This window comes from Pseudomonas sp. USHLN015, assembly GCF_037153275.1.
Lineage (GTDB): Bacteria > Pseudomonadota > Gammaproteobacteria > Pseudomonadales > Pseudomonadaceae > Metapseudomonas > Metapseudomonas tohonis.
On sequence record NZ_JBBCKP010000004.1, the window covers coordinates 55,479 to 168,008 of the forward strand.

105 protein-coding genes (2 of these 105 running past the window's edge) are annotated in these 112,530 nt (G+C 66.3%); 74 read left to right on the top strand and 31 right to left on the bottom strand.

The annotated features are described in order from the left end of the window. From fadB to WFQ67_RS09205, 6 genes are all read left to right on the top strand, one after another. Positions 1-177, top strand: the end of a protein-coding gene (gene fadB, locus WFQ67_RS09180; protein WP_213628914.1) for a fatty acid oxidation complex subunit alpha FadB. The gene continues 1,971 nt to the left of window position 1, outside the view; the window shows 177 of its 2,148 coding nt (coding positions 1,972-2,148); its start codon lies off the left edge, out of view; it ends in the stop codon at positions 175-177. A 30-nt stretch (positions 178-207) separates the two neighbouring features. Next, positions 208-1,383 (top strand): acetyl-CoA C-acyltransferase FadA, encoded by a 1,176-nt coding sequence (gene fadA / locus WFQ67_RS09185; RefSeq protein WP_173173756.1) that lies wholly within the window; start codon positions 208-210, stop codon positions 1,381-1,383. A gap of 151 nt (positions 1,384-1,534) precedes the next feature. Next, positions 1,535-1,771 (top strand): DUF1653 domain-containing protein, encoded by a 237-nt coding sequence (locus WFQ67_RS09190; protein WP_111262743.1) that lies wholly within the window; start codon positions 1,535-1,537, stop codon positions 1,769-1,771. Positions 1,772-1,884: 113 nt separating this feature from the next. Next, on the top strand, positions 1,885-4,494 hold the full coding sequence (gene topA / locus WFQ67_RS09195) for a type I DNA topoisomerase (protein ID WP_337056651.1): 2,610 nt from the start codon (positions 1,885-1,887) through the stop codon (positions 4,492-4,494). Positions 4,495-4,561: 67 nt separating this feature from the next. Beyond that, positions 4,562-5,080 carry a DUF6586 family protein gene (locus tag WFQ67_RS09200; RefSeq protein ID WP_213628916.1) on the top strand — a complete coding sequence of 173 codons (519 nt, stop codon included), beginning with the start codon at positions 4,562-4,564 and terminating at the stop codon, positions 5,078-5,080. A 71-nt stretch (positions 5,081-5,151) separates the two neighbouring features. Further along, positions 5,152-5,385, top strand: coding sequence for a hypothetical protein (locus tag WFQ67_RS09205; protein ID WP_111262746.1), 234 nt, complete (start codon positions 5,152-5,154; stop codon positions 5,383-5,385). A gap of 89 nt (positions 5,386-5,474) precedes the next feature. On the opposite strand, the gene sulA is transcribed toward WFQ67_RS09205, so the two are convergent. Together sulA and lexA are read right to left on the bottom strand one after the other, a co-directional pair. Continuing rightward, positions 5,475-5,942 carry an SOS-induced cell division inhibitor SulA gene (sulA, locus tag WFQ67_RS09210; RefSeq protein ID WP_213628917.1) on the bottom strand — a complete coding sequence of 156 codons (468 nt, stop codon included), beginning with the start codon at positions 5,940-5,942 and terminating at the stop codon, positions 5,475-5,477. 11 nt (positions 5,943-5,953) lie between these two features. Next, positions 5,954-6,562 carry a transcriptional repressor LexA gene (gene lexA, locus WFQ67_RS09215; RefSeq protein ID WP_111262748.1) on the bottom strand — a complete coding sequence of 203 codons (609 nt, stop codon included), beginning with the start codon at positions 6,560-6,562 and terminating at the stop codon, positions 5,954-5,956. Positions 6,563-6,802: 240 nt separating this feature from the next. On the opposite strand from lexA, the gene WFQ67_RS09220 reads away from it, so the two are divergent. From WFQ67_RS09220 to WFQ67_RS09235, 4 genes are read left to right on the top strand one after another with little or no spacing between them, the layout of a single operon-like run. Beyond that, complete coding sequence (locus WFQ67_RS09220) at positions 6,803-7,510, top strand: TetR/AcrR family transcriptional regulator (RefSeq protein ID WP_111262749.1); 708 nt, start codon at positions 6,803-6,805, stop codon at positions 7,508-7,510. 43 nt (positions 7,511-7,553) lie between these two features. Then, entirely contained in the window at positions 7,554-8,078 is a 525-nt protein-coding gene (locus tag WFQ67_RS09225; protein WP_337056653.1) for a L,D-transpeptidase, read from the top strand. 8 nt (positions 8,079-8,086) lie between these two features. Next, positions 8,087-9,085, top strand: a complete 999-nt coding sequence (gene nagZ, locus WFQ67_RS09230) for a beta-N-acetylhexosaminidase (RefSeq protein WP_337056654.1) — start codon at positions 8,087-8,089, stop codon at positions 9,083-9,085. A 10-nt stretch (positions 9,086-9,095) separates the two neighbouring features. After that, positions 9,096-9,833, top strand: coding sequence for an S-methyl-5'-thioinosine phosphorylase (locus WFQ67_RS09235; RefSeq protein WP_111262752.1), 738 nt, complete (start codon positions 9,096-9,098; stop codon positions 9,831-9,833). Positions 9,834-9,840: 7 nt separating this feature from the next. On the opposite strand, the gene WFQ67_RS09240 is transcribed toward WFQ67_RS09235, so the two are convergent. From WFQ67_RS09240 to mfd, 3 genes are read right to left on the bottom strand one after another with little or no spacing between them, the layout of a single operon-like run. After that, entirely contained in the window at positions 9,841-12,489 is a 2,649-nt protein-coding gene (locus WFQ67_RS09240) for a DEAD/DEAH box helicase (protein ID WP_442969580.1), read from the bottom strand. Between the two features lie 5 nt (positions 12,490-12,494). Then, entirely contained in the window at positions 12,495-13,019 is a 525-nt protein-coding gene (locus WFQ67_RS09245; RefSeq protein ID WP_111262753.1) for a CsiV family protein, read from the bottom strand. An 11-nt stretch (positions 13,020-13,030) separates the two neighbouring features. Continuing rightward, complete coding sequence (gene mfd, locus WFQ67_RS09250; RefSeq protein ID WP_337056655.1) at positions 13,031-16,483, bottom strand: transcription-repair coupling factor; 3,453 nt, start codon at positions 16,481-16,483, stop codon at positions 13,031-13,033. 134 nt (positions 16,484-16,617) lie between these two features. Between mfd and WFQ67_RS09255 the strand changes: the two genes are divergently transcribed. The 11 genes from WFQ67_RS09255 (at position 16,618) to sthA (ending at position 28,440) form a co-directional block, all read left to right on the top strand. After that, the gene (locus WFQ67_RS09255) at positions 16,618-18,084 is read left to right on the top strand and encodes a glyceraldehyde-3-phosphate dehydrogenase (RefSeq protein WP_173173773.1); all 1,467 of its coding nucleotides are present in this window, start codon (positions 16,618-16,620) and stop codon (positions 18,082-18,084) included. Between the two features lie 93 nt (positions 18,085-18,177). Beyond that, a complete protein-coding gene (locus WFQ67_RS09260) occupies positions 18,178-19,569 on the top strand; it encodes an amino acid permease (RefSeq protein ID WP_213628922.1) in 1,392 nt (463 codons plus the stop codon). Between the two features lie 281 nt (positions 19,570-19,850). Next, positions 19,851-21,188, top strand: a complete 1,338-nt coding sequence (locus tag WFQ67_RS09265) for a Na(+)-translocating NADH-quinone reductase subunit A (protein ID WP_337056656.1) — start codon at positions 19,851-19,853, stop codon at positions 21,186-21,188. Between the two features lies 1 nt (position 21,189). Then, entirely contained in the window at positions 21,190-22,401 is a 1,212-nt protein-coding gene (locus WFQ67_RS09270; protein WP_182850588.1) for an NADH:ubiquinone reductase (Na(+)-transporting) subunit B, read from the top strand. Continuing rightward, entirely contained in the window at positions 22,394-23,182 is a 789-nt protein-coding gene (locus WFQ67_RS09275) for a Na(+)-translocating NADH-quinone reductase subunit C (protein ID WP_337056657.1), read from the top strand. Before WFQ67_RS09270 ends, WFQ67_RS09275 begins: the two co-directional genes overlap by 8 nt. After that, positions 23,179-23,853, top strand: coding sequence for an NADH:ubiquinone reductase (Na(+)-transporting) subunit D (locus tag WFQ67_RS09280; protein WP_263153347.1), 675 nt, complete (start codon positions 23,179-23,181; stop codon positions 23,851-23,853). The genes WFQ67_RS09275 and WFQ67_RS09280 overlap by 4 nt, the downstream gene beginning before the upstream one ends. Then, positions 23,853-24,461: an NADH:ubiquinone reductase (Na(+)-transporting) subunit E gene (gene nqrE / locus WFQ67_RS09285; RefSeq protein ID WP_213628927.1), complete on the top strand. Its 609-nt coding sequence runs from the start codon at positions 23,853-23,855 to the stop codon at positions 24,459-24,461. Before WFQ67_RS09280 ends, nqrE begins: the two co-directional genes overlap by 1 nt. 9 nt (positions 24,462-24,470) lie before the next feature. Continuing rightward, entirely contained in the window at positions 24,471-25,697 is a 1,227-nt protein-coding gene (gene nqrF, locus WFQ67_RS09290) for an NADH:ubiquinone reductase (Na(+)-transporting) subunit F (RefSeq protein WP_337056658.1), read from the top strand. Continuing rightward, on the top strand, positions 25,690-26,697 hold the full coding sequence (locus WFQ67_RS09295) for an FAD:protein FMN transferase (protein ID WP_337056659.1): 1,008 nt from the start codon (positions 25,690-25,692) through the stop codon (positions 26,695-26,697). The genes nqrF and WFQ67_RS09295 overlap by 8 nt, the downstream gene beginning before the upstream one ends. 2 nt (positions 26,698-26,699) lie before the next feature. Continuing rightward, a complete protein-coding gene (gene nqrM / locus WFQ67_RS09300; RefSeq protein WP_021219519.1) occupies positions 26,700-26,927 on the top strand; it encodes a (Na+)-NQR maturation NqrM in 228 nt (75 codons plus the stop codon). Positions 26,928-27,045: 118 nt separating this feature from the next. Further along, positions 27,046-28,440 (top strand): Si-specific NAD(P)(+) transhydrogenase, encoded by a 1,395-nt coding sequence (sthA, locus tag WFQ67_RS09305; RefSeq protein ID WP_111262762.1) that lies wholly within the window; start codon positions 27,046-27,048, stop codon positions 28,438-28,440. 302 nt (positions 28,441-28,742) lie between these two features. Here sthA and WFQ67_RS09310 read toward each other — a convergent pair whose 3' ends face one another. From WFQ67_RS09310 to WFQ67_RS09320, 3 genes are read right to left on the bottom strand one after another with little or no spacing between them, the layout of a single operon-like run. After that, positions 28,743-29,462 carry a glycerophosphodiester phosphodiesterase gene (locus tag WFQ67_RS09310; protein ID WP_173173787.1) on the bottom strand — a complete coding sequence of 240 codons (720 nt, stop codon included), beginning with the start codon at positions 29,460-29,462 and terminating at the stop codon, positions 28,743-28,745. Beyond that, a complete protein-coding gene (locus tag WFQ67_RS09315) occupies positions 29,459-29,752 on the bottom strand; it encodes a phosphodiesterase (protein ID WP_337056660.1) in 294 nt (97 codons plus the stop codon). Before WFQ67_RS09315 ends, WFQ67_RS09310 begins: the two co-directional genes overlap by 4 nt. Positions 29,753-29,756: 4 nt before the next feature. Then, on the bottom strand, positions 29,757-30,344 hold the full coding sequence (locus WFQ67_RS09320) for a PilZ domain-containing protein (protein ID WP_337056661.1): 588 nt from the start codon (positions 30,342-30,344) through the stop codon (positions 29,757-29,759). A gap of 96 nt (positions 30,345-30,440) precedes the next feature. Between WFQ67_RS09320 and WFQ67_RS09325 the strand changes: the two genes are divergently transcribed. From WFQ67_RS09325 to WFQ67_RS09335, 3 genes are read left to right on the top strand one after another with little or no spacing between them, the layout of a single operon-like run. Next, the gene (locus WFQ67_RS09325; protein ID WP_337056662.1) at positions 30,441-31,691 is read left to right on the top strand and encodes a lipoprotein-releasing ABC transporter permease subunit; all 1,251 of its coding nucleotides are present in this window, start codon (positions 30,441-30,443) and stop codon (positions 31,689-31,691) included. A 1-nt stretch (position 31,692) separates the two neighbouring features. Then, a complete protein-coding gene (gene lolD, locus WFQ67_RS09330; protein WP_337056882.1) occupies positions 31,693-32,376 on the top strand; it encodes a lipoprotein-releasing ABC transporter ATP-binding protein LolD in 684 nt (227 codons plus the stop codon). Position 32,377: 1 nt separating this feature from the next. Further along, the gene (locus WFQ67_RS09335; protein ID WP_173173793.1) at positions 32,378-33,622 is read left to right on the top strand and encodes a lipoprotein-releasing ABC transporter permease subunit; all 1,245 of its coding nucleotides are present in this window, start codon (positions 32,378-32,380) and stop codon (positions 33,620-33,622) included. Positions 33,623-33,691: 69 nt separating this feature from the next. On the opposite strand, the gene WFQ67_RS09340 is transcribed toward WFQ67_RS09335, so the two are convergent. Then, a complete protein-coding gene (locus WFQ67_RS09340; protein WP_173173795.1) occupies positions 33,692-34,222 on the bottom strand; it encodes a DUF2062 domain-containing protein in 531 nt (176 codons plus the stop codon). 150 nt (positions 34,223-34,372) lie between these two features. On the opposite strand from WFQ67_RS09340, the gene WFQ67_RS09345 reads away from it, so the two are divergent. The 8 genes from WFQ67_RS09345 (at position 34,373) to murB (ending at position 41,212) form a co-directional block, all read left to right on the top strand. Beyond that, entirely contained in the window at positions 34,373-36,595 is a 2,223-nt protein-coding gene (locus WFQ67_RS09345) for a DNA internalization-related competence protein ComEC/Rec2 (protein WP_337056664.1), read from the top strand. A gap of 72 nt (positions 36,596-36,667) precedes the next feature. Beyond that, positions 36,668-37,303, top strand: a complete 636-nt coding sequence (locus tag WFQ67_RS09350) for a MotA/TolQ/ExbB proton channel family protein (RefSeq protein WP_173173797.1) — start codon at positions 36,668-36,670, stop codon at positions 37,301-37,303. Further along, the gene (locus WFQ67_RS09355) at positions 37,300-37,743 is read left to right on the top strand and encodes an ExbD/TolR family protein (RefSeq protein ID WP_173173799.1); all 444 of its coding nucleotides are present in this window, start codon (positions 37,300-37,302) and stop codon (positions 37,741-37,743) included. Before WFQ67_RS09350 ends, WFQ67_RS09355 begins: the two co-directional genes overlap by 4 nt. Beyond that, the gene (gene lpxK / locus WFQ67_RS09360) at positions 37,743-38,747 is read left to right on the top strand and encodes a tetraacyldisaccharide 4'-kinase (RefSeq protein WP_213628934.1); all 1,005 of its coding nucleotides are present in this window, start codon (positions 37,743-37,745) and stop codon (positions 38,745-38,747) included. The genes WFQ67_RS09355 and lpxK overlap by 1 nt, the downstream gene beginning before the upstream one ends. 41 nt (positions 38,748-38,788) lie before the next feature. Then, positions 38,789-38,974, top strand: coding sequence for a Trm112 family protein (locus WFQ67_RS09365; RefSeq protein WP_111262773.1), 186 nt, complete (start codon positions 38,789-38,791; stop codon positions 38,972-38,974). Next, positions 38,974-39,738: a 3-deoxy-manno-octulosonate cytidylyltransferase gene (gene kdsB / locus WFQ67_RS09370; RefSeq protein WP_213628935.1), complete on the top strand. Its 765-nt coding sequence runs from the start codon at positions 38,974-38,976 to the stop codon at positions 39,736-39,738. The genes WFQ67_RS09365 and kdsB overlap by 1 nt, the downstream gene beginning before the upstream one ends. Beyond that, positions 39,738-40,196: a low molecular weight protein-tyrosine-phosphatase gene (locus tag WFQ67_RS09375; RefSeq protein ID WP_337056667.1), complete on the top strand. Its 459-nt coding sequence runs from the start codon at positions 39,738-39,740 to the stop codon at positions 40,194-40,196. The genes kdsB and WFQ67_RS09375 overlap by 1 nt, the downstream gene beginning before the upstream one ends. Next, entirely contained in the window at positions 40,193-41,212 is a 1,020-nt protein-coding gene (murB, locus tag WFQ67_RS09380; protein ID WP_213628937.1) for a UDP-N-acetylmuramate dehydrogenase, read from the top strand. Before WFQ67_RS09375 ends, murB begins: the two co-directional genes overlap by 4 nt. Positions 41,213-41,406: 194 nt before the next feature. Here the strand turns inward: murB and rne are convergent, their stop codons facing one another. Next, positions 41,407-44,496, bottom strand: a complete 3,090-nt coding sequence (gene rne / locus WFQ67_RS09385; protein WP_337056668.1) for a ribonuclease E — start codon at positions 44,494-44,496, stop codon at positions 41,407-41,409. A 569-nt stretch (positions 44,497-45,065) separates the two neighbouring features. Here rne and rluC point away from each other — a divergent pair. Genes rluC through sppA form a run of 3 tightly spaced genes read left to right on the top strand, consistent with a single transcriptional unit; the run spans position 45,066 to position 47,680 of the window. Further along, positions 45,066-46,019, top strand: coding sequence for a 23S rRNA pseudouridine(955/2504/2580) synthase RluC (gene rluC / locus WFQ67_RS09390; protein WP_173173811.1), 954 nt, complete (start codon positions 45,066-45,068; stop codon positions 46,017-46,019). Continuing rightward, positions 46,012-46,707 carry an HAD-IA family hydrolase gene (locus WFQ67_RS09395; protein ID WP_337056669.1) on the top strand — a complete coding sequence of 232 codons (696 nt, stop codon included), beginning with the start codon at positions 46,012-46,014 and terminating at the stop codon, positions 46,705-46,707. Before rluC ends, WFQ67_RS09395 begins: the two co-directional genes overlap by 8 nt. Further along, positions 46,697-47,680, top strand: coding sequence for a signal peptide peptidase SppA (gene sppA / locus WFQ67_RS09400; protein ID WP_173173815.1), 984 nt, complete (start codon positions 46,697-46,699; stop codon positions 47,678-47,680). Before WFQ67_RS09395 ends, sppA begins: the two co-directional genes overlap by 11 nt. 51 nt (positions 47,681-47,731) lie before the next feature. Here the strand turns inward: sppA and WFQ67_RS09405 are convergent, their stop codons facing one another. Beyond that, a complete protein-coding gene (locus WFQ67_RS09405; RefSeq protein WP_337056670.1) occupies positions 47,732-48,310 on the bottom strand; it encodes a Maf family protein in 579 nt (192 codons plus the stop codon). Positions 48,311-48,417: 107 nt separating this feature from the next. Between WFQ67_RS09405 and WFQ67_RS09410 the strand changes: the two genes are divergently transcribed. The 15 genes from WFQ67_RS09410 (at position 48,418) to WFQ67_RS09480 (ending at position 60,690) form a co-directional block, all read left to right on the top strand. Beyond that, the gene (locus tag WFQ67_RS09410) at positions 48,418-48,945 is read left to right on the top strand and encodes a YceD family protein (RefSeq protein WP_173173819.1); all 528 of its coding nucleotides are present in this window, start codon (positions 48,418-48,420) and stop codon (positions 48,943-48,945) included. A 13-nt stretch (positions 48,946-48,958) separates the two neighbouring features. Further along, entirely contained in the window at positions 48,959-49,141 is a 183-nt protein-coding gene (gene rpmF, locus WFQ67_RS09415) for a 50S ribosomal protein L32 (protein WP_013791824.1), read from the top strand. Between the two features lie 3 nt (positions 49,142-49,144). Then, entirely contained in the window at positions 49,145-50,155 is a 1,011-nt protein-coding gene (plsX, locus tag WFQ67_RS09420) for a phosphate acyltransferase PlsX (RefSeq protein ID WP_442969581.1), read from the top strand. A 105-nt stretch (positions 50,156-50,260) separates the two neighbouring features. Next, entirely contained in the window at positions 50,261-51,199 is a 939-nt protein-coding gene (gene fabD / locus WFQ67_RS09425) for an ACP S-malonyltransferase (RefSeq protein WP_337056671.1), read from the top strand. Positions 51,200-51,213: 14 nt separating this feature from the next. Beyond that, entirely contained in the window at positions 51,214-51,957 is a 744-nt protein-coding gene (gene fabG / locus WFQ67_RS09430) for a 3-oxoacyl-ACP reductase FabG (RefSeq protein WP_337056672.1), read from the top strand. Positions 51,958-52,144: 187 nt separating this feature from the next. Then, a complete protein-coding gene (gene acpP / locus WFQ67_RS09435) occupies positions 52,145-52,381 on the top strand; it encodes an acyl carrier protein (protein ID WP_016493661.1) in 237 nt (78 codons plus the stop codon). Between the two features lie 102 nt (positions 52,382-52,483). Beyond that, complete coding sequence (gene fabF / locus WFQ67_RS09440; RefSeq protein ID WP_173173826.1) at positions 52,484-53,728, top strand: beta-ketoacyl-ACP synthase II; 1,245 nt, start codon at positions 52,484-52,486, stop codon at positions 53,726-53,728. Continuing rightward, positions 53,728-54,540, top strand: a complete 813-nt coding sequence (gene pabC, locus WFQ67_RS09445; RefSeq protein ID WP_337056673.1) for an aminodeoxychorismate lyase — start codon at positions 53,728-53,730, stop codon at positions 54,538-54,540. Before fabF ends, pabC begins: the two co-directional genes overlap by 1 nt. Before the next feature lie 3 nt (positions 54,541-54,543). Continuing rightward, the gene (gene mltG, locus WFQ67_RS09450; protein ID WP_213628944.1) at positions 54,544-55,599 is read left to right on the top strand and encodes an endolytic transglycosylase MltG; all 1,056 of its coding nucleotides are present in this window, start codon (positions 54,544-54,546) and stop codon (positions 55,597-55,599) included. Further along, positions 55,596-56,228, top strand: coding sequence for a dTMP kinase (tmk, locus tag WFQ67_RS09455; protein ID WP_213628945.1), 633 nt, complete (start codon positions 55,596-55,598; stop codon positions 56,226-56,228). The genes mltG and tmk overlap by 4 nt, the downstream gene beginning before the upstream one ends. Then, positions 56,221-57,207, top strand: coding sequence for a DNA polymerase III subunit delta' (locus WFQ67_RS09460; protein ID WP_337056674.1), 987 nt, complete (start codon positions 56,221-56,223; stop codon positions 57,205-57,207). Before tmk ends, WFQ67_RS09460 begins: the two co-directional genes overlap by 8 nt. A gap of 35 nt (positions 57,208-57,242) precedes the next feature. Continuing rightward, a complete protein-coding gene (locus WFQ67_RS09465) occupies positions 57,243-57,599 on the top strand; it encodes a PilZ domain-containing protein (protein ID WP_021217603.1) in 357 nt (118 codons plus the stop codon). Between the two features lie 54 nt (positions 57,600-57,653). Then, entirely contained in the window at positions 57,654-58,439 is a 786-nt protein-coding gene (locus WFQ67_RS09470; protein ID WP_213628947.1) for a TatD family hydrolase, read from the top strand. 557 nt (positions 58,440-58,996) lie between these two features. Then, on the top strand, positions 58,997-59,635 hold the full coding sequence (locus tag WFQ67_RS09475) for a TetR/AcrR family transcriptional regulator (protein ID WP_021217601.1): 639 nt from the start codon (positions 58,997-58,999) through the stop codon (positions 59,633-59,635). Positions 59,636-59,721: 86 nt separating this feature from the next. Further along, positions 59,722-60,690, top strand: coding sequence for a GTP 3',8-cyclase MoaA (locus WFQ67_RS09480; RefSeq protein ID WP_213628948.1), 969 nt, complete (start codon positions 59,722-59,724; stop codon positions 60,688-60,690). A gap of 33 nt (positions 60,691-60,723) precedes the next feature. On the opposite strand, the gene WFQ67_RS09485 is transcribed toward WFQ67_RS09480, so the two are convergent. From WFQ67_RS09485 to WFQ67_RS09505, 5 genes are all read right to left on the bottom strand, one after another. Beyond that, a complete protein-coding gene (locus WFQ67_RS09485) occupies positions 60,724-61,803 on the bottom strand; it encodes an HD-GYP domain-containing protein (RefSeq protein WP_337056675.1) in 1,080 nt (359 codons plus the stop codon). Further along, positions 61,793-64,660 carry a hybrid sensor histidine kinase/response regulator gene (locus tag WFQ67_RS09490; RefSeq protein WP_337056676.1) on the bottom strand — a complete coding sequence of 956 codons (2,868 nt, stop codon included), beginning with the start codon at positions 64,658-64,660 and terminating at the stop codon, positions 61,793-61,795. Before WFQ67_RS09490 ends, WFQ67_RS09485 begins: the two co-directional genes overlap by 11 nt. A 134-nt stretch (positions 64,661-64,794) precedes the next feature. Next, a complete protein-coding gene (locus tag WFQ67_RS09495) occupies positions 64,795-66,408 on the bottom strand; it encodes a methyl-accepting chemotaxis protein (protein ID WP_337056677.1) in 1,614 nt (537 codons plus the stop codon). A gap of 405 nt (positions 66,409-66,813) precedes the next feature. Further along, the gene (locus tag WFQ67_RS09500; protein ID WP_213628950.1) at positions 66,814-67,800 is read right to left on the bottom strand and encodes a GGDEF domain-containing response regulator; all 987 of its coding nucleotides are present in this window, start codon (positions 67,798-67,800) and stop codon (positions 66,814-66,816) included. Positions 67,801-67,805: 5 nt separating this feature from the next. Then, positions 67,806-71,906 (bottom strand): CHASE domain-containing hybrid sensor histidine kinase/response regulator, encoded by a 4,101-nt coding sequence (locus tag WFQ67_RS09505; protein WP_337056678.1) that lies wholly within the window; start codon positions 71,904-71,906, stop codon positions 67,806-67,808. Positions 71,907-72,235: 329 nt separating this feature from the next. Between WFQ67_RS09505 and WFQ67_RS09510 the strand changes: the two genes are divergently transcribed. Genes WFQ67_RS09510 through WFQ67_RS09540 form a run of 7 tightly spaced genes read left to right on the top strand, consistent with a single transcriptional unit; the run spans position 72,236 to position 78,539 of the window. Next, positions 72,236-72,910 carry a thermostable hemolysin gene (locus WFQ67_RS09510; RefSeq protein ID WP_337056679.1) on the top strand — a complete coding sequence of 225 codons (675 nt, stop codon included), beginning with the start codon at positions 72,236-72,238 and terminating at the stop codon, positions 72,908-72,910. Further along, entirely contained in the window at positions 72,900-74,366 is a 1,467-nt protein-coding gene (locus WFQ67_RS09515; RefSeq protein ID WP_213628952.1) for an AMP-binding protein, read from the top strand. Before WFQ67_RS09510 ends, WFQ67_RS09515 begins: the two co-directional genes overlap by 11 nt. An 8-nt stretch (positions 74,367-74,374) precedes the next feature. Next, the gene (locus WFQ67_RS09520) at positions 74,375-75,058 is read left to right on the top strand and encodes a TenA family transcriptional regulator (protein WP_173173855.1); all 684 of its coding nucleotides are present in this window, start codon (positions 74,375-74,377) and stop codon (positions 75,056-75,058) included. Beyond that, a complete protein-coding gene (locus tag WFQ67_RS09525) occupies positions 75,045-75,851 on the top strand; it encodes an SDR family oxidoreductase (RefSeq protein WP_213628954.1) in 807 nt (268 codons plus the stop codon). The genes WFQ67_RS09520 and WFQ67_RS09525 overlap by 14 nt, the downstream gene beginning before the upstream one ends. Beyond that, positions 75,848-76,483: a tetratricopeptide repeat protein gene (locus WFQ67_RS09530; protein WP_213628955.1), complete on the top strand. Its 636-nt coding sequence runs from the start codon at positions 75,848-75,850 to the stop codon at positions 76,481-76,483. The genes WFQ67_RS09525 and WFQ67_RS09530 overlap by 4 nt, the downstream gene beginning before the upstream one ends. An 8-nt stretch (positions 76,484-76,491) precedes the next feature. Continuing rightward, positions 76,492-77,154 (top strand): response regulator, encoded by a 663-nt coding sequence (locus WFQ67_RS09535; RefSeq protein WP_173173859.1) that lies wholly within the window; start codon positions 76,492-76,494, stop codon positions 77,152-77,154. After that, a complete protein-coding gene (locus WFQ67_RS09540) occupies positions 77,151-78,539 on the top strand; it encodes a sensor histidine kinase (protein ID WP_213628956.1) in 1,389 nt (462 codons plus the stop codon). Before WFQ67_RS09535 ends, WFQ67_RS09540 begins: the two co-directional genes overlap by 4 nt. Here WFQ67_RS09540 and WFQ67_RS09545 read toward each other — a convergent pair. Further along, a complete protein-coding gene (locus tag WFQ67_RS09545) occupies positions 78,536-79,084 on the bottom strand; it encodes a cytochrome b/b6 domain-containing protein (RefSeq protein WP_337056680.1) in 549 nt (182 codons plus the stop codon). The genes WFQ67_RS09540 and WFQ67_RS09545 overlap by 4 nt on opposite strands. Further along, positions 79,084-79,350, bottom strand: coding sequence for a PepSY domain-containing protein (locus WFQ67_RS09550; protein ID WP_111262439.1), 267 nt, complete (start codon positions 79,348-79,350; stop codon positions 79,084-79,086). Before WFQ67_RS09550 ends, WFQ67_RS09545 begins: the two co-directional genes overlap by 1 nt. Positions 79,351-79,733: 383 nt before the next feature. Here WFQ67_RS09550 and WFQ67_RS09555 point away from each other — a divergent pair, with 383 nt between their 5' ends. Both WFQ67_RS09555 and WFQ67_RS09560 read left to right on the top strand, forming a co-directional pair. Further along, complete coding sequence (locus WFQ67_RS09555) at positions 79,734-80,336, top strand: DUF4823 domain-containing protein (RefSeq protein ID WP_213628958.1); 603 nt, start codon at positions 79,734-79,736, stop codon at positions 80,334-80,336. A gap of 10 nt (positions 80,337-80,346) precedes the next feature. Further along, complete coding sequence (locus WFQ67_RS09560) at positions 80,347-80,907, top strand: DUF1285 domain-containing protein (RefSeq protein ID WP_213628959.1); 561 nt, start codon at positions 80,347-80,349, stop codon at positions 80,905-80,907. 60 nt (positions 80,908-80,967) lie between these two features. On the opposite strand, the gene WFQ67_RS09565 is transcribed toward WFQ67_RS09560, so the two are convergent. After that, a complete protein-coding gene (locus tag WFQ67_RS09565; RefSeq protein ID WP_173173869.1) occupies positions 80,968-82,632 on the bottom strand; it encodes an electron transfer flavoprotein-ubiquinone oxidoreductase in 1,665 nt (554 codons plus the stop codon). Positions 82,633-82,956: 324 nt separating this feature from the next. Here WFQ67_RS09565 and WFQ67_RS09570 point away from each other — a divergent pair, with 324 nt between their 5' ends. Together WFQ67_RS09570 and WFQ67_RS09575 are read left to right on the top strand one after the other, a co-directional pair. Continuing rightward, entirely contained in the window at positions 82,957-83,706 is a 750-nt protein-coding gene (locus tag WFQ67_RS09570; RefSeq protein WP_111262406.1) for an electron transfer flavoprotein subunit beta/FixA family protein, read from the top strand. After that, positions 83,707-84,636 carry an electron transfer flavoprotein subunit alpha/FixB family protein gene (locus tag WFQ67_RS09575; protein ID WP_111262405.1) on the top strand — a complete coding sequence of 310 codons (930 nt, stop codon included), beginning with the start codon at positions 83,707-83,709 and terminating at the stop codon, positions 84,634-84,636. It abuts the gene before it with no gap. Positions 84,637-84,697: 61 nt separating this feature from the next. Here WFQ67_RS09575 and WFQ67_RS09580 read toward each other — a convergent pair whose 3' ends face one another. Continuing rightward, the gene (locus WFQ67_RS09580; protein WP_213628960.1) at positions 84,698-85,621 is read right to left on the bottom strand and encodes an alpha/beta fold hydrolase; all 924 of its coding nucleotides are present in this window, start codon (positions 85,619-85,621) and stop codon (positions 84,698-84,700) included. A gap of 114 nt (positions 85,622-85,735) precedes the next feature. Between WFQ67_RS09580 and WFQ67_RS09585 the strand changes: the two genes are divergently transcribed. From WFQ67_RS09585 to WFQ67_RS09630, 10 genes are all read left to right on the top strand, one after another. Continuing rightward, a complete protein-coding gene (locus WFQ67_RS09585) occupies positions 85,736-86,557 on the top strand; it encodes a substrate-binding periplasmic protein (protein ID WP_213628961.1) in 822 nt (273 codons plus the stop codon). Positions 86,558-86,596: 39 nt separating this feature from the next. Further along, positions 86,597-86,926: a DUF4398 domain-containing protein gene (locus WFQ67_RS09590; protein WP_173174050.1), complete on the top strand. Its 330-nt coding sequence runs from the start codon at positions 86,597-86,599 to the stop codon at positions 86,924-86,926. Then, a complete protein-coding gene (locus WFQ67_RS09595) occupies positions 86,923-87,732 on the top strand; it encodes an OmpA family protein (RefSeq protein ID WP_213628962.1) in 810 nt (269 codons plus the stop codon). Before WFQ67_RS09590 ends, WFQ67_RS09595 begins: the two co-directional genes overlap by 4 nt. 210 nt (positions 87,733-87,942) lie before the next feature. After that, positions 87,943-89,382 carry an aminotransferase-like domain-containing protein gene (locus WFQ67_RS09600; protein ID WP_111262401.1) on the top strand — a complete coding sequence of 480 codons (1,440 nt, stop codon included), beginning with the start codon at positions 87,943-87,945 and terminating at the stop codon, positions 89,380-89,382. Between the two features lie 203 nt (positions 89,383-89,585). Continuing rightward, positions 89,586-91,349: a vWA domain-containing protein gene (locus WFQ67_RS09605; protein ID WP_337056682.1), complete on the top strand. Its 1,764-nt coding sequence runs from the start codon at positions 89,586-89,588 to the stop codon at positions 91,347-91,349. Position 91,350: 1 nt separating this feature from the next. After that, a complete protein-coding gene (locus WFQ67_RS09610) occupies positions 91,351-91,941 on the top strand; it encodes an RNA polymerase sigma factor (RefSeq protein ID WP_337056683.1) in 591 nt (196 codons plus the stop codon). After that, complete coding sequence (locus WFQ67_RS09615; RefSeq protein WP_337056684.1) at positions 91,938-92,729, top strand: hypothetical protein; 792 nt, start codon at positions 91,938-91,940, stop codon at positions 92,727-92,729. Before WFQ67_RS09610 ends, WFQ67_RS09615 begins: the two co-directional genes overlap by 4 nt. Before the next feature lie 59 nt (positions 92,730-92,788). Continuing rightward, positions 92,789-95,227 (top strand): hypothetical protein, encoded by a 2,439-nt coding sequence (locus WFQ67_RS09620; protein WP_337056685.1) that lies wholly within the window; start codon positions 92,789-92,791, stop codon positions 95,225-95,227. After that, entirely contained in the window at positions 95,224-95,562 is a 339-nt protein-coding gene (locus WFQ67_RS09625; protein ID WP_213628967.1) for a hypothetical protein, read from the top strand. Before WFQ67_RS09620 ends, WFQ67_RS09625 begins: the two co-directional genes overlap by 4 nt. An 87-nt stretch (positions 95,563-95,649) precedes the next feature. Beyond that, on the top strand, positions 95,650-96,222 hold the full coding sequence (locus tag WFQ67_RS09630) for a hypothetical protein (RefSeq protein ID WP_337056686.1): 573 nt from the start codon (positions 95,650-95,652) through the stop codon (positions 96,220-96,222). 546 nt (positions 96,223-96,768) lie between these two features. Here WFQ67_RS09630 and WFQ67_RS09635 read toward each other — a convergent pair. The 8 genes from WFQ67_RS09635 to WFQ67_RS09670 all read right to left on the bottom strand — a co-directional run bounded on the left by WFQ67_RS09635 (position 96,769) and on the right by WFQ67_RS09670 (position 108,111). Further along, positions 96,769-98,595, bottom strand: a complete 1,827-nt coding sequence (locus WFQ67_RS09635) for a long-chain-acyl-CoA synthetase (RefSeq protein ID WP_337056688.1) — start codon at positions 98,593-98,595, stop codon at positions 96,769-96,771. Between the two features lie 167 nt (positions 98,596-98,762). Beyond that, positions 98,763-99,587 carry an SDR family oxidoreductase gene (locus WFQ67_RS09640; protein WP_173173891.1) on the bottom strand — a complete coding sequence of 275 codons (825 nt, stop codon included), beginning with the start codon at positions 99,585-99,587 and terminating at the stop codon, positions 98,763-98,765. 95 nt (positions 99,588-99,682) lie between these two features. Next, positions 99,683-101,674 carry a geranyl-CoA carboxylase subunit apha gene (atuF, locus tag WFQ67_RS09645; protein WP_337056689.1) on the bottom strand — a complete coding sequence of 664 codons (1,992 nt, stop codon included), beginning with the start codon at positions 101,672-101,674 and terminating at the stop codon, positions 99,683-99,685. A gap of 148 nt (positions 101,675-101,822) precedes the next feature. Then, a complete protein-coding gene (gene atuE / locus WFQ67_RS09650) occupies positions 101,823-102,617 on the bottom strand; it encodes an isohexenylglutaconyl-CoA hydratase (RefSeq protein WP_213628970.1) in 795 nt (264 codons plus the stop codon). Further along, positions 102,614-103,771 carry a citronellyl-CoA dehydrogenase gene (gene atuD, locus WFQ67_RS09655; protein WP_173173897.1) on the bottom strand — a complete coding sequence of 386 codons (1,158 nt, stop codon included), beginning with the start codon at positions 103,769-103,771 and terminating at the stop codon, positions 102,614-102,616. Before atuD ends, atuE begins: the two co-directional genes overlap by 4 nt. Before the next feature lie 49 nt (positions 103,772-103,820). Next, positions 103,821-105,437, bottom strand: a complete 1,617-nt coding sequence (gene atuC / locus WFQ67_RS09660) for a geranyl-CoA carboxylase subunit beta (protein WP_213628971.1) — start codon at positions 105,435-105,437, stop codon at positions 103,821-103,823. 3 nt (positions 105,438-105,440) lie between these two features. Beyond that, entirely contained in the window at positions 105,441-106,310 is an 870-nt protein-coding gene (locus WFQ67_RS09665; RefSeq protein ID WP_173173901.1) for an SDR family oxidoreductase, read from the bottom strand. Between the two features lie 7 nt (positions 106,311-106,317). Further along, on the bottom strand, positions 106,318-108,111 hold the full coding sequence (locus WFQ67_RS09670) for an acyclic terpene utilization AtuA family protein (RefSeq protein WP_337056690.1): 1,794 nt from the start codon (positions 108,109-108,111) through the stop codon (positions 106,318-106,320). A 209-nt stretch (positions 108,112-108,320) separates the two neighbouring features. Between WFQ67_RS09670 and WFQ67_RS09675 the strand changes: the two genes are divergently transcribed. From WFQ67_RS09675 to WFQ67_RS09685, 3 genes are all read left to right on the top strand, one after another. Next, a complete protein-coding gene (locus WFQ67_RS09675; protein ID WP_337056884.1) occupies positions 108,321-108,944 on the top strand; it encodes a TetR/AcrR family transcriptional regulator in 624 nt (207 codons plus the stop codon). Between the two features lie 54 nt (positions 108,945-108,998). Further along, complete coding sequence (locus tag WFQ67_RS09680) at positions 108,999-109,793, top strand: substrate-binding periplasmic protein (protein WP_213628974.1); 795 nt, start codon at positions 108,999-109,001, stop codon at positions 109,791-109,793. Positions 109,794-109,880: 87 nt separating this feature from the next. Next, positions 109,881-110,690 carry a substrate-binding periplasmic protein gene (locus WFQ67_RS09685; protein WP_213628975.1) on the top strand — a complete coding sequence of 270 codons (810 nt, stop codon included), beginning with the start codon at positions 109,881-109,883 and terminating at the stop codon, positions 110,688-110,690. Here WFQ67_RS09685 and WFQ67_RS09690 read toward each other — a convergent pair. The 3 genes from WFQ67_RS09690 to eutC form a co-directional block, all read right to left on the bottom strand. Continuing rightward, the gene (locus WFQ67_RS09690; RefSeq protein WP_337056691.1) at positions 110,641-111,399 is read right to left on the bottom strand and encodes a CPBP family intramembrane glutamic endopeptidase; all 759 of its coding nucleotides are present in this window, start codon (positions 111,397-111,399) and stop codon (positions 110,641-110,643) included. The genes WFQ67_RS09685 and WFQ67_RS09690 overlap by 50 nt on opposite strands. A gap of 49 nt (positions 111,400-111,448) precedes the next feature. Next, complete coding sequence (locus tag WFQ67_RS09695; protein WP_111262384.1) at positions 111,449-111,616, bottom strand: DUF2897 family protein; 168 nt, start codon at positions 111,614-111,616, stop codon at positions 111,449-111,451. Positions 111,617-111,907: 291 nt separating this feature from the next. Next, positions 111,908-112,530: the 3' portion of an ethanolamine ammonia-lyase subunit EutC gene (gene eutC, locus WFQ67_RS09700; RefSeq protein ID WP_213628977.1), read on the bottom strand. 133 nt of this gene lie beyond the right edge of the window; the window shows 623 of its 756 coding nt (coding positions 134-756); its start codon lies beyond the right edge, outside the window; the stop codon is at positions 111,908-111,910.

The window sequence follows — 112,530 nt, forward strand, 5'->3', positions numbered from 1 at the left end:
CTGATCTACGGTATCGGCTTCCCGCCCTTCCGTGGTGGTGCACTGCGTTACATCGACTCCATCGGTGTAGCCGAATTCGTTGCCCTGGCCGACAAGTACGCCGAACTGGGCGCGCTGTACCACCCGACCGCCAAGCTTCGTGAAATGGCCGCCAAGGGCCAGAAGTTTTTCGGTTAATCGCGGAACGAACAGAGCGAGAGTAGAAATATGAGCCTGAATCCTAGAGATGCAGTCATTGTCGACTTCGGCCGTACCCCGATGGGTCGTTCCAAAGGCGGCATGCACCGCAATACCCGTGCCGAGACCATGTCGGCACAACTGATCAGCGGCGTCCTGGCCCGCAACACCAAGCTGGACCCGGCTGAAGTCGAAGACGTGATCTGGGGCTGCGTGAACCAGACCCTGGAACAAGGCTGGAACATCGCACGCATGGCGTCGCTGATGACCCAGATCCCGCACACCAGCGCCGGCCAGACCGTCAGCCGCCTGTGCGGCTCCTCCATGAGCGCCCTGCACACCGCCGTGCAGGCCATCCAGACCGGCAACGGCGACGTGTTCGTCGTCGGTGGTGTGGAGCACATGGGCCACGTCGGCATGATGCATGGCGTCGATCCGAACCCGCACCTGTCCCTGTACGCCGCCAAGGCCTCGGGCATGATGGGCCTGACCGCCGAGATGCTGGGCAAGATGCACGGTATCAGCCGCGAGCAGCAGGACGCCTTCGGTGAGCGTTCCCACCGCCTGGCACACAAGGCTACCGTCGAAGGCAAGTTCAAGGATGAAATCATCCCGATGCAAGGCTACGACGAGAATGGCTTCCTGAAGGTGTTCGACTTCGACGAGACCATCCGTCCGGAGACCACCATCGAAAGCCTGGCCGCCCTGAAGCCTGCGTTCAACCCGAAAGGCGGCACCGTGACTGCAGGTACGTCCTCGCAGATCACCGACGGCGCCTCCTGCATGATCGTGATGAGCGCCCAGCGCGCCCAGGATCTCGGCATCCAGCCGATGGCCGTGGTGCGTGCCATGGCGGTCGCGGGTGTCGACCCGGCGATCATGGGCTACGGCCCGGTGCCGTCCACCCAGAAGGCGCTCAAGCGCGCCGGCCTGAGCATGGACGACATCGACTTCGTCGAACTCAACGAAGCCTTCGCCGCTCAGGCCCTGCCCGTGCTGAAGGACCTGAAACTCCTCGACAAGATGGAGCAGAAGGTCAACCTGCACGGCGGCGCCATCGCTCTGGGTCACCCCTTCGGCTGCTCCGGTGCGCGTATCTCCGGCACCCTGCTGAACGTGATGAAGCAGAACGGCGGTACCCTGGGCGTGTCCACCATGTGCGTGGGTCTCGGCCAGGGCATCACCACCGTCTTCGAACGCGTCTAAGCGTCCGCTGATGGAAAAGACCGGGGCCTGGGTGCCCCGGTTTTTTGCTTTCATGGGGCTTATTTCGTCAACGGGGCTGGCCAGCGGGCGCGCGAGTGGGCACCATGCGCACCCTTCGCGAACCGGACCATAGATGGACACGAGGGGGAACATGAGCCTGCAACCTGGACTCTATCGTCACTACAAAGGGCAGCAGTACCGTGTGATCGGTACGGCGCGCCATTCCGAGACCGAAGAAGAGCTGGTGGTCTATCAGGCTCTCTACGGCGAGCACGGCCTCTGGGTCCGCCCGCTGAGCATGTTCACCGAGACGGTCGAGGTGGATGGCGAGCAGATCGCCCGCTTCGCTTTGGTGACTGCCGAGTCAGATCTCTTTCCGCGTCGCTGAGGTATCCCGGGGCGGCGGGCAAGCTTGACCTCGTCTCGTTCGCCACTATATATAGCGGTGCCGCGTCAGGCGGTCCCGCCTTTCATTTATCGAATTCAGGAAATTTCCGATCCATGGGCAAATCGCTGGTCATCGTGGAATCCCCGGCCAAGGCCAAGACCATCAACAAGTACCTGGGCAACCAGTACGTGGTGAAGTCGAGCATCGGCCATATCCGTGACCTGCCTACCAGCGGTTCGGCCAGTGCCAGCAAGGAACCGGTGAAGCGCGGCAAGGCGGCCGCGTCCGAGGCTCCGGCGCTATCGCCCAAGGAAAAGGCCAAGCGCCAATTGTTCACCCGCATGGGCGTCGACCCCGAGCACGGCTGGAAGGCGAAGTACGAGATCCTTCCCGGCAAGGAGAAGGTGATCGAGGAACTGCGCCGACTGGCCAAGGATGCCGACACCATCTATCTCGCAACCGACTTGGACCGCGAAGGGGAGGCCATCGCCTGGCACCTGCGGGAATCCATCGGCGGTGATGACAGCCGCTACAAGCGCGTGGTGTTCAACGAAATCACCAAGAAGGCCATCCAGGAGGCCTTCTCCCAGCCCGGCGAGCTGGATATCAACCGCGTCAACGCCCAGCAGGCGCGCCGCTTCCTCGACCGCGTGGTGGGCTACATGGTCTCGCCGCTGCTGTGGCAGAAGATCGCCCGCGGCCTGTCCGCCGGTCGCGTGCAGTCGGTGGCGGTGAAGCTGGTGGTCGAGCGTGAGCGTGAGATCCGTGCCTTCGTGCCCGAGGAGTACTGGGAAGTCCACGCCGATCTGGGCACTGCCAAGGGTGCCAACGTACGCTTCGAGGTGGCCAAGGAGAACGGTGCGGCCTTCAAGCCGCTGAACGAAGCCCAGGCCATGGCCGCGCTGGAGCAGCTCAAGTCCTCCAGCTACAGCGTGCAGAAGCGTGAAGACAAGCCGACCTCCAGCCGTCCGTCAGCGCCTTTCATCACCTCCACCCTGCAACAGGCGGCGAGCAACCGCCTGGGCTTCGGGGTGAAGAAGACCATGATGATGGCCCAGCGTCTCTACGAGGCGGGCTACATCACCTATATGCGTACCGACTCGACCAACCTCTCTGCCGACGCCATCACCATGGTGCGTGGCTTCATCGAGGGCGAGTTCGGTGAGAAGTATTTGCCCGCCAAGCCGAACTTCTATTCGAGCAAGGAAGGCGCCCAGGAGGCCCACGAGGCCATCCGCCCCTCGGACGTCAATCTCAAGCCGACCCAGCTGTCGGGCATGGAGCGCGACGCCGAGCGCCTGTACGACTTGATCTGGCGCCAGTTCGTGGCCTGCCAGATGCCGCCGGCCGAGTACCTGTCCACCAGCGTCAGCGTGGCGGCGGGCAACTTCGAGCTGCGTGCCAAGGGCCGCATCCTCAAGTTCGACGGCTACACCCGCGTGTTGCCGCAGCAGAGCAAGCCGGGCGAGGACGACGTACTGCCCGACATGAAGGAAGGCGAGGCACTCAAGCTGATCAAGCTCGATCCCAGCCAGCACTTCACCAAGCCGCCGGCGCGCTTCTCCGAGGCCAGCCTGGTCAAGGAGCTGGAAAAGCGTGGCATTGGCCGCCCATCCACCTATGCCGCGATCATTTCCACCATCCAGGAGCGGGGCTATGTGACGGTGCATAACCGTCGCTTCTACTCCGAGAAGATGGGTGACATCGTCACCGAGCGTCTGAACGAGAGCTTCTCGAACCTGATGGACTATGGCTTCACCGCCGGCATGGAAGAGAACCTGGACGACGTGGCTCAGGGGGAGCGCGACTGGAAGAACCTGCTTGACGAGTTCTACGGCGACTTCAAGAAGAAGCTGGAAGTGGCCGAAGTCGCTGACAGCGGCATGCGCGCCAACCAGCCGACCCCGACCGAAATCGCCTGCCGTGAGTGCGGCCGGCCGATGATGATCCGTACCGCTTCCACCGGCGTGTTCCTGGGTTGCTCGGGCTACAGCCTCCCGCCGAAGGAGCGCTGCAAGGCCACCATCAACCTGGTTCCGGGTGACGAGATCGCCGCGGACGATGAAGGTGAGTCCGAGTCCCGGGTGCTGCGTGGCAAGCATCGCTGCCCGATCTGCAGCACCGCTATGGATGCCTACCTGCTGGACGAGACCCGCAAGCTGCATATCTGCGGTAACAACCCGGATTGCGCGGGCTACGAGATCGAGCAGGGCCAGTACCGCATCAAGGGCTATGAAGGCCCGAGCCTCGAATGCGACAAGTGCGGCAGCGAGATGCAGCTGAAGACCGGCCGTTTCGGCAAGTTCTTCGGGTGCACCAACCCCAGCTGCAAGAACACCCGCAAGCTGCTCAAGAATGGCGAGGCTGCGCCGCCGAAGATCGACCCGATCAAGATGCCCGAGCTCAAGTGCGAGAAGGTGGATGACACCTACGTGCTGCGCGATGGTGCTTCGGGTCTGTTCCTGGCCGCCAGCCAGTTCCCGAAGAACCGCGAGACTCGAGCGCCCCTGGTGCTGGAACTGATTCCGCACAAGGACGAGCTCGATCCCAAGTACCACTTCCTGCTCAGTGCGCCGGCCAAGGATCCTGACGGTCGTCCGGCGGTCATTCGTTTCAGTCGCAAGACCAAGGAGCAGTACGTGCAGTCCGAAGTGGACGGCAAGCCGACCGGCTGGCGTGCCTTCTTCGACGGCGGCAAGTGGAAGGTCGAAGACAAGCGTTGATTGGCGGTTGCGCGCCTGCCTGGGTGGGCGCGCATACTACCGATCTGATCCAGCAGGAGTGGCCGTCATGGCGCATGAGCTCTATACCCGCACGAACCAGAAACTCTACTTCGCCGGCCTGGCGCTGGAGTCCTTGCGCAAGGCTGAGGAAGGGCGGGCGATGAATGCCCAGGCGCTGGTTCAGGCAGAGCGCGAAGCGGCCTTGTTCCATCTGCATGGTGCGTTGCTCGGTCTCTGCCACGAGATCGCCGGGTTCTACCGGTTGCCTCAGGCTGCCGCGCCGCGCCCGGAATTGCTGTTGACCGCTGACGTGCTCGCCGCCGCGCCGAGCCCCGAGTTGTCCGAACTGGTCGAACTGGCCCAGCAGCCTGAAACCTGGCTGGCCGAACTGCTGGCTGCGCACGCTGCACTGTTCCTGCCGCCCCAGGCGCCAAAGAAGGCGAAGGTCGACCCGGCGATGCCACTGATCCAGGCTGTAAGTGTGGATGACGAGCCGACGCCTCTGTCCGGAGTGACCCTGGAAGAGTGGCGGCAGAACTTGAAGGCACTGGCGTTGCGCTTCCGTGAGGGGCTGTCGGAGTGCTGAGTAGATCGATGGGCTAGGGCGGCCCGTCAGCCGGCTGGTACAATGCCCGCCTTTAGTGGAGAGATGACCCCATGCCAACGTCCTTTCTGGAAATAGTCGAGCTGCCCGACGGCCGCATCATCCTGCGCCGCGCGGAAGACGAGGAGGCGTTGGTTACGCTGGACTTCTCTTCCGACGCCAAGGCGTTCCTGCAAGGGCATCACCTGGAAGTCGCCAAGGCCATGCTCAACGTGGGCGTACAGATGGCCGGTCGTCTGGCTGAAGGTGAAGTGGACCACGACGAAGGCCCGCGCGTCCTGCATTGATGGACGCTTGGTCGGCTCCTTCGGAACCGATTATTCCCCTCGACTGTTACCAATCCATTGCGGCCTTGTTCCGGTTGTGGGCTCGATTCCTATCCCAGCCGGATGTTTAGGCTTTGTGCACCACCCTGGCGTGCTGCCTGGGCGAGCGCTTGTTTCTCCGTCCGGTTCAAGCGCAGCCAGCTGACTACGGTGTGGCTACGGCCTAGTCGAAGGGCTTCGCATGTCAATTCCAGCGCACTGCGCTCTCCCCGGGGCTCGAGGAGCAGGATGCGCTCGCGATTCAGCCCGGCATCCCGCAACCAGCCCTGGGTAAGGCTGGCGGGCGCGCCGATCAATGTCAGCCAGCGGGCATCCTGCTCCTGGCTGAGTTCGCGAAGGATGGGGGCTAGCAGGTGGCGGCAATGCCCGGCAGCGCCGCTCAGCGACAGCTCGCTGAAGGCTTCGGGTTCCTCTTCCCATTGCTCGTCGAGATCCAGCACAAGTGGCACCGGGCTGGCGACTATGGCGTCATGGAAAAGCGGTAGTTGGGTTCGGCCAAACGATTGCGGGAACTGCATGACGCCTCCTGTTAGCGGCGGATGACGCCGACGCTCAAGCCTTCGATGACCAGATCCCGCTCCTGAAGGTCCACCTCGATCGGTGCGAAATCCGGGTTTTCGGCGATCAGCCAGACCTTGTTGCCCTCGCGTTTGAAACGCTTGACGGTGACCTCGTCATCCAGGCGGGCTACGACGATCTGGCCGTTGCGGGCCTCGCGGGTGGTATGGACGGCGAGCAGGTCTCCATCGTGGATGCCGACATCCTTCATGCTCATGCCGCTCACGCGCAGCAGGTAGTCGGCGCGGGGATGGAAGAACTCTGGGTTGATCCGGCAGGATTCTTCGATGTTCTGCTGGGCGAGTATGGGAGCGCCGGCAGCAACGCGACCGATGATCGGCAGGCCGTCTTCCTCGGTGCTGGGCTCGAAGCCGGGGATGCGGATGCCGCGGGAGGCGCCGGGGGTCATCTCGATCGCCCCCTTTCGGGCCAGCGCCTTGAGGTGCTCTTCGGCAGCATTGGGCGACTTGAAGCCCAGTTCCTGGGCGATTTCCGCACGGGTGGGCGGATAGCCGTTGTCTTCGATGCAGCGCTTGATGAACGCGAGGATCTCGGCTTGGCGGGGCGTGAGTTTCAGCATGTCGGCGCTCTGTCTTTTTATACAGTGACTGGAATTATATACAGTGATCATCGCTTGGCAACAAGTCTTCTCTGCGTCCTTTCGCCGTGTGGCTTGTGGCTCTAGTGACTTGCCTGTCGTCTTGCGTGAATATGGCGCCTGCGAGCCGTGACCGGGGCGTCAGAAGATGGTGTGCGCGACTTGACAAGGCAGCGGCTTGAAACGTATGTTTCAAACAAGTGTTTGTCAGGCGGAGGAGCCATGGCCCAGTCGGAAACCGTCGAACGCATTCTTGATGCTGCGGAACAGCTGTTCGCGGAGAAGGGCTTCGCCGAGACTTCGTTGCGTTTGATCACCAGCAAGGCGGGTGTGAACCTGGCTGCTGTGAATTATCACTTCGGCTCGAAGAAGGCGCTGATCCAGGCGGTGTTCTCGCGCTTCCTCGGGCCTTTTTGCCAGAGTCTGGAGCGTGAGCTCGATCGCCGGCAGGCGAAGAGCGAGGCGCGCGCGACGCTCGAGGAGCTGCTTGAGATGCTGGTGGAGCAGGCGCTGGCGGTGAAGCCACGCAGCGGCAATGACCTGTCCATCTTCATGCGCCTGCTGGGGCTGGCGTTCAGTCAGAGCCAGGGCCACCTGCGCAAGTACCTGGAAGAGGTATACGGCAAGGTCTTCCGTCGTTACATGCTGCTGGTCAACGAGTCGGCGCCCAAGGTGCCGCCACTTGAGCTGTTCTGGCGCGTGCATTTCATGCTCGGTGCCGCCGCGTTCAGCATGTCCGGCATCAAGGCGCTGCGCGCGATGGCCGAGACCGATTTCGGCGTGAACACTTCCATCGAACAGGTGATGCGCCTGATGGTGCCCTTCCTGGCAGCCGGAATGCGTGCCGAGACCGGGCTGTCCGACGAGACCCTTTCAAAAGCGGTCCTGAAACCGCGCAGCAAGTCCCCGAGCACGCCTGCCAAGGCCTGATCCTGGTGGGCGAGGGCAGGGGGATCGGCTAAGCTAGCGCCCCATGCCCGACCTCGATCTCCTCCATATTTCCATCGCCGACCAGCGCCTCTATGGCTTCGCCGGAGAGCGCCTGGTGCTGCGTCTTCCCGTTTCCACCGCGCTCAACGGCGTCGGTGAGCAGAGTGGCTCCAATCGCACGCCTCGCGGCCTTCACCAGGTGCGAGCGAAGATCGGCGAGGGGCTGCCGCAAGGCGCCGTGCTGCGCGGCCGTCGCTGGACCGGCGAGACCTGGACGCCCGAGTTGCACGCGCAGTTCCCCGGTCGCGACTGGATACTCAGTCGCATCCTCTGGCTGAGCGGTTGCGAGCCCGGGCGCAACCGCCTGGGCAAGGTCGACACCATGCGTCGCTACATCTACCTGCACGGCACGCCGGACACCGAGCCCATGGGCGTACCGCTGTCCCATGGCTGCGTGCGCCTGCGCAATGCCGACCTGCTTGAACTCTTCCCCCGCGTTCCCGTCCATTGTGCGGTGCGGATCGATGAAGCGCCCCGGCCTGACTGGGCTGCGGCAGAACTCTCCTAAGGAATCCCATGCAAGGCTCTCTGATGCTGGACATCGGCGGCACCTGGCTGACCGCTGAGGATCGCCAGATCCTGCGGCAACCGGAAGTGGCCGGCCTGATCATCTTCGCGCGCAATATCGAGGACCCGCGCCAGGTGCGCGAACTCTGCGCCTCCATCCGCGCCCTGCGCCCGGACCTCATTCTCGCCGTCGACCAGGAAGGCGGGCGCGTGCAGCGTCTGCGCCAGGGGTTCGTGCGCCTGCCGGCCATGCGCGCGCTGGCCGACAACATCAATGCCGAGGCGCTGGCCCGGCAGTGCGGCTGGCTCATGGCGACCGAAGTCCTGGCCGTCGGGCTGGACATCAGCTTCGCCCCGGTGCTCGACCTTGATCACCAGCGCAGCGCCGTGGTCGGCAGCCGTGCCTTCGAGGGCGATCCGCAGCGCGCCACCGACCTGGCCGGTGCCTTCATCGAGGGCCTGCGTGCCGCCGGCATGGCGGCCACCGGCAAGCACTTCCCCGGCCACGGCTGGGCGGAAGCCGACTCCCACGTCGCCATTCCCACGGATGAGCGCAGCCTGGAGCAGATCCGCGCCGCGGACCTGGTGCCCTTCACCCGCCTGGCGCCCGAGCTGGACGGCATGATGCCGGCCCACGTCATCTATCCACAGGTCGACTCGCAGCCCGCCGGTTTCTCGCGCCGTTGGCTGCAGGACATCCTGCGTGGCGAGCTGAAGTACACCGGGGTGATCTTCAGCGACGACCTGTCCATGGCCGGCGCCCACGTGGTGGGTGACGCCGCCGAGCGCATCGAGGCCGCGCTGAGCGCAGGCTGCGACATGGGCCTGGTGTGCAACGACCGTGCTGCCGCCGAGCTGGCCCTGTCGCGCCTGCAACGTCTCGGGGTGACGCCGCCTGCGCAGCTCGCGCGCATGCGCCGCCGCGCTTTCCCGGGCACCGAATACCGTCAAGACCCGCGTTGGCAAACGGCGATCGCCGCCCTGCGCGAAGCCCAGCTGATCGACTGAAGGAAGCGAAATGACCGTTTACGCGATTATCGGTGGCACCGGCCTCACCCAGCTCGAAGGCCTGACCATGAAGGCGCTGCTCAACCCCGAGACGCCCTACGGCGCGCCCTCGGCGGGCATCGTCCAGGGCGATTACGCCGGGCGCGACCTGCTGTTCCTCGCCCGCCATGGCCACCCGCACCGCATTCCTCCGCACCAGGTCAACTACCGTGCCAATCTCTGGGCGCTCAAGCAGGCTGGCGCCCAGGCGGTGGTCGCGGTCAATGCGGTGGGCGGTATCAACGCCGCCATGGGCACCGGGCACCTCGTTGTGCCGCACCAGCTGATCGACTACACCCACGGGCGTACCGACACCTTCTTCGAAGGCGAGCTGGACCATGTGACCCACATCGATTTCAGTCATCCCTACGACGAGGCGCTGCGGCAGAAGCTGCTCACCGCACTCGCCGCCACCGGGCACGCGCACAGCGACCACGGCGTGTATGGCTGCACCCAGGGCCCGCGCCTGGAGACGGTCGCCGAGATCGCCCGCATGGAGCGCGATGGCTGTGATCTGGTGGGGATGACCGGCATGCCCGAGGCCGTGCTTGCCCGTGAGCTGGACCTGCCCTACGCCTGCATCTCGCTGGTGGTCAATCCGGCTGCCGGCAAGTCCAGCGGCATCATCACCATGGCCGAGATCGAGGCCGCCCTGGCCGACGGTATCGGCAAGGTGCGCGAAGTCCTCGTCCGCCTGTTCAAGGCCTGACCGGCCTTCAGGCCGTCGGCAGGGGCGCGAAGAGGGCGTCGAGGTCCTCTTCGCGCAATTGCCAGTCCGCTCCCTCGCTCTGCCCGAGAATGCCCTCGGCGAGCAGCGCCTTGCGCTGTTGCAGTTGCTGGATCTTCTCTTCCACTGTGCCCCGGGCGATCAGCTTGTAGACGAACACCGGCTTGTCCTGGCCGATGCGGTAGGCACGGTCCGTTGCCTGGCGCTCGGCGGCCGGGTTCCACCAGGGGTCATAGTGGATCACCGTGTCGGCGGCGGTGAGATTCAGGCCCGTGCCACCCGCCTTCAGGCTGATCAGGAACAGCGGCACTTCTCCGGCCTGGAAGCGCTTCACGGGGGTGCGTCGATCGCGGGTGTCGCCCGTGAGGATCAGGTACTCGATGCCGCGCTGCTGCAGTTCGGCCTCGATCAGCTCCAGCATGCTGGTGAACTGCGAGAAGAGCAGCACCTTGCGCCCCTCGGCGAACAGCTCCACCAGCATCTCCATCAGGCTGTCCAGCTTGCCCGAGGTGCTGCCGCGCAGCGGCCGGTTGCGCTCGTGTTCCACCAGGCGCAGGTCGCAGCAGGTCTGGCGCAGCTTCAGCAGCGCCTCGAGGATCACCATCTGGCTGCGCGCCATGCCCTTGTCCTGGATCTCCGCGCGGACCTTGCGGTCCATCGCCAGGCGCACCGTCTCGTAGAGATCACGCTGCCCCTCGCTGAGCTCCACGCGCTGGACGATCTCGGTCTTGGCTGGCAGCTCGGTGGCCACCGATTCCTTGGTCCGGCGCAGCAGGAAGGGACGGATGCGACCGTTGAGATGGGCCAGGCGCTCATTGTCGCCGCGCTTCTCGATCGGGGTGCGGTAGTCGCGGGCGAACTGCTTGGCGTCACCCAGCCAGCCGGGCATGAGGAAATGGAACAGCGACCAGAGCTCGCCCAGGTGATTCTCCAGCGGCGTGCCGGACAGGCACAGGCGCTGCCGCGCCTCCAGCTGGCGCACGGCCTGGGCGGCCTTGCTGGTGGGCGTCTTGATGTTCTGCGCCTCGTCCAGCACCAGCAGGTGCAGGGGCTGCGCCTTCCAGGCCGCGAGGTCGCGTGGCAGCAGGGCGTAGGTGGTGAGCAGCAGGTCGAACTCGCCCAGGCGTGCGAAGTCCTTCTTGCGGTTCGGGCCATGCAGCGCCAGCACCCGCAGGTCGGGAGCGAAGCGCGCGGCCTCGTCCTGCCAGTTGGGGATCAGGCTGGTGGGCATCACCACCAGCGCCGGACGGTCGAGACGGCCGGCGTTCTTCTCGGTGAGCAGGTGGGCCAGGGTCTGCAGGGTCTTGCCCAGGCCCATGTCGTCACCCAGCACGCCGCCCGCGCCCAGTTCGCGCAGGCTCTGCAGCCAGGCGAGGCCTTGTAGCTGATAGGTGCGCAGGTCCGCCTGCAGGCCGGCAGGGGCCTCGTGGCGGGTCTGGCGGCTGTCACGCAGGCGCTCGGCGAAGCTGCGCAGGCGTTCGCCGCCCTGCCACTCCAGTTGCAGTTCGTCCAGTTGTCCCAGGCGTGCGGCATCGGGCAGGGCGAGGCGCAGGCTGCGGCCTTCCGGGCGATCTCGCAGGTAAAGCTCGCCCAGGGTGGCCAGCAGGGGTTTCAGGCGACCGAAGGGCAGGGCGACCTGCAGGGGGCGGCCGGTGTCGGCGCCCAGGGTGTCCAGTTGCAGGCGCAATTGCTCGTCGTCGCGCCGCTTCTCCAGGTTCTTCGGGCTGAGCAGCTTGGGGTTCTGCTGGATCAGGCGAAGGAGGACGGGCAGCAGGCTGATGCGCTGGCCTTCGACCACGATGCCCAGTTCCAGGTCGAACCAATGCTGGCCCGGGACTTCGTCCACCTCGGCGTACCAGCGCTCGACGCTGGACAGGTCGAAGTGGAAGCCGGGGCGGATGTCCACCTCCCAGCCCTCGGCGCGTAGCTCCGGCAGGCCCTTGTTCATGAAGCGCTGCCAGGCGCTGTCCCCGGGCAGCTCGAAGAGTTCATAGAGGTCACCGGGCAGGGCCAGGCTCTGGCGCAGCGATTCCTTGAAACCGAGCTGGCGCAGGCGCTCACGCAGGGCCTCCTCGGTGGCGGGCTGGCGCTGGATTTCCAGCAATTCGCCCTGGCGCTTGCTCACCGCGTTGTGGCGGGCATTCTTGCCGTGGGCGCTGATGCCGGCGTAGTCGAATGCCAGGCCGGCACGGTGTTGCTGGCTGCCGACCATGCGTCCGCTGCGCAGGTCGTAGAGGCTCTGCGCCAGGCTGCCGAGGGCCAGCAGCGGGCGTGGCTGGATGTCCTTGAGCACGCGCCTGGCCGTGGGCGTCTCTGCAGCCGACAGCGGCCGTTCCGGACGCTGGCTGGGGGCGCCTTCCTCCAGCACTTGCAGGATGGCTGCCACGCAGTGCTTGCAGTTGATGCCCACCGGGCAGCTGCAGCGGCCGATGATGCCGAGGCCGTGGGGCGCCAGGCGGATGTTCTGATGGTAGAAGTTGTCACCCGAACCGGCGCAGCTGGATTGCAGCAGGGTCTCGTCCATGGCCCGCAGGCGCGCCAGGCGCTGGCGGGCATAGCCCGTGCCACGCTGCAGCGCGCCGCTGTCGAAGTCCTGCCGCCAGTCGTGCTGGCGCAGGTGTTCGAGCAGGGTGAGCACGTCGGTCAGAGCGGGCTGACGCGGATCAGGACGCCGAGGCTGGAGTGATCGAGGTAGGTCAGCTCGCCGGTCTTGAGGCGGGTGCCCTGCTTGATGCGCTCGCTGCCGCTGAGCAGGCCGCTGCCGTCGAACTGGTTGACCCAGAAGTCGACGGCGACATCGGTGTAGCGCACCTGGGACAGGGTCACGGTGCCTTCCACCGGGAAGTGGCCAAGCTGCTGGTCACCGGCGCTGACGGCCACGCGGCTGGGGTTGGCGCCGACGCTCTGCGTCCAGGCCTTGTGCAGCAGCACCTGGTAGCCATTGCCGGGGTTGAGCTTGGCGGCCTCGCCGTTCAGCGCGGTGGCGCGTTCACCGACGCTGGCCAGGCTCTGCGCGCCGTTGGCCCAATCGTCCGGTGCCGGCTGGCTGGCGGGCGTGGCGTCGCCCGACTGGCGGAAGAGAATCAGCTCGACCTGGTAGAGCCCATCGGCGAAAGCGCTGGGGGCCAGCAGGGCAAGCATCAGGGCGAGGTAACGGAACGCACGCATGGATCGGTCCTTTAAGCGGATTGCGGAGTCAGGCGCTCGAACAGCGCCTCGAGTGTGTTGAAGCGTTCTTCCGGGCGCTCCATCGGCACCTGGAAGCGGAACAGCGTGGCGCCTTCGAACTTGTAGCGCTTGGGCTGGCCCTGGATCAGCTTGATCAGCACCAGCGGGTCGACGCAGGTGTCGGCGGCGAATTCTATCCGACCGCCCTGCGGGCCGGCGTCGACTTTCTTGATGCCGAGCTTCTCCGCCTGCAGTTTGAGCAGGGTCAGGCGTACCAGGTTCTTGGTCGGTTCCGGCAGCAGGCCGAAGCGGTCGATCATCTCCACCTGCAGCTCCTTCAGGCCGTCCTCGTCGGCGGCCGAGGCGATGCGCTTGTAGAGGATCAGGCGCGCGTGCACGTCGGGCAGGTAGTCCTCGGGAATCAGCGCCGGCAGGCGCAGGTTGATTTCCGGCCCGCCCCCCAGCGGTTGCTCCAGGTTGGGCTGTTCGCCCTTCTGGATGGCCTTGACCGCGCGTTCGAGCATTTCCATGTAGAGGGTGAAGCCCACCGCCTGGATCTGCCCGCTCTGCCCGTCGCCGAGCAGCTCGCCGGCGCCCCGTATCTCCAGGTCATGGGTGGCCAGGACGAAGCCGGCCCCCAGGTCCTGGGCGTTGGCGATGGCTTCCAGGCGCTTCTGGGCGTCCTCGGTCATCTGCTTGCGTGGCGGGGTGAGCAGGTAGGCGTAGGCCTGGTGGTGGCTGCGCCCGACGCGGCCGCGCAACTGGTGCAGCTGGGCCAGGCCGAACTTGTCGGCGCGTTCGATGATGATGGTGTTGGCGCTGGGCACGTCGATGCCGGTCTCGATGATGGTCGAGGCGATCAGCACGTTGAAGCGCTTGTGGTAGAAGTCGCTCATCACCTGCTCGAGTTCGCGCTCGTGCATCTGCCCGTGGCCGATGCCGATGCGCGCCTCGGGCACCAGCTCCGCCAGGTCGGCGGCGCACTTCTCGATGCTCTTCACTTCGTTGTGCAGGTAGTACACCTGGCCGCCGCGCAGCAGCTCGCGCAGCAGCGCCTCCTTGATCACGGTGTTCTGCTGTTCCATGACGAAGGTACGCACCGACAGGCGGCGCGCGGGTGGGGTGGCGATGATCGACAGGTCGCGCATGCCGGCGACGGCCATGTTCAGGGTGCGCGGGATCGGCGTGGCGGTGAGGGTGAGGATGTCCACCTCGCTGCGCAGGGCCTTGAGCTGCTCCTTCTGGCGCACGCCGAAGCGGTGTTCCTCGTCGATGATCACCAGGCCCAGGTTCTTGAAGGTGATGTCGTCCTGCAGCAGCTTGTGGGTGCCGATGACGATGTCCACCTTGCCGTCGGCCAGTTGTTGCGCGGCGCCTTCCACTTCCTTGGCGGTCTTGAAGCGGCTCATCACCTCGACCTTCACCGGCCAGTCGGCGAAGCGGTCGCGGAAGCTGTTGTAGTGCTGCTGGGCGAGCAGGGTGGTGGGCACCAGCACCGCCACCTGCTTGCCGCTGTGCACGGCGACGAAGGCGGCGCGCATGGCCACCTCGGTCTTGCCGAAACCCACGTCGCCGCAGACCAGGCGGTCCATCGGCTTGGGCGCCAGCATGTCGGCCAGTACGGCGTCGATGGCGGTCTGCTGGTCCGGGGTCTCCTCGAAGGGGAAGCCGGCGGAGAAGGTGGCGTAGTCGGCCATCGGGTCCTTGAAGGCATAGCCTTCGCGGGCGGCGCGACGGGCATAGATGTCCAGCAGTTCGGCGGCGACGTCACGCACCTGTTCGGCGGCCTTGCGCTTGGCCTTCTGCCAGGCCTCCGAGCCCAGGCGGTGCAGCGGCGCGAGGGCGTCGTCGCTGCCGGTGTAGCGGGCGATCAGGTGCAGGCTGGCCACGGGTACGTAGAGCTTGGCTTCCTCGGCGTATTGCAGGGCGAGGAACTCGGCGGACTGGCCCTCGATCTCCAGGGTGATCAGGCCCAGGTAGCGGCCGACGCCGTGGTCGATGTGCACCACCGGCGCGCCTTCGCGCAGCTCGGCGAGGTTCTTGATGACGTTGTCGCCACCGTCGCCCCGGCGGTCGCGGCGGCGGCGCTGCATCACGCGCTGGCCGAACAGCGGGCTCTCGGCGACCAGCGCCAGGCCCGGGTCATCCAGCAGCAGGCCTTCGTCCAGGGGCGCGATGGTGATGGCCAGGCGCTCCTTGCCGGCGACGAACTCCGTCCAGCCGCTGACTTCCTGCGGGCGCAGCTTGAGGCGGGCGAGCAACTCCAGCAGCACTTCGCGGCGGCCGGCCGATTCGGCGCTGAACAGCACGCGGCCGGGGAACTCTTCCAGGAAGCGGCGCAGGGCGGCCAGGGGTTCGCTGGCCTTGGCCTGGATCGCCAGGTCCGGCAACGGGCGCGCCGGGAAGCGCTCGCGACCGACGCCGGTGGACAGGTCCTCCTGGCTGACCACGACCCGTGGCGAGCCCTTGAGCCGGGCGAAGCAGTCCTCCACCGGCAGGAACAGCTCGGCGGGCGGCACCAGCGGGCGCTCGGGGTCGACGCGGCGCTCTTCATAGCGGTTGCGCACGTCGTTCCAGAACTGCTCGGCGGCCTGCTCGATGCCGGGCAGGGAGAACACCTGTGTGTCCTGGGGCAGGTAGTCGAAGAGGGTGGCGCTGCCCTCGAAGAACAGCGGCAGGTAGTACTCGATGCCGGCCGGGGTGATGCCGCTGGCCAGGTCCTGGTAGATCGGGCAGCGGCGGAAATCCACGTCGAAGCGCTCGCGGAAGCGGCCGCGGAAGTCGGTCACGGCCTTCTTGTCCAGCGGGAACTCGCGGGCCGGCAGCAGGCGGATCGATTCCACCTTGTCCACCGAGCGCTGGGTCTCGGGGTCGAAGGTGCGCAGGGTCTCGATCTCGTCATCGAACAGGTCGATGCGGAAAGGCACGTCGCTGCCCATCGGGAACAGGTCGATCAGCGCGCCGCGCACGGCGAACTCGCCGTGTTCGTAGACGGTGTCCACGCAGCGATAGCCGGCCGCCTCCAGGCGGCTGCGCATCTGCTCGACGTCGAGCTTCTGGCCGACGTCCAGCACCAGGCTGGAGCCCAGCAGGAAGCGCGTCGGCGCCAGGCGGTGCAGGGCTGTGGTGATGGGCACCACCAGCACGCCGTGGGTCAGCTCCGGCAGTCGGTAGAGGCTGGCGATGCGCTGGGAGATGATGTCCTGGTGCGGCGAGAACAGATCGTAGGGCAGCGTTTCCCAGTCCGGGAAGTGCAGCACCGGCAGGTCCGGGGCGAAGAAGCTCAGTTCCTGCTCCAGGCGTTCGGCGCTCTGGCTGTCGGCGGTCAGCAGCAGGGTGAAGCGCCGGGCGGCGCTGGCGGCTTCGGCGATCGCCAGGCTGAGGGCGGCACCGGGGAGGTTGCCCCATTGCTGCTTGCCGGCGGCGGCGGGCAGGGTCGGGAGACGCAGGACGGACTCGGGCAAAGGTGGCTCCGGTCGGAAAATTGGACCCGGGCGATTGTAACTATCCCGACTGACGGATGTCAGTCTTACGTCCGCTGCAGATTGCCGCCGCTTGCGCGCGCCGTCATAATGTAGCCCCTTTTTTCAGCCCCTACATGTGGAAGGTACTGCCCGTGACTCAGAAGCCCGACCAGTGTCTCGGTGAGTGGATTGATCGTGAAGCCCTCGCGGAAGCGATGATTCCGCTGATTGGCCAGCTCTACCGCAACAACAGCGTGGTGACCTCGATCTATGGCCGTGGTCTGATCAACCGTTCGGTGATCGACATTCTCAAGGCCCATCGTTTCGCCCGTCACCGCCTGGCTGACGACAGCGAGCTGTCGGTCCACGATACCTTCCCGATCCTCAAGGCCATGAGCGAGCTGAAGCTGGGCGCGGCTTCCGTGGACCTGGGCAAGATGGCCAGCAAGTTCAAGGCCGAAGGCAACGGCCGTGCCGTCGAGCAGTTCGTCAAGGACGAGCTGGCCGACGTGGTCGGCAAGCAGAACGGCGCTGCCCGCGAAGGCACCGACGTCGTCCTGTACGGCTTCGGCCGCATCGGCCGCCTGCTGGCGCGCATCCTGATCGAGAAGACCGGTGGCGGCGACGGCCTGCGCCTGCGCGCCATCGTCGTGCGCAAGGGCGCCAGCAACGACCTGGTCAAGCGCGCCAGCCTGCTGCGCCGCGACTCCGTGCACGGCAAGTTCGATGGCACCATCACCATCGACGAGGAAAACAACACCCTCACCGCCAACGGCAACCTGATCCAGGTGATCTACGCCAAGTCGCCGACCGAAGTCGACTACACCCAGTACGGCATCAAGAATGCCCTGCTGGTCGACAACACCGGCGTGTGGCGTGATGCCGAGGGCCTGGGCCAGCACCTGAGCTGCCCGGGTGTCGATCGCGTCGTCCTGACCGCTCCTGGCAAGGGCGCGCTGAAGAACATCGTGCACGGCATCAACCACAGCGAGATCACCGCCGAAGACAAGATCATCTCGGCCGCCTCCTGCACCACCAACGCCATCGTGCCGGTGCTCAAGGCCGTCAATGATCAGTACGGCATCGTCAACGGCCACGTCGAGACCGTTCACTCGTACACCAACGACCAGAACCTGATCGACAACTTCCACAAGGGCGATCGCCGTGGCCGCAGCGCGCCGCTGAACATGGTGATCACCGAGACCGGCGCCGCCACCGCTGCCGCCAAGGCCCTGCCGGTGCTGAAGGGCAAGCTGACCGGCAACGCCATTCGCGTGCCGACGCCGAACGTGTCGATGGCCATCCTCAACCTGAACCTGGAAAAGGCCACCACCCGCGAAGAGATCAACGAGTACCTGCGCCAGATGGCCATGCACTCGGACCTGCAGAAGCAGATCGACTTCGTCAGCTCGCAGGAAGTGGTCTCCACCGACTTCGTCGGCTCCCGCCACGCCGGTGTGGTCGATGCCGAAGCCACCATCTGCAACGACAACCGTGTCGTGCTCTACGTGTGGTACGACAACGAGTTCGGCTACAGCTGCCAGGTGGTCCGCGTGATGGAAGAGATGGCCGGGGTCAACCCGCCTGCGTTCCCGCGCTGATACCGCGTTGAACAGAACGGGAGCTTTCGGGCTCCCGTTTTTCATTTTTAGGTCTGTAATCGCTATACCCACCTCCTGCTTGGAAACCCCTTGATGGACGGACAACAGCTGCACGCCGGCTCGCTCAAGCGCGGCCTGGAAAATCGCCATATCCAGCTGATCGCCCTGGGCGGCGCCATCGGCACCGGTCTGTTCCTCGGCTCGGCCGGGGTACTCAAATCCGCCGGCCCCTCGATGATCCTCGGCTACGCCATCGCCGGCTTCATCGCCTTCCTGATCATGCGCCAGCTGGGCGAGATGATCGTCGAGGAGCCCGTGGCCGGCTCCTTCAGCCACTTCGCCCACAAGTACTGGGGTGGCTACGCGGGCTTCCTCTCCGGCTGGAACTACTGGGTGCTCTATGTGCTGGTGGGCATGGCCGAGCTGACCGCGGTGGGCAAGTACGTGCAGTTCTGGTGGCCGGAAGTGCCCACCTGGGCGACGGCTGCGGCCTTCTTCGTGCTGATCAACCTGATCAACCTGGCCAACGTCCGCGCCTTCGGCGAGACCGAGTTCTGGTTCGCCCTGATCAAGGTGGTGGCGATCATCGGCATGATCATCCTCGGCCTCTACCTGCTGGTCTCCGGCACCGGCGGCGAGCAGGCGGCCGTGAGCAACCTGTGGAGCCACGGCGGGTTCTTCCCCAATGGCCTGGAGGGGCTGGTGATGGTCCTGGCGATCATCATGTTCTCCTTCGGTGGCCTGGAGCTGGTGGGTATCACCGCCGCCGAGGCCAGCGAGCCGAAGAAGGTGATCCCCAAGGCGATCAACCAGGTGATCTGGCGCATCCTGATCTTCTATATCGGCGCCCTCACCGTGCTGCTGATGCTCTACCCCTGGGACAAGCTGCTGGAAACCCTGAACGCCGCCGGCGACCCCTACAGCGGCAGCCCCTTCGTGCAGATCTTCTCGCTGATCGGCAGCGACACCGCCGCCCATCTGTTGAACTTCGTGGTGCTGACTGCCGCGCTGTCGGTCTACAACAGCGGCGTGTACTGCAACAGCCGCATGCTCTACGGCCTGGCCGAGCAGGGCGATGCACCCAAGGCGCTGCTCAAGGTCAACCGTCGTGGCGTGCCGGTGCTGGCCATCGGCGTCTCCGCGCTGGTGACCCTGCTGTGCGTGCTGGTGAACTACCTGGCGCCCAAGCAGGCGCTGGAACTGCTGATGGCGCTGGTGGTGGCGGCGCTGGTGATCAACTGGGCGATGATCAGCCTGTCGCACCTGATGTTCCGCAAGTCGCTGCAGCGCCAGGGCATCGAGCCCTTCTTCAAGTCGCTCTGGTACCCCTTCAGCAACTACCTGTGCCTGGCCTTCGTGGCGCTGATCCTCGGCGTGATGCTGCTGATCCCCGGCATCAACGTGTCGGTGTACGCCATTCCCTTCTGGCTCGGCTTCATCGCCATCTGCTACGCCATCCGGCGTTCCGCGGGCCCTCGCTCGTAATGTCTGAAACGGGGGCTGCGGCCCCCGTTCCTTTCCTGCTCGCCCCGCCGTTCGCATCCGTGACCCCGCGTCCGCCATCTGACCTCCCGTCACCGCTCCAGGCCTAACCGACGGAAAGCCAAGGATTTTCGGTGGTCGCACCGAGGGGAGCCTCTTTATAATGCGCGGTTTTCGTCCCGAGGCTCTGCCGCGTGCCGGCATATGTGCCGGTGCCTGCCTGGCGTTTGGCGGCTACTGTTCGACACCGGGACGAAACCCTTCTCAAGGTTCAGGCGAGAGACATGACAAGAATCAGACGGGGGTTGGACCTGCCCATCGCAGGCCAGCCTGAGCAGCGCATCGAGGCTGCACGAGCCGTGCGTAGCGTGGCCGTGATCGGCTTCGACTACCACGGCATGAAGCCCACCATGCAGGTGCAGGTCGGGGACCGGGTGAAGCTGGGCCAGGCCCTGTTCGCCGACAAGAAGAACCCCGGCGTGCTCTTCACCGCCCCGGCGGCGGGCGTGGTCTCGGCCATCCACCGCGGCGAGCAGCGTGTGCTGCAGTCGGTGGTGATCGATGTGGACGGCGATGACGAAGTCGTCTTCGACACCTGCCCGGACAACGCCATGGATGCCCTCGATCCCCAGGCCGTGCGGGACAACCTGCAGCGCTCGGGCCTCTGGACCGCACTGCGCACACGCCCGTTCAGCCGGGTGCCGGTGGTCGATGCCGTACCCAGTTCGATCTTCGTGACCGCCCTCGATACCCACCCGCTGGCCGCCGACCCGCAGCCGATCATCGCTGCCCACGCCGCCGACTTTGAACGCGGCCTCAAGGTGCTGGCGCGTCTGGGCCGGGTGTTCCTGTGCAAGGCCGACGGGGCCAGCCTGCCAGGTGAGCAGTTGACCGGCGTGCGCGCCGAGGCCTTCTCCGGTCCGCATCCGGCGGGTCTTCCGGGCACCCACATCCACTTCCTCGACCCGGTGAGCGCCACCAAGAGCGTCTGGCACATCGGCTACCAGGACGTGATCGCCATCGGCAAGCTGTTCGCCACCGGCCGCCTGTGGGTCGAGCGCGTCGTGGCCCTGGCCGGCCCGGTGGTGGAGAAGCCGCGTCTGCTGGCCACCCGCCTGGGCGCGAGCCTCGACGAGCTGACCGCCGGCGAACTCAAGCCCGGCGTCAACCGCGTGGTGTCCGGCTCTCTGCTGGGCGGGCGCACCTCCCGTGGCGCCTGCGCCTACCTGGGGCGCTACCACCTGCAGGTGTCCTGCCTCGCCGAAGGCAACGACCGCGAGCTGCTGCACTACCTGCGCGCCGGGGTGAACAAGCACTCGGTGCTGAACATCTTCGTCTCCAAGCTGATGGCGGCCCGCCGGTTCGCCTTCAGCACCAGCACCAACGGCAGCCCGCGCGCCATGGTGCCGGTGGGCAACTACGAGGCGGTGATGCCGCTGGACATCCTGCCCACCCAGTTGCTGCGCTACCTCATCGTCGGCGACACCGAGATGGCCCAGAAGCTGGGCTGCCTGGAGCTGGACGAGGAAGACCTGGCGCTGTGCAGCTACGTCTGCGCCGGCAAGTACGAGTACGGCCCCATCCTGCGGGACAACCTCAACCGCATCGAGAAGGAGGGCTGACATGGGCCTGCGCAAGTTCCTCGACCGGATCGAGCACAACTTCGAACAGGGGGGCCGCTTCGAGAAGTGGTACGCCCTGTACGAAGCGATCGACACCTTCTTCTACCGGCCGGCCAACGTCACCCGGACCACGGCCCACGTGCGCGATGGCATCGACCTCAAGCGCATGATGATCACCGTGTGGCTCTGCACCTTCCCGGCGATGTTCTTCGGCATGTGGAACGTCGGCTACCAGGCCAACCTGGTGTTCGCCCAGAGCCCGGACCTGCTGGCCGCCCAGGACGGCTGGCGCTTCGCGCTGATCGGCAGCCTGGCGGGCTTCGACCCCAACAGCCTGTGGGACAACGTCATCCAGGGCGCTGCCTGGTTCCTGCCCATCTACGCCGTGACCTTCATCGTCGGCGGCTTCTGGGAAGTGCTGTTCGCCGCCATCCGCCGCCATGAAGTGAACGAAGGCTTCTTCGTCACCTCCGTGCTCTTCGCCCTCACCCTGCCGCCGAGCATCCCGCTGTGGCAGGTGGCCCTGGGCATCAGCTTCGGCGTGGTGCTGGGCAAGGAAGTGTTCGGCGGCACCGGCAAGAACTTCCTCAACCCCGCCCTGGTGGGCCGTGCCTTCCTGTTCTTCGCCTACCCGGCGCAGATTTCCGGTGACGCCGTGTGGACGGCGGTGGACGGCTTCGCCGGCGCCACTTCCCTGAGCCTGGGCGCTGCCGGTGGCGTGGAGAACATAATCGGTCACGGCATCACCTGGATGGACGCCTTCCTCGGCACCATCCACGGCTCCATCGGCGAGACCAGCACCCTGGCCATCTTCATCGGCGGCGGCGTGCTGCTGCTGACCCGCATCGCCGCCTGGCGCATCGTCGTCGGCGTGCTGCTGGGCATGATCGCCACCAGCACGCTGTTCAACGCCATCGGTTCCGACACCAACCCGATGTTCGCCATGCCCTGGTACTGGCACCTGGTCCTCGGCGGCTTCGCCTTCGGCATGATGTTCATGGCCACCGACCCGGTGTCCGCCTCCATGACCAACACCGGCAAGTGGCTGTTCGGCGCGCTGATCGGCCTGATGGTGGTGCTGATCCGCGTGGTCAACCCCGCCTTCCCGGAAGGCATGATGCTGGCGATCCTCTTCGCCAACCTCTGTGCACCGCTGATCGACCACTTCGTCGTCCAGGCCAACATCAAGCGGAGGCTGGCACGCCATGGCTGACCAGAAGGAATCCACGATCCGCACCCTGTTGGTGGCCCTGGTGGTCTGCCTGGTGTGCTCCATCTTCGTCGCCGGCGGGGCAGTAGCCCTCAAGCCGGTGCAGGTGGAGAACCGCGAGCTGGACAAGCAGCGCAGCATCCTCTCCATCGCCGGCCTCGGCCGGCCGGGCATGTCTGCCAGCGAAGTGAAGGCGCTCTATGCCGAGCGCATCACTGCCAAGGTGGTGGACCTCACCAGCGGCGAATACAGCGACGCCATCCAGGCCGCCGGCTTCGACCCGCTGAAGGCCGCCAAGGACCCGAAGCTCTCCGACGCCCTGCCGGGTGACCAGGACATCGCCTCCATCAAGCGCCGCGAGCGCTTCACCACCGTCTACCTGGTGGAGAAGGACGGCCAGCTGGACACCCTGATCCTGCCGGTGCGCGGCTACGGCCTGTGGTCGACCCTGTACGGCTTCCTCGCCCTCAAGGGTGATCTTAATACCGTGGTCGGCCTGGGCTTCTACCAGCACGGCGAGACGCCCGGCCTCGGCGGCGAGGTGGACAACCCGAAATGGAAGGCGCTGTGGAACGGTAAGAGCCTGTTCGATGAGCAGGGCCAACTGGCCATCCAGATCATCAAGGGCAGTGTCGAGCCCGGCTCGCCCAAGGCCAGCCACCAGGTCGACGGCCTGGCCGGCGCCACGCTGACCAGCAAGGGCGTCAACAACCTGCTGCATTTCTGGCTCGGCAAGAACGGCTTCGGCCCCTTCCTGGCCAAGCTGAACAACGGGGAGGCATGAACATGGCGCAACCCACGATCCGCTCGGTCCTGCTGGACCCGATCCTGCACAACAACCCCATCGGCCTGCAGATCCTCGGCATCTGCTCGGCCCTGGCGGTCACCTCCAACCTGAAGACCGCGCTGGTGATGTCCATCGCCCTGACGCTGGTGACCGGCTTCTCCAACCTGTTCATCTCGATGATCCGCAGCCAGATCCCCAGCTCGATCCGCATGATCGTGCAGATGGTGATCATCGCCTCGCTGGTGATAGTGGTGGACCAGGTGCTCAAGGCCTATGCCTTCAGCCTGTCCAAGCAGCTCTCGGTGTTCGTCGGCCTGATCATCACCAACTGCATCGTGATGGGCCGCGCCGAAGCCTTCGCCATGGCCAACCCGCCCGTGCTGTCGTTCTTCGACGGCATCGGCAACGGCCTGGGCTACAGCGCCATGCTCATCGTCCTCGGCGTGATCCGCGAGCTGTTCGGCTCCGGCAAGCTGCTGGGCTACGAGATCCTCCCGGTGATCAACGACGGCGGCTGGTACCAGCCCAACGGCCTGTTGCTGCTGCCGCCCTCGGCCTTCTTCCTCATCGGCCTGATCATCTGGGCCCTGCGCAGCTGGAAGACCGAACAGAAGGAAGCCCCGGCCTACAAGATCGCGCCCCAGGTATCCAACAAGGAGGCCTACTGATGGAGCACTACCTCAGCCTGTTCGTGAAGGCGGTGTTCGTCGAGAACATGGCCCTGGCCTTCTTCCTCGGCATGTGCACCTTCATCGCCATTTCCAAGAAGGTGGAAACCGCCATCGGCCTCGGCATCGCCGTGATCGTGGTGCAGGCCATCACCGTGCCGGCCAACAACCTGCTCTACACCCTGCTGCTCAAGGACGGTGCGCTGGCCTGGGCCGGCCTGCCGGACGTGGACCTGTCGTTCCTCGGCCTGCTCAGCTACATCGGGGTGATCGCCGCCATCGTGCAGATCCTCGAGATGCTGCTCGACAAGTACGTGCCCTCGCTCTACAACGCCCTCGGCGTATTCCTGCCGCTGATCACGGTGAACTGCGCCATCATGGCCGGCTCGCTGTTCATGGTGGAGCGCGACTACAACCTGGGGGAGAGCGTGGTCTACGGCGTCGGTTCCGGCTTCTCCTGGGCCCTGGCCATCGCGCTGCTCGCCGGCATCCGCGAGAAGCTCAAGTACAGCGATGTACCCGAGGGCCTGCAGGGCCTGGGCATCACCTTCATCACCATCGGCCTGATGTCGCTGGGCTTCATGTCCTTCTCGGGCGTCCAGCTGTAAGGAGGCGACATGCCGAGTTTCGAAATCTTCCTCGCTATTGGCATGTTCACCGCCATCGTCCTCGCGCTGGTGGTGATCATCCTCGCCGCCCGCGCCAAGCTGGTGTCCAGCGGCGACGTGAACATCGTGATCAACCGCGAGCGCACCATCACCGTCCCGGCCGGCGGCAAGCTGCTGCAGACCCTGGCGGCGCAGAACGTCTTCCTCTCCTCGGCCTGCGGCGGCGGTGGTACCTGCGCCCAGTGCAAGTGCGTGGTGGAGAGCGGCGGCGGCGAGATGCTGCCCACCGAGGAGTCCCACTTCACCCGCCGCCAGGCGAAGGAAGGCTGGCGCCTGTCCTGCCAGACCCCGGTGAAGCAGGACATGCACATCGAGGTGCCCGAAGAGGTCTTCGGGGTGAAGAAGTGGGAATGCACGGTGGAGTCCAACCCAAACGTCGCCACCTTCATCAAGGAGCTCACCCTGCGCCTGCCGGAAGGGGAGAGCGTCGACTTCCGCGCCGGTGGCTACGTCCAGCTGGAGTGCCCGCCCCACGAGGTGCACTACAAGGACTTCGACATCCAGCCCGAATACCGGGCCGACTGGGACAGGTTCAACTTCTGGAAGTACGTCTCCAGGGTCGACGAGACCGTCATTCGCGCCTACTCCATGGCCAACTACCCGGACGAGAAGGGCATCGTGAAGTTCAACATCCGCGTGGCCTCGCCGCCGCCGGGCAAGGACGAGATCCCGCCGGGCAAGATGTCCTCCTGGGTGTTCAACCTCAAGCCGGGCGACAAGGTCACCGTATACGGCCCCTTCGGCGAGTTCTTCGCCAAGGATACCGACGCCGAGATGGTCTTCATCGGTGGTGGCGCGGGCATGGCGCCCATGCGCTCGCACATCTTCGACCAGCTCAAGCGCCTGGGCTCCCAGCGCAAGATCAGCTTCTGGTACGGCGCGCGCTCCCTGCGCGAAGCCTTCTACACCGAGGAGTACGACCAGCTGGCCGCCGAGAACCCCAACTTCCAGTGGCACCTGGCGCTGTCCGACCCGCAGCCCGAGGACAACTGGACCGGCTACACCGGCTTCATCCACAACGTGCTGTTCGAGAACTACCTCAAGGACCACCCGGCCCCCGAGGACTGCGAGTTCTACATGTGCGGCCCGCCGATGATGAACGCGGCCGTGATCAAGATGCTGCTGGACCTGGGCGTCGAGCGCGAGAACATCCTGCTGGACGACTTCGGTGGTTAGACCCGTTGCCCTGCTGCTTTCGGCCAGCTTCCTGCTGGCCGGATGCGGCGATTCCCTGGAGCAGTTCGGCGGCCCGACCATGGGCAGCAGCTACTCGGTGAAGTACGTGCGCAAAGCGTCCGGGCCCTCCGTGGAGCAGGCGCGGGGTGAAGTGGAGGGCATCCTCGCCGAGATCGACCGGCAGATGTCCACCTACCGTGCCGACTCCGACGTGGAGCGTTTCAACGCCCTGCCGGCGGGCAGCTGCATGGCCCTGCCGGCGCCCATGCTGGAGCTGGTGGCCTTTGGCGACAGCCTGTCCGCACAGAGCGACGGCGCCTTCGACATGACCCTGGAGCCGCTGCTCAACCTCTGGGGCTTCGGCCCGCAGTCGCGCGGGGACCAGGTGCCCAGCGCCGAGGCCATCGCCGCGGCCCGGGCCGATGTCGGCCACCAGCACCTCAAGCGCCAGGGCGACCAACTGTGCAAGGACGCCGCCGTTCAACTGGACTTCAATGCCATCGCCGCCGGCTATGCCGTGGATCGCGTCAGCGCGCGGCTGGGCGAGCTGGGCGTGACCAGCTCGCTGGTGGACATCACCGGGGAGATGAAAGCCACCGGCCACAAGCCCGACGGCAGCCCCTGGCGCGTGGCCATCGAAGCGCCGCGCGACGACCGCCAGGTGGCGCAGAAGATTGTTGCATTGCAGGACATGGGCATTTCCACCTCAGGCGACTATCGCAACTACTTCGAACGGGGTGGACAGCGGTATTCTCACACCCTCGATCCCACCAGCGGCGCACCCATCACCCATCACCTGGCAGCGGTCACGGTCATCGACCCGTCGGCGCTGCGTGCCGATGGACTGTCTACGCTGTTGATGGTGCTCGGTCCCGAGGCCGGCCTGGCGTTTGCCGACCGCCACGACATCGCGGCGTTCTTCGTCACCCGCGAAGGCACGGGCTTCGCCACCCGCGGCAGTCGCCGCTTCGAGCAACTGTTCCCCACGGAGGCGCACTGAACATGACCTGGCTACTGGTCTTCCTGATCATGCTGCTGGTGGTGCTGGGCATGGCCATCGGCGTGATCATGGGGCGCAAGCCCATCGCCGGTTCCTGCGGTGGTATCGCCAACCTGGGGATCGAGAAGGAATGCTCGATCTGTGGTGGCAATCGCGAAAAGTGCGAGGAAGCCAATCGCGACGGCGATGTAGTGGATGCAAAACTCGCCTACGACGCGACCAAGCGCTAATGTGCAGCGCCATGCAGCGTGACTAAGCTGCGCGCCGAGTTCGAAACGCTGCGGTGACCCGTTCCGCGGCCCTGCCGGAGGCCACAGAGAGCCCTCCGGCCCGTTATGAGGAGTAAGCATGGCTGTCTACAACTACGACGTAGTGGTGCTGGGTTCCGGCCCGGCGGGGGAAGGGGCGGCGATGAACGCCGCCAAGGCCGGGCGCAAGGTGGCGGTGGTCGACAACCGCCCGCTGGTCGGCGGCAACTGCACCCACCTGGGCACCATCCCGTCCAAGGCCCTGCGCCACTCGGTGCGGCAGATCATGCAGTACAACACCAACCCGCTGTTCCGCCAGATCGGCGAGCCGCGCTGGTTCTCCTTCCCCGACGTGCTCAAGAGTGCCGAGCGGGTGATCTCCAAGCAGGTCGCCTCGCGCACCGGCTACTACGCCCGTAACCGCGTCGACGTGTTCTTCGGCACCGCCAGCTTCTCCGACGAGCAGACCGTCGAAGTGGTATGCGCCAGCGGCGTGGTGGAAAAGCTGGTGGCCAAGCAGGTCATCATCGCCACCGGCTCGCGTCCCTACCGCCCGGCGGACGTGGACTTCCACCACCCGCGCATCTACGACAGCGACACCATCCTCAGCCTTACCCACACCCCGCGCCGCATCATCATCTACGGTGCCGGCGTGATCGGCTCGGAATACGCCTCCATCTTCAGCGGCCTGGGCGTGCTGGTGGACCTGATCGACAACCGCGACCAGCTGCTCAGCTTCCTCGACGACGAGATCTCCGACGCCCTCAGCTACCACCTGCGCAACAACAACGTGCTCATCCGCCACAACGAGGAGTACGAGCGCATCGAGGGGCTGGAGAACGGCGTGATCCTGCACCTGAAGTCCGGCAAGAAGATCAAGGCCGACTGCCTGCTGTGGTGCAACGGCCGTACCGGCAACACCGACCGCCTGGGGCTGGAGAACATCGGCATCAAGGTCAACAGCCGTGGCCAGATCGCCGTGGACCAGTACTACCGCACCGAAGTGGGCAACATCTTCGCAGCGGGTGACGTGATCGGCTGGCCGAGCCTGGCCAGCGCCGCCGCCGACCAGGGCCGCTCGGCCGCCGGCAGCGCGGTGGAGAACGACAGCTGGCGCTTCGTCGACGACGTGCCCACCGGCATCTACACCATTCCGGAGATCAGCTCCATCGGCAAGAACGAGCGCGAGCTGACCCAGGCCAAGATCCCCTATGAAGTGGGCAAGGCGTTCTTCAAGGGCATGGCCCGTGCGCAGATCTCCCACGAACCGGTGGGCATGCTGAAGATCCTCTTCCATCGCGAGACCCTGGAAGTGCTCGGCGTGCACTGCTTCGGCTACCAGGCCTCGGAGATCGTCCACATCGGCCAGGCGATCATGAACCAGAAGGGCGAAGCCAACAGCATCAAGTACTTCATCAACACCACCTTCAACTACCCGACCATGGCGGAAGCCTATCGGGTGGCGGCGTTCGACGGCCTCAACCGGCTTTTTTGAGCGGCACCGGCCGGGCGCCTGAGCCGGCCGGGGAGGACCCTCTCGGCGAACCGCGCACCTGGCGCTGGCCGAATCGGGAGAGCTTCTGATCAGGCGACGCCCATGAAAAAACCGGCCCTTGCGGCCGGTTTTTTCGTTCTGGGGGGAGTGACGCTCGGATGGGCGTAGGGTGGGCTTCAGCCCACCGCTTGGTCAGGAAACAATGCTGAACCTCGCACCGTTGGGCCTCGTTGCGCTCGGCGCCAACCTGTGGCGCAGAGAGGCCGTGCGTAGCCCGGGCTTCAGCCCGGGACCGCAGCGCTTCAGCGCGCCAGCGTGCTTACCGCCAGGCCGGGGAAGTCGGTGATGATGCTGTCCACGCCGAAGTCGGCGAGACGACGCATCAGGGCCGGCTCGTTCACCGTCCACACCGACACGTGCAGGCCCTGCTTCTGCGCCTTCTGCAGGCGCTCGGGGGTGCACAGGGTCCAGTTCAGCGCCAGCAGGTTGCAGCCGTGGTTGGCGGCGACCTTCAGCGGGTCGAGCCAGGCGTACTCGGCTACCAGGCCGCGGGCGAGGTCGGGCGTCAGGCGGTTCAGCGCGCGCAGCACCTCGCGGGAGCTGGAGGTGACGGTGACCTTGTCCAGCAGCCCATGGCGATCGGCCAGCTCGCGGATGGCCAGCACGGTGCGCGCGGCGCGCACGCGGGAGGCGCTCTTCACTTCCAGCTGCCAGTGATCGAAGTCGCACTGTTCGAACAGCTCGGCGAGACGCGGGATGGGGCAGGGCTTCACCCAGCCCGGGCCGCCCTGGCGGGCGTCGTAGGTCACCAGCTCATCGGCGTCGTGTTCCACCACCTTGCCGCGGCGACCGGTGGTGCGCTTGAGCGTCGGGTCGTGGATCACCATCAGTTCGCCGTCACGGGACAGGTGCAGGTCGAGTTCGCAGCGTTTCACGCCGTGGGAGAGGCACTGCTGGAAGCTGGCCAGGGTGTTTTCCGGGCATTCGCCCTTGGCGCCGCGATGGCCGTAGATCAGGGTCACTGTGAAACCTCGGGATGTCGGGGTTGGTGGTGGCGGACGCTGTCGACGACATGCCCGCTCTCGAAATAGACGGAGAACTCCCGGTAGTCCCAGCGCGTGATCGGCGGTTTGCCGACGGCGGGATGCTCCTCGTCCGGCAGGCCGAATCGCTCGAGTACGGCGCGCTGCGATTCGCCGCGCACGGGCAGCGAAAGGCCGCTGTCGCCTTGCTGGCCGACAGGGATCTCGATGGTTTCGGCCAGGGCCGGGAGTGGGAGGGACAGGCAGAGCAGGAGCAGAAGGCGCGACATGGGGTCATCCTGGAGGCGGAACCGGGCGAGCGCGGGCCTGGCGGCGAGCCTGGGCCTGCTTCTGCAGGATATGTCGGGCGAGCAATTGGCGCTGTGCGTCAGTCAGCGCTTCGAATTCGGTGCCGATCTCGAACTGGCCGTCATCGCGTGGCTGGCTGTGGATCACCACCGCACGCAGCAGCAGGCCGAGCGCCTGGGGCATCAACACCATCTTGATGGCCAGGTGGCTGCCGAGCTCGAAGTGCTGCGGACAGACGAAGCCGACACCGCCCTCGGAGAGCGTCACCCGGCGCGGCGGGCCGATGTCGCGCATCAGGCTCTGGGCCACGGCCTGGCCGAGCAGGTCGATGCGCTTGTTCATGACCTTCAGGTAGTTGGCCAGGGTCCGGTCGCGCTCGGAAATGTGCCGCAGCAGGTGCTGCGACTCGAAGTCCATCAGGTGCAGGTCACTGAGCAGATTGAACAGCGGCGACGGGTCGTGGAGCTCCTCGCTGGCCTGCGCCTGGGCGTGGGTCAGGGGGGTAAATTCCAGTGCGATCGTATCTTCGATACGGTAGTATTCGCGGCGGTCATCTGCGTCTTGTGTCGACATGGCGAACCCATGGCTGCAGGGGTGGTCTGAGTGTAAAGCTGCTCGCCGGGCCCCGCCACAAGGACGTTCCTTTCTTCGCAAGCGAACCTTTTTTCTATGTTCAGACCGCTGCCCCTGTTCATCGGCGCCCGTTACACGCGCGCCAAGCGTCGCAGTTACTTCGTCTCGTTCATCTCCCTGACTTCCATGATCGGCCTCGCCCTCGGCGTGCTGGTGATGATCCTCGTGCTGTCGGTGATGAACGGCTTCGACCGCGAGATGCGCGAGCGCGTGCTGGGCATGGTGCCCCACGCCACCATCGAATCCGCCACCCCGATCAACGATTGGCAGGCGCTGGCCGAGAAGGTGCGTGCGCATCCGGGCATCGCCGCCGTGGCGCCCTTCACCCAGATGCAGGGCCTGCTGACCAACGACGGCAAGGTGCAGAAGGTGCTGGTCAATGCGGTCGACCCGGCGCTGGAAAGCCAGGTCTCGATCATCGATGACTTCTTCGTGAAGGGCGACCTGGCTTCGCTGCGTGCCGGCGAGTTCGGCATCGTCATCGGCGACAAGGCGGCTACCAAGCTCGGCGTCGGCCTCGGCGACAAGGTCACCTTCGTGCTGCCGGAGGTGGCGGTCACTCCGGCCGGCGTGTTCCCGCGCATGAAGCGCTTCACCGTGGTCGGCATCTTCCATGTCGGCGCCGGTGAGCTGGACGGCGCCCTGGCCGTGGCCAACATCAAGGACACCGCGCGCCTGCACCGCTGGAAGCCGGACCAGGTGCAGGGCCTGCGCCTGAAGCTCGACGATCTGTTCCAGGCGCCGCGAGTGGCCTGGCAGATCGCCGGGCAACTCAAGGGCGAGGACTTCTACGCCCGCGACTGGACCCGCACCCACGGCAACCTCTACCAGGCCATCCGCATGGAGAAGACCATGATCGGCCTGCTGCTGCTGCTGATCGTCGCCGTCGCCGCGTTCAACATCATCTCCACCCTGGTCATGGTGGTCACCGACAAGAAGGGCGACATCGCCATCCTGCGCACCCTCGGCGCCACGCCCGGGCAGATCATGGGCATCTTCATGGTCCAGGGCACGGTGATAGGCGTGGTCGGCACCGCCATCGGCTGCGTGCTGGGCATCCTTGCCGCGCTCAATGTCAGCGCCGCCATCTCCTGGCTGGAGGACGTGCTCGGCCACAAGTTCCTCAGCGCCGACGTCTACTTCATCGACTACCTGCCCTCGCAGCTGATGCTGGAGGACGTGGTGCTGGTCTGCGGCGCCGCGCTGGTTTTGAGTTTCTTCGCCACCCTTTACCCGGCCTGGCGTGCCGCGCGCACCCAGCCCGCAGAGGCGCTTCGTTATGAGTGACGTGAAAGATCGCGCGGTACTGAGCTGCCGCAACCTGGGCAAGAGCTACGAGGAAGGCCCGCAATCGGTACAGGTGCTGTCCGGCGTCGAGCTGGAGTTGCACCCGGGCGAGCGCATCGCCATCGTCGGCAGCTCGGGTTCGGGCAAGAGCACCCTGCTGAACATGCTCGGCGGGCTCGACACCCCCAGCACCGGCAGCGTCTGGCTGGCGGGCGAGGAGCTGTCCGCCCTCAACGAGAAGGCCCGTGGCCTGCTGCGTAATCGCGCGCTGGGCTTCGTCTACCAGTTCCACCACCTGCTGCCCGAGTTCACCGCCCTGGAGAACGTCTGCATGCCGCTGCTGATCGGCCGCACGCCCCTCGCCGAGGCCCGCCAGCGCGCCACGGCCCTGCTGGAGCGCGTAGGCCTCGGCCATCGCCTGTCGCACAAGCCGGCGGAGCTGTCCGGTGGCGAGCGCCAGCGCGTGGCCATCGCCCGCGCCCTGGTCAACACGCCGGAGCTGGTGCTGCTCGACGAGCCCACCGGCAACCTCGACAAGCACACCGCCCAGAGCATCCAGGAGCTGATGCTGGAACTCAGCGGGTCGTTGCGTACCGCCTTCCTGGTGGTGACCCACGACCTGCAACTGGCCCAGCAGATGGACCGGGTGCTGCGCCTGGAAGAAGGCCGGCTGGTGGCTGCCTGACATGTTCAGACCCCTGGCGATATTCATCGGCGCGCGCTACACCCGCGCGAAGCGCCGCAACCACTTCATCTCCTTCATTTCGCTGACCTCGATGATCGGCCTCGCCCTGGGCGTACTGGCGATGATCGTCGTGCTCTCGGTGATGAACGGCTTCCAGAAGGAGATGAGCTCGCGGATCCTCGGCATGGTGCCCCATGCCACCCTCGCGGCCGACCAGCCCCTGGACGACTGGCGCAGCGTCGCCAGCGCGGCGATGAAGCACCCCGAGGTGACCGGCGCGGTGCCCTTCGCCGAGCTGGAGGGGATGCTCTCCTATAAAGGCATGATGCAGCCGGTGCAGATCAACGGCATCGATCCGGCGGAGGAGCCCAAGGTCTCCATCATCGGCAAGCACATCGTCCAGGGCGCACTGGAAGACCTCGTACCCGGCGAGTTCGGCATCGTCGTCGGCGAGATCACCGCGCGGCGTTTCCATCTCAATGTCGGCGACAAGCTGACCCTGATCGTGCCGGAGGTCAGCAGCGCGCCGGGCGGCATCACCCCGCGCATGCAGCGCCTCAACGTGGTGGGGGTGTTCAAGGTGGGCGCCGAGCTCGACAGCTCCCTGGCGCTGATCAACGTCGCCGACGCCGCGGCCATCCAGCGCCTGCAGGAAGGCCAGGTGCAGAGCGTGCGCATCGCCCTGAAGGATCTCTACGAGGCGCCGCGCGTCTCCGCGCAGATCGTCAAGGCGCTGGGCGCGGGCTATCGCGCCGATGACTGGACCCACACCCAGGGCAGCCTGTTCAGCGCGATGAAGATGGAGAAGACCATGATCGGCCTGCTGCTGCTGCTGATCGTCGCCGTGGCCGCGTTCAACATCATCGCCACCTTGATCATGGTGGTCGCCGACAAGCGCGCCGACATCGCCATCCTCCGCACCCTGGGCGCCACGCCCCGGCAGATCATGGCCATCTTCATGGTCCAGGGCAGCGTCATCGGTGCGGTCGGCACCCTGATCGGCACGGTGCTGGGCATCGTCACCGCGCTCAATGTCAGCACCTGGATCGCCGCGCTGGAGCGGGCCAGTGGGCAGCACATCTTCAGCTCCGACGTGTATTTCGTCAGCTACCTGCCTTCCGACCTGCAGGTGGCGGACGTGGTGCTGATCTGCGGTGCCGCGCTGCTGCTGAGCTTCCTCGCGACCCTCTATCCGGCCTGGCGCGCCGCCCAGACCCAGCCGGCGGAGGCGCTGCGCTACGAATAGGGCCGACCCTGCGCCATTGAAAACGCCGCTCGAAAGCGGCGTTTTTCATTTCAGGCCCGGAAATTGGCGCTACTGGTGCCCGGACTGCTGGCGGCGCTTCTGACGTTTGCGCCAGCTGTGGCCGACCCACCAGCGCCAGTAGAGCATGGTCAGCATGTAGCCCAGTGCACCGACGAGGATGCCGCAGACGATGGAGCCGAGCAGGAAGGGCTGCCAGACGGTCGAGAGTTCCTGGGTGATCCACTGGAAGGTCAGCTCGTCGGGCAGGGTGCGCGGCGGCACGCCCATCAGCCAGGCGCCCATCTTGTAGGTGCAATAGAAGACCGGCGGCATGGTGATAGGGTTCGTCAGCCAGACCAGGCCGACGGAGATCGGCAGGTTGGCGCGCACGGTGATGGCCAGGCCGGCGGCCAGCAGCATCTGCAGGGGCAAGGGTATGAACGCGGCGAACAGGCCCATCGCCATCGCCCGCGAGACCGAGTGGCGGTTGAGGTGCCAGAGGTTCGGGTCATGGATCAGGGCGCCGAGGAAGCGCAGCGACTTGTGCTCCCTGATCAGGTCCGGGTTCGGCATGTAGCGTTTGAAGAGGCGACGCGGCATGAGGGCTCTCTGGCAGGCTGAAGCGCCGACATTATGCATTCCTGGTTATGACATCGCCGGGTCAGTTTGTGTCGATAAATGAATGGAACCGCTCCGATCGACGGTCATTGGCCGTGGCGCGTGGCGGGGCTTCCCAGGGAGGGGAGTGCGATGACGTGGGCGTTGGTGGCGCTGGGCGGTGGCCTGGCCGCGGTGCGGTTCATGCCGGCGTTGCCGCCGACCGCCTGGCTGCTCGTGGCGGCGGTACTGGGGCTGGCATTGCTGGCCGGGCGCGGGCGGGCGGCCGGTCTGTTCCTGCTGGGGTTCGCCTGGGGCTGCTGCTGCGCCCAATGGGCCCTGGATGATCGGCTGGACCCATCCCTCGATGGCGAGACCCGCTGGCTGGAGGGGCGGGTCGTCGGGCTGCCGCAACGGGGCAGCGGGGTGGTGCGCTTCGAGTTGGACGATCCGCAGATGCCAGGTGCCGAACTGCCGTCGCGTATCCGCTTGTCCTGGTACGGCGGGCCACAGCTGCGCGGCGGGGAGCGCTGGCGACTGGCTGTGACCCTCAAGCGCCCGCGCGGCCTGGTCAATCCGCATGCCTTCGATTACGAGGCCTGGCTCCTTGCCCGGCACATAGGCGCCAGCGGCTCGGTGAAGGCCGGCAAGCCGTTGGCACCGGGCAATGGCCCCGCCGCCTGGCGTGACCGCCTGCGCCAGGGCATCGAGCAGGTGCCGGCCCATGGGCGCAACGGCGGCATCGCGGCGCTGGTACTCGGCGACGGCTCGGGGCTGGTCGCTGCGGATTGGCGCTTGCTGCAGGACACAGGGACCGTGCACCTGATGGTGATCTCCGGCCAGCACATCGCCTTGCTCGCCGCTGTGCTCTACGGCGCCGTCGCGCTGCTGGCGCGGCTCGGGCTCTGGCCCGGACGCCTGCCCTGGTTGCCCTGCGCCTGTGCCCTGGCGTTCGTCGGATCACTGGGCTACGGCTTGCTGGCCGGCTTCGACGTGCCGGTGCAGCGCGCTTGCCTGATGACCGCCATCGCGCTGCTCTGGCGCTTGCGTTTCCGCCACCTCGGGGTGGTCCGCCCGTTGCTGGTGGCCTTCTGCGTGGTGCTGGCGGCGGATCCGCTGGCCTCCCTGCAGGCAGGATTCTGGTTGTCCTTCGGCGCCGTGGCGTTGCTCATCCTGATTTTCGCCGGGCGGATGGGCGTGCCGCCCTGGTGGCTCAGATGGTGGCGCGCGCAATGGACCATGGGGCTGGCGCTGTCACCCCTGCTGCTGGCGTTGGCGCTGCCCATCAGCCTGAGTGGCCCGCTGGCCAACCTGGTCGCCGTGCCCTGGGTCAGCCTGGTCTCGGTGCCGCTTTCCCTGCTCGGGACTGCGCTGCAGGGCGTGCCATGGCTGGGCGCAGGGCTGCTGTGGCTGGCCGGCGGTTCGCTGGAGCTGTTGTTCCGGCTGCTGGCCTGGATCGCCGCGTGGGTTCCGGCCTGGCAGGCGACGGCCGTTCCTCCGTGGGCCTGGCTGCTGGGCATGGGCGGCTGCCTGTTGCTGGTTCTTCCGGCGGGCGTGCCGGTGCGCGTCCTGGGCGTGGCCCTGCTGTTGCCGACGTTGTTTCCTCCCGTGGAGCGGCCGCCCTGGGGGAGGGCGGACATCTGGCTGCTGGATGTCGGGCAGGGGCTGTCGGTGCTGGTGCGGACCCGGGAGCACGCGCTGCTCTACGACATGGGCGCCCGGCGCGGCGACTTCGACATGGGCGAGCGGGTGGTGCTGCCGAGCCTGCTGGGGCTGGGTGTGCGGCAGCTGGACCAGTTGCTGCTCAGCCATGCCGACAACGACCACGCCGGCGGTGCCGGAGCGGTACTGCGCGGCATGCCGGTGGCGCGGGTGGTCAGCGGTGAGCCGCTGCGCCTGCCGGCTGCGCTGGGCGCCGAGGCCTGCGGCAACGAGGCGTGGGAGTGGGACGGAGTGCGCCTGCGTACCTGGCGCTGGGAGCAGGCGCGCAGTGGCAACGACTGGTCCTGTGTGCTCAGCGTCGAGGCGCACGGCGAGCGCATCCACCTGACCGGCGACATCGGTGTCCAGGCCGAGGCCGCCTGGATCGCCAGCGGTGAGCCCCTGCGCGCCGACTGGCTGCTGGCACCGCACCACGGCAGTGCCAGCTCTTCCTCCGCGGCGCTGATCGAGGCGGTGTCGCCCCGTGGTGCGTTGATCACCCGGGGCAGCCACAACGCCTTCGGCCATCCGCATCCGTCCGTCGTCGCCCGCTACCGTGCTTCTGGCGTCGCGATCCACGACACGGCGCAGTCCGGTGCGCTGCTGATCCGTCTCGGCGAGCGTGACGAGGTGCGTGGACTGCGGACCCAGGCACGTTTCTGGCGGGAAAAATGAGAACGGCGACGGTCGGCGGGGCCCTGACCCTGTGCTAGAGTTGCGCCACTTTTTTCAAGGGGATTTGCCACCGTGTGGGAGCTGGTCAAAGCAGGCGGCTGGATGATGCTGCCTATCATTCTGAGTTCCATCGCAGCCACCGCCATCATTGTGGAGCGCCTGTGGACGCTCCGTGCCAATCGCATCGCACCGCCGCAATTGCTCGGCCAGGTGTGGCGCATGGTCAAGGACAAGCAGCTCAACGCGCAGAAGCTCAAGGAACTGCGTGCCTCGTCCCCGCTGGGCGAGATTCTCGCCGCCGGCCTGGCCAACTCCAAGCATGGTCGCGAGATCATGAAGGAGTGCATCGAGGAGGCTGCATCCCGCGTCATCCATGAGCTGGAGCGCTACCTCAATACCCTGGGCACCATCGCCGCCATGGGCCCGCTGCTGGGCCTTTTGGGTACCGTGTTCGGGATGATCGAGATCTTCAGCGGCTTCATGGACAACGGCATGGCGAACGCCCCGGCCCTGGCTGGCGGTATCGGCAAGGCGCTGATCACCACCGCGGCGGGCCTGATGGTCGCCATCCCCGCCGTGTTCTTCCACCGTTTCCTGCTGCGTCGTGTCGACGAGCTGGTGGTGGCCATGGAGCAGGAGGCGATCAAGCTGGTGGAAGTGACCCAGGGCGATCGTGAAGTGGACTTCGCAGAGGAAGCCAAAGCGTGAAGTTCCGTCGCCGGGCGGGCAACGTCGCCCGTGAGGAAGTCTTCCTCAACCTGACTTCGTTCATCGACGTGATCTTCGTGCTGCTGCTGTTCTTCGTGGTCACCACCACCTTCAGCCGCCCCAGCGAGTTGAAGATCGAATTGCCGGAAGCCGTCAGCGGCACGCCGGCCCAGGCCACCGAGGTGAAGACCCTGGAGCTGTCCATCAGTGCCGATGGCCAGTACGCGCTCAACGGCCAGGTGCTGGTGAAGAACGACCTGGCGACGCTGATGACGGCGCTGAGCAAGGAGTCCGGTGGTGACAACAGCCTGCCGATGATCATCAGCGCCGATGCCAAGACCACCCACCAGACGGTGATCACCGCCATGGATGCGGCCGGCAAGCTGGGCTTCAGCAAGCTGCGCATCACCACGGTCGAGGCCCAGCCGGAGAAGCCCTGATGGCCTTCTCCGATCGCCTGCTGGACGCCTGGTACCGGGGGCATCCTGCCCTGGTGCTGCTTCGCCCCCTGGAGGCGTTGTTCCGCCTCGTGGTGCGGCGCAAGCGGGAGGCCTTCCTCGCCGGTGCGGGCCCCATTTACCGTTCCCCGGTGCCGGTCATGGTGGTGGGCAACATCACCGTCGGCGGTACCGGCAAGACCCCCATGATTCTCTGGCTCATCGAGCACTGCCGCGGCCTCGGCCTGCGCGTAGGCGTGGTCAGCCGTGGCTACGGTGCCCACCCGCCGAGCCTGCCCTGGCGGGTGCGGGCGGAGCAGGGGGCCGATGTCGCCGGCGATGAGCCCCTGCTGATCGTGCAGCGCACGGGCGTGCCCCTGGTGATCGACCCCGATCGGGGCCGCGCCGTGGCGGCGTTGCTGGCCGAAGGCCCGCTGGACCTGGTACTCAGCGACGATGGCCTGCAGCACTATCGCCTGGCACGGGACATCGAACTGGTGCTGATCGACGCTGCCCGTGGCCTGGGCAACGGCCGCTGCCTGCCGGCCGGCCCCCTGCGCGAGCCGGCGCAGCGCCTCGAGACTGTCGACGCGGTGCTCTACAACGGCGCCGACGCCGGCCCCGGTGGTGCCTATGGCTTCCGCCTGCGGCCCAGCGCGTTGGTCAACCTGCTGAGTGGTGAGCGGGTCGGCCTCGAGCATTTCCCTCCTGGCCAGGCCCTCCACGCGGTCGCCGGCATCGGTAATCCGCAGCGTTTCTTCACCACGCTCGAGGCGCTAAACTGGCGCCCGATTCCGCATGCTTTCGCCGACCACGCCAGCTTCGGTGCCGCCGAACTGCAATTCAGCCCGGCACTGCCCCTGGTGATGACCGAGAAGGACGCGGTGAAATGCCGGGCCTTCGCCGCTGACGACTGGTGGTACCTGGCCGTCGATGCCGTGCCCACCGAGGGCTTCGTCGCCTGGCTCGACGCGCGCCTGGCACGCCTGGCCAGCGAACGCTCGTAACCCCATCAGCCACCCCTGAGGGTGGCCTCCAAGGACTCCCCATGGACACCAAACTGCTCGATATCCTCGCCTGCCCCCTGTGCAAGGGCGCGCTGAAGCTCGCCGACGACAAGAGCGAGCTGGTCTGCAAGGCCGATGCCCTGGCCTTCCCCGTCCGCGAAGGCATCCCGGTGATGCTGGAGAGCGAGGCGCGCACCCTCAACGTCGATGAACGGCTGGACAAGTGATGGGCCAGGCATTCACCGTCGTCATCCCCGCTCGCTACGCTTCCACGCGCCTGCCCGGCAAGCCGCTGCAGGACATCGGCGGCAAGCCGATGATCCAGCACGTCTGGGAACAGGCGCGACGCAGCTCGGCCGAGCGCGTGGTGGTGGCCACCGACGATCCGCGCATCGTCGAGGCCTGCAAGGCGTTCGGCGCCGATGTGGTGCTGACCCGTGTGGACCACAACTCCGGTACCGACCGCCTGGCTGAGGTCGCCACCCAGCTGGGGCTCGGTGACGATGCCATCGTGGTCAACGTACAGGGCGACGAGCCGCTGATCCCGCCGTCGATCATCGATCAGGTGGCAGCCAACCTGGCCGCCCATCCCGAGGCCGGCATCGCGACCCTGGCCGAGCCGATCCATGAGGTTGAGGCGTTGTTCAACCCCAACGTGGTCAAGGTGTCGACCGACACCCAGGGGCTGGCCCTGACGTTCAGTCGCGCACCGCTACCCTGGGCCCGCGATGCCTTCGCCCAAGGGCGCGATGCACTGCCCGAAGGGGTGCCTTACCGCCGGCATATCGGCATCTATGCCTACCGCGTGCGGTTTCTCCACGACTTCGTCGCGTGGGGGCCGTGCTGGTTGGAGGACACCGAGTGCCTGGAGCAGCTTCGCGCGCTCTGGCACGGCGTGCGTATCCACGTGGCCGATGCAGTCGAGGCGCCGGCCGCCGGGGTCGACACCGCTGAAGACCTGGAGCGGGTCCGCCGCTTGCTGGGGGCCTGATGAAGGTCCTGTTCGTCTGCCTCGGCAACATCTGCCGCTCGCCCACCGCCGAGGGCGTGCTGCGTCACAAGCTGAGCGAGGCGGGCCTGGATGAGTGGGTGGAGGTCGACTCCGCCGGCACCGGCGACTGGCATGTCGGCAAGGCGCCGGACATGCGCACCCGCCAGGCAGCCCAGCGCCGTGGCTATGACCTTTCCCTGCTACGCGCGCGCCAGGTGAGCGTGGACGATTTCGCCCGTTTCGACCTGGTTCTGGCGATGGACCACAGCAACCTGCGGGACCTCAAGGGGCTGCGTCGCGGCGGCAGCGAGCCGGACCTGTTCCTGCGTCGCTACGGCCTGGTGCCCGAAGAGGTTCCGGATCCCTACTACGGGGGCGAGGAGGGTTTCGAAGAGGTGCTGGACCTGATCGAGCAGGCCTGTGACGGGCTGGTCGCCGAGATACGGGGGCGCCTATGAGCCTGGTCGTTTCCGAGAATGTCTCCCTCAAGCCTTTCAACACCTTTGGCATCGATGTCCGGGCGCGGCTGTTCGCCGAAGCCCGTGACGAGGCTGACGTGCGCGAGGCGCTGGCTCTGGCGGCGGAGCGTGGCGTACCGCTGCAGGTGTTCGGCGGCGGCAGCAACTTGCTGCTGACCCGGGATGTCGACGCGCTGGTGCTGCGCATGGCCAGCCGTGGCGTACGCCTCCTGGCTGACGATGGCGATTCGGTGGTGGTCGAGGCGGAGGCCGGGGAGGCCTGGCACCCCTTCGTGCTCTGGACGCTGGAGCAGGGCCTGGTGGGGCTGGAGAACCTCAGCCTGATTCCCGGTACGGTCGGCGCGGCGCCGATGCAGAACATCGGTGCCTATGGGGTGGAGATCAAGGATGTGTTCGCCGGGTTGACCGCGCTGGACCGCCAGACCGGCGAGCTGCGTGAGTTTGCCCTGAAGGAATGCGCCTTCGCCTACCGGGACAGCCTGTTCAAGCGTGAAGCGGGCCGCTGGCTGATCCTGCGTGTACGCTTCCGCTTGAGCCGCAATGCGCGCCTGCACCTGGACTACGGCCCGGTACGCCAGCGCTTGCAGGACCAGGGCGTGGACGCCCCGACGGCGCTGGATGTGAGCCGTGCCATCTGTTCCATTCGCAGCGAGAAGCTGCCCGACCCGGCGCAACTGGGCAATGCCGGCAGCTTCTTCAAGAACCCGCTGGTTTCCGCAGCGCTGGCCGAACGGTTGCGTGGCGAGCACGTGGATCTGGTGGCCTATCCCCAGGGGGACGGGCAGGTGAAGCTGGCGGCGGGCTGGTTGATCGAGCGCGCGGGCTGGAAGGGCTTCCGGGACGGCGATGCGGGCGTCCACCGTTTGCAGGCGTTGGTGCTGGTCAACTACGGTGCTGCCACCGGCCAGCAACTGTGGACGCTGGCGCAGCGCATCCAGGCTGATATCGCCGAGCGCTTCGGCGTGGCACTGGAGATGGAGCCGAACCTGCTCTGAGGCTGGCTGCATGGCGATGAAAGGGATGCTTCGGCATCCCTTTTTTCATTGGCCTGCGGGAGGGCAGGGTGCCGCTCCGTGGCCTATGCCTGGCCAGCAGTCGTGATTTTCGTCGCGTAGATCGGGGGCTGGATACTTTTCCGACCCAAAGAAAAAGGGATGCCGAAGCATCCCTTTTTCATTCAGGCAGGGCCTCAGACGGTCGGCTTGGACTCGTCCTTGGCTTCTTCCTCTTCCTTCGCCGCTTCAGCAACGGCTTCGTCGGTGGCGCTGCTGGCCTGGGTCACTTCGACCTTCGGCTCTTCAGCGACTTCCGGGGCTTCCACGCTGGCTTCGACGGCAGGCTCGACCTGGGCTTCAGCCACCGGCTCCTGCTCAGCGGCGACTTCGACCACGACCGGGGCGTCTTCTTCAACCACCGGGGCTGCTACGGCCGGAGCGGCAGCGGCTTCACGTGCCAGGCGCTCGGCTTCCTGCTGGCGACGACGCACTTCACGAGGATCGTTCGGTGCGCGGCCACCGGCGCTGACCGGTGCGGCGGCGGGAGCGGGGACCGGCTCGGCTTCAACCGGGGCTTCGACCGGGGCCGGAGCCTCGACTTCCGCGACGGTTTCGGCAGCCGGTACGACGTCTACCGGGGCTTCGACGGCGACGGTTTCGACGGTCGGTTCGGCAACCACGACGGACGCTTCGCTTTCGATAACGGCCGGGGCGCTGGTCTCGACCACTGTGGCCGGTTCCTGCTCCTGGGCGATGGTTTCGGCTACGGATGCGGCAGCAGGCGCTTCGCTGGTGGCATTCTCGACCGGGGTCGGTTCGCTGCTGGCTTGGCCTTCGGCCTGCTCGGCGATGACGCTGGCCGCGACGGCGGTCACGGCGACGGCGGCGGGAGCGCTGCCTTCGACAGTGGCCTCTTCGCTGCCTTCCACGCCTTCTTCGCCTTCGACTTCACGCTGGCGCTCGCGGCGGTTGCTGCGACGACGCTGGCCACGGGAGCGACGACGAGGACGTTCGCCATCGGCGCCTTCCTGATCATCATCCAGCAGCTCTTCGTTGTTCAGCAGTTCTTCTTCGCTGGGCTCGGCAGCCTGCTCGGCGCGCGGTGCGCGCTCTTCACGGGGCTGGCGCTCCTCGCGCGGCGGACGCTCGCCACGTTCGCGGCGGTTTTCCTGGCCTTCGCGGGGTTCACGTGGCTCGCGCGGCTCACGAGCTTCGCGAGGTGCACGTTCTTCACGCGGCTGGCGCTCTTCACGAGGCTGACGCTCCTCGCGAGGCTCACGCGGTGCGCGCTCTTCACGGGGCTCACGCTGCTCACGGGCTTCGCGAGGCTGGCGGTCTTCACGCGGTTGACGCTCTTCGCGCGGCGGACGCTCGCCACGTTCACGGCGGTTTTCCTGGCCTTCGCGAGGCTCACGCGGCTCGCGGGCTTCGCGAGGCTGGCGCTCTTCACGCGGCTTGCGCTCTTCGCGACCTTCACGGCCGTCACGACGGCGGTTCTGCTGACGACCGTTACGGCGCTCCTCGGTGCGGGCGGTGCGCTCGCTGGAGGTGCTCTTCTCGGTGGTGGCGGGTTGGGCTTCTTCCTTGCCGGCGAACAGGCCTACCAGCGACTTCACCAGGCCCTTGAAGAGGCTCGGTTCGGCCGCGGCGACAGCGGCGGTCGGCGGAGCCATCGGGGCTGGTGCAGGGCGCTCGGGGGCGACGGTCTTCACCGCGGCTTCCTGGCGCACCAGGGTGCGGGTGGCGGCGGCCGGCTGGTGATCCTCGGTTTCGGTCGGGGTCATCTCGTAGCTGGACTGGCCGTTCATCACTTCCGGGCTGTCATCGCGCAGGCGCTGCACTTCGAAGTGCGGCGTCTCCAGATGGTCGTTCGGCAGGATGACGATGCGGGCGCGGGTACGCAGCTCGATCTTGGTGATGCTGTTGCGCTTCTCGTTGAGGAGGAAGGCGGCAACCGGGATCGGCACCTGGGCGCGAACTTCCGCGGTGCGGTCCTTCAGGGCCTCTTCCTCGATCAGGCGCAGGATCGCCAGCGACAGGGACTCGACGTCACGGATGATGCCCTGGCCGTTGCAACGGGGGCAGACGATGCCGCTGCTCTCGCCGAGGGACGGGCGCAGGCGCTGGCGGGACATTTCCAGCAGGCCGAAGCGGGAGATGCGACCGACCTGGACGCGGGCGCGGTCGGCTTCCAGGGCTTCGCGTACCTTCTCTTCCACGGCGCGCTGGTTCTTGGCCGGGGTCATGTCGATGAAGTCGATGACGATCAGTCCGCCGATATCGCGCAGGCGCAGCTGGCGGGCGATTTCCTCGGCCGCTTCCAGGTTGGTCTGCAGGGCGGTTTCTTCGATGTCACCGCCTTTGGTCGCACGCGCCGAGTTGATGTCGATGGACACCAGGGCTTCGGTCGGGTCGATGACGATGGAGCCGCCGGACGGCAGCTTCACTTCGCGCTGGAAGGCGGTTTCGATCTGGCTTTCGATCTGGAAGCGGTTGAACAGCGGAACGCTGTCCTGATAGAGCTTGATCTTGTTCTGGTACTGCGGCATCACCTGGCGGATGAAGCTCAGGGCTTCTTCCTGGGCTTCCACGCTGTCGACCAGTACTTCACCGATGTCCTGGCGCAGGTAGTCACGGATGGCGCGGATGATGACGTTGCTTTCCTGGTAGATCAGGAACGGTGCGCCGCGCTCGCCGGAGGCTTCCTTGATGGCGCTCCACAGCTGCAGCAGGTAGTCCAGGTCCCACTGCAGCTCTTCGCTGGAGCGGCCCAGGCCGGCGGTACGTACGATCAGGCCCATGTCGGCCGGGGCGTTCAGGCCGTTCAGGGCTTCACGCAGTTCGTTGCGCTCTTCGCCCTCGATGCGGCGGGAGATGCCGCCGGCACGCGGGTTGTTCGGCATCAGCACCAGGTAGCGGCCGGCGAGGCTGATGAAGGTGGTCAGGGCTGCGCCCTTGTTGCCACGCTCTTCCTTCTCGACCTGGACGATGACTTCCTGGCCTTCGTTGAGCACGTCCTTGATGTTGACGCGCCCCTCGGGGGACTTCTTGAAGTATTCGCGGGAGATTTCTTTCAGCGGCAGGAAGCCGTGACGATCGGCGCCGAAGTCGACGAATGCGGCCTCGAGGCTGGGCTCGATGCGGGTGATGCGGCCTTTGTAGATGTTGGCCTTTTTCTGTTCACGGGCGCCCGACTCGATATCCAGGTCGTACAGGCGTTGGCCGTCGACCAGGGCAACACGCAACTCTTCGGGCTGAGTTGCGTTAATCAGCATTCTTTTCATGTAGTACCGTCGGTTTCCGGGGCTGCCGGAAACGGCGATCAGCACACACGACTCTCGCGGTCGGTGTCAGGTGCGCGTCAGGAGCGGCATGCCACTCCCGTGTCCAGCGACATCCAGGCCAGTAGGGCCGGGGTCGCGACGACGTCTCCTGCTTGCTGTTGTCGTAACAGAAGCACGTTGTCAGGAGGAGGAATCAGCCATCGGTAGCGGACGAGATAAAGCGTCTTGATTGAAGCGTTTGCTACGCAGTCCGACGGTTGTGCATCTCCACCCTACACTTGTCCCTTGAAAATCGGGTGCCGCTCGCAGAATCCGTAGCGGGTTGCATTTACCGCGACTGCCCCTAGGGGATTGTCGCGCGTCATGGCTCAAGGCGTTTTTCTCTGGATATTCGCGCTCTGTGCGGCGAGATATTCTGAAGGACGGCCTGACGTCCTGAATGGGTTGCACGTGGCTGGGATGGCAGTTTTGGCGATCATCCGGGGCACGGCCGCTTTTGGCGGCGTTCGCGACTATAGCAGTAATCATTAAGTGCTTCAATTCCATAAAAAATTGTTATGATGCGCGCCATGACTACTCCTCCTTCCCCAACCTCCAGCGTCCAGCTGCTTGAGGTTGCGCCGGAATATGCCGGCCAGCGAATCGATAATTTCCTGCGCACACAGCTCAAGGGTGTTCCCAAGACGCTGGTCTACCGCATCCTTCGCAAGGGTGAGGTGCGGGTGAACAAGGGGCGGATCAAGCCCGAGTACAAGCTCCAGGCCGGTGACATCGTTCGTGTGCCGCCCTTGCGGCTGGCCGAGCGTGACGAGGCGGCGCCCGTGGCGCAGGGCATGCTCGAGCGCCTGGAGGCGGCAATCGTCTACGAGGACAAGGGCCTGATCGTGCTCAACAAGCCGGCGGGTATCGCCGTGCACGGCGGCAGTGGGTTGAGCTTCGGTGTGATCGAGGCGTTCCGCCAGTTGCGTCCTGATGCCAAGGAGCTGGAACTGGTGCACCGGCTGGACCGGGATACCTCCGGCCTTCTGATGATCGCCAAGAAGCGCAGCATGCTCCGCCATCTCCATGAGGCCCTGCGCGGTGATGGCGTGGACAAGCGCTACATGGCGCTGGTCCGTGGCAGTTGGCCGACCTCGAAGAAGAAGGTCAGCGCGCCGCTGTTGAAGAACAACCTGCGCTCCGGCGAGCGCATGGTCGAGGTCAATGACGAGGGCAAGGAGGCGCTGACCGAATTCCGTGTGCTGCGCCGCTTCGGCGAGTTCGCCACGTTGGTCGAGGCGAGCCCCATCACCGGGCGGACCCACCAGATCCGCGTGCACACCCGTCACGCTGGCCATGCCATCGCGGGTGATCCCAAGTACGGTGACGAGGACTTTTCCCGCGAAATCCGTGAGCTGGGCGGCAAGCGTCTTTTCCTGCATGCCTACGCGCTGTCGCTGGTGTTGCCGGATGGCACGCCGCTGCAGGTCGAGGCGCCGGTAGATGACATGTGGGAGAAGACCCTGGAGCGCCTCGGTGCCTGACTATCGCCTGTTGGTATTCGATTGGGACGGCACGCTGGTGGATTCCATTTCGCGCATCGTCGAGTCCCTGCAGGTCGCTGCCGAGGCTTGCGGATTGCCGCAACTGGACGAGTCGGCCCTGAAAGGCATCATTGGCCTCGGCTTGCCCGAGGCGATTCGCGTGCTTTATCCCGAGGTCGACGACCCGGTGGCGGTCCAGCGCTATCGGGAGGTCTATGGAGCCCATTACAACCGGCTGGAGGCTCAGCCTTCCGCGTTGTTCCCGGGTGTGCTGGAGGCTCTCGAAGGCTTTCGGGGTGAGGGGTACCTGCTGGCGGTTGCTACCGGCAAGACCCGGCGCGGCCTGGATCATGTGCTGGCCGGTCGTGGCTGGCTCGATTATTTCGATATCACCCGTTGCGCGGACGAGACCGCGAGCAAGCCGGATCCGCGCATGCTGCACGAGATTCTCCAGCATTGCCGTGTGGAGGCCGGGCAGGCGCTGATGGTCGGTGACTCGCCCTTCGATCTGCGGATGGCTCACCGGGCGGGGATGGATTCCGTGGCGGTGGGGTACGGCGCCCAGTCCCTGGATGCACTGCGCGGCGAGTCGCCGCGATTGGCGATCGAGCATTTCGATGAATTGCGTCACTGGCTCGCTGGTGGTGCGAACACACACACTATGAAGGTGGATCTGCATGTCGGATGAATGGAAGGCTTCGACGCCTGCGGGCGGTGGCGATGACAAGAGCTGGAAGCTGCTGGAAAAGGCCGTGCTGGCGGGTGTGCAGGAGCAGCGTCGCTCGCGTCGCTGGGGCATATTCTTCAAGGTCCTGACCTTCCTCTACCTGTTCGTGGCGCTGGCGCTCTTCTCGCCGCTTTTCGATCTGCAGAAGACTGCGGCGCGAGGTGAGAACCACACGGCGCTGGTCGAAGTGAAGGGCATGATCGCCGATGACGAGGCTGCCAGCGCCGACAACATCGTCGGCAGCCTGCGCGCTGCCTTCGAAGATCCGAAGACCAAGGGCATCGTCCTGCGCATCAACAGCCCGGGCGGTAGCCCGGTGCAGTCCGGCTATATCTACGACGAGATCCGGCGGCTGCGCGGGGAGCACGCGGACATCAAGGTCTATGCGGTGATCACTGACCTGGGGGCCTCTGGCGCCTATTACATCGCCAGCGCCGCCGATGAGATCTATGCCGACAAGGCCAGTCTGGTCGGTTCCATCGGTGTTACCGCCGCGAGCTTCGGTTTCGTCGACCTGATGGGCAAGCTGGGTGTGGAGCGTCGCGTTTACACCTCGGGCGAGCACAAGGCCTTCCTCGATCCCTTCCAGCCGCAGAAGGCCGAGGAGACCCAGTTCTGGCAGGGTGTACTCGATACCACTCACAAGCAGTTCATCGAGAGCGTGAAGAAAGGCCGTGGTGATCGCCTGAAGGTCGAGGGGCATCCGGAGCTGTTCAGTGGTCTGGTGTGGTCCGGAGAGCAGGCTCTCGAGCTGGGCTTGGTGGATAAGTTGGGTAGCACCAGCTTCGTTGCGCGCGAAGTGATCGGTGAAAAGGAGATCGTCGACTACACCAAGCAGGAGACGCCCTTCGACCGCTTCGCCAAGCGGCTCGGCGCCAGCGTGGCGGAGCGCCTGGCGCTATGGATGGGGTTCCAGGGGCCGAGCCTGCGCTGACCCATCGCTACCTTATATAAGGAAGAGCCCGGCCCGTGCCGGGCTTTTTCGTCAGGGTAGCGCCAGGCCTTCTTCGAGCAGCATGTCCACCAGGCGGATCAGTGGCAGGCCCACCAGGCTGGTGGCGTCCTCGCCTTGGGTGGAGCGGAACAGGCTTACGCCCAGTCCTTCGGCCTTGAAGCTGCCGGCGCAGTCGTAGGGCTCTTCGGCATGGAGGTAGCGCTCGATGGTCGCTTCGTTCAGGGGGCGGAAGTTCACCGTGAAGGGCACGCAATCCACTTGGCAGCGGCCATTACGGGTGTTCAGCAGGGCGAGGCCGGTGAGGAAGGTGACGCTGGTGCCGCTGGCGGCCAGCAGCTGGCTGCGGGCGCGCTCGAACTCCAGGGGCTTGCCGAGTATCTGCTCGCCGAGGACGGCTACCTGGTCGGAACCGATGATCAGGTGCTGGGGATGCAGGTCGGCCAGGGCGCGTGCTTTTTCTTCGGCCAGGCGGCGTACCAGCTGCTCCGCTGTTTCGTGGGGGTGGCGGGTTTCATCGATGGCCGGCGCGCTCCATGCGAAGGGCAGGCGAAGGCGTTCAAGAAGCTCGCGACGGTACGGCGAGCTGGATGCGAGCACCAGAGGTGGCATGCTGATCTCCCAGTCAGGAAGCGGAAATTCTATAGCTCTAGCCGCATGGCGGACAGGGCGGAATTTGTTTTGACAGGTGCTGGGTGCATCCCTAGAATGTCGCGCCTATGTTGAATGGGCCGATTCCACCTCACGTCGATCCGCGCAAGATGGCTGATCGCGGCGTAACCCTCCAGGGCGAGCTGCAACTCTCCAGTCTTGAGCGTCTCTGCGACCCGCTTGCCGATGATGCAGGCATCGTACGCACGAAACTCGTTTTCGGGCGCGACGAGCGCAGGACTGCGATTATTCGCAGTGAAATCGATGTCGAGGTCAAGATGGTGTGCCAGCGTTGTCTGGAGCTGGTCGTGCTGCCGATCCACAGCGAATGCACGTACGCCGTGGTGAAGGAAGGCGCGGACAGCGAGTCACTGCCCAAGGGCTATGACGTGCTGGAAGTGGGTGAGGATCCCCTGGATCTTCTGACTCTGGTCGAGGATGAGCTCTTGCTCGCCTTGCCCATTGTTCCGGCCCATGACCCTGAAGATTGCCAGCAGCCGGAGGGGCTTGATGAGCCCGAGCCGAGTGAGAACGAGGTGACGCGGTCCAACCCGTTCAGTGTACTGGCGCAGTTAAAGCGTGACCCAAACGTTTAGGAGTTAATTGATTATGGCTGTTCAGCAGAACAAAAAATCCCGCTCTGCCCGCGACATGCGTCGTTCCCACGATGCCCTCGAGGCGAACGCTCTGTCCGTCGAGAAGAGCACCGGTGAAGTACACCTGCGTCACCACGTATCCCCGGAAGGCGTATACCGTGGTCGCAAAGTGATCGACAAGGGCGCTGACGAGTAATCCTTGTCCGCTCCGATCATCGCGATTGACGCAATGGGCGGGGACTTCGGTCCCCGTTGCATTGTTCCGGCCAGCATCGCCTGTCTGGCTGAGTTCCCCTCGCTCCATCTCATTCTTGTCGGCCAAGCCCCTCTGCTCGAAGAGCTGATCGCCCGTGAACACGGTGTCGATCGTCAGCGGCTTTCCGTCGAGCATGCATCCGAAGTTGTCGGCATGGACGAGCGCCCATCCCAGGCGCTGCGCGGCAAGCCCGACTCCTCCATGCGCATCGCCCTCGACCTGGTCCGTGCCGGTCGTGCCCAGGCCTGCGTCAGCGCCGGCAATACCGGTGCGCTGATGGCGCTTTCCCGCTACATGCTCAAGACCCTGCCCGGCATCGATCGCCCTGCGATGGTCAGTGCCGTGCCTACGGCCAAGGGGCATTGCCACCTGCTGGATCTCGGCGCCAACGTCGATTGCAGTGCCGAGCACCTCTATCAGTTCGCCGTCATGGGCTCGGTCGCGGCCGAAGCACTCGGGGTGTCGCGCCCACGTATCGCGTTGCTCAACGTCGGCACCGAGGACATCAAGGGCAATCAGCAGGTCAAGCTGGCGTCCAGCCTGCTGCAGCAGGCCGAAGGCCTGAACTACATCGGCTATATAGAAGGCGACGGTCTGTACCGTGGCGAGGCCGATGTGGTGGTATGCGACGGTTTCGTCGGCAACATCCTGCTCAAGTCCAGCGAAGGCCTGGCGTCGATGATCTCCGCCCGTATCGAGGCGCTGTTCACCGACAGCCTGGGCTCACGCATGGTCGGCGCCCTGGCGCTGCCGTTGCTGCGCCGCTTGCAGGGTGACCTGGCGCCTGCCCGGCATAATGGCGCGAGCTTCCTCGGCCTGCAGGGCATCGTGGTCAAGAGCCACGGCGCCGCTGGCTCGGACGGCTTCCAGAGCGCCATCCGCCGCGCGCTCATGGAAATCCGCGAGAATCTTCCCCAGCGCCTGCACGGGCGTCTCGAGGATCTGTTGCTCTAGGATGTGACCGCCGTCTGCGGCCTGTCATCCAACTGTCAGTTCCTTGCGCTTGGCTATGCCCGGCGCTCCTGTACACCGATTAAGGCAAACAAGGGAATAGTTCCGATGTCCGCATCCCTCGCATTCGTTTTTCCCGGCCAGGGCTCACAGTCCCTGGGCATGCTGGCCGAGCATGGTGCTTCGCAGAAGCTGGTCCTGGATACCTTCGCCGAAGCCTCCGAAGCCCTGGGCTACGACCTCTGGGCCCTGGTCCAGCAGGGGCCGGAAGAAAGCCTGAACCAGACCGACAAGACCCAGCCTGCCATCCTCACCGCCTCCATTGCGCTCTGGCGCCTGTGGCTGGCCGAGGGGGGCGCCCGCCCGGCCTATGTCGCCGGTCACAGCCTGGGTGAGTACTCGGCGCTGGTCGCCGCCGGCAGCCTGGGCTTCGCCGATGCGGTGAGGCTGGTCGAGCGCCGCGGCCAACTGATGCAGCAAGCCGTTCCGGCAGGGCAGGGCGGCATGGCCGCCATCCTCGGCCTGGAAGATGCCGACGTACTCGCCGCCTGCGCCGAAGCCGCGCAGGGTGATGTGGTCAGCGCGGTCAATTTCAACGCCCCCGGCCAGGTGGTCATCGCCGGTAGCGCCGTCGCCGTCGAGCGTGCCATCGAAGCCTGCAAGGCCCGTGGTGCCAAGCGCGCCATGGCGCTGCCGGTCAGCGTGCCCTCCCATTGCGCACTGATGCGCCCGGCCGCCGAACGCTTCGCCGAGTCGGTCGAGGCCATCGCCTGGCAGGCGCCGCAGATCCCGCTGGTGCAGAACGTCAGCGCCGCTGTCGTGGCTGACCTCGGCGTCCTCAAGGGCGACCTGCTGGCCCAGCTTTACAGCCCCGTTCGCTGGGTCGAGTCCATGGTCCGCCTGTCGGAGCAGGGCGTGACCGAGTTGGTCGAGTGCGGCCCCGGCAAGGTTCTTTCCGGCCTGAACAAGCGCTGCGTGAAGGGCATCGGTACGCACAATCTGGATACCCCCGACGCTTTCGCAGCCGCTCGCGCTGCGTTGGCCTGAGCAAGGAGAAGACTATGAGTCTGCAAGGTAAGGTCGCCCTGGTCACCGGTGCGAGCCGTGGCATCGGTCAGGCCATCGCGCTGGAACTGGGTCGCCTGGGTGCCGTCGTCATCGGCACCGCCACCACCCCGGGCGGTGCCGAGCGCATCGCCGAATACCTCAAGGAAAACGGCGTCCAAGGCGCCGGCCTGGTGCTCGATGTCAGCAATGACGAGTCCGTCGCCAGCACCCTCGAACACATCCAGCAGCATCTCGGCCAGCCGCTGATCCTGGTGAACAACGCCGGCATCACCCGCGACAACCTGATGCTGCGCATGAAGGACGACGAGTGGTTCGACGTCATCAACACCAACCTCAACAGCCTGTATCGCCTGTCCAAGGCCGTGTTGCGCGGCATGACCAAGGCGCGCTGGGGTCGCATCATCAACATCGGCTCGGTGGTGGGCGCCATGGGCAACGCCGGGCAGGTGAACTACGCCGCCGCCAAGGCCGGCCTGGAAGGCTTCGGTCGCGCACTGGCCCGTGAAGTCGGCTCCCGCGCCATTACCGTGAACTCGGTGGCGCCCGGTTTCATCGATACCGACATGACCCGCGAGCTGCCGGAAGCCCAGCGCGATGCACTGCTGGGGCAGATTCCGCTGGGTCGCCTGGGACAGGCCGAGGAGATCGCCAAGGTGGTCGCATTCCTCGCTTCCGATAGCGCATCCTACGTGACCGGGGCTACTATCCCTGTGAACGGCGGCATGTACATGAGCTGAATGTGACGATTCCCTTCAGGAAACTGTCATAGGAGCTGTCTAAAATCCGGTACATAAGTGCAATTGGGTTATGGACGGGTCCAGACGGGGCCTGGAGGGGTTGGCATCCCGCTTGAAATGCGGAAAACCCTTTCTATACACTGCAGCCCAAGCTGCACGGATTTTTCCATAGGAGTGAAAACAAGGTATGAGCACCATCGAAGAACGCGTCAAGAAAATCGTCGCCGAGCAACTGGGCGTTAAAGAAGACGAAGTAACCAACAGCGCTTCCTTCGTCGAAGACCTGGGCGCCGACTCCCTTGACACCGTTGAGCTGGTGATGGCTCTGGAAGAGGAATTCGAGACCGAGATCCCGGACGAGCAAGCTGAGAAGATCACCACCGTTCAGGAAGCCATCGATTACATCAACGCGCACGCGCAATAAGTAATCGTCGATTCCCGACTCGGAAAAGCCGCACGACCGTCAGGTCGTGCGGCTTTTCTTTAAGTGTCATCCAACCGCCGTGTAGAAATTGAGGAGAGCACAGTGTCGCGTAGACGCGTCGTGATCACTGGCCTTGGCATGCTGTCGCCGCTGGGCACCAACGTCCCGGACAGCTGGCAGGGCATTCTGGCTGGCCGCAGTGGCATCGGCCTGATCGAGCATATGGACCTTTCCGCCTACTCCACCCGCTTCGGTGGTTCGGTGAAGGGCTTCGATGTCGAGCAGTACCTGTCCGCCAAGGAAGCTCGCAAGCTCGACCTGTTCATCCAGTACGGCCTCGCTGCCAGCTTCCAGGCTGTGCGTGACTCCGGTCTGGAAGTCACCGACGCCAATCGTGAGCGCATCGGTGTGGCCATGGGCTCCGGTATCGGCGGCCTGACCAATATCGAGAACAACTGCAAATCCTTGATCGAGCAGGGGCCGCGGCGTATTTCGCCTTTCTTCGTTCCCGGTTCGATCATCAACATGGTGTCCGGCTTCCTGTCGATCCACCTGGGGCTGCAGGGGCCGAACTACGCCATCGCCACCGCCTGCACCACCGGCACCCACTGCATCGGCATGGCCGCACGCAACATTGCCTATGGCGAGGCCGACGTGATGATCGCCGGCGGTTCCGAGATGGCGGCCTGTGGGCTCGGCCTGGGTGGCTTCGGTGCCGCGCGGGCGTTGTCCACGCGCAACGATGACCCTGCCGCCGCCAGTCGCCCCTGGGATCGTGGTCGTGATGGCTTCGTGCTTTCCGACGGCGCCGGTGCGCTGGTCCTCGAGGAGCTGGAGCACGCCAAGGCCCGCGGCGCCACCATCTATGCCGAGCTGGTCGGCTTCGGCATGAGCGGCGACGCCTTCCACATGACCTCGCCGCCGGACGATGGTGCCGGTGCCGCGCGCTGCATGCGCAATGCCCTGCGCGATGCCGGCCTGAACGGTGACCAGGTGCAGTACATCAATGCCCATGGCACCTCCACGCCGGCCGGCGACAAGGCGGAAGCCGCAGCGGTCAAGAGCGTGTTCGGCGACCATGCCTACAAGGTCGCGGTGAGCTCCACCAAGTCCATGACCGGCCACCTGCTGGGCGCCGCCGGTGCCGTCGAGGCGATCTTCAGCGTGCTGGCGATCCGCGACCAGGTGGCGCCGCCGACCATCAACCTGGATGACCCGGACGATGGTTGCGACCTGGACTTCGTGCCTCACGAAGCCCGTTCCATGCCCATCGACGTGGTCCTGTCCAACTCCTTCGGTTTCGGTGGCACCAACGGTTCCCTGGTGTTCCGCCGGTTCGCCGATTGATGCTGGCCTGGGTCGACGGCCTGCCGGCCGGGTCGCTGTCCCTCAAGGATCGCGGCCTGGCCTACGGCGACGGGCTGTTCGAGACCATCGCCGTGCGTGGTGGTCGACCCGGGCTGCTGGAGCGTCACCTCGCGCGCCTTGCCGAAGGTGCGCGTCGCCTGTGCATCGAGCTCGACCTGCACCTCGTGCGTGAAGAGCTGCTGGCGTTCTGCGCCCAGCAGGGCGAGGGCGTCGCCAAGCTCATGGTGACCCGTGGCGACGGCCTGCGCGGCTATGCACCGCCCACCACGCCGCCCCGGCGCATCCTCATGGGCAGCGCCTATCCCGCTTATCCCGAAACCAACGCCCAGCAAGGCGTCGAACTGTTCCCCTGCGCCACGCGCCTGGCCGAGCAGCCCCTGCTTGCGGGCCTCAAGCACCTCAACCGCCTGGAGCAGGTGCTGGCCCGATCAGAATGGCAGGATGCTCGCTTCGCCGAAGGGCTGATGCGCGACGTATCCGGTCGGGTCATCGAAGGGGTGTTCAGCAACCTCTTCCTGGTCAGTGGCGGCGTGTTGATCACCGCCGATCTCGCGCGCAGCGGCGTGGCCGGCGTGATGCGTGCCGAACTGCTGGAGCAGGCCGCAGCCCAGGGCATCGCCACGCGCGTATGCGATATCGAGTACGAGGAACTGCTGGGAGCCGACGAAGTCTTCCTCTGCAACAGCCTCTACGGCGTCTGGCCCGTGCGCGCCGTCGCCGGGCACGACTGGTCGGTCGGGCCGCTCACCCGTAAACTGCAGGCCCTTGCCCGCGCCCTACTGGATTGCTGATTCGTGATACGCAAATTGCTCGTGCTGCTGCACAGTGGCTTGATCCTCGGCGGCCTGGTGTTCGCCTATGCCGGTTGGCAGCAGCGTGAAGCCCTCAAGCAGCCGCTCGTCCTCACCGGGGAGCAATTGCTCGATGTGCCGGCCGGGTCCACCCCCGGTGGCCTGCTCAACCGGCTGGAAGAGGAGGGCGTGATCCAGGATGCATTCTGGTTGCGCCAGTATTGGCGCTTCAACCTCGCGGGTCAGTCGCTGCACAGCGGCGAATACCGCATGGCCCCGGGGATGGATGCAGCTCAACTGCTGGGTCTCTGGCAGCGTGCCGAAGTGGTGCAATACAGCCTGACGCTGGTGGAGGGCTGGAACTTCCGTCAACTGCGTGCGGCCCTGGCCAAGCAGCCCAAGCTGGAGCAGACCCTGGCGGATGCCAGCGATGCCGAGCTGATGAAGCGGCTCGGCCTGGAGGGGCAGCACCCCGAGGGTCGTTTCTTCCCCGATACCTATCGCTACGTGCGCGGCATGCGTGACATCGACCTGCTCAAGCAGGCCCACCAGCGTCTCGAACAGGTGCTGGAGAGCGAGTGGGCGAAGCGGGCGGACGACCTGCCCTACGCCGACCCCTACCAGGCGCTGATCATGGCTTCGATGGTGGAGAAGGAGACCGGCGTGCCCAGCGAGCGCGGCCAGATCGCCGGTGTCTTCGTGCGTCGCCTGAAGCTCGGCATGCTGCTGCAGACCGACCCCACGGTGATCTACGGCCTGGGCGAGCGCTACGCCGGCAAGATCACCCGTGCCCACCTGCGTGAATCCACGCCCTACAACACCTACGTGATCGCCGGCATGCCGCCGACCCCCATCGCCATGGTCGGTCGCGAGGCGATCCACGCCGCCTTGCACCCGGTGGATGGTAAGAGCCTCTACTTCGTGGCCCGTGGCGACGGCAGCCACGTGTTTTCCGAATCGCTCGCCGACCACAACCAGGCGGTGCGTGAATACCAGTTGAAGCGGCGCGCGGACTATCGCTCCAGCCCCGCTCCCATCACCAACAAGGACACCCCGTGAGCGGTCTGTTCATCACGCTCGAAGGTCCCGAAGGGGCCGGCAAGAGCACCAATCGCGACTTCCTCGCCGAGCGCCTGCGCGGCCACGGCATCGACGTGCTGCTGACCCGCGAGCCGGGTGGCACTCCATTGGCCGAGCGCATCCGTGAACTGCTCCTGGCGCCCAGCGATGAAGCCATGGCCGCCGATACCGAGCTGCTGCTGATGTTCGCCGCCCGTGCCCAGCACATCGCCGGGGTGATCCGCCCGGCGCTTGCCCGGGGCCAGGTGGTGCTTTGCGACCGTTTCACCGACGCCACCTACGCCTACCAGGGCGGAGGGCGGGGGTTGCCCGTCGAGCGCATCGCGTTGCTGGAGAACTTCGTCCAGGGCGAGCTGCGTCCTGACCTGACCCTGGTCTTCGACCTGCCCGTGGACGTCGGCCTCAGCCGTGCCGCCGCGCGCGGTCGCCTGGACCGCTTCGAGCAGGAAGACCGCAGTTTCTTCGAGGCCGTGCGGCAGACCTACCTGCAGCGGGCCGCCGCAGCACCCGAGCGCTACCGTGTGCTGGATGCCGCCGCCCCGCTGGCCGACGTCCAGCAGACCCTCGAAGCCCTGCTGCCCGAACTGCTGGAGCGTTGCCGTGGCTGAAGCCTATCCCTGGCAGGAATCGCTCTGGCAGCACCTCGCCGGTCGTCCGCGTCATGCCCACGCCTACCTGCTGCATGGCCCGGCCGGCATCGGCAAGCGCGCCCTTGCCGAGCGCCTGATGGCGCGTCTCCTGTGCCAGAAGCCCGACGGCCTCGATGCCTGCGGCCAGTGCAAGTCCTGCTACCTGCTGGCCGCCGGGACCCACCCGGACAACTTCGTGCTGGAGCCGGAAGAAGCGGACAAGGCGATCAAGGTCGACCAGGTCCGCGAACTGGTCGAGTTCGTGGTGCAGACCGCGCAACTCGGCGGGCGCAAGGTCGTCCTGCTCGAGCCCGCCGAAGCGATGAACCTGAACTCCGCCAACGCCCTGCTCAAGAGCCTGGAAGAGCCTTCCGGCGACACCGTGCTGCTGCTCATCAGCCACCAGCCCAGCCGGCTGCTGCCGACCATCAAGAGCCGCTGCGTGCAGCAGGCCTGCCCATTGCCGGGCGAGGCCGCCAGCCTGGCCTGGCTGGCGAAGGCGCTGCCGGATGCCGACGAACAGGTCCGCCGCGACCTGCTGGTGCTTGCCGGCGGCTCGCCGCTCACCGCCCAGCGCCTGCACGGCCAGGCGGTGCTGGAGCAGCGCGCCCAGGTGGTGGACGGGGTGAAGAAACTGATCAAGCAGCAGGTGGGGGCGAGCCAGCTCGCCGAAGGCTGGAACGCCGTGCCGCTGATCCTGCTGTTCGACTGGTTCTGCGATTGGGCGCAACTGATGCTGCGCTACCAGCTGACGCGTGATGAAGAAGGCCTGGGCATGGCCGACATGCGCAAGGTCGTCCAGTACCTCGCCGACAAGGCACCCCAGCACAAGGTGCTGGGGTTCCAGGACTGGTTGCTGCAGCAGCGGCAGAAGGTCCTGGGCAAGGCCAACCTCAACCGTGTCTTGCTTCTCGAAGCCTTGCTGGTGCAGTGGGCAAGCCTGCCCGGACCGGGCTAGAATCCACCGCTGAGCCAGCTAGCCAGGAAAGCCGCATGAGCCTGCCACCCAATCTGGGCCCGCGTAACGGGATCCTGTCCTTGACCATCAAGGACAAGTCCGTGCTGTATGCCGCCTATATGCCCTTCATCAAGAACGGCGGCCTGTTCATCCCGACGAACAAGAGCTACAAGCTCGGCGACGAAGTGTTCATGCTCCTCAACCTCATGGACGAGCAGGAAAAGATCCCGGTGGCCGGCAAGGTCGTCTGGATCACCCCGAAGGGGGCCCAGGGCAACCGTGCCGCCGGCATCGGCGTGCAGTTCAACGACGGCGACACCGGTGCACGCAACAAGATCGAGACCTACCTCGCCGGTGCCCTCAAGTCGGACCGCCCCACCCACACCATGTAACGCCGCGCCGGCCCATCGTGGCCGGCGCCTCCTGACGTCCAAGTGATCCGAACCATGCTGGTCGATTCCCACTGCCATCTCGATCGCCTCGATCTCGCCGCTCATGGCGGTTCCCTCGATGCGGCGCTCGAGGCTGCCCGTGCCCGCGGTGTCGGGCAGTTCCTCTGCATCGGCGTCAGCGCCGACAACGCCGCCGCGGTCAAGGACCTGGCCAGCCGCTATGCCGACGTGCATTGCTCCGTCGGCGTGCACCCGCTGGACCTGGCTCCCGGCGAAGCCCCGGCCCTGGATTGGCTGCTGGGTGAGCTCGACCACCCCCGCGTTGCCGCCATCGGCGAGACCGGCCTCGACTACCACTACGAGCCCGAGGCCGCCGAGTTGCAACAACAGGCCTTCCGCCTGCACCTCGAAGCCGCCCGCATCACCGGCAAGCCGGTGGTCGTGCACACCCGCGAGGCGCGCGCCGATACCCTGGCGCTGCTGCGCGAGGCAGCGCTGCCCCAGGCGGGCGTGCTGCACTGTTTCACCGAGGATTGGGAAATGGCCAAGGCGGCCCTGGACATCGGCTTCTATATCTCGCTGTCCGGCATCGTCACCTTCCGCAACGCCGAAGCGCTGCGCGAGGTCGCCCGGCAGGTGCCGGCCGACCGCCTGCTGGTCGAGACCGACTCGCCCTACCTGGCCCCCATTCCGCATCGAGGCAAGCCCAACCTGCCCGAGTACGTGCGGGAGGTCGCCGAGTTCCTCGCACAGCTGCGTGGGGTGGAGTTCGAGCGCTTCGCCGAGCAGACCACCGCCAACTTCCGGCGCCTGTTCCCCTTGGCGCGCCTGGCGGGTTGAAACTCGCGGGCAAAAAAAACCCGGGTTCTGGGGGATGAATCCGGGTCAAGACCATTAGGAGTAAAACAAAGGTACGCGATCCTCGGTACCTTGACTGGTGGGGCACTTGGGGGGAGATGCCGCACGCCAGTCATTTGAGTATTGGTCAATATCCTCTAGCGTCCAGATGCGATTGCTCGTTTTTTAAACAGATTTGGAATACGCGCAAGGCGTCTGAGTCCTCAAGCGTCTGCCGACTGGGCTTGTGCCTGCCGGTGACGGCTACGCCCCTTCCTGACCGGGCTGCGCTCAATGGTCGCACCCCGAATCCACGCGCTGGCGTGCGTCATCTTTGTGCGGGTGGGGTGGCGTTGCGATCCGAAAGCCTACTGCGTGTGCGCTTCGCGTTCATCGGTATGACCGCTGCAAGCCATCTGGTTCGCGGTTTCCAGGGCCTTCGAGCATGCCCTGAAACATGTCGAACCCATCTGGCAATAGGCTCATAGTCGGATGTTCCGTGCATTTTGGCGCTAATTAGGCATAATACGCGGCTTGATTTTTGACCCTACAGTCCCTTTATGCAGAAAGAACCCCGTAAAGTCCGTGAGTTCCGCCGTCGTGAGCAGGAAATCCTCGACACCGCCCTGAAACTGTTCCTGGAGCAGGGTGAAGACAGCGTCACCGTCGAGATGATCGCCGACGCGGTGGGCATCGGCAAAGGCACCATCTACAAGCACTTCAAGTCGAAGGCGGAGATCTACCTGCGCCTGATGCTCGATTACGAGCGTGACCTGAACGAGCTGCTGCATTCGGCGGATGTGGACCGTGACAAGGAAGCGCTGTCGCGCGCTTACTTCGAATTCCGCATGCGTGACCCGCAGCGCTACCGCCTGTTCGACCGCCTGGAAGAGAAGGTTGTGAAGAACAGCCAGGTGCCCGAGATGGTCGAGCAACTGCACAAGATCCGTGCTTCCAACTTCGAGCGCCTGACCCAACTGATCAAGGGCCGCATCGCCGAAGGCAAGCTGGAAGACGTCCCGCCGTATTTCCACTACTGCGCGGCCTGGGCCCTGGTGCATGGCGCCGTGGCGCTCTACCACTCGCCGTTCTGGAGCAACGTCCTCGAGGATCAGGAAGGCTTCTTCCAGTTCCTGATGGACATCGGCGTGCGCATGGGCAACAAGCGCAAGCGCGAGAATGACGCCCCATCGGGCTGAGTGATCGCGCCCAGCCGGATGGCAAATGCATGGGACTGGCGATGGGGCGGCGATATACTTCGCCCCATTCCCCGTCGGAGCGTCCCATGATCGTCGACCGCCAAGGCAGGCGCTTCCGCAACCTGCGCATCAGCCTGACCGCCGCCTGCAACTACGCCTGCACCTACTGCGTGCCCAACGGCAAGCGCCTGGTCGCGGCACAGGACGAGCTTTCTGCCGAGGCCATGGTTCGCGGCGTCTCCTACCTGATGGAGGCCGCCGGCATCGAGCGCCTGCGCATCACCGGCGGCGAGCCGCTGGTGAGCCCCAAGCTCGATCACTTCCTTCGCGGCGTCAGCGGCCTCGGCCTCGATGACATCAGCCTCACCACCAACGGCCAACTGCTCTCGCGCAAGCTGCCGCTGCTGGTCGATTGCGGCATCCGCCGCCTCAACGTTTCCCTCGACACCCTGGATGCCGACGCCTTCCGGGGTATCGCCCGTGGCGGTGACCTGAAGACCGTGCTGCAGGGGCTCGCCGAGGCCCGGGCGGCGGGGCTGAAGATCAAGCTCAACATGGTGCCCCTGCGTGGCCAGAACCTGGACCAGGTCATGCCGTTGCTGGAGTACTGCCTGGAGAACGGCTTCGAGCTGCGCTTCATCGAGCTGATGCGCATGGGTCACCTGGCTCGCGATGGCGTCGGCTTCCAGCAGCAGTTCATCGGCCTGGACGAGCTGCTCCAGTTGATCGGCGAGCGTCACGAGTTCGTCCAGGCCGAAGCGCCGGTGGACGCCACCGCGCTGCGCTATGCGATTCCCGGGCTGGGGTATTTCGGCATTATCGCCAACGAGAGCGTGCCGTTCTGCCGCACCTGCTCGCGCCTGCGCCTGTCCTCCACCGGCTGGCTCCACGGCTGCCTGTCATCGAGCAACCGTCACTATGTCGGCGACCTGCTGGACAAGCCTCGCCACCAGGCTCTCCCGGGCCTGCAGCGGCTGCTGGTGAAGGCCCTGGCGGACAAACAGGACATCGCCTTCTCCGGCGGCGTCACCGTCATGAAGATCATCGGCGGCTGAACACCCGCTCCCGATGAGCGCAGCGCCGCCGGTTCAGGTCGCGCGCTTGCGTTCCTCGTACGCTTGGTCGGCCGCCAGCAGTGCCTCCAGATCGGGGAAGCAGGCGACCATCGCGATCACCAGCGCCGGGTCGAAGTGGCTCCCTGCCTGTTCCCTGATGTATGCCTGAGCGCGATCGGGATCCCAGGCCCGCTTGTAGGGGCGGTCCATGCGCAGCGCATCGTAGACATCGCAAAGGGCGACTATCCGCGCCGAGAGAGGGATGGCCTCGCCCGCCAGGCCGCGCGGGTAGCCGCTGCCGTCCCACTTTTCGTGGTGGCAGTAGGCGATTTCGGCCGCCATTTCGCTCAGTTCGGTGCCAGGGTCCTCGTGCAGAATGGTGTAACCGATCACCGGGTGTTCCATCATCTGGCTGCGCTCCTCTGCCGTCAGCGGGCCCTGCTTGAGGAGGATGTCGTCACTGATACCTATCTTGCCCAGGTCATGCATCGGAGCCGCCAACCGAATCGTCTCGCACCAGGCGGCGGGCATGCCCAGCGTCGTGGCCACCATGGCGGCGGATTCCCCGATGCGCATGATGTGGTTACCGGTGTCGTTGTCGCGGTAGCAGGCGGCCCTGCCCAGGGCGCGAATCGCCGAGCGGTAGCTTTCCTCCAGTTGCGCCGTTCGCGACCTGACCTTGTTTTCCAGGTCCTGATTGAGTTGTTCAAGGCTGGCGGTAGCGTGGGCCAGGCTCAGGCAACTGCGCATCCGCAGGAGCAGCTCGGGCAGGTCCACCGGCTTGGTGAGGTAGTCGTTCGCGCCCAGTTCGAGGCCTCGGCGCCGGCTCTCCGGGTCGTCCAGAGCGGTCAGGATTATCACGGGGCAACGTGAGCGGTTCCGGTCGCGCAGGTGTCCGAGGATCTCGAATCCGTTGGGGGGTGGCATGTCCAGATCGAGCAGCAGCAGATCCCATGGATTGGACTTCACCCATTCCAGGCCCGCGGCGGAATCCGTGAAGCTGATGATATGGCGCAGGCCGAACGCCTTGACGCTGGATTCCAACAGTCGGAGGTTGGTCTGGATATCGTCGATGATGACGATGCGGGTTTCCGGCGAGATGCTAGAGAACATCTGATTCCTCCTGAATCATCATTGAGCTGACCAGCTCACGCAGCTCGCCAATATTGATCGGCTTCCTCAGCACCGCTTTGAAGGGGTAGTGCTGCAGGGAGCGATGGTCCGGCGCTTCGCTGAGCAGGATGACGGGGATATCGCTGCCTCCGGGGAGGCTTTTCAGGCGATCGGTCGCCTCGGCGCCCGGCACTCTGCAGTCCATGAGGAGCAGGTCCGGGAGCCCCTTCGCCAGCTCTTGCGCGAGCCTGTCCCCGTGCTCGATCAGCGTCACCTTGGCGAGGCTGCCAAGTGCCTGGTTCACTCGCTGCTGGCTCGCCGGGTGATCATCGAGGTAGTACACGTGCAGCGGCCTCGGCCCAATGTCCCTGAGCATTTCCTCGGGGGCGCGGGCGAGGGCGAGCTCGATCCAGAACCGGCTACCCACGCCCGGTTCGCTGCGCAGCCCCATGCTGCCTTGCATCAGCTCGGCCAGTTCACGGCACAGCGACAGTCCGATCCCGGTGCCCTGTATGGAGGTGTTTTCCTTACCCAGGCGCTGGAAGGGTTCGAACAGCGCCTTCTGCAGATCCGGCTCGACACCTTCGCCGCCGTCTTCCACGTAGAGGCGCAGGCGATCACCGATGGTTTCCGTGCCCATCGCCAGCAGGGCGGCGGGGCGGTTGTACTTGATGCCGTTGGAAAGCAGGTTGATCAGCACCTGGCGCAGGCGCCTGGCGTCGGCCATGACATGCACCGGCTCGTCCGGCAGCAGCACCTGCAGGTCGAGGCCCGCCGTTTCCGCCTGCGCCCTGATCATTTCCGAGCATTCGAGCATGAGCGCGCCGACCTCCACCGAGCGCAGGTTGAGCCTGGGGGCTTCGGCCTGCAGGCTGGACCAGTCCAGCAGGTCGTCGACCAGTTGCCCCAGGTGCCCGCTGGCCAGCAGGATCTCGTCCAGGGGTTGCGTGTCCGCCTGCTCCTCCGTGGCCTTCATGCGCAGCAGCTGTGCGAATCCATGGATCGCGTTGAGCGGCGTGCGCAATTCGTGGCTGATGCTGGAGATGAAGCGTGATTTCGCCTGGCTGGCGGCCTGGGCCTCGCGGGTGCGATAGCGCAGGTCCTCCTCCACCTGCTTGAGCACCTGGATGTCCACGAAGGTGCCGGCGGCAAGACGCCTGTCCGGCTCCTGCTCCAGATGGAGTATCCGGCCGCGGCAGAGCATCCAGAGGGGCGACTCGTCGGGGCCGAGCACACGCAGCTCGAGGTCGATGCGGGTGAGGTTGCCGATCCGCAGCCCCTGCAGTGCGGCGTCGAGCCTGGGGACGTCCTCGGGTGCTATGCGGGAGAACAGGTCCGCCCGGCCCAGCTCGCTGTCAGGCAGACCGAAGCGTTGGCAGAACTCCCCGCGAAAGAGCAGGCGGTCCCTCGCCAGGTCGTATTCCCAGAGCCCGGCGGTGACGCTTTCGATGACCAGCTCCAGGCGCTGCTGGGCCGAGCTGCGCTGCATTTCGCTGAGACTGAGCTGCTCGCCCATGACCATCACGGATTCGGCCATCTGGTCCAGTTCGTGGATAGAGGACACCGCACGCCTCGGGTGCCATTCACCCCTGCCGATCCTTCTCAGCATCTCGGCGATGGCGTCGATCGAGTCCCGCAGCTTCTCGCTCAGGCTTCTCGCCCGCAGCCACATGTAGGTGAAAAAGCACAGGTAGAAGCCGATCATCCCGGCGATCAGCAGGTAGCCGATCGACTGGTAGTGGCCGGCCAGCGAGTTCGTCGCCGCCATCACTTCGCTCTTGTCCGCCAGTGCCACCAGGCGCCACCCGGCGGGCTGGATCTCGTCCCAGGCGGCCAGGTGCGTCTTGCCGCGCAGGGTGATCTCCGCATGGCCGCTGGGACTGGCCGCCAGCAGCCGGGCCAGCGCCTTGGTATCGGGGCGCCGCTCCAGGTTGAAGTCGTCCGGCTTGAAGCGTTCGGTGCGGACCGCCTCCTGGTAGGTATGTCCCGTCAGCTCCCGCAGGTCGAAGTCATGCTCCGCCGCACGGGGCAGCGCCAGGATGTTCATGTCCTTGCTGACGAGCAGCAGGTAACCGCCCCAGCCGATATGCAGCTTGCCGATCTCCTGGAGGATGCCGTCCACCGTGAGGTCCATCCCGGCCACGCCCTCCAGGAAGTCATCGCGGTAGACGGGGAAGATGGAGGATGCCATCCAGCCGTTGCCGGCAGGATCCAGGTAGACGTCGGTCCAGCGTTGCAGGCGATCCGGGTTGTGGGTCGCATCCGCCAGGTAATAGAAGTTGTAGTCGGGGATGCGCATGTTGTGCGGGTACTGCAGTTCGGTGTGGAACCACGGATAGATCCTGTTGTAGCTGTCCCAGGTATTGAAATAGATGCTTGAGATCAGCGATTGATGGCTTTGCATTTCCCTCATCAGCGGGTCGAGCATCGAGAGCCGTTGAGCCCTTGCCTGGCTCTGTGTTCCGGCAGGCGAGAGGCTGGAGTAGAAGGATGCGGCTCCGCCCAGGTCCTCGGGGCTGTAATGGGCGCCATCCTCGGTGACGGCGAGCTTCTCGATGGGCGCGACGGAAGGGGTGGAAAGTGCCAGCCCCACCAGGTGGCCGAACAGTTCTGTGTTGCTGGCGATGTGCGCCAGGTGGTCCTGGATGATCTGGGCATTCTGGTTGGCCGTGGCACCGAGGCTGTCGAGTGCGTTCTGCTGCAGGTAGGCGATCTGGGCGTCGCGCATCTGCTGGTTGCTCAGCAGGTAGCAGGCGATCAGCACGGTTTCCACCAGGATCAGCGGCAGCAGCGCGCTCTGCACGAACGCTTTCCAGATCCACTGGCGCAGGCCGATCTTGCGGGCGAGTCCACTCATTTCCTTTTCCTTGCGCGATGCGCCGGAAGGTGCCGTATCCAGAGGCTAGGTCAGGCTCCCCCCAGCCGGGGCTGCGCCGATCCCGAGCGATCAGAACGACTCGAGATAAGCGCAGCGGCGGCTATTGCGATCCGTCACAGGCGGAACGAGGCGACGGCGGACTTGAGTTCCACCGCCAGGCGTGACAGGTCCTGGCTGGAGGCGCGGGTCTGGCTGGCTCCAGCCGAGGTCTGGGTGGACAGATCGCGGATGTTGACCAGGCTGCGGTCGACCTCGCGGGCCACTGCGGCCTGTTGTTCGGCAGCGCTGGCCACCTGGACGTTCTGTTCGTTGATCGAGGCGATGGTGCGGGCGATGTCGCCCAGGCTCCCATCGGCGGCCTGGGCAAGGCTCACCGTTGTCTGGGCCAGGCGCGTACTGCCCTGCATCGTCGCGACTGTGGCGCTGGCCTCCTGTTGCAACTGGTTCACCATCTGCTCGATCTCGTGGGTGGATTGCTGGGTACGCTGTGCCAGCAGGCGAACTTCGTCGGCCACCACCGCGAAGCCGCGCCCCTGTTCCCCGGCGCGGGCGGCCTCGATGGCGGCGTTGAGGGCCAGGAGGTTGGTCTGCTCGGCAATCGAGCGAATCACGTCGAGCACCTTGCCGACATCGTGCATCTGCCGGGCGAGCTTCTCGACACGCTCGGCGCTGCTGGTCACGTCGGTCGCCAGGGCGTTGATCGAGCGTACCGTCTCACCCACCTGCTCGCGGCCATGGCGCGTGGCGGTATCGGCCTGCCGCGAGGCGTCCATGGTCGTGGCCGCGTTGTGGGCCACCCCGTCCACCGCGGCGCTCATCTGGTTGCAGGCCGTGGCCGCCTGCTCGATCTCCTGGTTCTGCTGCACAAGGTCCCGGTTGGCGTCTTCGGTCACCGCATGCAACTGCTCGGAGGCCGAGGCGAGCTGGGTGGAGGAGTCGGCGATGAGGCTGATGGTCTGCCGCAGGTTCTGCTGCATGCCGCGCAGGGCGTTCATTAGGGAAGTCGCCTCGTCGTGCCCTTCCACCGGAATATCCCGGCTCAGGTCGCCCTGGGATACCTGGCTCGCCACTTCGACCGCCTGGTTCAGCGGCCGCACGATGCTTCGTGAAAGAAGGAGGGCGAGGATGACGGCCAGTCCGACGGCTCCGACAAGAATCAGCACGACAAGCAGGTTGGCGCGCTGGAAGGCAGAGGTGCTGGCCGTCGAGGCCTGCTTGGCTCCCTCCTCGTTGATTCTTATCAGTGCGGCGAGATCGTTACTGAGTGCACTGCCCAACTCATTCAGCTTGGCGGTGACCAGTGATTGGGCGCCGTCCTTGTCACCGGTTTCCAAGTGCTGGACCACTGTGCCGCGGACATCGATGTAGCTGCGCAGGTCCTCGAGATACCGGTCGAAGAGCCGCTGCTCCTCATCGCTCGAAATCATCCTGATGTAACTGTCCCGGGCTTTTTGCAGTGCCGTTTCGTCAGCCGCCAGGCGGTTTCTGGCAGCCTCGTCGTAGGTCACCAGGGCCCGCAGTGTAGAGGCTCGAAGCTGAAGGGTCGCGTCGTCCATGTGGCCTAGGGCGATGATGCTGGGCAGCCAGTTCCCATCGACCGCTTCGGAGCTGTCATGCATCTGGTGCATTTGCATCAGAGAGCCTACCCCGACCAGCATCAGCAACGTGACCAGAACTGCAAAGCCAAAATTGATCCGGGTGGATACACGTAACGAGCGAATCAACATGATGATCTCCCCAGTTGCACGGGCGTGTGGCGATATGAGTGCCCGATAGAAGTTTCAGGTCATGGGCGGATGTTTAACGAGCCGTTTGTGAAAAGTGCGTGAATTCAATAAGGCCACGATGACTCGTCGTCGTTACAGCAGTTGCAAGTTCCTATTCCTACAGCACTGATGGCAAAGTGCTTTTATCGTATTGTCGACTATTTCTACGGTATTTCCATGGGCGACAGGCGGTATAAGACTTTAGTGGGAAGTTGGATGGCTGATAATGATTTTCAGCTGAATGTAGTGGCCGTTATTGATTGCAAGCACGGCTCAACTGCGTATGGCCAATCCAGTCGAGCCGTGTCGCATCGAATATTTCGACGGCGCGTGCAATCTTCAGGCATTTTTGAATTCCGCACGCTCCTAGGCTTCCTGCCTGCCCGTATCGCTCGCTGGCATCAACGCTGCAAGTTCGATGTTCCTGAATCGGCTGCAATCCCGTCCCGCTTCCTTGGCCTCATATAAGGCGGCATCCGAAAACTCGAGAAGTCTTGCGATGTTCGGTACGACTTCATTGCTTTCACTGGAATGCGGCCAACTGGGACTTTCTTCATCGAAACTGGCGACGCCGATTGAAACCGTCACGTTCCCGTGTGGGCTGTCGGGGTGGGGAATGTTCAAGTGCCTGACACCGTCCCCCAGTTGGTCGGCTATGCGGCAGGCGCCGACATGATCGGTTTCGGGCAACAGCACGGCGAACTCTTCACCGCCATAGCGGGCCACCAGGTCGGCGGGTCTGTTGATGCAGGCGCGCAGGGCATGGGCGACGGCGATCAGGCACTGGTCGCCCTGCAAGTGGCCGTTACGGTCGTTGTAGCGTTTGAAATAGTCGATATCCATCAGCAGCAACGAGAAGGGTTGCCCGTTGCGGCGGGTCCTCAGCCATTCGCGCTCGATGGTCTGATCGAGGAAGCGACGGTTGGCCAGGCCCGTCAGGCCGTCGGTCTGCGCCAGCAGGTTGAGCCGGTCCATGGCCAGCTTCAGGTGCAGGTGCGTCTTCACCCGTGCATTGACGATGGCGGGGCGTATGGGCTTGCCGATGAAGTCCACCGCGCCCAGGGCGAGGCCCGCTTCCTCCATGCTCGCCTCGGTGTGGCTGGTGATGAAGATGACCGGGACGTCGCGCAGTTCCATTTCGGTCTTCATCCGTTCACAGACCTCGAAGCCGCCCATGCCGGGCATTTCGGCATCCAGCAGGACCAGGTCGGGCCTTTGCTCCTGTGCCGCCCGGAGTGCATCGGGGCCGTTGGTGGCGAAGCGGACCTTGCCGAGACTGCCGATCGCCTTGCTGAGGATGCGGATCGCTGAAGTGTCGTCATCGACGATCAGCAGGGAGGGTGTGTAGTCCATGGGGGTCACTCCTTGGCCACGAGGCCTGCGGACTCGAGCAGGTGCAACGCCTGTTCGAAGTCCAGGTTGTCGATCGCCTGCCAGACCTGTTCGGCCAGCGCCTGGCTCGAAACCTGGATGGCAGGGTATGCCTGGGCGAACTGCTCCAGCGCGGCCATGTCGTGGTCGCGCAGGTGGTCGATCAGCCTCGCCAGCGCGGGGCCCGCTGCCAGGTGGTCCGCGTCGCTGCGGGGGAGGGTGATCGCCTCGATGACGCCCGTCTGGCGTTCGAGTTCGAGATAGGCCCCCACCAACTGCCCGAGCAGTACCGGCAGGTGTGGGGCGTCGGGTTCGACCCGCAGCAGGGTCTCCGCCTCACCTGCAAGCTTGTGAAGGCGCCGGGCACCGAGCATGCCCGCCGACCCCCTGAGCTTGTGCAGGCGCGCTGTTAGCCCGGGCGGGTCGTCCTGCAGGCGCCGCCGGGTCGCTTCGTCGTCGCGGAATTCGCCGAACTCGCTGAACAGCCGCCGCAGCGAGGAGTTGAACAGCTCCAGGTCGTGACTCATGCGCTGGGCGACTTCAACGGTATCGATGCCTTCTATCGTCGGCCAGGGGCGGGAAGGCCCGGTGGGCGCCTCGATCGGACGTATGGGCAGGGGAGCGCCCCGGGAGTCCTGGACCGCCCGGCGGATGGCGCGGATCAGCACCTTGGGTTCCAGGGGTTTGCTGAGGAACTCGTCAATTCCGGCCGCCTTGGCCTGCCGACGTTCTTCCGGCAACGCTCCGGCGGTCAGAGCGAGCACGGGCAGTCGTTGCAGGCCGAGTTCGCCACGCAGTCGGCGGGTGGCCTCGAACCCGTCCATTTCCGGCATGTGCAGGTCCATCAGCACCACATCGAAGGCGGTGGTGTCCTCGCGCAGACAATCCAGCGCCTGGCGGCCGTTCATGCAGGTCTGCACCTCGGCGCCCTGCTGCTGGAGCATGAGACTGGCCACCTCGAGATTGATGTCGCTGTCATCCACCAGCAGCAGCCTTATGCCCTCCAGCCACCGGGCCTGGGTGATGTCCAGCTCGGTGGCGTGGATCAGTTTCTCGCCGTGGCCGTTGGGATGCCCGAGGCTGGCGGCAGCGATGGCGTTGTAGAGATCGGAGCCGTCCAGTGGCGTTCGGGCGTGATGGTCCACCAGTGCATCTTCCAGGGTGGGTGCAGCCGATGTCCGTGGCGCCGAGAACACCACGCTGCTGGGCATGCGTTCGCGTCCCAGCAATGCCCTGAGCTGTTCGAGCGTCTCCAGCACATCGTCGCCGGCCAAGTGGTCGAGTAGCAGGACATCGGCCAGTGGATGGCGGCGTGCGAGCCGTTGCCCGAGGTGTTCGAGCAGGTCTTCCCGTCTGAAGAATGGGGTGGCTCGCCAGCCCAGCGAGCGGCACAGCTGTGTGAGTCGCTGGCGTTCGCTCTCGTCCTGGCTCACCACCAGCACATCCAGGCTGGACGCGTTATCCGACAGGGCCTGTTCGTCGATGATCGGATCGAACGGCAGGCGTACCCAGAATTCGCTGCCCACCCCGAGGGTGCTGCGCACACCGACCGTCCCGCCCATCTTCTCGGCCAGGCCGCGTACCACCGACAGGCCCAATCCCGTGCCGCCGAAGCGACGGGTGGTGGAGGTGTCTGCCTGGGTGAAGGGGGAGAACACCCGCTCGATCACCTTGGCATCGATACCACAGCCGGTGTCCCGGACGCTGATGCAGAGCCAGCAGCGTACGTCGGTCTCGTGGGCGCATTCGACATTGACCTCGATGCCGCCGGCGGCTGTGAACTTGAGGGCGTTGCCGATCAGGTTCATGAGGATCTGATTGAGTCGCAACGCGTCGCCGGCAAGTTGTTCGGGCAGCGCATCGGCCTTGACTTCGAACCGCAGGCCCTTGGCTTCGGCCTGGGGCGCGAACAGTTCGGCGAGCTCGCCGAACAGCCGATGGGGACGGAACGGGCTGTTCTCCAGAAGCATCTCGCCGGCCTCGATCTTGGCGATGTCGAGGATGTCGTTGATGATCCCCAGCAGGGAGCGCCCGGCGATCTGCAGCTTGCCGAGCAGTTTCTCCTGCTGCTCGTCCAGGCGCGTGCCCTGCAACAGGTGGGCGATGCCGATGACCGCGTTCATGGGGGTGCGGATCTCATGGCTCATGTTCGCCAGGAACAGGCTCTTGGCGGCGTTGGCGCTTTCGGCCGAGGCTTTGGCCGCAAGAAGCTCGGCGCTGTTGCGCAGGCGCTCGGTGATGTCCTGGGCGATGGCCAGGTGACCGATGATCGCACCGGTTTCCATGCGAATGGAGGTGATGACCATGGACACCTGGATCTGCGAGCCCCCCTTGCGGATGTAGGTCCACTGGCGTGTTTCCGCGCCTTGCTCGTCGGGTTTGCAACGGAATACCTCCATCCCCTCGATGGGGCGGCCGTATTCGCGGCTGAGTTCGACCGCACGTGCCTGGACCTCCTCTGGCAGGTGGAAGTCCAGGAGATTGCGGATGCCGATCATTTCGGCGGCGGTATAGCCCAGCAGCAGTTCCGCGCCCCGGTTGAAGACGACGATCTCGCCCTGCATGTCCACGGCGATGATGGACACCTCGGACGAGGCGTCGAGCACCGCCTGCAGCAGGCCGGCGACCCGGGAGAGTTCGGCGGTGCGTTCGCTGACCTGTTGCTCGAGGTTGGCGTTGAACTGGCGCAGGTAGTTCTCCGCGCGCTTGCGGTCGCTGATGTCGTGCATCAGCTTCGCCGCGCCGAGGATGCTGTCGTCGGCCTCGCGGATCAGGCTGCAGGTGATGGTCACATCGATCAGGCGACCATCCTTGTGCAGGCGCTGGGTCTCCAGCGTCGGGCCGCGTTCCCCGCGTGCCACCCGTTCGAGCAGCGCTTCATCCTCGGCCAGGCGTTCCTGCGGGACCAGCAGGGGGGCCAGGGGGCGGCCGAGGATCTCCGCCTCGGTGTAGCCGAACATCTGCTCGGCGGCACGGTTCCAGGTGATGATCCGGCCATCCAGCGCCTCGCCGATGATCGCGTCGCTGGAGTTCTCGACGATGGTCGCCAGCCGCGCCTGGCCGGCCATCACCTGGTGCTGGCGCTGGCGTGACAGCAGCAGGGTGCCGACCATGCCGGTGAGCAGGAGGCTGGCCAGCAGCCCGACCACGAACACCCTGGCGGGGTGCACGGGGTCCAGGGATTCGACGAAGGCCGCATGGGCGCTGACCTGGAACAGCCAGGTGCGCCCGTAGACCTCGCGTTCGAAGCTGTAGGTCTGGACCAGCTCGCCATCCGGGCTCTGGTGGTGGGTCTCGAAGATGAGCTTGCGCTGCGGGGCGTCGGTCATGTCGTAGATCGCCAGGTGGAGGCTGTCCACGGGCAGGTCGAGGTCGGTCATCACCTCGCTCATCGCCAGGGGGGCGTAGCTCCAGCCCAGGGTTTCCTCATGGCGCGAGGGCAGGTCGGCGGGGGTGTCCGGGGTCCTGTAGACGGGCAGCAGGAACAGGAAGGAGCGATAGGCCTCCCTGGATTCGTTGATGAAGGTGATGGGCGCGGTGAGCGTGGCCTTGCCGCTGAGCATCGAGCGTTGCGCGGCGAGCCGGCGCAGGGGTTCGGAGGCGATGTCCAGGCCGATGGCTTCGATATTGACCTCCGGCGGATCGATGTACTGGATCACATAGCGTTCGCCCTGGAAGGGGGCGAACTGGTGGATGGTGAAGTTCGGCTGGCCATCGGCCCTGACCCTGTGCAGGAACTCCGCCTCCTCGTTGACCCTCACCCGGCGGATGAAACCGAACCCACGGGCTCCTGGGAATTCCTCCTGGAGGTTGCGCGCCCGGCTGTAGCGGGTGAACAGGTCGAGGGTGACATTGTCGATGCCCAGCATATGGACGGCGCCGCGCCAGCCCCTGAGGCGGAACTCGTAGATGCGCAGGCGCGACATGAGGTCGCCCTCTACCTCGCGGCTTTCGTCCTTCAGGGCCTCCTGCACGTGGTTGTCGATGGAGCGGACCTGCTGGAGGCTGGCCAGCGCGCTGAGCAACAGGCCCGAGAGCAGTACCAATGCCATCCAGATGGCGATGTGGATCCACGGCTGTGCCTTCATCCGCTCGAGTTCTCACGCCGGTGGGTGTTCGAAGCGGCCTGGGTAGGATGCTTCGAGCCCTGACTTTCCTGTCTTTATCCGTATTGGCGCCAGCGTACTTATGCCTAGTATCACTGTGACATCATTCTCTCGATGGAGAAGACGTCGTCTCGCTGTTGCCTCCTCACTATAGATGGCCCTTTGCCCGACTTCCGGGCAAATGACGTCGCGTGCGACTCGGCCTTTCGCCGATCGGTTCCGGCCCGATGAACCGCACGGGCACGCTTCAGACTCCATTCAGATTGGCTGCGGATACTCGCCCCCATCGAAACGCACGTTGGGGGCCAGACATGATCCAGTCGCAATGGGAATCGTTGTTCCCGCTTCACTTCGGCAGCCTGGGGGAGCGCCACGCCTTCCTGGACCTGAACCTGCAGGGAGACCCGGGGCGCGCGGAGCTGGAGTCGTTCGTCCAGCGTGGCTTCAAACAGGCGCATGGTGCGGATATCCAGCACTTCCTGCCGGAGATGCTCGGACTCTACGACGGCCGCGGCACCCTCGACGCCGCCGTGGGCATCCGCCTGGCCAGCACCGGGCAACTGTTCCTCGAGCAGTACCTGGATGAGCCGATGGAGGCTGCGCTGGCGCCGCGGGTGGGGGAGGTGTCCCGGGCGGCCCTGGTCGAGGTCGGCAATCTCGCGTCGCTGTCGGCCGGTGGCGCACGGCTGCTGATCATCGCCGTGACCTGGCTGCTGGCGGCAAGAGGCCTGCGCTGGGTGGCGTTCACCGGCACCTCCACCCTGGTCAACAGCTTCCACCGCCTCGGGCTCGAACCCATGGTGCTGGGCCGCGCCGATGCCGAGCGCCTGGAGGACCCGGGCAGCAACTGGGGCACCTACTACGAGCAGCGCCCGCAGGTGTTCGCCGGGGACATCCAGCACGGCCATTCCGAGCTGGAGCGTCGAGGCGTCTTCCAGCGCCTGGGTTTCCCGCTGCTGCTGGGGGAGAACGGTAATGCGGCCTGATACCCGCTGGTTCCGCCAGCTCCTGGAACAGCATGCCGGGCGCGAGCCGCAACGTTGCGCGATACGTGGCATCGAACACCGCTACACCTATGCGCAACTGCTGGATGAGCTGGCGTTGCGCGAGTCGCGGCTCCGCGCGCAGCCGGCGGGGCCCATCGCGCTGCTCCTGGACAATGGCCCCGAGGCCCTGCTGTGGGACCTGGCCGCGTTGCTCAGCGAGCGCCCCTGCATCGTGCTGCCGCCGTTCTTCAGTGCTTCCCAGCGTGCGCATTGCCTGCAATTGAGCCAGACGCCACTGGTGCTCGCTGGCGAAGCGCTGACCGACGAGCTGCATGCGCTGGGCTACCTGTTCAGCGAGGGATTCTGGAAGCGCCCGGTGAGCTCCCCGGCGTTGCTGCCGGCGACCACTGCCAAGATCACCTACACCTCCGGCAGCACCGGCACGCCCAAGGGGGTATGCCTGTCGGCCGAGTCGCTGCTGCGTGTCGCGCGGGAGCTCGAAGCCGCCAGTCGCTCCACGGGGCCTAGCCGCTACCTGGCGGTGCTGCCGCTGGGCGTGCTGCTCGAGAACCTGGGCGTCTACGCGGCGCTGATCGCCGGCGCCGAGGTGACGCTGCTGCCCCTGGACCAACTGGGCATGAGCGGGGCCAGCGGCATCGACCTCAAGCGGCTGCTGAGCTGCATCCTGCTCAGTGGCGCGCAGAGCCTGATCCTCGTGCCCCAACTGTTGCTGGGCCTGGTCACGGCCATCGAGCGCGGGCTCACGCAGATCGGTGCATTGCGCTTCGTCGCGGTGGGCGGGGCGCGGGTCTCGGCGAGCCTGCTGGCGCGTGCCCAGGCCATCGGCTTGCCGGTGTTCGAGGGCTACGGCCTCTCCGAGTGCGCGTCCGTGGTCTGCCTCAATCGCCCGGAGGCCAACCGCCCCGGTACGGTCGGGCGTCCGCTGCCCCATGTCGAGGTGCGCCTGGCCGAGGATGGCGAGGTGCTGGTGCGTGGCTCGACCCTGCTCGGCTACCTGGGAGAGCCGCCGCCGGATTCTCCTTGGTGGCCGACCGGCGACCTGGGGCACTTCGATGAGGAGGGCTACCTGCACATCCTGGGCCGCAAGAAGAACCAGTTCATCACCAGCCTCGGTCGCAACGTCAACCCGGAGTGGGTCGAGGCCGAGCTGACCCAGGACGGCACCATCCTCCAGGCCTACGTCCAGGGGGAGGGGCTCGCCCACAACCTGGCGCTGCTCTGGCCGCTGTCGCCGGAGACGACCGACGCGCAGCTGGAGGCCGCCGTGCAGCGCTGCAACCGCGAGTTGCCCGACTACGCCCGGGTGCACCGCTGGGTGCGGCTGGCCGAACCCTTCACATCCGCCAACGGCCTGCTCACCGGTAACGGCCGGCCGCGTCGCGAAGCGATCTACGTCCGTTACCAGACCCTTCTCAACCAACTCGCCAACGAATGAGGCCCACCATGTCTTTCTTCGACTCGCTGCAAGCTGCAACCCATGAGGAGCGCCAGACCCTTTTCGGCGTCCCGGTGATCCGCGATGCCCTGGGCGGAACCGTCAGCCTGGAGGGCTACATCGCCTTCCTGACCCAGGCCTACTACCACGTCCGCCACACGGCGCCCCTGATGATGGCCTGCGGTGCGCGCCTGCCCAGCCGGCTCGAGTGGCTGCGCAAGGCGGTGTGCGAATACATCGACGAGGAGTACGGCCACGAGCAGTGGATCCTCAATGACATCGAGGTCTGCGGCGGCGACCCCGAGCAGGTGCGCAACGGCAGCCCGTCGCTTCCCATCGAGCTGATGGTGGCCTACCTCTACGACACCATCGCGCGGCACAACCCGGTCGGGCTCTTCGGCATGGTCAACGTGCTGGAGGGCACCAGCATCGCCCTGGCCACCCATGCGGCGGGCAGCATCCGCACGTCCCTCGGCCTGCCCGCCAATGCCTTCAGCTACCTGAGCTCCCACGGCGAGCTGGACCAGGACCACATGGCCACCTACCGCCAGTTGATGGACCGCCTCGACCAGCCGGAGGACCAGCAGGCCGTCATCAAGACCTCCAGGGTCGTCTACGGGCTCTATGCGGACATGTTCCGTGGCCTGCCGCGCGCCAGCGTCCGCGACGAGGTGCGTCATGCGCTTGTCTGACTGCCGTGCCGTGCTCACCGGCGCCAGCGGGGGCATCGGCCTGCAGTTGGCCGGGCAGTTGTGCGAGGCGGGTGCCCAGGTCCTGGCGGTGAGTCGCCACGAGGGCAGCCTGGCGGCGCTGCGCCAGCGCTTCCCCAACCAACTGCGCTGGCAGGAGGCCGACCTCAACCAGGCATCCGGACGCCAGGATGTGCTGAGTGCTGCCTGGCAGATGGGCGGGACCAACCTGCTGATCAACGCAGCGGGGATCAATCACTTCGCGCTGTTCGAACAGGCCAGCGAGGAGGGCATCGCGGAGCTGCTCGACCTCAACGTCAAGGCGACCCTGCAGCTGACCCGCCTGCTGCTGCCGCTGCTGCGCCGGCAGGAGCACGCGCTGATCACCAACATCGGCTCCACCTACGGCTCGATCGGCTACCCCGGCTATGCGGCCTACTGCGCCAGCAAGTTCGCCCTGCGCGGTTTCTCGGAAGCCCTGCGCCGCGAGCTGGCGGACACGGCGGTGGATGTCCTCTATGTCGCGCCGCGCGCCACCCGCACCGCGATGAACGGCGCTGCCGCCAGGGCGCTCAACGATGCCCTCAAGGTCGGCACCGACGATCCCGGCGATGTCGCCGTCGCGGTGCTGGAAGCGATCGAGCGCAATCTCCGCGAGCTCTACCTGGGCTGGCCGGAGAAACTCTTCGTGCGCCTGAACCACCTGCTGCCGGGGCTGGTCGACCGTGCCCTGCGCAAGCAGCTGCCATTGATTCGTCACCACAGCCGCCCGGGGGCGGGGGAGATCGGCAAATGAAACGACTGATGCTCATCGGCCTGCTTTTCGCTTCATCCTTCGCCTTCGCCCTGGATGAAGCGGGTCAGCAGCGCCTGGCGGATATCCAGACGCGCTGGGCGCAGATCCAGTACCGCACGGCCGAGGCGGAACGTGCTGCGGCCTTCGCCAGGCTGGCTGCCGACACCCAGGCGTTCGCCCGCCAGCAGCCGACCGCCGCCGAGGCCTGGATCTGGAACGGTATCGTCACCAGCAGCTGGGCCGGCGCCGAAGGTGGCCTCGGGGCGCTGGGCAAGGTGAAGGACGCCCGGGCCAGCCTCGAAAAGGCGCTGGCGCTGGACCCCAGGGCCCTGCAGGGTTCCGCCTACACCAGCCTGGCCGCCCTCTATGATCGAGTCCCCGGCTGGCCCATCGGCTTCGGCGATGCCGAGAAGGCCGAGACGCTGCTCCAGGAAGCGCTGCGCCTGAATCCCGACGGCATCGACAGCCTGTATTTCTGGGGGGATCACCTGTACCGTCAGGACCGCTTCGCCGAGTCGAGGCAGGCCCTGGAGCGCGCACTGCAGGCCGCTCCCAGGCCCGGTCGCGAGCTGGCTGACCAGGGGCGGCGGGAGGAGATCAATGCTTTACTCAAGACCCTCAAGGACAAATAGGACTGGGCATGCGCCTGTTGCTGGTTGAAGACGACACTGCGTTGGGGGAGGGCCTGCGGACGGGCCTTCGCGAGGAGGGGTACACCATCGACTGGCTGCAGGATGGCGCCAGCGCATTGCATGCACTGACCCAGGAGAACTTCGACCTGGTGATTCTCGATCTCGGCCTGCCGCGGATGGATGGCATCAATGTGCTCAAGCGCCTGCGTGGCAGCGGGTCGGTGCTCCCCGTGCTGGTGCTCACGGCGCGCGATGGCATGGAGGATCGCATCGCCGGCCTCGACGCGGGCGCCGACGACTACCTGATCAAGCCCTTCGACCTCAACGAACTCAAGGCGCGGTTGCGCGCCCTGCTGCGTCGCAGCAGCGGTCGCGCCAAGGTGCTGATCGAACACGGCGGCGTCAGTCTCGATCCCGTCTCGCAGCAGGTCCACTACCAGGGCCGGCCTGTCCTGCTGACCCCGCGCGAATACCTGCTGCTGCACGAGCTGCTGGCGCAACCCGGGAAGGTGTTCAGCCGCGAGCGCCTGACCCAGCTGCTGTATGGCTGGGACGAGGAGGCGGAGAGCAACACCCTTGAGGTGCACATCTATCACCTGCGCAAGAAGTTGTTCAGCGAGCTGATACGGACCGTCCGCGGGATCGGTTACCTGGTGGAAAACAGACTATGACGTCGTTGCGGCAACGCACCCTCTGGCGGGTGGTGATCCTGCTTATCCTCGGTACCGGCCTCCTGGCGCACTACAACTACCGCGACAGCAGCCACGAGATCGCCGAGGTCTACGATGCCCATCTGGCCCAGAACGCTCGCCTGCTGCAGGGGGTGATGAGCCTGCCGCTCGCGCCCGCCGACCGGGGGCGGCTCTACGATGCGTTCGACGAGGCCCTGCGCCAGGCCGGCAGACCGGGTGTCGGGCACCCCTACGAGAACAAGCTGGCGTTCCAGGTCTGGCGCGACGGTGGCGAGCTTCTGGTCCATACGCCCAGTGCGCCACGGATCGACCCTTCGCAACGCCTTCCGGGCTTTTCCGACATCGTCATCGAGGGCAAGCAGTGGCGTGGTTTCCTGCTGCCGGTGCCGGCGCAGCAGGTGTCGATCTGGGTGGGTGAGCGCAAGGATGTCCGCGGCGACCTGGTCGGGCGCATCGTCCGCCATACCCTGTTGCCGTTCCTGTTCGGCGCTCTGGTGCTGGCACTGCTGGTGTGGTTCGCCATCGGCTCGGGGCTGCAGCCTCTGCAGAACATGGCGAACGTCATCCGCGGGCGCCATGCCAAGTCGCTCGAGCCCCTGCAACTGGCGCCCCTGCCCAGCGAACTGGAGCCGATGCAGGCCGCCATCAACCGGCTGCTCAGCCAGGTCGCCGACCTGCTCAAGCGTGAGCAGCGCTTCATCGCCGACGCGGCCCATGAGATGCGCACCCCGCTGGCCATTCTCCGCCTGCATGCACAGAACGTGGAGGAGGCCCGGACCGAGGAAGACCGGGCCCGGGCGCTGGGCTTTCTGATCGGCGGGGTGGATCGGCTGAGCCGGGTGGTGAACCAGTTGCTCACCCTGGCGCGGATCGAGCCGCGGCTCGGCCAGCGCCACCTGGAGGATGTCGACCTGGCCAAGGTCGCCATGGACACGCTGGTGGAGATGACGCCCTGGATACTGGAGCGCAACGTTGAGCCTGTGCTGGATATCGAGCCGGGCACCTGCCATGTCCGGGGCGACGCGATGAGCATCGGCATCGCCCTGCAGAACCTGGTCAGCAATGCGGTGAATTTCTCGCCGGTCGATGGCGTGGTGAAAGTCGGCCTCATCGTCCGCGAGGGGCATGTCGAGCTGTCGGTCGAGGACGAGGGGCCCGGTGTTCCGGCCGATCGCCTGGCGGTGGTGTTCGAACGCTTCTTCAGCGATGGCCACGAAGGGGGGGCCGGCCTCGGGCTGCCCATCGTGCGGACCATCATGGAACACCTGGGCGGCGCCGTCCGCCTGGAAAACCGGCCCGGCGGCGGAGCCCGGGCCACCCTGGAGTTTCCCTTCGCGGAGGCGGCCGGGCGCCCCGCAGCCTAGTGGGGCTCGTCGTCGCCCGGTAGCGGGCGGCGGCGGCCGGTGATCATCGAAAGCTGCAGGTTGTCGCGTACGCGCAGGCTTTCGAACACGGCGGCGGCCACGTGCAGCGACACGAGCAGGGCCAGGCCGTTGGCGATCCAGCGATGCGCATCCTCCGGCCATTCGGCGCCCCACAGCGCATCGACTTCCTGCATCAGGTAGCCGGTGAGCCCGAGCAGTGCCATGGACAGCATCATCAGGATCATCACCAGCGCGCCGAGGGGCGAATGCCCCAGGCGGTGGTGCGGCGCGCCGCTGCGCAGGGCGCGCAGGTGCGTGGCGAGGCGTCCGGGGGTGGGCCAGAAGTCGCGCCAGCGGGCACTGCGTGGGCCGATGAAACCCCACGGCACCCGGACCAGCAGGCAGAAGCAGGCGTAGTAGCCCAGCCAGGTGTGCCAGGCGTCGCCTTCCTCGGTGAACAGGTAGTTGGCGAAGAAGGCGCCGGCGACCGAGGCATGGAACACGCGGACGACGGGGTCCCAGAGCCGGATGGTCGCTCCGCCCATCAGTTTTCCACCCGGCTCTTGACCGGCTGGCCGGTGACCGGGTCGTGATAGATCTCGACCTTGCGCTTGTCCTTGTCGAAGCCGTAGATCTCATAGCAGTTGCCGGAGGTGATCTTGAACTTGCTGATCTGGTAGCCCTGTTCCTTCAGCTGTGCCTGGAATTGCTCGGGGTCCTTCCAGGTGGAGCGTTCGGCGGTGGTGCACTGGGGGGAGGCGAGGGCCGCGGTGCTGGCGATGAGCAGGGCGGGAAGCAGCAGGTAGCGCATGATGAAGTCCTCGATGGAGTGGGGAGGCTTCACTCTGCGCGTCGAAGCTTAAGGGATTCTGAGGGGGGCGATATCGACATTCCGGCGCGGTTGAGGGAGGCTGTGCCGCCTGAATTTCTCCTGGCGCCCGGGGTCAGCTCTTGCAGGGGGCGATTCGCGCCAGGGTTTCGACGGTGCGGTGCCCCGGATGGAAAGCCCGTTGCGCACCCTGGCGCAGGGACGCCACGCGCGGCAGCGGCTCGTGCGGGCGCGCTGGCAGGCGTTCGAGGGTGTGCGGCGGGCTACGGGGGCGGCCCGGATTGGCGGCGGAGTACGTGATGGCGCGGAAGCTGCATCGCTGCGCCGAGTGCCGGTTTTTCGTCGCCGGCCGTGGAGGATTGAGAATGCGTAGTTTGATGCTGTTGCTGGCGCTGCTGGCCCTCGGGGGCTGCATGAAGGTCAGCGACATGACCCTCGGCGCTCGCGAGCAGATGAGCGACGCCGGGCTGCTGGATCACAGCGAGACCTATCGCTCGATGTCCTGGCGGCTGCAGCCGGATTCGTTCATCTACATCGCCCAGAGCAGTTTCATGCCCCAGGGCGGCACCCACACCAAGGCGAACGTGGTGGCCGAGGAGGCCTTCAAGGGGTTCGTCGAATACTTCCCGCTGGTGCGCCGTGCGAGCCAGCCGGTGAGCCTGGAGCAGGCGATGAGCGAGGCCCGTTCGCTCGGGGCCAACTACCTGCTGTACAGCCGCTTCGCCGATGCCGATGATCGCATCGGCACGCTGGAGGAGTGGGAGGACCAGGAGGCGCTGGACCGGCTCGGCGTCGACAATGGCGTGATCCAGCTGATGCTGATCGAGACCGGCAACCGCTATCTGGTGGACACGGCGCGCATCACCCATCGCGGTGGCCTGTTCACCTTCCATGACCAGAAGCCCGAGGACCTGATCGGGCCGCCGTTGAGACAATATGCGCGCAGCCTCATGGGGCTGAGCCGCTGAGGAGGATGTGATGAACGACCCGGGCAAGGCCGGCGATCTGCTGGCGCAGATTCCCAAGGAGAAGGGGCTGCCGCCGGTGCACCTGTGGAACCCCGATTTCTGCGGCGATATCGACATGCGCATCGCCCGCGACGGGACCTGGTACTACCTGGGCACGCCCATCGGCCGCAAGCCGATGGTCAGGCTGTTTTCCACCATCATCCGCCGCGATGGCGACGACTATTTCCTGGTCACGCCGGTGGAGAAGGTCGGCATCACCGTCGACGACGCGCCCTTCGTGGCGGTGAGCGTCGAGGTGAGCGGGGAGGGCGAGGCGCAGGTGTTGCGCTTCGTCACCAATGTCGAGGACGAGGTGGAGGCGGGCGCCGAGCACCCGATCCGTGTCGAGACCGACCCGGTCACCCAGGAGCCGGCGCCCTACGTTCATGTGCGCACCAACCTGGAGGCGCTGATCCATCGCAATGTCTTCTACCAGTTGGTGGAGCTGGCGGTGGTGCGCGAGGTCGATGGTCGCAACTGGCTGGGCCTGTGGTCGGGTGGGCAGTTCTTCCCGATCGGCGAGGAGCCTTGACCGGGGCTTTTCCCGCAGGCAACAAAAAAGGCCCCGAGGGGCCTTTTTCGTTCGTCGCGCTTACATGTTGGGGTAGTTCGGGCCACCGGTGCCTTCGGGCGCGACCCAGGTGATGTTCTGGGCCGGGTCCTTGATGTCGCAGGTCTTGCAGTGGACGCAGTTCTGCGCGTTGATCTGGAAGCGCTTCTCGCCGTCTTCCTGGGTCACCACCTCGTATACGCCGGCCGGGCAGTAACGCTGCGCGGGCTCGTCGTAGAGCGGCAGGTTCTTGGCGATCGGGATGCTCGGGTCGGTGAGCTTCAGGTGGCAGGGTTGTTCCTCTTCATGGTTGGTGTTGGAGAGGAATACCGAGCTCAGCTTGTCGAAGCTGAGTTTGCCGTCGGGTTTCGGGTAGTTGATCTTCGGCGCTTCGCTGGCCTTCTTCAGGCAGGCGTGGTCCGGCACGTTGTCGTGCAGGGTGAAGGGGATCTTGCCGCCGAAGATGTTCTGGTCCAGCCAGTTGATGCCGCCGCCGATGACCGGGCCGAACTTGTGCAGCGCGGCACCGAAGTTGCGGCTGCGGAACAGCTCGTCATACAGCCAGCTGGCCTTGAACGCGTCGACGTAGGTGGTCAGCTCGTCGCCGCCTTCCTTGCCGCCCAGCAGCGCTTCGGCCACCGCTTCGGCCGCGAGCATGCCGGACTTCATGGCGGTGTGGCTGCCCTTGATCTTGGCGAAGTTCAGGGTGCCCAGGTCGCAGCCGATCAGCGCGCCGCCCTTGAAGACCATCTTCGGCAGCGAGTTCAGGCCGCCCTTGCAGATGGCACGGGCACCGTAGGCCACGCGCTTGCCACCTTCCAGGTACTGCTTGATCACCGGGTGGTGCTTGTAGCGCTGGAATTCGTCGAAGGGCGACAGGTGCGGGTTGGAGTAGGACAGGTCGACGATCAGGCCGACCACCACTTGGTTGTTCTCCAGGTGATAGAGGAAGGAGCCACCGGTGTTGTCGGTGCCCATGATCGACAGCGGCCAGCCGGCGGTGTGCACCACCAGGCCCTGCTCGTGCTTGGCCGGGTCGATGTCCCAGATTTCCTTGATGCCGATGCCGTAGTGCTGGGCGTCGGCTTCGGAGTCCAGGTTGTATTTCTTGATCAGTTGCTTGCCGATGTGGCCACGGCAGCCTTCGGCGAACAGGGTGTACTTGCCACGCAGTTCCATGCCGGGGGTGTAGTAGCCTTCCTTCGGATGGCCTTCGCGATCCACGCCGAGGTCGCCGGTGATGATGCCGCGTACCACGCCGTTCTCGTCGATCAGCGCTTCCTGGGCGGCGAAGCCCGGGTAGATCTCGACGCCCAGGCCTTCGGCCTGCTGGGCCAGCCAGCGGCACAGGTTGCCCAGGGAGATGATGTAGTTGCCCTCGTTGTGCATGGTCTTGGGCACGAAGAGGTCGGGGATCTTGATCGCGCCTTCGGCATCCTTGAGCATATAGATGTCGTCGCGCTTGACCGGGGTGTTCAGCGGGGCGCCGAGTTCCTTCCAGTCAGGGAACAGCTCGTTCAGCGCACGCGGCTCGAACACGGCACCCGAGAGGATGTGGGCGCCGACTTCGGAACCTTTCTCGACCACGCATACGCTGATCTCCTGACCAGCTTCGGCGGCCTTCTGCTTCAGTCGGCAGGCGGCGGACAGGCCAGCAGGGCCGGCGCCGACGATGACGACGTCGAATTCCATGTATTCGCGTTCCACAGTCATTCTCCTCAAGGCTCTCTTCGATGTTTTATGTGGGAGGGCTAGGCTCGATCCCTGACCAGAGCTGGCGCATTATATCCACACCCTTTGGCCGGTCCAATACAAACGTTTGTTTGAATTTTGTAGAAGCCTGATAGGATAAGGCTCTGCGGCTTATGGCGGGGTATTTTCCCGTATTGACCGGATTAGGCGTTACGGTCAAGATACGGGCGGTTTTGCGCTCGCCGTATGGGCTGACCGTCGGTTCCGGCCGACGAGCATCACCCGCCAGAGGCTCGTCCTTGGCGACATTCTTATTCACCGGAGAGTAACGAGGAATCCATGAAGGTTCTTGTAGCTGTCAAACGAGTGGTCGACTACAACGTCAAGGTTCGCGTCAAGGCGGACAACTCCGGCGTCGACCTCGCCAACGTCAAGATGTCGATGAACCCCTTCTGCGAAATCGCCGTGGAAGAAGCCGTCCGTCTGAAGGAAAAAGGCGTGGCGAGTGAAATCGTCGTCGTCACCATTGGCCCGGCCACTGCTCAAGAGCAGCTGCGTACCGCCCTGGCCCTCGGTGCTGACCGCGCCATCCTGGTCGAAAGCGCCGAAGAGCTCAGCTCCCTGGCCGTCGCCAAGCTGCTGAAGGCCGTCGTCGACAAGGAACAGCCCCAGCTGGTGATCCTTGGCAAGCAGGCCATCGACAGCGACAACAACCAGACCGGCCAGATGCTGGGTGCCCTCACCGGCTACGCCCAGGGCACCTTCGCCTCCAAGGTCGAAGTCGCCGGCGACAAGGTCAACGTCACCCGCGAGATCGACGGCGGCCTGCAGACCGTAGCCCTGAACCTGCCGGCTATCGTCACCACCGACCTGCGCCTGAACGAGCCGCGCTACGCGTCGCTGCCGAACATCATGAAAGCCAAGAAGAAGCCTCTGGACACCGTCACCCCGGACGCCCTGGGTGTTTCCACCGCTTCCACCGTCAAGACCCTGAAAGTCGAAGCGCCTGCTGCCCGCAGCGCCGGCATCAAGGTCAAGTCCGTGGCTGAACTGGTCGAGAAACTGAAGAACGAGGCGAAGGTAATCTAAATGACTATCCTGGTTATCGCTGAACACACCAATGCCGCCCTGGCCGCTGCCACGCTGAACACCGTTGCCGCTGCCCAGAAGATCGGTGGCGACATCCACGTCCTGGTCGCTGGTGCCGGTGTCGGCGCCGCTGCCGAAGCCGCCGCCAAGGTCGCTGGCGTTTCCAAGGTCCTGGTTGCCGACAACGCCGCCTTCGCTCATCAGCTGCCGGAAAACGTCGCGCCGCTGATCGCCGAGCTGGGCAAGGGCTACAGCCACATCCTGGCTCCCGCCACCACCAACGGTAAGAACTTCCTGCCGCGCGTCGCCGCCCAGCTGGACGTCGACCAGATCTCCGAGATCATCGCGGTCGAAAGCGCCGATACCTTCAAGCGCCCGATCTACGCCGGTAACGCCATCGCCACCGTGCAGTCCTCGGCTTCGGTCAAGGTCATCACCGTGCGCACCACCGGTTTCGACGCCGTTGCCGCCGAAGGCGGTTCCGCTGCCATCGAAGCCGTCGGCGCCGGTAGCGACGCTGGCAAGTCCGCCTTCGTTGGCGAGGAACTGGCCAAGTCCGACCGTCCGGAACTGACCGCAGCCAAGATCGTCGTTTCCGGCGGCCGCGGCATGCAGAACGGCGACAACTTCAAGCACCTGTACGCGCTGGCCGACAAGCTGGGCGCTGCCGTCGGCGCTTCCCGCGCTGCCGTCGACGCCGGTTTCGTGCCGAACGACATGCAGGTCGGCCAGACCGGCAAGATCGTCGCTCCGCAGCTGTACATCGCGGTCGGCATCTCCGGTGCCATCCAGCACCTGGCGGGCATGAAGGACTCCAAGGTCATCGTCGCCATCAACAAGGACGAAGAAGCCCCGATCTTCCAGGTGGCTGACTACGGCCTGGTGGCTGACCTGTTCGAAGCCGTACCGGAGCTGGAAAAACTGGTCTGATCCAGCTTTCCGCACCCACGAAAAACCCGCTCATCGAGCGGGTTTTTTGTTGCCCGGGGAATCACTGCGAATCGAGGAAGGCCTTGTAGTGCGAGGCTGTTTCGGCGGGGCGTTCGATCATCGGCACGTGGCCGCAGTCCTTCATCACCACCACGCTGGGCTTGGCCAGCAATGGCTTCATCACCTCGATGCTGGAGACATCCAGGACGCGGTCGCGGTCGCCCCAGAGCAGCAGGGTAGGGGCGGTGATCTTCGGAAGCTCCGGTTCCAGCGGCACGTAGCGCTGCACCAGATGCTGGAACACCTGATCGTAATGTTCGCGGTTGGCCACCGCCTGCTCGGCGAGATAGCGCTTGAGGGAGCCGGGGATCGCCGGTTTCTCGACGAAGACGAAATCCATCAACGGGTCGTAGTCCGCGACCGAGGCCACCACCAGCGGGTTGGCATCGCCGCGTTCCAGACGCTCGTACAGCTCGCTCTTGTGCGGGGCGGTGATCCCGGCGTTGTCGAACAGCGCCAGCGAGCGCACCTGCTGTGGATAACGCGCGGCGTAGAGGGCGACGATGTGCCCGCCCATGGAATTGCCCACCAGGTGCACCTTGCCCGCGCCCAGCGTGGCGATGAAGGAGGCCAGGCGCTCGGCCTGGGTGCCGACGTCGTAGCTGCCGGCCGGGCGGCTGCTGTCGCCGAAGCCCGGAAGGTCCGGGACGATCACGTGGTAGCGCTCGGTGAAGTGTCGCGCCATGCGCAGCCAGTTGTCCTTGTTGGCCCCGAAACCGTGGACCATGACGATGGTTTCGCCGCTGGCCGGGCCACCCTCGTAGTAGGCGATATCCAGGTCGCCGACCGTCACGTTGCGGGTGGACAGCCCCGCCAGCTGGCACTCCACGAAACGTGCCGTGGTCATCAGGGCGGCGGGGGAGAAGTACAGGGTGGCAGCCAGGGCTGCCAGCACCGTCACAAGTCCGACAAGCAGTTTTTTCATGGCGCGTCCTTATCGCAAAAAATTATTGCAGTTCGCCTAAGCTAGCATGACGCTAGAGCGATGCAGCGCAGTGGCTGCATCGCCCAAACCAAGGTCCGGTCCAGGAAGTCCCTGATGCACATACGCCCCTTCATCGCTCCGTTGTTGCTGGTCCTGGCCACGCTGCCGGGGCTGGGTCATGCGGCTGGCAAGTGCGAGCGCCTGGTCGCCACGGGCAACCCCGAATATCCGCCCTACCTGTGGCGCGACCCGCAGAACCCCAAGCTGCTGGTCGGTGCCAACGCCGATCTGCTCAAGCGCCTGGGCGACGAACTCGGGTTGAAGATCGACATCCTTTATACCGGCCCCTGGTCCCGCGCCCAGGATGAGGTACGCACCGGTCGCGTGGACCTGATCGCCGGCGCCTTCCTCACCCTGCCGCGCCTGGAGACCATGGACTACATCCACCCGGCCTTCCTCGACACGCCCAGCGTCGTGTGGGTCAAGCGCGGCCACGGCTTCCCCTACGCCCAGTGGCAGGACCTGCTCGGCCATACCGGCGGCACCCTGGTGAACAACAGCTTCGGCCAGGCCTTCGACGCCTTCGCCAAGGCGAACCTGACCCTCGAAGAGGTCCCGAGCCTGACCCAGGCCTACCAGAAGCTCGTGCTGGAGCGCACCGAGTACGTGCTCTACGAGCATTACCCGGGCCTCGCCCTGGCCGATACCCTGGGCATGGCGGACGACCTCGAGGCGCTGGAACCGCCGATCTCCAGCGAGGGCCTGTACCTGACCCTGTCCCACAACTCGGCCTGCAACGATCCCTGGCTGCGCGGACAACTCGCGAAAAAAATGACAGAATTGACCGCCGCAGGTGTGCCGCAAGTCCTCTTGCAGCGCAATCTCGAGCGTTGGAAGGCCCAGCAGTTGCAGCCGGCCAGCGCCCCGAAACCCTAGGAATCCCTCGTGATCGAACAACGCATTCTGGCCCTCGGCCTGGCCGTCCTCGCGCTGGCCGGCTGTGCCAACGACCCCGCTCCCGTGGAGCAGCTCCGCCTCACCGAGCAGGCCGTGGCCCAGGCCCGCGCCGTGGGTGCGAGCGCCGAGCAGAGCCCCGACATGAAGCTGGCCGAAGAGAAACTCGCCCGCGCGCAGAAGAACATGGGCGAGCAGGACTACAAGCGTGCCCGCATCTTCGCCGAGCAGGCCGAACTGGATGCGCGCCTGGCCGAGTCCAAGGTGCTGACCGAGAAGAGCAAGGCCCAGTTGGCCGACCTCAGTGCCCGCATCAATCGCCTGCGCAAGCAACTGGGGGAATTGCAATGAGCCATCGCATCGCCCTCGGCGGCCTCCTGCTGGGCCTTGGCCTGTTGGCCGGCTGTGCCAGCCCGCAGCGCGCCGAAGACAGCCTGGAGGCCGCGCGTGCCCGCTTCCAGCAGGTGAAGGAAGACCCGGACGTGCTGCGCAGCGCGCCGAAGGACGTGATCCGCGCCGGCGAATCCCTGGCCCGCGCCGAGCGCCTGTCCAACTACCTGGGCAATGACCAGGATGTCGAGCACTACGCCTACCTCAGCCAGCGCTACAGCGAGATCGCCAGCCAGCACAGCGAGCTCAACCTCAACCAGGAGCGTGCCGCCAAGCTGCAGGTGGACCAGGAACGCCTGCAACTGGCCCTGCGCGAAGCCAAGCTGCTCAGCGTCCAGCAGCAGGGCGACTGGATGGAAGAACAGATGGTCAGCCTCGCCGCCACCGAGACCGACCGCGGCCTGGTGATGACCCTGGGCGACGTGCTGTTCGACACCGGGCGTGCGGAACTCAAGGCCTCGGCCAACCGCACGCTGCTCAAGCTGGTGCAGTTCCTCCAGATCAACCCGCGTCGCGTCGTGCGCATCGAGGGCTACACCGACAGCAGCGGTGCCCGAGAAGAGAACCTCGTCCTGTCTCGCGATCGTGCGCAGGCGGTGGCCGACGTGCTCGGCGACCTCGGCATCGATGCCAAGCGCATGGAAGTGGTGGGCTACGGCGAAGCCTTCCCCGTAGCCGAGAACGCCTCCTCCCACGGGCGGGCGCAGAACCGCCGCGTCGAGATCGTGTTCTCCGACGAGAAGGGCAAGCTCGGCGAGCGCCGCTGACGGCAAGCGTTCGAAAGACCCCGGCGGCTTCGGCCCCCCGGGGTTTTTTATTGCCCGTACAGCTGCGCCGGAAGCGGTGGGCCCGTCGGAGTGAAACGATACAGTCACTGGCGAAAGCGCACTGTATGGCCCACAATTCCACGCTCTGTACCGGTGCAATTTGTTACTGCTCGGGTACTGTTTCGGTCCAGTGAACCAGGTGCCGCCGCCATGACCAATCTGTTGCTCTATCAACGTATCGCCCAGCAACTGGCCGAAGACATCCGTCGCGGCGTTTACCAGCCTGGCGAGCGCGTGCCCTCGGTCCGCAAGATGAGTTCGCAGCTCAATGTCAGCCATGCCACCGTGCTGCAGGCCTACGCCAACCTGGAGGACCAGGGCCTGATCCGCGCGCGGCCGCAATCCGGCTTCTACGTGCACCAGACCCCGGCCCTGACCGCGTCCACCCCGGACATCGCCCGTGTCGAGCGCCCCGGCCTGGTCACCCGCGCGAGCATCATCAACCAGGTGCTCACCGAGTCCCGCCGCGAAGGCGTCTTCCCCCTGGGCGCCGCCGTGCCCCATGTGGACTACCTCCCGGTCCGCGCGCTGCACCAGCAACTGGCCAAGGTCACACGCTTCCACAGCCCGCGCGCCTTCAGCTACATGTTCAGCCCCGGCTTCGAGCCGCTGCGCCGCCAGGTGGCGATCCGCATGCGCGACGCCGGCGTGGTGGTCAACCCCACCGACGTGGTGATCACCCATGGCTGCGTCGATGCGCTGCAGATGAGCCTGCGCGTGCTGACCCGTCCCGGCGACCTGATCGCCGCCGAGTCGCCCACCTACTACGGCCTGCTGCAACTGGCGGACCTGCTCGGCCTCAAGGTCATCGAGATCCCCAGCGACCCCACCACCGGCATCAGTCTCGAGGCCCTGCAGCTGGCCGCCAACCAGTGGCCGATCAAGGCGCTGGTGCTCACCTCACGCCTGAGCAATCCCCTGGGTGGCACCATCCCCGAGGAGCGCCAGAAGCAGTTGCTGCGCCTGGCGTCGGACTTCGACATCCAGATCATCGAGGACGATATCTACGGTGAGCTGATGTTCGAGCAGGGCCCCTCCAAGGCGCTCAAGGCCCACGACCGCGAAGGGCGCGTGGTCTACTGCTCCAGCTTCTCCAAGACGCTGTCGCCGGGCGTGCGCATCGGCTGGATCATCGCCGGCAAGTACCAGGACGAGATCCAGCGCCTGCAGACCTTCAGCACCCATTCCGCCTGCAGCGTCACCCAGATGGGCGTCGCCGCTTACCTGGAGAACGGTGGCTACGACCGGCACCTGCGCTACATCCGCCAGGAGTACCGCAAGAACCTCACCGCCTTCCAGCTGGGTGTGCAGCAGTACTTCCCCGAAGGCACGCAGATGAGCCGGCCCAACGGCGGCTTCATCCTGTGGATCAGCCTGCCCGCCAAGGTCAACACCAAGGACCTGCACGTGCGCGCCTTGCAGCAGGGCATCAGCATCGCGCCGGGGCTCATCTTCAGTAACACCGAGCAGTTCAACCACTGCGTGCGGCTCAACTGCGGCATCCCGTGGAACCGCGAGGCGGAGCGCGCGATCATGACCCTCGGCATGCTCGCCAAGCAGCTGTGCCAGGAAGCCGGCAGCTTCTTCTGACACCAGGCGCGCCGGGCTGAAGCCCGGTGCCCTATTGTGGGAGCGGTTTCAACCGCGATGGCCTGGCACGGCGATCATCGCGAATGAATTCGCTCCCACGCCCCGCGCCCAGCCCGGAAATAATTTCATCACGCTTTAACCCGACCTGATCGCCGCCCCCGTCTACTGGTGCGTATGGACATTCCGTCCCCAGGAGACCCGCCATGACCACCCCCGCCGCACTGCTCCGCCAACCCCTCGCCGCCGGTTTCGCCGCCGGCCTGCTGCTCGCCCTGGCCGCCTGCCAGGGGCATGAATCCGGCACCACGCCCGGTGCAAGCGAGACCAAGGCCGAAGCCGAGGTCAGCGGTTCGGTGAGCGCCAACGACGACGCGCGCCTGCAGGAACTGGCCAAGCCCGCCGCCGAGCCGAATGCCGCCTATGCCCCGGCGCCGATGGCCAAGCGCGCGGCCCCCATCGCGGTGGCGGGTTCGATGGCCATGCCCGTGGCCGCCGCACCGCTCAGCGACGCCCTGGCCGCTGGCTACCGCGACGAGGGCCGCGAGCAATACGCGCATCTCGCCGACAACCCCATCCATGCCGTGGCCAGCGACCCGGTCTCCACCTTCAGCATCGACGTCGACACCGGCGGCTACGCCAACGTCCGGCGCTTCCTCAATGGCGGCCAGCTGCCGCCCAAGGACGCGGTGCGCCTGGAAGAGCTGGTCAACTACTTCCCCTACGCCTACCCGCTGCCCCAGGGCGACGTGCCCTTCGGCATCGGCACCGAGCTGGCGCGTTCGCCCTGGAACCCCGAGGCGCGCCTGCTGCGCATTGCCATCAAGGCCTCCGACACCCAGGTCGAGCAGTTGCCGCCGGCCAACCTGGTGTTCCTGGTCGACGTCTCCGGCTCCATGGACCGCCGTGACGGCCTGCCCATGGTGCAGGGCACCCTCAAGCTGCTAGTGGACCAGCTGCGCGCCGAGGACCGCGTCTCCCTCGTCACCTACGCCGGGGAGGCCCGCGTGGTGCTCGAATCCACGTCGGGCAGCGAGAAGGCGAAGATCCGCGCCGCCATCGACCAGCTCGCCGCCGGCGGCTCCACCGCAGGCGAGTCCGGCATCCAGATGGCCTATGCCCAAGCGCAGAAGGGCCTGGTGAAGAACGGCATCAACCGCATCCTCCTGGCCACCGACGGCGACTTCAACGTCGGCATCAGCGACTTCGAAAGCCTCAAGCAACTGGCCGCCGAGAAGCGCAAGGGCGGGGTCTCGCTGACCACCCTGGGCTTCGGCACCGACAACTACAACGAACAGCTGATGGAGCAACTGGCCGATGCCGGCGACGGCAACTACGCCTACATCGACAGCCTGCGTGAGGCGCGCAAGGTGCTGGTGGACCAGCTCAGCTCGACCCTCAAGGTGGTGGCCAAGGACGTCAAGCTGCAGGTCGAATTCAACCCCGCCCAGGTCAGCGAATACCGCCTGCTGGGCTACGAGAACCGCGCCCTCAAGCGCGAAGACTTCAGCAACGACAAGGTCGATGCCGGCGAGATCGGCGCGGGCCACACCGTCACCGCGCTCTACGAGATCGTCCCGGCCGGCGGCAAGGGCTGGCTGGAGCCGCTGCGCTACCAGCAGGCGCAGAAGGCCGATGGCAAGTCTTCCGAGCTGGCCTGGCTGCGCATCCGCTACAAGGCGCCGGGCAGCGAGCAGAGCAAGCTGCTGGAGCGTCCCATCGCCGCCGCCGAGGTGCCCGCGATCGCCGGGGCCAGCGAAGACCTGCGCTTCGCCGCCGCCGTGGCCGCCTTCGCCCAGCAGCTCAAGGGCGGGCAGTACACCGGCAGCTTCGGCTTCAACGACACCCTGGCGCTGGCCCGTGGCGCCCGTGGCGACGATCGCTTCGGCTTGCGCGGCGAATTCGTGCAACTGGTCGAACTCGCACAAAGCCTGCAAAATCCAACTCCTTCACAGGCACGGATCGAGTGACTTGAGCGAACCCATCACGGATGACGACGCCGCGCTGCTGCGGCGCTACCGACACGGCGATGCCGAGGCCTTTGGCGTGCTCTATGCACGCCATCGCCTCGGCCTCTACCGTTTTCTCTGCGGGCTGTGCGGCGACGCCGGCCTGGCCGAGGAGATCTTCCAGGAAACCTGGCTGAACCTGATCCGCAGCGCCACCGAGCAGCGCGAGCAGGTGGCGTTCAAGACCTGGCTCTACCAGATCGCCCGCAACCGCCTGATCGATCATTGGCGCAAGCACGGGCGGCTCCACGGGCGCGTCGACGAGTTCGACGAGCAGCTGCATGGCGATGCCCTGCCGGGGAGCAGCGACGACCCGGAGGAGCAGCTGAGCCTCAGCCGTGATCGCCAGCGCCTGCAGGCCGCGCTGGAGGAATTGCCCGGCGAGCAGCGCGAGGTGTTCCTGCTGCGCGCCCATGGCGACCTCGAACTGCACGAGATCGCCGAGATGACCCGCACGCCCGCCGAGACGGTGAAGAGCCGCCTGCGCTACGCGTTGCAGAAGCTACGTCGGTTGCTGGCCGATCCGGCCGCCACCGAGGAGGTATCCACATGAACCAGGAGCCACGCAAGCCGGATGGGCTGGAGCGCGACCTGCTCGCCCACTTCCGTGCCCATGACGCCGGCGAGCCTTCCGCCGAGCTGGATGCGCGCATCCTCGCCGCGGCCCGCGATGCCGTGCGTCCCGCGAGGCCAGGCCTGGGCGAGCGCCTGCACGCCTGGCTGTTCGGCCCCGGTGGCCGCCAGCGCTGGTCCGTAGCCTTCGCCGGCCTGGCCTGCCTGGGCATCGGCGTCAGCCTCACCTGGCGCAACCTCGATCGCCCCGGACTCGACCACGAAAGCGGCATCCCGGCCCCGGCGGCCATGGGGGCGCCTGCCCCCATCGTGCCCGTCGCCCCGGCCGCTGCGCCGATGGCCCGCGCAAGCGAGGCCACCGCCGTGGCGGGCAGCCTGGAGTCCGCGCCGGAGCCGGACGTGGCCGGCTATGCCACCGCGCCTGAACCGGCACCCGTGATGATCCGCGAAGCGAAGAAGATGGCCGCCTCGCGCCTGGCCGAAGAAGCCCAGCGCCAGGCGCCGGTGGCGGCCCTGGGCGATCAGGCCGACGTGCACGAGCAGGCCGCCGAGGCGCTGAAGGCCGAGGCCCCCGCGCTGGCCGCCAAGCCGCGCCCGGCGCCGGCCAAGGCCAAGGAGGAGACGCTCGTGGCACAGCTCGAAGAGCTGCTGGCGCTGCGCGAGAAGGGCGACACCCAGGCCGCCGACGCGCTGCTGGCGCGCCTGCGCCAGGATCACCCGCAACTGGATATCGAGGCCGAGCTGGAACGGCTCGGGGAACGCCGCTAGTCCGGCCCCGGCGGTGAACCAGCACCGCCGGGACCGCGACCCGTGCAAGGAGCGCGTGATTGTCCCTTTCATCTTCCGGGCACGACGACAAGAGCCTCGGTCGCCTGCTGCTGGAGCTGTGCGTCCAGCTCGCGCTGACCCTCCTGCCCATCGTCCTCTGCGCCATGCTGCCCCTGCCGCTGTCGGCGGCCCTGGTGCTGCTGCACGTTCTCGCCCTGGGCCTGGCGGCATACACCGGGCGCGAGGCGCTGGCCCGGCGCATCAGTCCGCAACTGTCCTGCGCCATGATCGGCTTCGGCATCGGTGTGGGGCGGCTGCTGCCCGGCTACTGGGGCATCTTCGCCGGCATCGTCGCGGTCTTCCTGGGCCTTGCCGCAGTGGCGGCATGGGAGCGTCGCCTGGGCCTTGCCGAGCCCGGGCCGGGCGCTAACGCCTGGGGCAGCAGCGGCCCGCTGCTGACGCCCGAAGGCGAACCCGTGCGCAGCTTCAACTGGGGCGAAATCGCCATGGGCGGGCCCGCCTGGTGCGACCACCTGCTGCCCGACGGCGTGGTGCTGGAGGGGCTGGGCAGCTCGCTGTGCTTCTCCAGCGACGGCCGCTACCTGGCCGCGCCCATTCCTTCCCGGGGCGAGTGGGGCCTGGCGATCTTCGACCGCCAGCTGCGCCGCCTGCATCACTGCACCAACGGACCGCAGTTCTGGGAGCTGGATGCCTTCGATGGCGAGGTGCTGCGCGGTCGCCACAGCCCACTGGTGTCCAACCAGGCCGTCGCGGCGCGCCTCGACACCTTGCTGGCCGATGCCCGCAGCGAAGACTTCATCGCGGTGGGCGATCTCTGGCTCAGCCCGGAGAGGGCCGCACACCTGCCCGCCGCGCGCGAGTTCACAGCCCCGACGGGCAGCTACCGCCTGCGTGGCGCCCCCCACCTGCCAGGCACCCTGCGCGAGCTGGACAACCCCCTCGCGCCCCTGGCCAACCCCGCCTGCGAACTGGTGCTCGACGACGAGCCCAGCGGCCTGTTGCTGGCCGACGGTGAAGCGGTCATCTGGCGGCAGGATGGCAAGGCGCTGGTATGCCGCGCGCGTCCCGTCGCCGAGCTGGAACGGGGCTGGAGCAACGACTGCTGGTTGTGGGAGGAGGGGGGCGGCTGGCGTCAGCTGGAGGAGCCCTGGCAGGCGCTGGAGGGCGAGCCGCGCCTCAATCTGGGCGCACCGCTGCGTATCGACGGGCGGCAGCTGTGGCGCGCCGCCTATCTCGACTTCGCCGGCACCGACCATCTTGGCTTCGGTTACGGCCTCTACAGCATCCACAGCGACAGCGAGACCCTGGCCGGCCTCGACGAGCAGGGCCGTGCCCTGGCCGGCGAGCACCGGCTGACGCAACTCAGCCTCGGCGTATCGCTGGACGGCGCGGGGCGCACTGGCGCCAGCCTGAAGCTGCAGGCCCTGGCCAATGGCGTGGAGCCCCACCTGGACTGGTTGCGCGACGGCGCGGACGGCCGCCAGGGCGCCTTCGCCTGCCGCATCGGTGACTGGCGGCTCGACGGTGAATGGTGCCTGGACCACCGCGTTTCCGACTGCGGCCGCTACCTGGCCCTGGTGGCGTTCGCCGAGGCTCCGGCCGTGCCCCATCGCCTGGTGGTGGCCGATATTCGCGAGCGCCGCCTGCGGGTGCTGGAGCAACCCTTGCTGATCGCCCGGCTGCATGACTTCCAAGAGGGTGTCGTCAGCCTCGCCCATGTCCTCGGGCGCCTGCCCGAAGGGCACGAATCCGGCCCCCTGCAGCGCTTCACCGAGGCGGCCCCGGACGCACAGCGGGCCGCCACCTTCATGGCCGCTGGTGGCGAGCGCCTCTATTACGAGGTGGCGCGGGTGGCAGTCGACCTCGACGCGCTGCGCCTGTTGCCGGCCTGGCGCCTGGCCGAGTGCCCGCCGGTTGCCAACGCGCAGGGGGATTTCGTCCTGCCTGCGCCTGGCGGCGGGGATGCCGCCTGGCTGTTCGGCTGTGAAAGCCGCTTCGCCGACAGCTACCTGCGTGAGCAGGAGCCCCGCCTGGGCGGTTGCCTGCTCACGGCCTCCGGCTGCGCGATCGCCGACCTGGGCCCGGCGATGATCTGGTCGGCCGATGGCCGCTTCCTGGCGCTGACCCGCTTCGGCGAGCACCACGACCCAAGGGCCGGCAGCCATCCGCTCTGGCACCTGCTGGTGCTGGATACTCACGAACACCGCCTGTATCGCTGCGCCGATCCCATCGGCCTTATGCCGCGCTTCGAAGGCTTCGATGGCGCGGGCCTGCGCATGCGCATCCATGCCTACGCCCATGAGGTGGAAGACGATGTCGGCGAGCCGCGTCGTTTCAGCCTCGATGAGCTGCTGGCGCTGCGTGCGGAACCGCTGCGCCGCGAAGGGGCCCTCTGGCTGCCCGATGCGGAGCGGGAGCGCATCGACCTCTGGCAGCACCTGGATTCCACCCACCTCGCCCCCTGGAGAGCCCCATGACCGACAGCCCTTCCGCCATCTTCTCTTTGCTCAGCTCCGTCGGCCTGCTGCCACTCGTCGTGGTCTGGCTGCTCGGCTGCGCCATGGCCGCGCGCTTCTGGCGTGCCCAGCCCCGCGCCGCCGGCCTGTGCCTGGCCAGCATGCTGATCCTGCTGGTATGGCAGGGCATGACCATCGGCCTGCACGCGCTGATCCCGATCCTGGCCTTCGATATCTGGCCCGATGCGGAGCCCATGTACTTCTACGCGGCCATCAACCTGCTCGGCAGCCTGGTCCACACCCTGGCCTTCGGCCTGCTGATCTGGGCGGTGTTCACCGGCCGGGAAGGGGTGTAAAGCGTTGGCAAGTTCCGAATTACGGGGTTGCCAGGGCGGGATCGAGGGGCGAGCATGGCCCCTCATGCCTTGCCTTGCACACTGCCCATGACCCGTTTTCCCTTCTACCTGCTGTTGCTCCTGGGCCTGCTCGCCGGCTGCGAGCAGGAAGCGCCGCCACCGCAGAAACCACCCGCCAGCCCGCCTCCGGTGACCGAGGTCGCGAAGCCCGAGCCTGCCGCCCCGGCCAAGGAGGCACCTGCGGCCAAGCCGGCCAGCGAGCCCCCCAAGGTGGCGAGCGAGGCGCCCAAGCCCGTGGCCAAGGCCGACCCTAAACCCGCAGCCAAGCCAGAAACCAAGCCGAAGGCGGACGCCAAGCCCGTCGCCAAGGCAGCCCAGCCGGCCACCAGCCCAGCCGGCAATGCACGCAAGCCGGAAAAGACCGAACTGCCCAAGGCCAAACTCGACCTGCGCCTGCCCAAGCACCTGGTGGACAAACTCGAGCCCGAGATCGTGGAGGAGCGCAAGGCCGAAGAGCCCTTGCTGCCGCCGATGTTCACCGAGAAGGCGCCCACCGAAGGCCCTTTCCAGCTCAACGGCAAGCTGCTCACCAACGAGAAGGAAGACGACTACTGGCGCTCGGTGGAAGGGGCGGAACTGCAGTTCGAGTTCAAGCAGTAGCGGGGTTACCGCACTCGCCGGGTACTCCGCCGGTGGATGGAAAGAGCGCCATCCACCCTACACACCGGTTGGCACCGTGGTTCGGGTTGCGCGCGGTGCCGTAGGTTGGCGCCGAGCGCAGCGAGGCCCAACGTAGCCATGTCCGCTCTTGTGGCGGGCTCTCCCTGTGGGAGCGGCTTCAGCCGCGAAAGACCTGCAGCCGGCACAGGGCGGCGAGCCGCCGGGTACTCCATCGCGAATGAATTCGCTCCCACGAGGCGGGCGCCGGTGCTTGCTGCAAGAACGCTTGGTGGATGAACAGAGCGTCATCCACCCCGCCGGTTGGTACCGTGGTTCGGGTTGGGCGCGGTGCCGTAGGTTGGCGCTGAGCGCAGCGAGGCCCAACGCGGCCATCTCCGGTCTCGCGGCGGGCTCTCCCTGTGGGAGCGGCTTCAGCCGCGAAAGACTTGCCGCCGGTACCTGGCTACGCGTTGTCGGATGCTCCATCGCGAATGAATTCGCTCCCACGACTCGGGCCTGGCAACCGGACCCCCGCGCAAGGGCCGTTCAGAAGCGGTACTCCCCGCTCTGGATCGCCTGGTGCAGGGTGCTGTCCAGCGGGCGGAACGCGTCTTCGCCGGGCAGGCGCACGAACAGCGGCTCGCTGACCTGGTTCGGGTCGAAGCCGTTCTTCTTGAGGTCGGTCTTCTTGTACTTGAAGGTCCCGGTGGTCTCGATTTCCTCCAGCAGGCGGATGAACAGCGGCGCCGCGTAAGGCGGCAGTTCACGGTCCAGGTGGGCGGCCACGGCCTGGGCGTCGAGCTGCGAGCCGCTGCCCAGGCGCAGCGCGGCCATGCCGCAGCGACCGTTGGTCCCGGGGATCTCCACGCCATAGACCACCGCGTCCTCGACACCGCCGAAGGCGCCCAGCACGCTTTCCACCTCGGTGGTGGAGACGTTCTCGCCCTTCCAGCGGAAGGTATCGCCGAGGCGGTCGACGAACTGGGCGTGCTTGCAGCCGATGTCGCGCATCAGGTCGCCGGTGTTGAACCAGGCATCCCCCTTCTTGAACACGTCCCGCAGGATCACCGACTCGCTCTTGGCCGGGTCGGTGTAGCCGTCGAAGGGCCATTTGGCGCTGATCTCGCTGATCAGGAGGCCCGGCTCGCCCTTGCCGACCTTCTCCAGGTAGCCCTTGTGGTCGCGCACCGGACGGTCGTTTTCCAGGTCGTAGCGGACGATGGCGTAGGTGGCCGGCGAGAAGCCCACGGTGTTGTCGAAGTTGAAGACGTTGGTGAAACCGATGTTGCCCTCGCTGGAGGCATAGAACTCGGTGATGCGCTCGATGCCGAAGCGCTCCTTGAACTCGGCCCAGATGGCCGGTCGCAGGCCGTTGCCGATCATGCAGGTGAGGGTGTTGTTGCGTTCCTCCTCGCTGGGCGGCTGGTTCAGCAGGTAGCGGCACAGTTCGCCGATGTAGCCGAAGCAGGTGGCCTGGTACTGCGCGACGTCCTTCCAGAAGCTGCTGGCGGAGAACTTGCGGCGCAGGGCGATGGCGGCGCCACCGGCCAGTACCGAGGCCCAGCTCACGGTGACCGCGTTGTTGTGGTAGCAGGGCAGGGTCAGGTAGAAGACGTCGGTGTCCGTCAGCCCCAGGCCGGAGTGGCCGAAGCCGCCATAGGCCTTGATCCACTTGCCGTGGCTGAGGATCGAGGCCTTGGGCAGGCCCGTGGTGCCCGAAGTGTAGATGTAGAAGCAGGGGTCCTTGAGGCGCACCTTGGCGGTTTCCGCCGGATTGTCGGCGCTGTGCTCGCCCGCCATGCGCATCAGGTTGTGCCAGCCGCGCGGCGCCTGGCCCGGGTCGCGACGGGTGTCGGCGTCGTCGATCCAGTAGCGACGCCCGGCCGTATTGCCCAGGTCGGCCTCCACGTCCTCGAAGGCTTCGCGCAGCTCCTCGCCGACCAGGTAATGGGTGGCCTTCACCAGGGTCAGGCTGTGGGCCAGGACCTTGCCGCGCTGGGTGGTGTTGACCAGCGCGCCGATGGCGCCGAGCTTGGCCAGCGCCGCCAGCAGCGCGAGGACCTCGATGCGGTTCTCCAGCATCACCGCCACCACCTTGCCGTGGGACACGCCCTCGGACTTGAGCGCGTGCGCCAGGCGGTTGGCCCAGGCGTTGAATTCGGCGTAGGTCAGGCGCCGGGTCTCGTCGATCACCGCCGGGCGCTGGGGGAATTTCTGCGCGGCACGCTCCAGGGCCCAGCCCAGGGACAGCGACTTCTCGCGGTTGCGTATGCCGGTGTAGTACAGGCCCAGCAGCATGCGCGGCACACGTGGCAGATTGCCCGGGAGGCGGGCGAGGAAGCGGAACGGGGAAATCAGATCGGCCTGGGTCATGGCTCTCGCACTTTGTCGTTGTTGTGGGCAGGCAATGGCGCTTTCACGACTGTAGAAGCCGCTCAGGCAAAGCGGTATGACCGTGGCGCGGGGAACGCCGGGCAGATGGGCAAATAGCGACGCCCGCCCCGCGCGGAGTCCGGCACGGGGCTGGCGTGGGCCGGGCTTCAGTCGAGGAACAGGTCCGGCACCAGGCTGCCGCCCTCGGGATCGAAGCGGTAATGCTCGAAGTCGGTCTGGCCCTGTTCGCGGAGGATCTCCTCGTCCACCAGCAGGCGGCCGGTGATGCTGCGCCCGGTGCTGGAGAGGATGGCGTGGGCGGCGTCGGCCATGATCGCCGGGGTGCGCGAGCGCTTGAAGGCGTCGCGGCTGCCCAGCTCGAACTCGATGGCGGCGGTGGCGATCATGGTCTGCGGCCACAGTGAGTTGACGCTGATGCCGTACTTCTTGAACTCCTCGCTCATGCCCAGGGTGAGCATGCTCATGCCGTACTTGGTGACGGTGTAGGGGCCGTGCTGGGCGAACCACTTGGGCGCGAGGTTGAGCGGCGGGGAGAGGTTGAGGATGTGCCCGCCCGCGCTTTTCTTCAGGTAGGGCAGGGCGGCCTGGCTGCAGACCATCACCGCGCGGGTGTTGATCTGGTACAGCAGGTCGAAGCGCTTGGGCTCCAGTTGCTCGACGCCCACCAGCTTGATGGCACCGGCGTTGTTCACCAGGGCGTCGATGCCGCCGAAGTGCCCGGCCGCCTGGGCCATGGCGTCACGCACCGCGGCTTCGTCACGCACGTCCAGTTGCAGGGCCAGGGCCTTGCCGCCCGCGGCCTCGACCTCCTCGGCCACGCTGAAGATGGTCCCGGCCAGCTTGGGATGGGGCTCGGCGCTCTTGGCGGCGATGACGATGTTGGCGCCATCGGCAGCGGCGCGCAGGGCGATCTCGCGACCGATACCACGGCTCGCACCGGTGATGAACAGGGTTTTGGCAGAAAGGCTCATTGCAGTGCTCCTGAATTGTTGTTATCGGACATGAAAGCCGGAAGCCGGAAGCTAGAAGCCCGCACCAGCCTGCTCTTGTCTTCCAGCTTCAGGCTTCAAGCTTCAAGCTGCTCTTCCACTTCCACCAACACCTGGCGGCTCTTGACCTGGTCGCCGGCGGTGGCCTGGACGCGGCGGACGATGCCGTCCACCCCGGCCTTGAGCGGGTGCTCCATCTTCATCGCTTCCAGCACCACCAGCAGTTGGCCCTTGGCGACGCGATCGCCTTCGCCCACGAGGACCTCGACGATGGCGCCGTCCATGGGCGCCTTGACGGTGCCGGAGCCGGCACCGCCCTGGCCGCCGGCTGGTTCGTGGGTGATGTCCAGCAGCTCGACGCTGCCCTGGTGCCCGTGCAGCCACAGGCGCGGACCATCCTGGCGGTAGGCCAGGCGGCGACGCACGCCGTCCAGTTCCAGGGTGGCCCAGCGTCCATCGCAGGCGAGCAGGTGCAGGGCGACAGTCTGTTCGCCGACGCGGGCCCGCAGGCGCGGTTGCGGGCCGCTGGCTTCGACGTCCAGTTCCACTGCCAGCTTCTGCTCGCCATGGCGCAGGACGAAGCGCCAGGGCGCGCTGCCGGCGCTGCGCCAGCCGGCCAGGCCGGACTGGTGGGCGCAGGATTCGGCTGAGGCCTGGTAGAGCAGGGCGGCCGCAGCGGCCAGCTCGCTGGCCGGCAGCGGCTGCGGGGCGAGGCTCGGGTCGTCGGCGAAGTGCTCGCCGATGAAGGCCGTGGTGGCATGGCCGGCGGCGAACTCGGGGTGCGCCAGCAGGTTGGCGAGGAAGCGCTGGTTGCCCTTCACGCCCAGCAGCACGCAATCCTCGACGGCGCGTACCAGCTTGCGCCGGGCTTCGTCGCGGGTGGCGCCCCAGGCGATCACCTTGGCCAGCATGGGGTCGTAGAAGGGCGTCACCGCCTGGCCTTCCACCAGGCCGTGGTCGATGCGGATGCCCGGCAGGAGGGCGGGTTCCCAGCGCAGCACGTCGCCGGTCTGCGGGAGGAAGTTGCTGGCCGGGTCCTCGGCGTACAGGCGCACCTCCATGGCGTGGCCGTCGAGGCGGATGTCGTCCTGGGCCAGCGGCAGCGGCTGGCCGGCGGCGACCTGGATCTGCCAGGCCACCAGGTCGAGCCCGGTGACCAGCTCGGTGACCGGGTGCTCCACCTGCAGGCGGGTGTTCATTTCCAGGAAGTAGAAGCGGCCCTCGGCGTCGAGGAGGAATTCCACTGTGCCGGCGCCGGTGTAGTTGACCGAGGCCGCGGCCTTGACCGCAGCCTCGCCCATGGCGCGGCGCAGTTCCGGGGTCATCACCGGGCAGGGCGCTTCCTCCACCACCTTCTGGTGGCGGCGCTGCACCGAGCAGTCGCGCTCGCCCAGGTAGAGGAGTGTGCCCTGCTGGTCGCCGAACACCTGGATCTCCACGTGGCGCGGGCGGATCACCGCGCGTTCGAGGATCAGCTCGCCGGAGCCGAAGGCGTTCTGCGCTTCGGAGCGCGCGGTGCGGATCTGCGCGGCCAGCTCGCCGGCTTCGTGCACCAGGCGCATGCCGCGACCGCCGCCGCCTGCGCTGGCCTTGATCATCAGCGGGTAGCCGATGCGCTCGGCCTCGCGGGCGAGGGTCGCGTCGTCCTGCTCGGCGCCCTCGTAGCCGGGGATGCAGGGCACGCCGGCCTCGAGCATGGCGATCTTCGACAGGCGCTTGCTGCCCATCAGGTGGATGGCTTCGACGCTGGGGCCGATGAAGACGATGCCGGCGGCCTCGCAGGCGCGGGCGAACTCGGCGTTCTCGGAAAGGAAGCCGTAGCCGGGGTGCACGGCGTCGGCGCCGGTGCGCCGGGCGGCATCGATGATCGCCTCGACCTTGAGGTAGGACTGCGCCACCTGGGCCGGGCCGATGCACACCGCCTCGTCGGCGAGCTGCACGTGGCGGGCGTCGCGGTCGGCTTCGCTGTACACCGCCACGGTGCGGTAGCCGAGCGCTTGCGCGGTGCGCATCACCCGGCAGGCGATCTCGCCCCGGTTGGCGATCAGGATCTTGTTGAATGCGGGCATCTTCGTGCTCCTGCTGGGGGACCGGAGGGCATCCGGGGCCCGGACTGTGTGCGTTCGGTGTTGCGGTGGATGTGAAGAGCGACATCCACCTGCGGGTGCCACGGTGTTGCATGGGGTGGATCGCGCTTTATCGATCCACCACTGGTGTTCACTGGGCCCAGGTCGGTTTGCGCTTCTGCACGAAGGCCATGGTCCCTTCGGCGCCTTCGGCTCCGGTCACGGCGTCGGCGAACCAGGCGGCGGCGTCGTCCAGCAACGGGCCCAGCTCGCGTTCCTCGGTGGCCAGCAGCAGTGCCTTGGTCCGTGCGTTGGCGCCGGGGGCGCAGCGGCGCACCTGCTCCAGGGTGGCGCCGAGGCGTGCGTCGACGGCGGCGTCTTCGGCCTCGGCGAAGTGCACCAGGCCCAGGCGCAGCGCCTCGTTGCCGTCGAAGCGCGCGGCGGTGAGGGCCAGGCGTCGGGCCTGGGTCAGGCCGATGCGCTTGACCACGAAGGGGGCGATCTGTGCGGGCAGGATGCCCAGGCCGGTTTCCGGCAGGCCGAATTGCGCGCCCTGGTGGGCGATGGCGATGTCGGAGATGCAGGCGAGGCCGAAGCCACCGCCGAGCACGGCGCCTTCCAGCACGGCGATCACCACCTGCGGGGCGGCCTGGGCCTCCTCCAGCAGGCTGCCGAAGGCACGGTTCAGCTCGCGGTAGGCGTCGGCACCGGCGGCGCGCGCCGAGGCCATGTCCTTGATGTCGCCGCCGGCGCAGAAGTGCCCATCGGCGCCACGCAGCACCAGGGCGCGGACGTCACCGCCCTGGCGCACGGCGGCCAGCACGGCGCGCAGTTCGCCGACCATGGCCAGGCTCATGGCGTTGCGCGCGTCCGGGCGGTTGAGGGTGACGTGGAGCACGCCGCCCGCCTGCTCCAGCAGCAGGGTTTCGCAGGCGGGCAGGCTCATTTCTTCTTACCGGGCAGGATGCCCATCAGCTTGCTGATGATGCCCAGCATGATCTCGTCGGCGCCGCCGCCGATGGAGACCAGGCGCGTGTCGCGGTAGGCGCGGGAGATGTGGTTGTCCCACATGAAGCCCATGCCGCCCCAGTACTGCAGGCAGGAGTCGGTGACTTCGCGGCCCAGGCGCCCGGCCTTGAGCTTGGCCATGGAGGCGAGGCGGGTGACGTCCTTGCCCTTCACGTACATTTCGGTGGCCTGGTAGACCAGGGCGCGCAGGCATTCCACCTCGGTCATCATCTCGGCCATGCGGAAGTGGATGACCTGGTTGTCGATCAGCGCGTTGCCGAAGGTCTTGCGCTCCTTGCAGTACTCGATGGTGGCGTCGATGCAGTGCTCCAGGCCCTTGATCATGTTGGCCGCGCCGAACAGGCGCTCTTCCTGGAACTGCAGCATCTGCATCATGAAGCCGGCGCCTTCGTGGCCGATGCGGTTGCGCTGCGGCACGCGGACGTTGTCGAAGAACACCTGGGCGGTCTCCGAGCTGCGCATGCCGAGCTTGTCCAGGTGCGGGCTGACGCTGATGCCGGGGGTGTTCATCGGCACCATGATCAGCGACTTGTTGACGTGGGGCTTGTCGTCGGAGGTGTTGGCCAGCAGGCAGATGAAGTCGGCGGACGGGGAGTTGGTGATCCACATCTTGCTGCCGTTGATCACGTAGTCGTCGCCGTCCTTGCGGGCGCTGGTCTTGAGGCCCGCGACGTCGGAGCCGGCGCCCACTTCGGAGACGCCGATGCAGCCGACCATCTCGCCGGCGATGGCCGGGCGCAGGAACTCCTCGCGCAGCTCGTCGGAGCCGAAGCGCGCCAGGGCCGGGGTGCACATGTCGGTCTGCACGCCGATGGACATGGGGATGCCGCCGCAATGGATGGTGCCGAACTCTTCGGCGGCGACGATGGAGTAGCTGTAGTCCAGGCCCATGCCGCCGAATTTCTCCGGCTTGGAGATGCCCAGGAGACCCAGCTCGCCGGCCTTCCTGAAGATGTCGTGGATGGGGAAGCGACCGTCTTTCTCCCACTGGTCGACGTGCGGGTTGATTTCCTTGTCGACGAAGTTGCGGACGGTACGGCGAAGCTCTTCGTGTTCCTGGGTAAAGATCATCCTGTCGTTCTCCTCTTGGGGTGCGTCGTGCGCACCGTGATCGTTCGGTTCAGAAACGGGCGACGCCGAAACTGTTGGCTTTCAGCGGTCGCCGCTGGGCTTCCGCGCAGATGTCCAGCAGGTAGCCCAGCAACTGGCGGCTGTCGCGGGGGTCGATCAGGCCGTCGTCCCACAGGCTGGCGGTGCCGTAGAGCGCGGTGGACTGGCTGTCGAGCTTCTGCGCGGTGACCTGTTCGAGCATGTCGAGCATCTTCGGGTCGGCTTCCTTGCCCTCCTTGGCGTGCTTCTCCTCGGTGACGATGCGCAGCACCTTGCCGGCCTGGGCGCCGCCCATCACGGCGGTGCGGCTGTTGGGCCAGGCGAAGATGAAGCGCGGGTCCAGCCCGCGGCCGCACATGGCGTAGTTGCCGGCGCCGTAGGAGCCGCCCACCACCAGGGTGAGCTTGGGCACGGTGGCGTTGGCCACCGCCTGGATCATCTTCGAGCCGTGCTTGATCACCCCCAGCTGTTCCGACTCGGTGCCGACCATGAAGCCGGTGGTGTTGTGCAGGAACAGGATGGGCGTGTTGCTCTGCTCGCAAAGCTGGATGAACTGCGCCGCCTTGGCTGCACCGCGGGGGGTGATCGGGCCGTTGTTGCCGATCAGGCCGCAGGGCTGGCCCTCGATGCGCAGGTGGCCGCAGACGGTCTGGCTGTCGAACTCGTTCTTGAAGTCGAGGAATTCCGAGCCGTCGGCGATGCGCGCGACGATCTCGCGCACGTCGTAGGGCTTCTTCGGGTCGGCCGGCACCAGGCCCAGCAGGTCGCTGGCCGGGTACAGCGGCTCGCGCCACTGGTGCTGCTCGCGCGGCGGCAGCTGGGCGTTCCACGGCAGCATGGCGAGGATGTCGCGGGCGATGCGCAGGGCGTCGGCGTCGTTCTCCGCCAGGTACTCGGCGGTGCCGGCGACCTGGGCGTGCATCTCGGCACCGCCCAGCTCCTCGTCCGTGGCCACCTCGCCGGTGGCGGCTTTCAGCAGCGGCGGGCCGGCGAGGAACATCTTGGCCTTGCCGCGCACCACCACCACATAGTCCGACAGCCCCGGCTGGTAGGCCCCGCCGGCGGTGCTGGAGCCGTGCACCACGGTGATCTGCGGCAGGCCCATGGCGGACATGCGCGCCTGGTTGGCGAAGCCGCGCGCGCCCTCGACGAAGATGTCCGCCGCGTAGTTGAGGTTGGCGCCGCCGCTCTCGGTCAGGGCGATCACCGGCAGCTTGTTCTCGAAGGCGATCTGCTGCAGGCGCAGGGTCTTCTTCAGGCCGGTGGGGGAGATGGTGCCGCCCTTGATGGCGCTGTTGCTGGCGGTGACCAGGCAGCGCACGCCGGCCACATAGCCGATGCCGGCGATGATGCCGCCGCCGGCCTGGGTGCCGTCCTTGTCGTCGTGCAGCTTGTAGCCGGCCAGCGAGGAGAGCTCGAGGAAGGGCGCGCCCGGGTCCAGCAGCAGGTTGAGGCGCTCGCGGGGCAGCAGCTGGCCACGCTTCTCGAACTTGGGCTTGGCCTCGAAGGCCTTGTCCAGGACCTTGCGCTCGACATCGCGGAAGCTGTCGATGGCGGCGAGCATGGCCTCGCGGTTGCGGGCGAATTCCTCGCCCTGGGTGTCCAGTTCGGAGTGGATGACGGCCATGGCTTACTCCTCGTCCTTGAACACGGCGGGCATATAGGCCCGGTGGAAACCGTTGTAGGACTCGCTGGCGCGGGCCTTGCCCAGGGTCCAGGCGCGGGTGCCCTGGCTGGCGGCGCCGTCGATGCGGATGGTGTTGCCGCTGATGAAGTTGGCTCCGGGGGAGAGCAGGAAGACGATGGCGGCCGCCACCTCGGACTCGGTGCCGATGCGCTGCAGCGGGACGTGGTCCTTGAGGGAGCGGATCATCGATTTCATGGATTCGGGGTAGGTGTCCATGCCGCTGGAGGCGATCCAGCCCGGCGCCACGGCGTTGACCCGCACCCCGGCGTGGCCCCACTCGTAGGCGGCGGTCTTGGTGAAGTTCTCCATGCCGGCGCGGGCGGCGCCGGAGTGGCCCATGCCGGGCATGCCGCCCCACATGTCGGCGAGCATGTTGACGATGCTGCCGCCGGTCTTGCTCATGCTCTGCAGGAAGACCTCCTTGGCCACCAGGAAGCCGCCCACGAGGTTGGTGCGCACCACGGTCTCGAAGCCCTTCTGGTTGATGCCGATGAGCGGCGCGGGGAACTGGCCGCCGGCGTTGTTGACCAGGTGGTGGATGGGGCCGCGCTCGGCCACCACGGCCTTGACCATGGCCTTGACCGCTTCTTCGTCGCGGATGTCGCAGGCCTGCCAGCTGGCGCTGCCGCCGTCCTCGATGATCTCGCCGGCGGTGGCTTCGAGTTTTTCCGCCTTGCGCCCCACCAGCACCACGTGGGCGCCCAGGTGGGCGAGCTCGTGGGCCACGCAGCGGCCGATGCCGCTGCCGCCGCCGGTGACGAGTATCGTCTGGCCGCTGAACAGGCCGGGTTTGAACACGGAATCGTAGGCCATCGCGTGCTTATCCTTTCAGGCTGTCGGCCAGGGCGCGGGGCACCGGGACCGGGAATTCGAGCAGTTGCTGGGCGAAGGCCTTGCCTTGCGGGTCGATGCGCAGGCTGGCGACGCCACCACCGCCCAGGGCGTTCTCCAGGAGGAAGTTGAGGCTGTGGCTGCCAGGCAGGTACCAGCGCGCCACGCGGCCGATCTGCGGGTCGAGCACATGGCCCATCCAGTCGACCACCGCCTCGGGGGTCAGCGCCTCGGCGATCCAGGGCAGGTAGTCGCTCTGGCGCGCCATGACGCCGATGTTGCTGTGGTTGCCCTTGTCGCCGGAGCGCGCCACGGCCAGCTTCACCAGCGGCACGCTGGCATCCGCGGGGCCCTGGGGGGCGGGCGGGTCGAGGTCGTCGGCCAGGCTGGCGGCGTCGAAGGCCTCCAGCTCGGGCAGGGCCACGGGGTGGCGTTCGCCGGCCAGTTCCACGTCCAGGTCGCAGGCGGCCTTGTCCACCAGGAAGGAGAACAGGCGGATCACCGGGTACACGGTCGGGCGCCCGCCGACGATGCCGGTGAGGCCCGGCGCCATGCCGGTGGCGGCCTGGGCGATCTCGCGGGAGAAGAGGATCAGTGCTTCCTTCTTGGCGTGGCGCACGGCCAGCTTGACCACGATCTCGCGGCTGTCCTGCCTCTGGCCGTGCGGCCCGTAGGTGGCCTCGCTGCCGAGCAGCTCGATACTCACCTCGCGGTAGGGGCCCCAGCCGCGTGCGGCGAAGATTTCCTCGGTCTTGGCGATGATGGCGCGGCTCACGCGGTCGGCCTTCTTCACCGCGTCGATGCCGGCGATCAGGCAGCTGGCGGTGCAGCGGAAGCCGTCCGGGTGGGTGGCACTGACCTTGTACTGGTCGGTGGGCGGCAGGCCGTGGGCGCCCTCGACGCTGACGCGGTGCTCGCCGACCTGGGCCAGGCGCACCCGGGTGAAGTCGCAGACCACGTCCGGCAGCAGGTAGGCGCGGGGGTCGCCGATCTCGTAGAGCATCTGCTCGCCGACGGTGAAGGGCGTCACCAGGCCGCCGGTGCCGGCCGGCTTGGTCACGGTGAAGCGGCCATCGGCCTCGACTTCGACGATGGGGAAGCCGATGTGCTCGTAGTCGGGCACCTGCTCCCAGTCGGTGAAGTTGCCACCGGTGCACTGGGCGCCGCACTCGATGATGTGGCCGGCGAGGGCGGCCTGGGCCAGGCGGTCGTAGTCGTTCCAGCTCCACTTGAATTCATGCACCAGAGCGGCACTGACCACCGCGCTGTCCACCACCCGGCCGGTGATGACGATGTCGGCGCCTTGCTCCAGCGCGGCGACGATCCCCGGCGCACCGAGGTAGGCGTTGACCGAGACGCACATGGGCGGCAGCGGCGCGCCGCTGAACATCTCGGTGACGCTGGCCTTGGCCAGGGCGGGGAGCTTGGGTTGCAGGTTGTCGCCATGCAGCACGGCGATCTTCAGGGCCACGCCGGCCTTTTCGCAGGCCGCGGCGAGGGCGGCGGCGCAGGCCTGGGGATTGACCCCGCCGGCGTTGCTGATCACCCGGATGCGTTTCTCGGCGATGGCCGGCAGCAGCGGCGCCAGGACCTCGACGAAGTCGGTGGCATAGCCCTCGTCGGGCTTCTTCATGCGAGCGCCGGCGAGGATCGACATGGTGATCTCCGCCAGGTAGTCGAATACCAGGTAATCCAGCGGCGCACCGTTCACCAGTTGTGCGGCTGCGGTGGAGGTATCGCCCCAGAAGGCGGAGGCGCAACCGATGCGTACGGTTCTAGTCATTGTTCGGGCCCGTATCACTCGAAGGAGGTGTTGGCGACATTACCAAGCAAGCGCTTGGTTGAAAAGTGTGCCAGAGCAGTTTTTTACCCAAGCGCTTGCTTGGGCGGCGGGTGCAGCATAGATTTCACGAATCTAGACAGAGACTTGCGCCCCATTCTTAAGTTGGATGGGCAAGCGCCGTGCAGCCGAGGTAGTGGGGATAGATGAGCCTGGACGACCAAAAAGCCCAAGAAGTTATGCGCGAACTGGTGGCCACCGGCCAGGTGACCGACCCCGATAGCGCCCGCGGCAAGTTGCTGCAGACCGCCGCTCACCTGTTCCGCAGCAAGGGCTATGAACGCACCACGGTGCGCGACCTGGCCGGCGCCGTGGGTATCCAGTCGGGCAGCATCTTCCATCACTTCAAGAGCAAGGACGAAATCCTCCGTTCGGTGATGGAGGAAACCATCCTCTACAACACCGCGCTGATGAAGGCCTCCCTGGCCGATGCGACCAACCTGCGCGAACGGGTACTGGCGCTGATCCGCTGCGAGTTGCAATCGATCATGGGCGGCACCGGCGAGGCGATGGCGGTGCTGGTCTACGAGTGGCGCTCGCTGTCGGAGGAGGGCCAGCGCTACATCCTCGAGCTGCGCGATGCCTATGAGCTGCTCTGGCTCGAGGTGCTGGGCGAGGCCAAGGCCCAGGGCTACTTCAATGCCGATCCCTTCATCCTGCGGCGCTTCCTAACCGGCGCGCTGTCCTGGACCACCACCTGGTTCCGCCCCGAGGGGGCGATGTCCCTCGACCAGCTCTGCGAGGAAGCCTTGTCGCTGGTTATCAAGGAAGTCTGAAGGCCCTTGAGCTAGTCTTGCCAGCGTGCGGGTTTCCTCTTCTTCGGGGCTTCGATGTCTGCCGTTCGGCTTGTTTTTTCGGGTTTTCTGCTGCTTGCGTTGTGCCTTTCCTGCACCAGCGCGTCAGCGGCTCGGCCCCGGGAAATACTGGTCGGCGGCTACCATTTCCCGCCTTACCTGATAAAGCCCGAAGAGCAGGGGCAGGGCCTGGTTCCCGACCTGGTGGCGCAGCTCAACCGGCTCCAGGGGCGTTTCCACTTCAGTATCGTGCCCACTTCGGCCGCGCGCCGTTACCGCGACCTGGAGCAGGGCCGCTATGACCTGATGCTGTTCGAGGACCCGGATTGGGGCTGGAGCGGCGTGCGCTACGAAGGCGTCGACATGCGCACCTCCGACGCCGAGGTCTACGTCGCACGCAAGCAGGCCGGGCGCGGGCAGGATTTTTTCGACCAACTGGCCGGCAAGCGCCTGGCGCTCTACAACGGGTATCACTACGGTTTCGCCGGCTTCAATGCCGACCCCGAATACCTCTTCAAACGCTTCTCCGCCACGCTGACCTACTCCCATGACAGCAATCTGCTAATGGTTTTGCACGGTCGTGCCGATATAGCCGTGGTCACGCGCTCGTTCCTGGATCTGTTGTTCGCCAGGGAGCCGGCGCTGCGCGACAACCTGCTGGTTTCCCGTCGGATCGATCAGGAATACCATCTGTACGCGATGCTGCGTCCGGATGCGCCGATCACCCGCGATGAGCTGGCCGATTTGCTCCAGAACCTGCAGGACGACGAGGCATTCCAACGGCTGCTGGCCAAGTACCAGCTGACGTTCAAGAAAAACGACCGACGATGAACGAGCGGCGCGAATATCGGGGACACCATGGCTTTTGCATCAGCCTGCCAGGCAGGCCTTCGCTACGGATCGGCGAGATGGGGATATATGGATTCTTTCCGCCATGCACTGCTGGCCGTGCTGTTTGTGGCCGCCTGCGGCAGCGCCCAGGCGGCCGACCTGGTGCGGGTCGGCGGTGCGCACTTTCCCCCCTATGTGATCAAGCCCGAGTCCGCCGAGGCCACCGGCCTGCTGCCGGAGTTGCTGGCGGCGCTCAACCGCGAACAGGACGAGTTCGAGTTCGTCATGCTGCCGACGGCCATCCCCCGCCGCTTTCGTGACTTCCAGGCCGGTCGCATCGACATGGCGGTGTTCGAGAACCCCGACTGGGGCTGGCAGGACATCCCCGGGTCGCGCATCGACATGGGCCTGGAGGATGCGGAGGTGTTCGTCGCCCAACGACGGGGCTCCCGTGACCAGGAGTACTTCCGCACCCTGGCGGACAAGCGCCTGGCGCTCTACAGCGGCTATCACTACGGCTTCGCCGGCTTCGACGCCGACCCCGAGTACCTGACCCGCGAATTCAACGCACTGATGACCTATTCCCATGACAGCAACCTGCTGATGGTGCTGCGGGGCAGGGCGGACATCGCCCTGGTCACTCGTTCCTATCTGGGCATGTACCTGGAGAAGAACGCCGATCAGGCCGGGCAGTTCCTGGTGTCCACCCGTGTCGACCAGCATTACCGTCACTACGCACTGCTGCGCCCCGGCGCGCCGATCAGCCCCGAACGCTTCACTGCGCTGCTGGAGCAATTGCGGGCCAAGGGCGACCTGGAACGCATCTTCGGGCGCTACCAGATCCAGGTCAGCCCAGCTTCACTGGATAGCTCAGCATTGCCAGGTGGCAGAGATTGACCGCCAGGTGCAGCGCGATCGCCACCCCCAGTCGCCCGCTGAAGTGGAAGGCCAGCCCGTAACCCAGGCCTGCCACGGCCGCCACGGCGGCGAACAGCGGGCTGAACGGCAGGTGCACCGCGCCGAACAGCAGGGCGGTGATCGCCACCCCCGCCCACGCGCCCAGGCGTGACACCAGCGCGCTCTGCAGCAGAGCGCGGAACAGCAGCTCCTCCGCCAGCACCACCGCCAGCAGGTTGACCGGCAGCCAGCGCCACACCAGCTCCGGCCATTTCGGCATCCAGTCCACCAGGCCAAGCCCCATGGCCAGCACCGGCACCGCCAGCAGCGTGGCCACCGCTGTCAGCGCCGTGGCGCGCCAGCGGGCGACCATCACCTGCGGCGGGCGGCCCAGCCACCAGGCCAGCAGCGTCATGCCCACCAGCGTCTTGTCCCAGGACAGGCGCAGTGCATAGAGCGGCGCGTCGGCACTGAGGCGCAGCGGCTCGGCCAGCGGCAAGGGCGAGAACCCGGGGACCAGGTGCGCGGCGAAGGCGATGCTGCCCAGCAGGGTGACGGGGAACCACAGGCGCGCCGGGATTTTCGGCGCGGCGAGGACCCAGAAGGCATAGGCCAGCCCGCAGGCCAGGCCGGTATGGGACACCTGCCCGAAGCCATGGCCCAGGGCGAGGGTGAAGAGCGGAAGCAGGATCTGCAGATGGAGCGGCATGGCACCTCCTTGTAGCGGTGCCGCACTGTAACCGCCGGGCGGTCGGGTGTCAGCGCTCCTTGGCTTCCTTGGCATCCATCTCGGCATTGCGTTCATGGATGCGCTTGAGCTGCTCCTCGGTCAGGGGCAGTTTCTTCGCCGTATCGCGCAGCATCATCAGGCCGCCGACTATGGAGCCGATGGCGAGAATCAGGATCAGCCAGGCGTACCAGGGCATGGGAATCTCCTTCGAGGTGGGGCCGCTACTGTAATTCGAACGCGCTGCGCTTGCCGCGTTCCCTTCACATTTGCCCATGGCGAGCGGTGATCACCTGCACGGCCGATCGCGAATGAATTCGCTCCTACAAGGGTGGCGGCGCTGCGCACCGCTTGGCGACTGAAGTCGTCCCTACAGAAAGCCGCAGGACTGCGAGTTGGCGCGCATGGCACTTGTAGGCTGTGCTGCGCGCACCGGGAAAGATGGTACGCGCACCGTTCCCCCGATCGAGCGACGCGGGCCGGGCAGGCCTCAATCCAGCTGCGCTACCGGCTGCAAATTGCTGTCGTCCTTCAGGCTCACGCCCGACAACTGAAGCCGCAGCGCCTCGCGCGCCAGGTAGTCGAGCTTGATCGCCGCCAGGGCATAGGGCAGCCCCTCCGGGCGCACGTTGGAGATGCAGTTGCGCTCGCTGTCCATGCGCCCGACGCGAGGCTGGAAGGTCAGGTACAGGCCCAGGCTGTCCGGCGAGGTGAGGCCCGGCCGCTCGCCGATCAGCACCGCCACCAGCTGCGCCCGCAGCGCTTGGCCTATGCCGTCGCCGATGGCCACCCGGCCCTGCTCGGCCAGCACCACCGGGGTATTGGCCCAGTCGGTGGAAAAGCGTTCGCGGAAGGCTTCCAGCAAGGGCAGGGCGTGGCGCTGCACGGCGATGGAGGAGAGCCCGTCGGCGATCACCACCGCCAGCTCCGGTGCCGGTGCCTCGGCCAGCAGGCGGGCCTGGCAGTCATCATGCAGGCGACGGCCGCGATCCGGGCGCAGCAGGTAGGCCTGGCGATCCTCGGCGTCACTGCGCACCTGCAGGGTGCGGAAGCCGGCGGCCTTGAGCTGCGCATCGAGGGTGGCGAAATCCAGCGGGTGGTGCACCGCGTCGC

Excerpts from the sequence above, each read along its gene's own strand:
- fadA (WP_173173756.1), top strand. The coding sequence starts at position 208 with ATGAGCCTGAATCCTAGAGATGCAGTCATTGTCGACTTCGGCCGTACC.
- WFQ67_RS09190 (WP_111262743.1), top strand. The coding sequence starts at position 1,535 with ATGAGCCTGCAACCTGGACTCTATCGTCACTACAAAGGGCAGCAGTAC.
- topA (WP_337056651.1), top strand. The coding sequence starts at position 1,885 with ATGGGCAAATCGCTGGTCATCGTGGAATCCCCGGCCAAGGCCAAGACC.
- WFQ67_RS09200 (WP_213628916.1), top strand. The coding sequence starts at position 4,562 with ATGGCGCATGAGCTCTATACCCGCACGAACCAGAAACTCTACTTCGCC.
- WFQ67_RS09205 (WP_111262746.1), top strand. The coding sequence starts at position 5,152 with ATGCCAACGTCCTTTCTGGAAATAGTCGAGCTGCCCGACGGCCGCATC.
- sulA (WP_213628917.1), bottom strand. The coding sequence starts at position 5,942 with ATGCAGTTCCCGCAATCGTTTGGCCGAACCCAACTACCGCTTTTCCAT.
- lexA (WP_111262748.1), bottom strand. The coding sequence starts at position 6,562 with ATGCTGAAACTCACGCCCCGCCAAGCCGAGATCCTCGCGTTCATCAAG.
- WFQ67_RS09220 (WP_111262749.1), top strand. The coding sequence starts at position 6,803 with ATGGCCCAGTCGGAAACCGTCGAACGCATTCTTGATGCTGCGGAACAG.
- WFQ67_RS09225 (WP_337056653.1), top strand. The coding sequence starts at position 7,554 with ATGCCCGACCTCGATCTCCTCCATATTTCCATCGCCGACCAGCGCCTC.
- nagZ (WP_337056654.1), top strand. The coding sequence starts at position 8,087 with ATGCAAGGCTCTCTGATGCTGGACATCGGCGGCACCTGGCTGACCGCT.
- WFQ67_RS09235 (WP_111262752.1), top strand. The coding sequence starts at position 9,096 with ATGACCGTTTACGCGATTATCGGTGGCACCGGCCTCACCCAGCTCGAA.
- WFQ67_RS09245 (WP_111262753.1), bottom strand. The coding sequence starts at position 13,019 with ATGCGTGCGTTCCGTTACCTCGCCCTGATGCTTGCCCTGCTGGCCCCC.
- WFQ67_RS09255 (WP_173173773.1), top strand. The coding sequence starts at position 16,618 with ATGTGGAAGGTACTGCCCGTGACTCAGAAGCCCGACCAGTGTCTCGGT.
- WFQ67_RS09260 (WP_213628922.1), top strand. The coding sequence starts at position 18,178 with ATGGACGGACAACAGCTGCACGCCGGCTCGCTCAAGCGCGGCCTGGAA.
- WFQ67_RS09265 (WP_337056656.1), top strand. The coding sequence starts at position 19,851 with ATGACAAGAATCAGACGGGGGTTGGACCTGCCCATCGCAGGCCAGCCT.
- WFQ67_RS09270 (WP_182850588.1), top strand. The coding sequence starts at position 21,190 with ATGGGCCTGCGCAAGTTCCTCGACCGGATCGAGCACAACTTCGAACAG.
- WFQ67_RS09275 (WP_337056657.1), top strand. The coding sequence starts at position 22,394 with ATGGCTGACCAGAAGGAATCCACGATCCGCACCCTGTTGGTGGCCCTG.
- WFQ67_RS09280 (WP_263153347.1), top strand. The coding sequence starts at position 23,179 with ATGAACATGGCGCAACCCACGATCCGCTCGGTCCTGCTGGACCCGATC.
- nqrE (WP_213628927.1), top strand. The coding sequence starts at position 23,853 with ATGGAGCACTACCTCAGCCTGTTCGTGAAGGCGGTGTTCGTCGAGAAC.
- nqrF (WP_337056658.1), top strand. The coding sequence starts at position 24,471 with ATGCCGAGTTTCGAAATCTTCCTCGCTATTGGCATGTTCACCGCCATC.
- nqrM (WP_021219519.1), top strand. The coding sequence starts at position 26,700 with ATGACCTGGCTACTGGTCTTCCTGATCATGCTGCTGGTGGTGCTGGGC.
- sthA (WP_111262762.1), top strand. The coding sequence starts at position 27,046 with ATGGCTGTCTACAACTACGACGTAGTGGTGCTGGGTTCCGGCCCGGCG.
- WFQ67_RS09315 (WP_337056660.1), bottom strand. The coding sequence starts at position 29,752 with ATGTCGCGCCTTCTGCTCCTGCTCTGCCTGTCCCTCCCACTCCCGGCC.
- WFQ67_RS09320 (WP_337056661.1), bottom strand. The coding sequence starts at position 30,344 with ATGTCGACACAAGACGCAGATGACCGCCGCGAATACTACCGTATCGAA.
- WFQ67_RS09325 (WP_337056662.1), top strand. The coding sequence starts at position 30,441 with ATGTTCAGACCGCTGCCCCTGTTCATCGGCGCCCGTTACACGCGCGCC.
- WFQ67_RS09335 (WP_173173793.1), top strand. The coding sequence starts at position 32,378 with ATGTTCAGACCCCTGGCGATATTCATCGGCGCGCGCTACACCCGCGCG.
- WFQ67_RS09340 (WP_173173795.1), bottom strand. The coding sequence starts at position 34,222 with ATGCCGCGTCGCCTCTTCAAACGCTACATGCCGAACCCGGACCTGATC.
- WFQ67_RS09345 (WP_337056664.1), top strand. The coding sequence starts at position 34,373 with ATGACGTGGGCGTTGGTGGCGCTGGGCGGTGGCCTGGCCGCGGTGCGG.
- lpxK (WP_213628934.1), top strand. The coding sequence starts at position 37,743 with ATGGCCTTCTCCGATCGCCTGCTGGACGCCTGGTACCGGGGGCATCCT.
- WFQ67_RS09365 (WP_111262773.1), top strand. The coding sequence starts at position 38,789 with ATGGACACCAAACTGCTCGATATCCTCGCCTGCCCCCTGTGCAAGGGC.
- kdsB (WP_213628935.1), top strand. The coding sequence starts at position 38,974 with ATGGGCCAGGCATTCACCGTCGTCATCCCCGCTCGCTACGCTTCCACG.
- WFQ67_RS09375 (WP_337056667.1), top strand. The coding sequence starts at position 39,738 with ATGAAGGTCCTGTTCGTCTGCCTCGGCAACATCTGCCGCTCGCCCACC.
- murB (WP_213628937.1), top strand. The coding sequence starts at position 40,193 with ATGAGCCTGGTCGTTTCCGAGAATGTCTCCCTCAAGCCTTTCAACACC.
- rne (WP_337056668.1), bottom strand. The coding sequence starts at position 44,496 with ATGAAAAGAATGCTGATTAACGCAACTCAGCCCGAAGAGTTGCGTGTT.
- rluC (WP_173173811.1), top strand. The coding sequence starts at position 45,066 with ATGACTACTCCTCCTTCCCCAACCTCCAGCGTCCAGCTGCTTGAGGTT.
- sppA (WP_173173815.1), top strand. The coding sequence starts at position 46,697 with ATGTCGGATGAATGGAAGGCTTCGACGCCTGCGGGCGGTGGCGATGAC.
- WFQ67_RS09405 (WP_337056670.1), bottom strand. The coding sequence starts at position 48,310 with ATGCCACCTCTGGTGCTCGCATCCAGCTCGCCGTACCGTCGCGAGCTT.
- WFQ67_RS09410 (WP_173173819.1), top strand. The coding sequence starts at position 48,418 with ATGTTGAATGGGCCGATTCCACCTCACGTCGATCCGCGCAAGATGGCT.
- rpmF (WP_013791824.1), top strand. The coding sequence starts at position 48,959 with ATGGCTGTTCAGCAGAACAAAAAATCCCGCTCTGCCCGCGACATGCGT.
- fabD (WP_337056671.1), top strand. The coding sequence starts at position 50,261 with ATGTCCGCATCCCTCGCATTCGTTTTTCCCGGCCAGGGCTCACAGTCC.
- fabG (WP_337056672.1), top strand. The coding sequence starts at position 51,214 with ATGAGTCTGCAAGGTAAGGTCGCCCTGGTCACCGGTGCGAGCCGTGGC.
- acpP (WP_016493661.1), top strand. The coding sequence starts at position 52,145 with ATGAGCACCATCGAAGAACGCGTCAAGAAAATCGTCGCCGAGCAACTG.
- pabC (WP_337056673.1), top strand. The coding sequence starts at position 53,728 with ATGCTGGCCTGGGTCGACGGCCTGCCGGCCGGGTCGCTGTCCCTCAAG.
- WFQ67_RS09465 (WP_021217603.1), top strand. The coding sequence starts at position 57,243 with ATGAGCCTGCCACCCAATCTGGGCCCGCGTAACGGGATCCTGTCCTTG.
- WFQ67_RS09470 (WP_213628947.1), top strand. The coding sequence starts at position 57,654 with ATGCTGGTCGATTCCCACTGCCATCTCGATCGCCTCGATCTCGCCGCT.
- WFQ67_RS09475 (WP_021217601.1), top strand. The coding sequence starts at position 58,997 with ATGCAGAAAGAACCCCGTAAAGTCCGTGAGTTCCGCCGTCGTGAGCAG.
- WFQ67_RS09480 (WP_213628948.1), top strand. The coding sequence starts at position 59,722 with ATGATCGTCGACCGCCAAGGCAGGCGCTTCCGCAACCTGCGCATCAGC.
- WFQ67_RS09485 (WP_337056675.1), bottom strand. The coding sequence starts at position 61,803 with ATGTTCTCTAGCATCTCGCCGGAAACCCGCATCGTCATCATCGACGAT.
- WFQ67_RS09490 (WP_337056676.1), bottom strand. The coding sequence starts at position 64,660 with ATGAGTGGACTCGCCCGCAAGATCGGCCTGCGCCAGTGGATCTGGAAA.
- WFQ67_RS09495 (WP_337056677.1), bottom strand. The coding sequence starts at position 66,408 with ATGTTGATTCGCTCGTTACGTGTATCCACCCGGATCAATTTTGGCTTT.
- WFQ67_RS09500 (WP_213628950.1), bottom strand. The coding sequence starts at position 67,800 with ATGGACTACACACCCTCCCTGCTGATCGTCGATGACGACACTTCAGCG.
- WFQ67_RS09505 (WP_337056678.1), bottom strand. The coding sequence starts at position 71,906 with ATGAAGGCACAGCCGTGGATCCACATCGCCATCTGGATGGCATTGGTA.
- WFQ67_RS09510 (WP_337056679.1), top strand. The coding sequence starts at position 72,236 with ATGATCCAGTCGCAATGGGAATCGTTGTTCCCGCTTCACTTCGGCAGC.
- WFQ67_RS09515 (WP_213628952.1), top strand. The coding sequence starts at position 72,900 with ATGCGGCCTGATACCCGCTGGTTCCGCCAGCTCCTGGAACAGCATGCC.
- WFQ67_RS09520 (WP_173173855.1), top strand. The coding sequence starts at position 74,375 with ATGTCTTTCTTCGACTCGCTGCAAGCTGCAACCCATGAGGAGCGCCAG.
- WFQ67_RS09525 (WP_213628954.1), top strand. The coding sequence starts at position 75,045 with ATGCGCTTGTCTGACTGCCGTGCCGTGCTCACCGGCGCCAGCGGGGGC.
- WFQ67_RS09530 (WP_213628955.1), top strand. The coding sequence starts at position 75,848 with ATGAAACGACTGATGCTCATCGGCCTGCTTTTCGCTTCATCCTTCGCC.
- WFQ67_RS09535 (WP_173173859.1), top strand. The coding sequence starts at position 76,492 with ATGCGCCTGTTGCTGGTTGAAGACGACACTGCGTTGGGGGAGGGCCTG.
- WFQ67_RS09540 (WP_213628956.1), top strand. The coding sequence starts at position 77,151 with ATGACGTCGTTGCGGCAACGCACCCTCTGGCGGGTGGTGATCCTGCTT.
- WFQ67_RS09545 (WP_337056680.1), bottom strand. The coding sequence starts at position 79,084 with ATGGGCGGAGCGACCATCCGGCTCTGGGACCCCGTCGTCCGCGTGTTC.
- WFQ67_RS09550 (WP_111262439.1), bottom strand. The coding sequence starts at position 79,350 with ATGCGCTACCTGCTGCTTCCCGCCCTGCTCATCGCCAGCACCGCGGCC.
- WFQ67_RS09555 (WP_213628958.1), top strand. The coding sequence starts at position 79,734 with ATGCGTAGTTTGATGCTGTTGCTGGCGCTGCTGGCCCTCGGGGGCTGC.
- WFQ67_RS09560 (WP_213628959.1), top strand. The coding sequence starts at position 80,347 with ATGAACGACCCGGGCAAGGCCGGCGATCTGCTGGCGCAGATTCCCAAG.
- WFQ67_RS09570 (WP_111262406.1), top strand. The coding sequence starts at position 82,957 with ATGAAGGTTCTTGTAGCTGTCAAACGAGTGGTCGACTACAACGTCAAG.
- WFQ67_RS09575 (WP_111262405.1), top strand. The coding sequence starts at position 83,707 with ATGACTATCCTGGTTATCGCTGAACACACCAATGCCGCCCTGGCCGCT.
- WFQ67_RS09580 (WP_213628960.1), bottom strand. The coding sequence starts at position 85,621 with ATGAAAAAACTGCTTGTCGGACTTGTGACGGTGCTGGCAGCCCTGGCT.
- WFQ67_RS09585 (WP_213628961.1), top strand. The coding sequence starts at position 85,736 with ATGCACATACGCCCCTTCATCGCTCCGTTGTTGCTGGTCCTGGCCACG.
- WFQ67_RS09595 (WP_213628962.1), top strand. The coding sequence starts at position 86,923 with ATGAGCCATCGCATCGCCCTCGGCGGCCTCCTGCTGGGCCTTGGCCTG.
- WFQ67_RS09600 (WP_111262401.1), top strand. The coding sequence starts at position 87,943 with ATGACCAATCTGTTGCTCTATCAACGTATCGCCCAGCAACTGGCCGAA.
- WFQ67_RS09605 (WP_337056682.1), top strand. The coding sequence starts at position 89,586 with ATGACCACCCCCGCCGCACTGCTCCGCCAACCCCTCGCCGCCGGTTTC.
- WFQ67_RS09615 (WP_337056684.1), top strand. The coding sequence starts at position 91,938 with ATGAACCAGGAGCCACGCAAGCCGGATGGGCTGGAGCGCGACCTGCTC.
- WFQ67_RS09625 (WP_213628967.1), top strand. The coding sequence starts at position 95,224 with ATGACCGACAGCCCTTCCGCCATCTTCTCTTTGCTCAGCTCCGTCGGC.
- WFQ67_RS09630 (WP_337056686.1), top strand. The coding sequence starts at position 95,650 with ATGACCCGTTTTCCCTTCTACCTGCTGTTGCTCCTGGGCCTGCTCGCC.
- WFQ67_RS09635 (WP_337056688.1), bottom strand. The coding sequence starts at position 98,595 with ATGACCCAGGCCGATCTGATTTCCCCGTTCCGCTTCCTCGCCCGCCTC.
- WFQ67_RS09640 (WP_173173891.1), bottom strand. The coding sequence starts at position 99,587 with ATGAGCCTTTCTGCCAAAACCCTGTTCATCACCGGTGCGAGCCGTGGT.
- atuF (WP_337056689.1), bottom strand. The coding sequence starts at position 101,674 with ATGCCCGCATTCAACAAGATCCTGATCGCCAACCGGGGCGAGATCGCC.
- atuE (WP_213628970.1), bottom strand. The coding sequence starts at position 102,617 with ATGAGCCTGCCCGCCTGCGAAACCCTGCTGCTGGAGCAGGCGGGCGGC.
- atuD (WP_173173897.1), bottom strand. The coding sequence starts at position 103,771 with ATGATCTTTACCCAGGAACACGAAGAGCTTCGCCGTACCGTCCGCAAC.
- atuC (WP_213628971.1), bottom strand. The coding sequence starts at position 105,437 with ATGGCCGTCATCCACTCCGAACTGGACACCCAGGGCGAGGAATTCGCC.
- WFQ67_RS09665 (WP_173173901.1), bottom strand. The coding sequence starts at position 106,310 with ATGGCCTACGATTCCGTGTTCAAACCCGGCCTGTTCAGCGGCCAGACG.
- WFQ67_RS09670 (WP_337056690.1), bottom strand. The coding sequence starts at position 108,111 with ATGACTAGAACCGTACGCATCGGTTGCGCCTCCGCCTTCTGGGGCGAT.
- WFQ67_RS09680 (WP_213628974.1), top strand. The coding sequence starts at position 108,999 with ATGTCTGCCGTTCGGCTTGTTTTTTCGGGTTTTCTGCTGCTTGCGTTG.
- WFQ67_RS09685 (WP_213628975.1), top strand. The coding sequence starts at position 109,881 with ATGGATTCTTTCCGCCATGCACTGCTGGCCGTGCTGTTTGTGGCCGCC.
- WFQ67_RS09690 (WP_337056691.1), bottom strand. The coding sequence starts at position 111,399 with ATGCCGCTCCATCTGCAGATCCTGCTTCCGCTCTTCACCCTCGCCCTG.
- WFQ67_RS09695 (WP_111262384.1), bottom strand. The coding sequence starts at position 111,616 with ATGCCCTGGTACGCCTGGCTGATCCTGATTCTCGCCATCGGCTCCATA.